Raw genomic sequence first — 114321 nt, 5'->3', positions numbered from 1 at the left:
CGCCCGAAGGCGTGCGCTACGACAATGACTATTGCCTGGTGTTTCGCCTGGAGGACGGCAAGATCAAGGAGATCAGGGAATATTGCGACTCGATCCTCACAGAGAAGGCGCTGGGGCCGTTTCCGCAAGCGGCCCTCCGCGCCACGAGCTAACCGCTCTGAAGAGCAACGCGGTGGCCGCCCGGCACGCGCGGCCTGTCGTCGCGATGCCGCGAGAGTCTGCGCATCTGCTTACATAATCAGCAGATTTCGTCTGCTTTCCAGAAGCTCGTGCGAAAAAAAGAAGGATACGATTAAGGAGTGTCGACCATTGTGTGCTCTGCAGCATGAGTGATCCAAGGCGCGATCCTCATGGCTGCGTGGGCGGCTGATGGCGAATACCGGGAGGCATTCGGCTGCCCTAATTTTCTTGCTTCTGGGTGGACACTGGAAATGCCGAAGTTTCGTTTGCGGATCAGGGGACGTCTTTACGCCGGGTTTACGGCTCTCGTAGTGGTTGGATTCGCCATGGCCATGACGGCGGTCTGGAATCTGTGGGCTGTCCAGGATCAGGTCGCAAGACAATCCGCACTTTCGGACAGCACCGCGCGGGTCCTGGAGATATCGACCCATCTGCAGGCGATCCAGCGGGCAAACCTGCGATACATTTACGACGGCAGCGAACCTGCGATGAGGGAGGCCGCGGAACGGGAGACCGCAGTGACCGAGCTGTTGCAGGTCGGGGCCAAGGGGACGCTCTCGGAGGAGCGGCGAAAGCTCTACGACGGTCTCATCGGCGACATAGCAAAGATGCGGACCCTGCGTGACAATCTGGGGGATGCCGTCAATGAGGCGAGAACGGGTAAGGCGACGCTGCTGCCCAGCGGCGACGAGCTGACCGTCAAGATGGGCAAGCTGGTCGATGCGGCGCGCGCATCCGCCGATGAAGACACCACGGCCCTTGTCGCGGACCTCGAATCCAGGGTCCTTCTTGTTCAAATCGCAAACTGGCGTTTCCTGGCCATGCGCGACACCAAGGGACCTGCGAATTTCAGGACGAATGCCGACAGGGCAGCGCAACGGCTCGCAGCGATCGAAAAGGGCTCCCCGCCGGCGGAGCTGCGAGCTGCGATCGTGCCGGTGAAGACCTCGCTCGGAATCTACAAGTCCGCATTCGAGACGACATCCGCCGCGATGCTCCAGGCCGACGAGATCTACCACAAGAACCTTGCGCCCCTCATCGCCGACAGCATCGGCAGGCTCAAGGTCGCCGAAACTACCCTGAAGAAAGACTACCGCGATTCGCGCACCACCGCCGAAGCGGTGATCGCCGGCACGACGTCGGTTCAGGAGATCGCCGGGGGTCTTGCCATCCTGTTCGGCTTGATCGTCGCGTTCCTGATCGCCCGCAGCATTGTCGGACCGCTGACCTCGATGACGCGCGCGATGGGCGCCCTTGCCGGCGGCGATCTCGCGGTCGAGATTCCCGGACGCGGCAAGGCTGACGAGATCGGCGACATGGCGAAGGCGATCCAGGTGTTCAAGGAGAGCATGGTCGAGACCGAACGCCTGCGCGACGAGCAGGTGGAGGTCGAGGCGCGGCAGGCGGAGAGCCGGAAGGCCGACATGGTCAAGCTCGCCGATCAGTTCGAGCAGGCGGTGGGCGAGATCGTCGATACCGTGTCATCGGCATCGAGCGAGCTCGAAGCTTCCGCGGGCACGCTGACCCAGACTGCCGCCCGCGCTCAGGATCTCTCGACCGAGGTGGCGTCCGCATCTCAGGAAGCCACCGCCAACGTGCAGGCGGTCGCGTCCGCGACCGAAGAGCTCTCCTCCTCGGTCAGCGAGATTGCTCGCCAGGTGCAGGAATCGGCGCGTATCGCCAACGAGGCCGTGTCTCAGGCAAGCCGGACCAACGAACGGGTCGGCGAGCTCTCCAAGGCCGCCGCCCGGATCGGCGACGTGGTCGAGCTGATCAGCACGATTGCAGGCCAGACCAACCTGTTGGCGCTGAACGCCACCATCGAGGCGGCGCGCGCGGGCGAGGCCGGCCGCGGTTTTGCCGTGGTCGCCTCGGAGGTCAAGGCGCTTGCCGAGCAGACCGCCAAGGCCACGGGCGAGATCGCCCAGCAGGTCTCCGGCATCCAGGCCGCGACGGAGGAGTCGGTCGGCTCGATCAGGGAGATCAGCGGCACCATCGAGCGTCTGTCGGAAATCTCGTCGACGGTCGCCGCCGCCGTGGAAGAGCAGGGCGCCGCCACGCAGGAAATCTCCCGCAACGTCCAGCAAGCGGCCCACGGCACCCAGCGGGTCTCGACCAACATCGGCGACGTGCAGCGCGGCGCTTCGGAAACCGGCTCGGCCTCCTCGCAGGTGCTGTCGGCGGCGCGCTCGCTGTCGGCCGACAGCAACCGCCTCAAGCTCGAGGTCAGCAAATTCCTGAACTCGGTCCACGCCGCCTGACGGCGCGGACGTCCTAAAAGCAAAGGTCCACGCGCATGCGCGTGGACCTGAAACAGTGGTGCGGCGGGATCAGGCCACCTTCGTCGTCATGTGTTTGAACATGTTGCCGCGGGCCTCGTCGTCCATCTCGGCCTTGAAGGTGAACTTGTCCTTCAGTGCGATCGCGCGTGCCGCCGCCGGCCGTGCCGAGATCTCGTCGACCAGTCGTTTCACATTCGGATATTTCGCCGGCGCGTCCTCGCCGAGCACGAAGGCGGCCATGCGCGCCCAGCCCCACAACGCCATGTCGACGATCGAGTAGCTGTCGCCGACCATGTAGCGCTTCCCAGCGAGGTGGTCGTCGAGGATCTGGTAGTGGCGGTGGCCTTCGAACTGGTAGCGGTTATGCGCGTAGTCCTGGTCCTTGGGCGAGAAGTGCTTGAAGTGCACGGCCTGGCCCGAATAGGGGCCGAGGCCGGTGGCGATGAACATCAGCCATGACAGCGTCTCGCCGCGCACAGTGGCGGCCGGCAGGAATTTTCCGGTCTTCTCGGCGAGATAGAGCAGGATGGCGTTCGAGTCGAAAACGATCGTGCCGCTGTCGTCGATCGCCGGCACCTTGGCGTTTGGATTGATCTTCAAATAGGCCGGCGTGAACTGTTCGCCCTTGCGGGTGTCGACGGCCACCGGCTCGAAGGGCAGGCCGGACTCTTCAAGATAAAGTGCGACCTTGGTCGGGTTGGGCGATCCGTTGAAATAGAATTTGAGCATGTTTGTCTCCCCAATTCCTCTTGTCGAGAGCGAACGCCGCATCATTGCCGCAGGCGACCTTCTCTTGCCTGAACCTGGTCCGGGGGCGCAACCGGCGACTTTGCCGGGCGGCACCTGCGCGCCGCGCAGATCAGCCGGCGTAGACGAGGCCGATCGCCGCCGCGATGATCATGGCAGCGCCGACAGCCTCGAGCCGCAAGGCCAGTCGCGTCGCCGTGTGCATGTTGGACGCTTGCGTGGCGCGTTCCGATCCTCGCCCATAGCCGTGAACGATGACGTCGTGATTAAAGCTGTCGTGGGCCTCGTTGCTGCTGGCGAGGCCGACGCAGACGACGAGCACGCCGAAGATGGCGAGGCCGAAAAATCCCAATAGCCCGATCAGGAACATCGGAAACATGCCGACCAGGAAGATCGGCAGGAGCGGCACGAGGAGAAATGTCTCGGGATGTCGTCGCATGGGAGCCGGCCGATCCAGACGAGAACCAACGGGTGAAATCTAATCCCCAGAGTGGTCTCATTCAAGCGGCCGTAGGGTGGCAAAGCAAAGCGTGCCCACCACGTCTGTTTGAGGCGTGGCGAGAGGTGGGCACAGCGCTTTGCGCCTTTGCCCACCCTAAAAGACCGGCAATATCGGAAGCGGTTACCCCGCCGCCATGCCGGCGCGGATTTCGGCGCGGAGCTCGTCGATCAGCTTGAGACCCTTCTTGGTCTCGATGTGCCAGAAGGTCCAGCCGTTGCAGGCGGCCGAACCCTGCGCCACCGCACCCATGCGGTGGATCGAGCCGACCTTGTCCCCTAACATGATGGCGCCGTCGGCACGCACGAGCGCACCGAGCTTCTTCTTGGCGTCGAACAGTTTCGTGCCGGGCATGATCATGCCGCGCTCGATCAGTTCGGAGAACGCGACCCGCGGCGCTTCGCGCGCGGTCATGAACGGGGCGAGGCTTTCGTCCGGCAGCGGCTCGACCGCGGCGATGCGGGCCTCGGCGGCCTTGGCATAGATCTTATCGCGCTCGAAGCCGATATAGGAGCGGCCGAGGCGTTTTGCGACCGCGCCGGTGGTGCCGGTGCCGTTGAAGGGATCGATCACGAGATCGCCGGGCTTTGACGACGACAGCAGCACGCGCGCGAGCAGGCCTTCCGGCTTCTGCGTCGGGTGCACCTTCTTGCCGTCGGCGCCCTTGAGGCGCTCGTCGCCGGTGCAGAGCGGGATCAGCCAGTCGGAACGTGCCTGCACGTCCTCGTTCGCCGCCTTCAGTGCTTCGTAGTTGAACGTGTAGCCCTTGGCCTTCTCGTCGCGCGCGGCCCAGATCATGGTCTCGTGCGCATTGGTAAAACGGCGTCCGCGGAAATTCGGCATCGGGTTGGTCTTGCGCCAGACGATGTCGTTCAGGAGCCAGAAGCCGAGGTCCTGCATGATCGCGCCGACGCGGAAGATGTTGTGATAGGAGCCGATCACCCAGATCGTCGCCGACGGCTTCATCGCGCGACGGCAGGCGAGCAGCCAGGCGCGGGTGAAATCGTCATAGGCCGAGAACGAATCGAACTTGTCCCAGTCGTCATCGACGGCATCGACATGGGATTCGTCGGGGCGCTTGAGATCGCCCTTGAGCTGGAGATTGTAGGGCGGATCGGCGAACACGAGGTCGACCGAACCGGCCTGAAGCTTCGACATCTCGGCGACGCAATCGCCGAGAATGATGCGATGCGCGGGAGACTCGAAATTTGTGCGGGGCGCCCTTGCAGACGCCCCGCGACGCGACTCTACCATGACTCAAGAACTCTGACTCAGGCGACGCTGTCGGCGACGCGGGACCAAACAACCGACTGGCCGTTACATTGAAGCGGCAAAGTAAAAATCGACTTAACCCGCTACTTTTGTGAGCAGGCGCCGCGTTGCGCGTTGCGCGTGGCTCGTTGCGCGCATTCGTCGTGTTTTACAGTGCATTTCGCGCTTCTTCGCGTCGCGGGAGCAGCCAGAGCTCCAAAAAGACTCCAAATTTCTCTCGGAAAAAACTGCACGACCCCGGAAAAAATTGCTGGCACCGGCACGCTGTCGCACTAGGCAATTTTTGCCGAGCGGGATATTGATTAACGCAATGGAAATTTTATGTGTGTGGCGCGTCGAGCTTTCGCGCCCTTGTGCCCAAAACGCCCAAGTGATGCCATCAAGGACCGAGGGAAGCCGCCATGCGCTACGATGATTTCCGCCGCAGCGACGACGTCGAGGATCGTCGCGACGATGGTGGTGGCGGCGGCGGTGGAGGGGCGGGTTCGGCCTGCCCATGGGGGGCGGCGGGCTCGGCATCGGCACCGTCATCGTGCTCGGCCTGATCGGCTACGCCTTCGGCATCGATCCGCGCATCCTGATCGGTGGCGCCGAGATCCTCACCGGCGGCAACCAGGCGCCGACCTACCAGACCGACCGCCAGTCGTCCTCCAACGCCAAGCGCGGAGCGCCGACCGACGAGATGGGCAGCATGATCGCTGGCGTGCTCGGCGAGATCGACGATCGCTGGAGCGATATATTCCAGGCCAGCGGCCAGAACTACACCGGGCCGAAGATCGTGCTGTTCCGCAACGCCACCAATGGCGGCCGCTGCGGCATGGCGCAGTCGGCGATGGGACCGTTCTATTGTCCGCCGGACCGCACCATCTTCCTCGACACCGGCTTCTTCCGCGAGGTCGAGACGCGTTTTCGCGGCTGCTCCGGCAATGCCTGCAAGTTCACCGCGGCCTATATCATCGCGCATGAGGCGGGCCATCACATCCAGAACCTGCTCGGCATCATTCCGCGGGTGACGCGGCTCCAGCAGCAGGCCGGCAGCAAGGCCGAGGCCAATGCGTTGCAGGTGAAGGTGGAACTCCAGGCCGACTGCCTGTCCGGCGTCTGGGTCAACCGCGAGGAGAAGAAGCGTCCGGGCTTTCTCGAAGCCGGCGACATCGACGCCGCGCTGACCACGGCGACCGCGATCGGCGACGACACGCTGCAGCGTCAGGCCACGGGACGCGTCGTGCCTGATTCCTTCACCCATGGCTCGGCTGCGCAGCGCAAGCAATGGTTCATGACCGGCTACAAGCAGGGCACGGTGCAGGCCTGCAACACGTTCGGCGGCGGGGCGTTGTAGACTGGTTGTAGGCGTCATCCTGAGGCGCTCGCCTCATTTGGCGAGCCTCGAAGGATGGCGAGCCCCCCGGCCCATCCTTCGAGGCGCGCAAGGGCGCGCACCTCAGGATGACGGCGGTGGTTGGGGAAGCAGGAGTGAAGTCATGGCATCCATCGACGAAGCAAAACAATTCATCCCGCTCAACATCGCGGTGCTCACGGTCTCCGACACGCGCGCGCTCGCCGACGACAAGTCTGGCCAGACGCTCGCCGACCGCATCACGGCGGCAGGCCACCATCTCGCTGGGCGCGAGATCGTCACCGACGACGTCGAGGCGATCCGCGCCGTCATTCGCCGCTGGATCGCGGACGCCGGCATCGATGTCGTCGTCACCACCGGCGGCACCGGCTTCACCGGGCGCGACGTCACGCCGGAGGCGATCGAGCCGCTGTTCGAGAAGCGCATGGACGGCTTCTCGATCGCATTCCACATGTTGAGCCACGCCAAGATCGGCACCTCGACGATCCAGAGCCGCGCCACCGCCGGCGTCGCCGGCGCGACCTACATCTTCTGCCTGCCCGGCTCCCCCGGCGCCTGCCGCGACGGCTGGGACGGCATCCTCGCAAGCCAGCTCGACTACCGCACGCGCCCCTGCAATTTCGTCGAGATCATGCCGCGGCTGGACGAGCATCTGCGGCGCACGAAGGCGCAGGGCGCGACGGTTTAAGCGCGCTTTCTTCCCTTCTCCCCTTGTGGGCGAAGGTGGCGCGAAGCGCCGGATGAGGGGTCTCGCTCGGCACGGAAGATGTGGAGACAACCCCTCACCCCAGAGAGCTTGTGTCTACCTGCGTCGCTGCCCTCTCCCACAAGGGGCGAGGGCACAGCAATGAGCATCTCAGCGTTCGTTCTCGATTAGATTTTCCGCCGCAGCGAACTCCACACTGCCCGCCACAAATTCCGGCAAGCCTCCGCGTGCAGCCGCCGCGCCCGGCGCTGGTAGAGTTCGACGAGCTCTCCAGTGACACGGCGCGCAGGCTGGTGCCGCTGACGCATCAGAGATCGCGCTCCCAGGTTTCGCCGATCAGGTTCTGGCCAAAGCTGCGGTGCGGTTCGGTCGCGACCAGCTTGAAGCCGGCATCCTGGTAGATTTTTCGCGCGGCGATCAGGTTGCTCTGCGTCCACAGCGTCATCCGGCGATAGCCGCAGGCGCGCGCGAAGGTGACGCATTCGGCGACCAGCCGCTGGCCGAGGCCCTGGCCGCGCGCCGCCGGATCGAGCAGCAGCAGGCGCAGCTTGGCGACGTCGTCGCTCGCCTTGACCAGGAACACCGAGCCGGCCGGGCGGCCGTCGATGTCGGCGATCCAGCAGCGCTCGCGCGAGGGATCGTAGGATGTCATGTATTTCGCGACGATCTCGGCCACCAGCGCCTCGAAGCCGGAGTCGAAGCCGTATTCGCCGGCATAGAGCGCGCCGTGGCTCTGCACCACCCAGCCCATGTCGCCGGGGCGGGGATCGCGCAAGATCGCGCGCGGGGCTGGCGTGCGCGGCAGGCCGAGCAGCCGCTCGATCGTCTCCATCGCGCCGGTCAGCCGCCTGCGGTCCTCGCCGGGCAGGGCTCGCAGCATCGCAGCGACGCCCTCCTGCGTCACGCGCTCGAGCTTGGCGAAGGCCCGGCGGCCCTTCGCGGTCAGGCTGAGCTGGTACTGCCGGCGGTCGGTTGCGAGCGGCTTGCGTACGATCAGCCCGCTCTCGTCGAAGCTTTGCACGATGCGGCTGAGATAGCCGGGATCGAGCCCGAGCGCGATGCCGATCTCCTTGGCCGACTGCTCGCCGCCTTGCGCGAGCTCGTACAGCACGCGCGCCTCGCTCAGCGAGAACGGACTTTTTAGGAGTTGCTGGTCGAGCACGCCGAGCTTGTAGAAGCGGTTGAAGGCGCGAACCGCCTGAACCTGGTTATCGGAGACCTGGTCGGACGAAGGGCTTGCCGCCATGGGACACCTCAATACTTGCCATTGTCAATGAGTTATTTGACTTTGGCAAGTATCAGGTGGCTCACCCCACCATGACAATCCGGCTGCGCAGCATGGTCCGGGAGGAGCGGCCGAGCCGCCGCAGCAGGCGCGCCTCGGAACGGCGGGCCTGGGGCGGGTAGCCGCCGATCCGGTCATAATGATCACGCGCGATCAAAAGTCCCTGATCGCCGAGCGGGCCGATGAGCTTGCGCGCCACGGCGCGGAGAACGTGGCGCCATCCGGTCTCGGCATAAGGCGAGCGCGCATAGCGGAACACGGCCGCGCGATCCCGGCCGCTGGCCGAAACACTCTGGATGAACTGGGTGGTCTCCTCGATCCAGCCGGTTTCGAGCACGGCACCCGCGGGGAGGAACATCAGCCAGGACGAGCGGGCCTGGAGCGCGCCGGCGGCGAGCGCGGCGCCTTGCGACGATCCGTCGAAGCCGATGAAGCGGCAGCCTGCGACGTCGGCAACGCGCTCCATGACGCCGTTGCGGGTGCCATCGACCAGGAGAACTTCCCGGATGATCCCCGCAGCGGCGCCGGGCACCAGCGCGGCCAGAGTTGCGACCGCCGTCTGCTCGACGCCTTCGGTCGGTATGATGACGCTCAGCATGATTGAGGCTTCAGGGTCTCAATTTCGGGAGAAGCGTAGCAAATTATGATGTTGTCATAAACACGCGGCGCTGCCGAGCGCAAACTTTTCGGCGGCGGTTCAGCGTACGATGGTAAACCACCGAGCCATCACAGCCAAATGTGTCGCGTGCGGGGTGGCCATGTTGCCGAATGTTTCCGCGCCCGCGCAAAAGCCCGTAGGAAACCGGATATCGCCGCCGCGATTGTCGAGCATCGGCCGGTTACACGATCGCAAGCATCGACGTCTCGATCGGCGGCCTGGACAGGAAAAACCTGCAATGACGGACAGAGGCCCTATCAAACAGGATATTCGTGTGAACGCCGATCAACTTTCCGTTGGCACGACGCCAACGTCGCCGAAACAGGACGCCGCGCCGACCTTGCGGATACGCGCCTTGATGCTGGGTGACCGCATCAATGCCTCCGGCCTCGAGATCGGCGCGATCGTCTCGTCGACGCCGGCCGCCTTCCGCGTCCATGCCGGTCTTGCCGTGATCTTTCGCTACGGCGTCGTGGTGCTGATCGGACTGCTGCCGTCGGAGGAGAAGGTCCTCATCGACAACCTGAAGCCGCGGGTGATCGGCGAGTTCAGCCCCTACGAGGAAGAGACCGCGCAGGCGCAGCTCTGCCACGACGAAAGCGCCGAGGCGATCCAGCCGGGCGGGCCGATCTGCCTGGCAAAATTCTCCGACGACCGGCTGCTACTGGTTGCGGACGCGCTCGCCAAGAGCACGTCGCTGGCTCGCGACGAGCGACGTGTCGCCGCGGTCTTCGACGTCATCGAGCCGTTCGCGCGGGAGCTCGCCGAACGCGGCCGCACCCCGCGCCGGCGCAACGGCATTTTGCGACTGATCGGCAATGCGCTGCTTGTCCAGCAACGCGTGGCCGGTCGCGTTGCCGTTGCCGAGAAACCCGACGTGCTCTGGGAGAAGCCGGAGCTCGACCGGCTCTATGCGCGTCTCGAAGACGAGTATGAATTGAAGGAGCGTCTCGACACGCTCGAGCGCAAGCTCACCGCCGTGTCGGCGACGGCGAACGCGCTGACCGACATCATCGACACCCAGCGCTCGCTGCGCCTTGAAGTGGCCGTGGTCGTGCTGATCGTGATCGAGGTCGTGATCGGCTGCGTCCAGATCCTGTCAGGCACTCACTGAGGCCTTCGCAGCACCGCCGCGCAATGCCGCGCGATCGTCAGCTCTTCATCGGTCGGAATGACGAAGATGTCGACGGCACTGTCGCTGTTGCCGATGCGCTCGCGCGTGTCATCGTTCGCAACGGCATCGATGTGCACGCCAAGCCAGGCGAGACGTTCGCCGATCCCTGCCCGGACTTCCTTGCTGTGTTCGCCGATGCCGCCGGTGAACACCAGGCAATCCAATCCGCCCAGCGTGTTTGCCATCACCGCGACCTGCTGCGCCGCACGGAAGGTGAAGAGGTCGACGGCCTCCCGCGCCGCGGCCTCGCCGCTCGCAAGCAGCTCGCGCATGTCCGAAGAGATGCCGGAGACACCGAGCAGGCCTGACTCCTGATAGAGCAGGTGCTCGACGGCCTCGACGGACATCTTCTCGTGCTGTTGCAGATAGAGCAGGACACCGGGATCGATCGAGCCGCAGCGCGTGCCCATCACCAGCCCGTCGAGCGGGGTGAGCCCCATCGTGGTGTCCACGCTGCGGCTGTTGCGCAGCGCGCACAGGCTCGCGCCATTGCCGAGATGCGCGATGACGGTACGGTTCGTGACAAGCTCGGGTGCGATCTCGGCGAGACGGCCCGCGACGTACTCGAAGGAGAGGCCGTGAAAGCCGTAGCGTCGGATGCCCCGCTGCTCATAGCGCGTTGGGATGGCGAAGCGGCTCGCTGGCGGCGTCAGGCCGTGGTGAAAGGCGGTATCGAAACAGGCGATCTGCGTCAGGTCGGGCCGGATCGCGTTGATGGTGCGGACCGGCTCGAGACAACGCGGCTGGTGCAGCGGCGCAAGCGGTGTCAGCGCCTCCAGCCCCGCGTAGACATCATCCGTCAGCTCGACCGGGCCGGAGTGGTCCGAGCCGCCATGAACGATGCGGTGGCCTACGGCGCGCAAGCGGTGCTGGCCGAAATGTTTCTCGATGAAGGTGAGCACGTCGGCGAACAGATGACTGCTGTCGGTATCCGATCCCGTCTGTTGCTTTTCGAACAGAGTCTCGCCTGCCGGATTCTTCACGACGAGCCGCGGCCTCGCCTCGTGCTCGTCGAGCAGGCCCTTGCAGAGCAGAGCGGGGTCGACCGCTGACAGCCCGAACAGGCCGAACTTGATGCTCGACGATCCGGAGTTGAGGACGAGAACCGTATCTGACATTGCTTGGCTTCAGTCGCCTGCTTCCGCCCGGGTCTTGCCACCCGCGCTGTTGGGCCAGACCCAGTCGCGGATCTCGGGCATGTCCTCACCGTGCTCGCGCACATAGTGTGAATGCTCGATCAGCTTGTCACGGAATAGCTGCTTCACATGCGCGGCCTTGGTCGCGAGACCAGGCACGCGCTCGATCGCCTCGATCGCGAGATGGTAGCGGTCGAGCTCGTTGAGCACGACCATGTCGAACGGTGTCGTCGTGGTGCCTTCCTCGGCAAAGCCGCGCACATGCATGCCGGCATGGTTGGTGCGGTTATAGGTCAGCCGATGGATCAGATAGGGATAGCCGTGATAGGCGAAGATCACCGGCTTGTCGCGCGTGAACAGGCTGTCGAAGTCGCGGTCGCTGAGGCCATGCGGATGCTGCTCCTTCGGTTGCAGCGTCATCAGGTCGACGACGTTGACGACGCGGATCTTCAGGTCGGGCAGCGCCTTGCGCAGCAAGTCGACGGCCGCAAGTGTCTCCAATGTCGGCACGTCGCCGGCGCAGGCCATTACCACGTCGGGCTCGCCCTTCGGGTCTTCCGTGCCGGCCCAGGTCCAGATGCCGATGCCGGCGTCACAATGGGTGGCCGCTTCCTGCATCGAGAGCCATTGCGGTGCCGGCTGCTTGCCGGCGACGATCACGTTGATGCGGTCATAGGTGCGCAGGCAGTGATCGGCGATCCACAGCAGTGTGTTGGCGTCCGGCGGGAAATAGATGCGGACGATGTCGGCCTTCTTGTTGGCGACGAGATCGACGAAGCCGGGATCCTGATGGCTGAAGCCGTTATGGTCCTGGCGCCAGACATGCGAGGTCAGGAGATAGTTGAGCGAGGCGATCGAGCGCCGCCACGGCAGATGCCGCGTGACCTTCAGCCATTTGGCATGCTGGTTGAACATGGAATCCACGATGTGGATGAAGGCCTCGTAGCAGGAGAAGAAGCCGTGCCGTCCGGTGAGCAGATAGCCTTCGAGCCAGCCCTGGCAGAGATGCTCGCTCAGCACCTCCATCACGCGGCCGTCCTGCGCGAGATGGACGTCGTAAGGTTCGGTTGCCTCCATCCACACCCGTTCAGTCGCCTCGAACACCGCGTCGAGCCGGTTTGATGCGGTCTCGTCCGGACCCATGATGCGGAAATTGCGCTCGTCGGCGTTGAGACGAATGACATCGCGCAGGAATTTGCCAAGCTCGCGCGTCGCTTCCCCCACGACACCGCCGGGCTGTGGCACCTCGACCGCGAAGCCGCGGAAGTCCGGCAGCTTCAACTCCTTCTTCAACAGCCCGCCATTGGCATGCGGATTGGCGCCCATGCGGCGCTCGCCTGTGGGTGCTAGCGCCTGGAGCTCGCCGACCAGCGCGCCGCTCGCATCGAACAGCTTTTCCGGCTCGTAGCTGTGCATCCAGTCTTCGAGCACTTTCAGATGCGCCGGATTCTCGCGGCAACCGGAGACGGGCACCTGGTGGGCGCGCCAAAATCCCTCGACCTTGAGGCCGTCTACCTCCTTGGGGCCGGTCCAACCCTTGGGGCTGCGCAGCACGATCATCGGCCAGCGTGGCCGCTCGACCGCCTTGCGGCCGTCGCGGGCGTGCTGCTGGATCGAGCGGATGCTGGCCAGCGCGACGTCGAGCGCATCCGCCATGGTCCGGTGCATCAGCTTGGGATCGTCGCCCTCGACGAACAGCGGCTCGTGGCCAAGCCCGCGGAAGAGATCGCGGATCTCCGCATCGCGCATCCGCCCGAGCACGGTCGGGTTGGCGATCTTGTAGCCGTTGAGATGCAGGATCGGCAGCACCGCGCCGTCATGCGCCGGGTTCAAAAACTTGTTCGAGTGCCAGGAGGCCGCGAGCGGGCCGGTCTCGGCCTCGCCGTCGCCGACCACACAGGCGACGATCAGGTCGGGATTGTCCAACGCCGCGCCATAGGCATGCACCAGGGCGTAGCCGAGCTCGCTGCCTTCGTGGATCGAGCCCGGCGTCTCCGGCGCGGCATGGCTTGGAATCCCGCCGGGGAAGGAGAACTGCCGGAACAGCTTGTGCAATCCGTCCGCGTCGCGCCCGATATCGGGATAGATCTCGCTGTAGCTGCCTTCGAGATAGGTGTTTGCGACCATGCCCGGGCCGCCATGGCCGGGACCGCAGACATAGATCATGTCGAGGTCCAGCGTGCGGATGACGCGGTTGAGATGGGCATAGATGAAGTTCAGCCCCGGCGTCGTGCCCCAATGGCCGAGCAGACGCGGCTTGATGTGCTCGGGCCGCAAGGGCTCGCGCAGCAGCGGATTGTCTAAGAGATAGATTTGCCCGACGGAGAGGTAGTTGGCGGCACGCCAGTAGCGATCGAGGAGATCGAGTTCGCTGCCCGCGGCGGCGGATTGTTGTTGATTTGTCATGTTCCTGCTGACCTTCACCCAGCGATCGTCACCAACCGTGTTCCGGGACGATCGATCCTTCGGCGCCATCAAATGGGATCGCCGGACACGGGCGTTGCGCGAGGTCAAAAGAGCGCGCCCGAAGTTTGGGCAGCTCTACTGTGCATGGGGTTGTTTTGCGCTTTTTCGTTCTTGTTCTTGATTTGTTCCGTTCGCGTGCTATCTTGGCTTCATGAGTCGAGCATCCTCTCGTGCGCTCAAGCACCCGCCGGTCACGGCGCCCTCCGAGCCGGCGGGTGCGCCTTCCGCTTTCCCTGAACTCGCGGTCGCCATCGACCGCGAGCGCAGGCGAGGGCGGGGCGCCCAGTCCAACGCCAGCGGCCGCTTTGAAGCCGAGGCGCGCGTCGCCTTCGACGACGGCTGGCAGAGCCTGGAGGAGCTGCCGCCGTTCAAGACCACCGTCGGGGTCGACACCTCGCGCAAGGTGATCACCCGCAACGAGTCGCCCGATATCGGCTTCGACCGCTCGATCAATCCCTATCGGGGCTGCGAGCACGGCTGCGTCTACTGCTTCGCGCGGCCGACGCATGCCTATCTCGGCCTGTCGCCGGGGCTCGACTTCGAGTCAAAACTGTTTGCAAAGCCCGAGGCGCCGTCGCTGCTGGAGAAGGAGCTTGCCGCGCCCGGCTACGAGCCGCGGATGATCGCGATCGGCACCAACACCGATCCCTATCAGCCGATCGAGCGCGAGCGCAAAATCATGCGCGGCATTCTGGAGGTGCTTGAGCGCGCCGGCCATCCCGTCGGCATCGTCACCAAGTCGGCGCTGGTGACCCGCGATATCGACATTCTCTCGCGGATGGCCAAGCGCAACCTCGCCAAGGTCGGGATCTCGGTCACCTCGCTCGATCCGAAGCTGGCGCGCACCATGGAGCCGCGGGCGTCGACGCCGCCGAAGCGGCTGGAGGCGCTGAAGCAGCTCTCCGACGCCGGCATTCCGACCACGGTCATGGTTGCGCCCGTCATCCCGGCGCTGAACGATTCCGAGATCGAGCGCATTCTGGATGCGGCTGCCCATGCCGGCGTCAAGGAAGCGTCCTACGTGCTGCTGCGGCTGCCGCTCGAGGTGCGCGATCTCTTCCGTGAATGGCTGATGGCGAACTATCCGGACCGCTACCGCCACGTCTTCACGCTGATCCGCGACATGCGCGGCGGGCGCGACTACGACGCGAAATGGGGCGAGCGGATGAAGGGCACGGGCCCGATGGCCTGGACCATCGGGCGCCGCTTCGAGATCGCCTGCGACAGGCTCGGGCTCAACAAGCGGCGCTCGAAGCTGACGACGGATCACTTTGCCAGGCCGAAGCGGAACGGCGAGCAGCTGAGCCTGTTTTGAGGGCGAAAGTGAACGGGGCGTAGCGTGAGTAAGGAACTACCGGCGCCGGTGCCGCGGCTGACTGTGATCACGCTGGGTGTAAGTGACATCCGCGCCAGCATCGCCTTCTACGATGCGCTCGGCTTTGCCCGCAGGCTGAAGGCGACCGGCGAGGCGGTTGCGTTCTTCGACACCGGCGGTCCGGTGCTCGCGCTGTTTCCCTGGGATCAGCTCGCGGCCGACGCGACTTTGCCTGACAAGCCGAGGCCATCGAGCTTCCGCGGCATCACGCTCGCCTGGAACTGCCGGACGCGCGAGGAGGTCGACGCAGTGCTGGCCTTCGCCGTCGAGAAAGGGGCGGCATTGCTGAAGGCTGCGCACGAAACTGACTATGGCGGCTATTCCGGCTATTTTGCCGATCCCGACGGTCATCCCTGGGAGGTCGTCGTCGCGCCCGGCATCGATGTCGGCGACGACCGACGGGTGCATCTGGCGGAGTAAGTGGCGATAACTTGAATAACGGGCATTGTTCGGGGTTCCCGGTTGCGCAACCGGGACCGCTTGCGCACGATCCCGGCCATGATTCGGGACAAGTCCGCCAACAAGCCGACCAGGAAGGCCGCGCCTCAAGAGCCTGCGAAAGCCACGGCTGGTAATGCCGAGGCTGACAAGGCCGAAGCCGGCAAGACTGAAGCCGGCAAGACTGAGAGCGGCAAGAGCGCTGCCAAGAGGGGCATTATCGCCGTCGCTGCGCCGAGCTTCCGCCGCGAGCGTGCGCTGATCAAGCGCGGCGTCTGGCCAGTCGCAGGTTGCGACGAGGCGGGTCGCGGGCCGCTCGCCGGCCCCGTGGTGGCGGCTGCCGTGATTCTCGATCCCGACCGTATTCCTCGCGGCATCGACGATTCCAAGCGGCTGACGGCGGAAGAGCGCGAAAGACTGTTCGACAAGATCTGCGCGACCGCGCAGGTCTCGGTCGTCGTCGCCTCGCGCGCGCGGATCGACCGTGACAATATTCTGCGCGCCTCGCTATGGGCCTTGAAGCGCGCGGTGGTGGCGCTGCCCGAAGTCCCCCGGCATGTCTTCGTCGACGGCCGCGACCGGCTCGACACGTCTTGCGACTGCGAGGCCGTGATCGGCGGCGACGGCATCGTCCTGTCGATTGCCGCGGCCTCGATCATTGCAAAGGTGACGCGCGACCGCCTGATGTGCGCGCTGGCGCAGGACTGCCCGGGCTACGGCTTCGAGCAGCACAAGGGCTACGCCGTCCCGGACCATCTCGACGCGCTCGACCGCCTCGGCCCCACCGTCCACCACCGCACCTTCTTCGCCCCCGTCGTCGCCGCCCGCGCCAAGCACATGCCATGGACGGTCGAGCCGGCACGAGACCTGTTTGCTGTCACCGAGGTCGAAGTGCAGGTGGAAGCGGCCGTCGAAATCGATGCTTCAGCGAGCCTCTAGAGTAGACTGTCGTTGCCACGACGCGTGCCGCCCTCTATCAAAACACTCGTGAGCGAATAGGGCCGGCTGGACGGGTTGGCTGCATCTTTCGGACGTTGCATGCGGTTTACCTCCCTGGTCATCGAGCTCATTCGCGCACGGCCGCGGCTGATCGTGTGGATCGCCGTGCTGTTGCAGGCCGCGATGTGGCTGTTCGTGGCGCTGGTGTTCTACCGCAGTCCGCCCGGCAGCCTTGCGACACTCCTCGCCTTCGGCCGCGAATACCAGGTCGGGACCGATCTCGGCCCGCCCCTGCCGGTCTGGCTCGCCGACATCGCCTATCGCGCCGCCGGCGGCCACATGTTCGGCGTCTACGTGCTGGCCGAGCTCTGCGAGATCGCGACCTTCATCACGCTCTATCATCTGGCCCGCGCCGTGGTCGGCACCCAGCAGGCGGTGCTCGCCGTGCTGCTCACCATGACGGCGCTGGCCTTCTCCTCGCCCGCGCTCGACTTCGGTCCCCTGGTGCTAGCGCGGCCGCTGTGGGCGCTGCTTCTCTTGCATTCCTGGCAGATCATCGGAGAGCGCCGCGGCAATGCCTGGTTCGCCTGGTCGATCGAGGCCGGCTTGCTGCTGCTGACCACGCCCGCGGCGATCTTTCTCCTCTCGCTCCTCGTCGTCTTCGCGGTTGCGACCGAAGGCGGTCGCCGCACGTTGCGCGCATTCGATCCGCTGTATGCGCTGGTGGTCGTCGCCGTGCTGGCGCTGCCCTATGCCGTCTGGCTGATGCGTGCCGAGACGCTTGTCCTGCCGGCCCTGCCGCAAGTCGCCGAGCTGAATGCGCGCGCCCTGAACGCGGCCTGGTTGCTCGGAGGGCTCGTGCTCGGCGCGGCGGCGATGCCGGCGCTGACCTTTCTCAACACCGGCTGGTTTGCCGGCAAGACCGAGGAGGCGCCGATCATCTACCGGCCGCCGGTCGAGCCGCTCGCGCGCAACTTCGTCTATTTCTTCGCGCTCGCTCCAGTGCTCGGCGCGATCCTGATCTCCGGCTTGTTCGGGCTCGACGGCGTCGTCGGCGGTGCCGGCGCCGTGCTGGTGATGTCCGGGCTTGCCGTGGTCGTGGCGGCCGGCGATCTCATCGCGATGCGCCGCGCGCGGATGCTACGGATGGTGTGGGCCGCCGCCGTCGTGGCGCCGGCGGCCGGCGTCGTGCTGGCAACCCTGCTGCTGCCCTGGACGGGCACCGGCGAAATCGCGACCTCGATGCCGGCGCGCGGGATCTCGGACTTCTTCGACGAGAGCTTTGCCCGCCGTACCAACCATCGCCTGCGCGCGGTCGCCGGCGAGACCCAGCTTGCGAGCCTGATCACGCTGCACTCCGGCCGGCCGCACCTCTTCATCGATGCCGAGCCGGCGCGCACGCCGTGGATGACGCCCGCCGGATTCAGCGAGACCGGTGGCGTCGTGGTCTGGCGCGCCTCCGATACCGCCGGCACCCCGCCGCCCGAAATCCTCAAGCGCTTTCCCGGCATCGTGCCGGAAGTGCCGCGCGCCTTCGAATGGCTGGTGACCGGCCGCCAGCAACTGCTGCGCATCGGCTGGGCCATCGTGCGGCCGAAGGGGACGTAGCCACGGCCGTCATTCCGGGGCGCGGCAAAGCCGCGAACCCGGAATCCATTTCTCCACCAACTCTGCCGCCCGATAGATTCCGGGTTCTCGCTTCGCGAGCCCCGGAATGACGGCGAGTGCGTGGTTACTGCGGGCTTTGCCCCAGCACCTTCGCGATCGCCCGCAGATCCTGCCAGGCCAGCCGCTTGTACGACGGCGAGCGCAGCAGATAGGCCGGGTGGAAGGTCGGCAGCGCGCGGATGGTGCGCGCACCGCTAACGTAGTCGAACCAGCGTCCGCGCGTGCGCATGATGCCCTCGCGCGTCGACAGCAGCGTCTGCGTCGAGGGATTGCCGAGCGTCACCAGCACATCCGGATTCACCAGCTCGATCTGGCGCTGGATGAAAGGCAGGCAGATCTGCGTTTCCTGCGGCGTCGGCGTGCGGTTGCCGGGCGGCCGCCAAGGAATCACGTTGGCGATGTAGGCGGTGGTGCGGTTAAGCCCGATCGCGCCGATCATGAGGTCGAGCAGCTTTCCGCTGCGTCCGACGAAGGGCAACCCTTCGATGTCTTCGTCGCGGCCCGGCGCCTCGCCCACGAACATGATGCGCGCCTGCGGATTGCCGTCGGCGAACACCAGCCGCGTCGCGGTGTGTTTCAGTGCGCAGCCCTCGAAGCTTTGCATCAGTTCGCGCAGTGCCTCCAGCGTCGGGGCGGTGCGCGCGGCCTCGCGGGCCGAGGCAATGGCAATGTCGGGCGCGGGTGCGACCTCGCCGCGCATGACCGCGGGCGCGGCAACCGGCCGCGGCGCCTCGATCGGCGGCGCCGGGCGCGGGGCCGGGGGCGGGGCGCCGGCCTCGGCCAGCCGGTCGATCGGTTCCTCCGCAAGCGCGCAATCGACTCCCGCCTCCAGATAGAAGGCAAGAAGCTCGCGGACGGTGGGGGCGGGTTCGGGGATCATTTGGGAAGTCAGACCTTTATATCAGTTTGGGCCGCCTTGCATCCCAGTGGAACGCATTTCCGAGGTTGTCCTACCCGGAAAAATCGGAAACAAGAGGACGCAAACGACCGAGGAACCGTCTCAAGGGCTGAGATCAGATGAGCACCGAAGAACTTCCCCCGCGCGAATCCATGGAATTCGACGTCGTCATCGTCGGCGCCGGCCCCTCGGGCCTGGCGGCCGCGATCCGGCTGAAGCAGCTCAACGCCGATCTCAATGTCGTCGTGGTGGAGAAGGGCTCCGAGGTCGGCGCGCATATTCTCTCCGGCGCCGTGATCGATCCGGCCGGGCTCGACAGATTGATCCCGGACTGGCGCGAGGATTCCGACTGCCCGCTGAAGACGCAGGTGAAGGACGACCGCTTCTACTGGATGACGGGCGCCGGCGCGATCAAACTGCCGAACTTCATCATGCCGCCGCTGATGAACAACCATAACTGCTATATCGGTTCGCTCGGCAATGTCTGCCGCTGGCTGGCGCGTAAGGCCGAAGCGCTCGGCGTCGAGATCTATCCGGGCTTTGCCGCCGCCGAGGTGCTCTATGACGAGCAGGGCGCGGTGAAGGGCATCGCCACCGGCGACATGGGCATCGGCAGGGACGGCAAGCCGAAGGACTCCTTTACCCGCGGCATGGAATTGCTCGGCAAGTACACGCTGTTCGCCGAAGGCGCCCGCGGCAGTCTGACCAAACAGCTCATCGCGAAGTTCGCGCTCGACTCAAACCGCGAGCCGTCGAAATTCGGCATCGGCCTCAAGGAAGTCTGGCAGATCGATCCCGCCAAGCATCAGAAGGGCATGATCCAGCATTCCTTCGGCTGGCCGCTCGACCTGAAGACCGGCGGCGGCTCGTTCCTCTACCATTACGACGACAATCTCGTCGCCGTCGGCTTCGTCGTGCATCTCAACTACAACGATCCGTATCTGTCGCCGTTCGACGAGTTCCAGCGGTTCAAGACCCATCCCTCGATCCGCGGCACCTTCGAAGGCGCCAAGCGTCTTGCCTATGGCGCGCGCGCCATCACCGAAGGCGGCTACCAGTCGGTGCCGAAGCTCAGCTTCCCCGGCGGCGCGCTGATCGGCTGCGCGGCCGGCTTCGTCAACGTCCCCCGCATCAAGGGCGTGCACAATGCGATGGGCACCGGCATGCTCGCCGCCGAGCATGTCGCGGCCGCCATCGCTGCCGATCGCGCCAATGACGAGATCGTCGACTATGAGAACGCCTGGCGCTCGTCGTCGGTCGGCAAGGACCTGTTCCTGGTTCGTAACGTCAAGCCGCTGTGGTCGAAGTTCGGCACCGTGATCGGCGTCGCGCTCGGCGGCTTCGACATGTGGTGCAACACGCTGTTCGGTGGCTCGCTGTTCGGCACCCAGTCGCACGCAAAGCCCGACCGCGCGACGCTCGATCCGGCCAAGAGCCACACGCCGAAGAGCTATCCAAAGCCGGACGGCAAGATCTCCTTCGACAAGCTGTCGTCAGTGTTCCTGTCCAACACCAATCATGAGGAGGACCAGCCGGTCCATCTCAAGGTGATCGACATGAATCTCCAGAAGACGTCCGAGCACGACGTCTTCGCAGGTCCCTCGAATCGTTATTGCCCGGCCGGCGTCTACGAGTGGGTGGAGGAGGGCGCGAGCCCGCGTTTCCAAATCAACGCCCAGAACTGCGTCCACTGCAAAACCTGCGACGTGAAGGACCCCAACGGCAATATCACCTGGGTTCCTCCAGAGGGCGGCGGCGGCCCCAACTACGAGGCCATGTGAGCCAAGGCAATTAAGCCAAGGCAATTAAGCTAAGACAATTGAACCAAGGCAATGTGACGCACGTTCGCGTGAGGGCCGGGCCGTGGACGGCTGTCGCGGCCACGATAAGGCCATACTAGGAGTGTCTTGGGGCACACTTGGCGATTTGGGGCGTGCGGGCGGGATCGCCCGGCCCGAATCCTTGCGGTGAAGCGCCAAAAGCGGCATTGTCCGGCCTGTCGGTTCCGGGTCCCGATGCCACCGGCCGCGTTCGCATGCGAGACGGCCTTTTTGCTCGAAGCCCAGGCACTACCAACTCAAGGCGAGCCCTGATGTTCTCAAATCGTTTCAACCGCTGGACTGTTGCCGCCATCGCCCTCATGGGCACAGCGATCGCGACGGTCCCCGGCGCGGTCCTGGCGCAGACGCCGGATCACCCGGCCGACACGGCGGCGCAGTTTCCGACTCGAACCGATCTGAAGTCGCTCACCACCGCCGGCAGCTATCTCGCCGCCCGCCACGCCAGCGTCGAGCGCGACGCGGCATCCGCCGCCGCCTTCTACCGCTCGGCGCTCCGCACCGATCCCAAGAACAACGAGCTGCTTGACCGCGCCTTCATCTCCTCGGTCGCCGACGGCGACATCGACGAAGCGGTCAAGCTCGCCGAGCGCATTCTCACCATCGACAAGACCAACCGCGTCGCCCGTCTCGTCGTCGGCGTGCACGATCTCAAGTTCAAGAAATACGCGACCGCGCAGACCAACATCAACCAGTCGATCCGCGGACCGATCACCGATCTCGTCGCCACGCTGCTGTCGGGCTGGGCTGCCTATGGCGCCGGTGATTCCAAGGGCGCGGTTGCCACGATCGACAAGCTCGCCGGTCCCGAATGGTATCCGCTGTTCAAGGATCTTCATGCCGGCATGATCCTCGAGCTTGCCGGCAAGGAGAAGGATGCGGGCACCCGCTTCGAACGCGCCTACAAGCTCGACGATTCCATGCTGCGCGTCACCGAGGCCTATGCGCGCTGGCTGTCGCGCAACAAGGATTCCGCCGCCGCGACCACCGTCTACCAGGCCTTCGACAAGAAGCTCGCCCGCCATCCGCTGATCGTGGAAGGCCTGCGCGAGACCAAGGCCGGCAAGAAGATGCCGCCGCTGGCCGATTCCGCGCAAGCCGGTGCGGCCGAAGCTCTGTACGGCATCGGCGCCACGCTGACTCGCCGCGGCGGCGAGGACCTCGCGCTGGTCTATCTCCAACTCGCGCTCTATCTCCAGCCCACCCATCCACTGGCGCTGCTCTCGCTCGCCGATCTCTATGAATCGGTGAAGCGGCCGCAGATGGCCATCAAGGTCTATGAGCGCGTGCCGTCATCCTCGCCGCTCAAGCGCAATGCGCAGATCCAGCTCGCCGTCGATCTCGACTCCGCCGACCGTACCGAGGAGGCGATCAAGATCCTCAAGGGCGTGGTGAGCGAGGAATCCAAGGACCTCGAAGCCATCATGGCGCTCGGCAATCTCGAGCGCGGCCGCAAGAAGTTCGGCGACTGCGGCGCGACCTATTCGCAAGGCATCGACGTGCTGTCGGCCGGCAACGACAAGGCCAACAGCGTCTGGTACTATTATCGCGGTATCTGCGAGGAGCGCTCCAAGCAGTGGGGCAAGGCCGAAGCCGACATGAAGAAGGCGCTCGAGCTCCAGCCCGACCAGCCGCATGTCCTCAACTATCTCGGCTATTCCTGGATCGACCAGGGCGTGAACCTCGACGAAGGCATGAAGATGATCAAGCGGGCCGTCGAGCAGCGCCCCGACGACGGCTACATCGTCGACTCCCTAGGCTGGGCCCATTATCGCATCGGCAATTACGAGGAGGCGGTGAAGAACCTCGAGCGCGCGATCGACCTCAAGCCCGAGGATCCCACTATCAACGATCACCTTGGGGACGCCTATTGGCGCGTCGGCCGCACGCTGGAAGCCAAGTTCCAGTGGGCCCACGCCCGCGATCTCAAGCCCGAGCCGGACGAACTGCCGAAGATCGAGGCCAAGATCGCGAACGGCATGACGGACGACAATTCGAACTCTTCGGCGGCGCAGGCTGAGAAGAAAAAGGATGACGGCAAGGGCGGCTGATCTGAGCAAGTTCTGGGGGCGTGTCGCCAATGCCGGCGTTGGTTGAAGAAGGACGGGCGAAGGTCAATTTGAGCCTTCGCGTCGTCGGCCGTCGCGCCGACGGCTATCATGATCTCGAAAGCGTGGTCGCGTTCGCCGATTGCGCCGATCGGCTCACCTTGGAGCCGGGCGGCGAGCTCAAACTCAACACCACGGGACCGCTGGCTGCCGCATGCGGCGATACCGCGGACAATCTCGTCTTCAAGGCGGCCAAGCTTTTGGCCGAGGCCGTGCCGAACCTGAAGCTCGGTGCCTTCGCGCTCGACAAGGTGTTGCCCGTCGCTGCCGGCATCGGCGGCGGCTCTGCCGATGCAGCCGCGGCGCTGCGGCTGCTAGCGCGTCTCAACAATTTGGCGCTCGATGATCCCCGCTTGCAAAAGGTCGCGCTCGCGACCGGCGCCGACGTGCCGGTGTGCCTGGCCTCGCGCGCCTGCGACATGACCGGCGTCGGCGAGCAATTGCTGCCGCTCGCGTTGCCGAGCATGCCCTGCGTCATGGTCAATCCGCGCGTGCCGGTCGCGACCAAGGACGTGTTCCAGGCGCTGGGCCTGCGCAATGGCGAGCTCCTGGTCGGCGCCACCTCCGTCCTCGACGCCCCGGCCTGGCCGGAAGAGGGCGCGTCGATTGCCGACTGGGTCGATGTTCTCGAAACCGTCGCCAACGACCTCGAAGCCCCCGCCATGCGCATCGAGCCTGTGATCGGCGATGTGCTCAAAGCGCTACGCGATTCCGCCGGCGTCAAGCTCGCCCGCATGTCCGGCTCCGGCGCGACGTGCTTTGCGATCTTCGGTGCGCCCGCCGAGACGCATGCCGCCGCCGAAAAGATCCGCAGGGATCACCCCGGCTGGTGGGTGCATGCAGGAACGTTGAGCTAGGGTGCGCGCGTCACGCCGGGGTCGGCTCGAAAACCATCTGCCATCCTCGTCGGGTGTCCATGTATTCACGGACTTGCTGGATGCGGTCTCCCGACACGACGAACACGAAACAATAATCATTGTCGTACGGCGTGTTTCCGGGAAGCGTCGCCCGCATCCGCTCCTCGACGATCACCGTGTCTCCGTCGGCGTAGATGCCGCGGAACGAGATCTCGATGTTCGAAAACAGTTGATGCATTTCCGTAGCGACGAAGCGGGCGATCTGGTCGGCCCCGATCATGTGATCGGTGTGCTTGAGAGCGACCGCCGTGGCATTGCCGGCGGGCGCGATCCATTCCGCAGTCGACGTAAACAATTGTGCGATCAGGTCGGCGTCGCGCGTCGCAAAGGTCTTCCAGGCGGTCATGACCACCTCTTTGGCTGTGGGGCCGCTCATGTTGTCGTCTCCGAATGTTCGTCGAACCGTTCGGATCCTCTGTAAGACGACTGCCACGACATCGCTGGCCGGAATCGGACCTGATCATCCAGGGCCCCTTTCGCGAGCGGCACCGTGCGCTAAAATCGAGTCATGCTGACCTTCGAAAGCTGCAACGCCGCGCGATTGCGGCGCGACCCCCGGTACGACGGCCGCTTCTTCACGGCGGTCAAAACCACGCGAATCTATTGTCGTCCGGTGTGCCCGGTGAAGCATCCATTGACGCGGAACGTGACGTATTACTCGACCGCAGCCGCGGCCGAAGCCGCGGGGTACCGACCTTGCCTCCGCTGCCGTCCCGAGACGGCGCCGTTCTGCCCGGCCTGGAACGGCACCCGGTCGACCGTCGCACGCGCCTTGAAACTGATCGATCGCGGCGCGCTGGACCGCGGTTCCGTGGATGCGCTTGCCGGCCGGCTCGGAATCAGTGTTCGCCACCTCGCGCGCCTATTCGAGCAACACGTTGGGGCGAGCCCACAGCAGGTCGCGAAAACCCGACGTGTGCAGCGGGCAAAGCGTCTGCTCGATGAGACGGACGAGGCGTTGACCCAGATTGCCTATCAGGCCGGCTTCGGCAGTGTGCGCCGATTCAACGCCACCTTCCGCGAGCTTTATGGCCGCTCGCCGTCAAGCATCCGCCGGAGAAAGGCGAGCTAGAAGGTGACCTCTTTGACGGGGACGTTTGCACTAACCCTGTGCCGGCCGGCGCGCCAGCGCGAGCGAGAGGCCGAGGCCGGCGATGAAGAGGCCGGAGCCTTGCGTGAGGCGCCGCATCAGGTGCGGCCTTCCGATCAGTTGCGTGCGTGTTGCGGACGCGATCAGCACCACGACGACATCGGCGAGCGTATTCAGCGTCACCGAGATCGCGCCGAGCACGATGAATTGCAGCGTGGGATTTGATGACGCCGGATCGAGGAACTGCGGAATGAAGGCGAGGAAGAACGCCGCCGTCTTCGGGTTCAGCGCCTCGACCAGCACGCCATCACGGAACGCGCGCTTGTCGCCGACGGGTTCGTTCTTGAGTTGCAGCGTGCGGCCGGCGCTGCGAAAGGTGCGGATGCCGAGCCAGACCAGATAGAGCGCGCCGACGAACTTCACGGCCGCGAACAGCTCGGCGCTCGCGAGGATGATCGCGGAGATGCCGAGGCTGCCCGCCACCACATGAACCAGCCCGCCGAGCGCCGTGCCTGCAGTTGACGCAAATCCGCTTGCGCGCCCTTCCGACAAGGTCCGCGCCGCGACGTAGAAGATGCCGGGGCCGGGAATGGCTGCGATGACGAGTGCAGCCGCCAGAAACAGCCAGAAATTGGTTTCGGTCATCCTGCTTTCGTAGCGCTGCCTGGCGTGATTGCAAGTCCTCTCGCCTAGCCGAACCGGCGGAAGATCACGCTGGCATTCACCCCGCCGAAGCCAAAACCGTTCGAGATGGCGTGCTGCATCGGCATCGGCCGGGCCGCGCCGGAGACGATGTCGATGCCCTCAGTGCCGGGATCGGGGTTTTCGAGGTTGAGCGTCGGCGGGGCGATCTGGTCGCGCAGGGCGAGGACGGTGAAGATCGCCTCCAGGCCACCGGCGGCGCCGAGCAGATGACCGGTGGCCGATTTCGTCGCGCTCACCGCAATGCTGCGGTCGCGGCCGAACAGCGCGGCGATGGCGCCAAGCTCGCCTTCGTCGCCGGCCGGCGTCGAGGTTGCATGAGCATTCAGGTGCTGCAAGTCACCGGGCGCAAGCCGCGCCTGTTGGAGCGCAATCTCCATGGCACGGCGGGCGCCGTCGCCATCCGGCGGACCCGACGTCATGTGATAGGCGTCCGCCGTCGTGCCGTATCCTACGATTTCGGCGATCGGTGAGGCGCCGCGGGCGAGCGCGTGTTCGAGCTCCTCGATCACCACAATGCCCGCGCCTTCCCCCATGACAAAGCCGTCGCGGTCGCGATCGAACGGGCGCGATGCGCGCGTGGGCTCGTCGTTGCACCCGCTCGACAGCGCGCGCGCCGCCGCGAAACCGCCGAGACTGACGAGATCGATGCAGGCCTCGGCGCCGCCGCAGATCGCAACATCGATTTCGCCGGCGCGGATCATGCGCGCGGCGTCGCCGATCGCCTGGACGCCGGCGGCGCAGGCCGTGACCGGCGTTCCCAGCGGTCCCTTGTAGCCGTATTTGATCGAGACGTGACCGGCGGCGAGATTGGCGAGGAACGAGGGGATGGTGAATGGCGACAGCCGCCGCACGCCGCGCTGGTCGGTGGTGCGCACCGCTTCCACCATCGCCGGGAAGCCGCCGACGCCGGAGGCGATGATCGTCGCGGTCCGTTCCAGCGCTTCCGTATCCTGCGGCGCCCACTTGGCCTGTGCGATCGCCTCGGCGGCGGCGAGCAGCGCAAACAGGATGAAGCGGTCCATCTTGCGCTGATCTTTTGGCGCGGCTGCCTGCGCCGCGTCAAAGCCGCCTTCGATGTCATCGGCCTTGTCGGGCACGAGACCGGCAATGCGTGCCGGCAACGCCTGCGACCATTCGGGCAGGGCCCGCAGCCCGCTCTGGCCGGCGAGCAGCCGGCGCCAGGCGAGTTCGACACCGCAGCCGAGCGGCGACACCGCGCCCATTCCCGTCACGACGATACGACGCATGTCATTCTCCAGCCGGCGCAACGGCCGGGTTCATGGCCTTGAGCGAAGCGAGCCGCCGGCGCATGCCGCGGCTTGCGCGCGGACCGGGAATGACGACTGCGTTGGCGAGCGTGATCGGATGCATGTCGATGGCGTCGACCACGACCGGATCGAGCGGACGACTATCGTCCCGGTTCGCCAGCACGATGGCTTCGCCCTTTGGCGCGAGATGCCTGTTGCCCCAGGCGAGCAGCGTCGCGATCACGGGGAAGAAATCTCGTGCTTTCGGCGTCAGCACATATTCGTGGCGCGGCGGCCGCTCGCTGTAGCGGCGGCGAACGAACATGCCGGTCTCGGTGAGATGGGCGAGGCGCCGCGACAGGATGTTCGGCGCGATCCCGAGGCTTTGCTCGAACTCATCAAAGTGCGTCGCACCCTGAAACGCATCCCGCAGGATCAGGATGCTCCACCATTCGCCGACCGTTTCCACAGCGCGGCCGACCGGGCATTCCATGATGGAGGCGGATTTGGGCTGCATGAGGTCAAGCTAGTCATGTTACTTGCAAAATGCAAGTCACTCGAACTGACAGCTCCGGGCGCTTGCGGAGATATGCCGCAAGCATGCGAAACTGCGGCTCCGAGTTGGAATGTAAGTGGAGGCGCTCGTGCACATCGCGCCGTCATTGCGAGCGCAGCGAAGCAATCCAGTCTGCCGCCGCGGAAAGTTTCTGGATTGCTCACATGGGGAATGTGTATGTCAAGGATGAGCAGTCACCTTTTTGTTCGACTGCAGCCACCTCTTCGTCCCGACCGCGGGTTCTGCAGGATGGCGCGCGCAGATCAAGTCAAGGCCGGCCTGTTAGGGCCGCCGCGAAGCGGCTTGGCCTTGAGTTGAGCGAGCACGCCATCATGCTTGGTGCGTTGGGCCGATAGGAGCTCCTCGCGTTGGCGGTTCTGTCAGGGCATCTGCCATCCTCGCATTTGCGATCCAAGGGTCGAGCCGGTTCGACGATCTGGGTTGCTTGCCAGATCAAACTCACATTCGGTCGTCGCACAAGGCGACTGCACCACGATTCCGCTTGCGGCGGGCAGGCTCGAGAGGACGAGGCCATTCTTCGTTGCGGCGTTTGAAGCCATGCAATCCATCGGTTCGTCCACCCGGATCTTCCGAGACTGATCGGGCCTCGGCAGATGGGTTATGGTTCTTTCGTTGCGCGCGGGCGGCGAAGCACGCCGCTTGGTGCGGTCCGGATCAGGCGGCGGGCTTCATCACGGCCCCCTCGATGGTCTCGCCCGCGGTGACATACTTCCACAAGGTCACGAGAAGCTTGCGCGCCAGCGCCACGATCGCGCGCTTGCGGCCTTGCGGGCTTCGCTCCTTGAACCAGCGCGTCAGGGCCGACTGCGGCTGGTGACGTATCCACAGCCAGGCGAGCTGGATCATTGTGGTCCGCAGCCTGGGATTGCCGGCCTTCGACACGCCCTGCTCGTGCCGGATGCCTCCGCTTTGCCACGGCGTCGCCGCAAGCCCCGCATAGGCGGCGACCTGGCGGCGGTTGGAGAACTGCCGGTAGAACGCCTCCGACCAGAGCACGGCCGCAAAGTTGGCGCCGAGCCCTTTCAAGGCCAGCAGCATCGCCACCGGATCCGGCGCGACCTTGTCTGCAGCGTTCTTGTCTGCAGGCTTCCGGGCTGCGGCCAGCAGAGCATCTCGCGCGGCCTCGACCGCCTTGATCTGTTCCAGAAGCAGTTCGACCCGATCGAGCTCGCGGCCGATCTGCGCCTTCAAATGCGAAGGCAGCTCCCGCCCGTCGCCCGTGCGCAAGGCCTCAAGCCGCGCCCGCCGATTGCGCCGCAGCGGCACGTAGTCGGATATCCCCTGCGCGAACAGAAGACCCTTGATCCGGTTCACATGCGTGATGCGCTCGGCGATCAGCGTCGCTCGTTCGCGACACAGCCTGCGCCGGTCCTCCTCTTCAGGCGAGGGCGCAACCACCATCGCACAGACCCGCGGCTCGCCGCGCTTGTAGGCCAGAAGCGCCCGCAACAGCGCCTCGCCATCGAGCCTGTCAGTCTTGGCCCGCCGCCGCCGTCGCGACGTCGCAATCGAGGCGGGATCGACCACGTGGCTCTCAATGCCGTTCTGTTGCAGAACACGGTGCAGCCAGAACCCGTCCAGCCCAGCTTCCTGGATCGTGATGATCGGATAGCTCTCGCGGGTCCTGGCCTCCGCCTTGCGCCTGAGTTCCGCAAACAGCTTCATCAGCTCAGCCGTATCGCCGGCCGTGACGCTGTGCCTGGACATCTTCTCGCCCGTACCAGGCGAAAGTGACGTAATCACCCACGTCGAACGGCTCAGTTCCAAAGACACAAAAATTGCGCCAAACTGCGTGCGGATAGCGGTCGGTCCGTCGGAAGGATGATCGAGCAACATCGTCGTCTCCAGGTTGAGGGGGTCAGCAACCTCAGTCTGGCCTCAGACCTGGTCGCTATCCACTCCCCATGGAATCTTCGCTGCGCAATGACGGTGTTGATGCAGTGGGGTGCTATCTCAACAACGTCGTCCGCCTTCGCCGGGACGACGCGGATGTGCAGGCAGTGTACCGAAGTAACGCGAAGACCTAATGCGACCGCGCCAGGCAGAACGCCACGACCTGCTCCAGCGCGCTCTTCATCGGCGAGGACGGGAACAGCGCGAGCGCGTCGACCGCCATGGCGCCGTAGTGCTGGGCGCGGCTGAGCGTGTCCTCGAGGGTGCGGTGCTTGTTCATCAGCCCGATGGCGTGATCGAGATCGCCGTCGCCGATCTCGCCGCGTTCGAGCGCCCGGATCCAGAAGGCGCGCTCGGTGTCATTGCCGCGGCGGAAGGCGAGCACCACCGGCAGTGTGATTTTGCCTTCGCGGAAATCGTCGCCGGTGTTCTTGCCGAGCTTTGCGCTCTTGCCGCCATAGTCGAGCACGTCGTCGACGAGCTGGAAGGCGATGCCGAGATTCATGCCGACCGAGCGGCAGGCGGTCTGCTCCGCCTTCGGGCGGTTGCCGATCACGGGCCCGACCTCGCAGGCGGCCGCGAACAGCTCGGCGGTCTTGCCGCGGATCACGGCGAGATATTCGTCCTCGGTGGTCGCGGTGTTCTTGGCGGCGGCAAGCTGCATCACCTCGCCCTCGGCGATGGTCGCGGCGGCCGCGGAGAGGATGTCGAGCGCCCGGAGCGAGCCGACCTCGACCATCATGCGAAAGGCCTGGCCGAGCAGGAAGTCGCCGACCAGCACGCTCGCCTCGTTGCCCCAGAGCATGCGCGCCGAGAGCTTGCCCCGGCGCATCTCGCTCTCGTCGACGACGTCGTCGTGCAGGAGCGTTGCGGTGTGCATGAATTCGACGGAGGCGGCCAGCTTGATGTGGCCGTCGCCGGTGTAGCCGGCGAGGTTCGCCATGGCGAGCGTCAGCATCGGCCGCAGGCGTTTTCCCCCGGAGGAGATCAAATGGTTGGCCACATCCGGGATCATGGTCACCTCGGACCCGGTCCGCGACAAAATCGTCGCGTTGACGCGCTCCATGTCGGGAGCGACAAGGGCAACCAGCTCTTCGATCGACGCGCCGGGAGTTTCGAAAGGTACGATGACGGCCACGCCGGTCTCCAATATTTGCCCCGGAAGGGCTATTCTGATGCAAAGACAATAGAAACTGGACGGGGATGCGGCAAGGGCTGCGGAACCATTGACTTTGCCTTAACCCCCGTCAGGCAGGAGGCCGGTGTTTTGCGAGAACTGGTTCGGACCAACGATATTGTGCTGGTGTCGGCGATCGGCGCGCTGCTCGATGGCGCCAACATCCATCATCTGGTGCTGGACCAGAACATGAGCATCATCGAGGGCTCGCTCGGCATTTTGCCGCGGCGGATCCTGGTCCATGAGGACGACGCCCTCGAGGCCCGGCAGCTCCTGACTGAGGCCGGGCTCAGCCACGAATTGCGCGGCGATGACTGAGGCCGCAGCAGATATCACCGAGGACGCCTTCCTCGGCGGTCAGCTGCGGCTGAAGCAGAAGCGGTCCGGCCACCGCGCCGGGCACGATGCCATTTTGCTTGCGGCGGCGACGGAGGCCCGGGCGGGTGACCGCGTGGTCGATCTCGGCGCCGGCATCGGCGCGGCGGGGCTGGCGCTGGCCCGGCGCGTGGCCGGCATCCACCTCAGCCTGGTCGAGATCGATCCGGAGCTGGCGGAGCTTGCTTGCGCCAATGCGACAGCGAATGCGATCGCTGCGGAGGCGATCGTGCTCGACGTCACAGCCGATGCGCAAGCCTTTGCGGCAAGTGGGCTCGTGCCCGACAGTGTCGACATTGTGCTGACCAACCCCCCCTTCAACGATCCGGCGCGGCATCGCGGTTCTCCGGATCAGGCGCGGCACGTCGCACATGTCGCAACGGACGAGACGCTGGATGCATGGGTGCATGCGGCGCGGCGCATCCTCCGATCGAACGGTGTGCTGACCTTGATCTGGCGTGCAGATGGGATAGCAGAGGTTTTGGCAGCGCTGTCACGCGGCTTCGGCAGCGTCTCGGTCCTGCCGGTCCATGGTGAGGCAGGGCGACCCGCGATCCGCGTGCTGGTGCGCGCGATCAAAGGCGGCAGGGCGCCGACACGATTGCTGCCGGGCCTCATGCTTAACGAAGAGTCACGCGTGCCTAACAAAAAGGTGACGGATATTCTGGAAGGGAGGGCGGCGTTGCCGTTGTCGTGACGGCTTACTGCGGAAGCGATTCCGACTGCTGCCTCTCGGGGGACGTAAAGCGAATCGCCGTGAAAAGCGCGCCGATCAGCAGTATCAGCAGATAGATTTTCATGTCGTTCTCCGCTGCCGCATTGCATCCTCCCAACGGGAAATCTGCAAAACACGTTCCAGGCACTTCCAATGACAGTCACGTGATAAGAAATGGTAAATCAGAGGTAATGGCATGGCCGAACAATTGAACGATCGCGAAGGTTCCGGCCTGGCCGATAAACTCATGCAATATCTGCCGGCGCGCTTGCGCCCGGGCGCGGCGGTGGTGCCGGTGGTGCGGTTGTCGGGCGTGATCGGCGCGGTGACGCCGCTGCGCCCGGGCATGACGCTCGCCGGCCTCGCGCGGGTGCTGGAGCGCGCTTTCGCTGTCCGCAATGCCAAGGCTGTGGCGCTGGTCATCAACTCGCCCGGTGGCTCGCCGGTGCAGTCGCGCCAGATCTATCTGCGCATCAAGCAGCTCGCCGCGGAGAAGAAGCTGCCGGTGCTGGTGTTCGTCGAGGACGTCGCGGCGTCCGGCGGCTACATGATCGCCTGCGCAGGCGACGAGATTATTTGCGATCCGTCCTCGATCCTCGGCTCGATCGGCGTGGTCGGCGGCAGCTTCGGCCTCCAGGAGGCGATCAAACGGCTCGGCATCGAGCGGCGCCTTTACACGGCTGGCTCGCACAAGGCGATGCTCGATCCGTTCCTCCCCGAAAACCCTGATGACGTGGCGAAGCTGAAGGCGATCCAGCGCGAGATCCACCAGATCTTCATTGCGCTGGTAAAGGAGAGTCGCGGCGCGCGGCTGAAGGGCGACGACGACACCCTGTTCACCGGCGAATATTGGGCCGGCGAGAGTTCGATCGCGCTGGGGCTCGCTGACGGGATCGGCGATCTCCGCTCAACTCTTCGTGCCCGCTACGGCGAGAAGGTTCTCACCCCTGTGATTGCACAGCCGAGCGGTCTGCTCTCCGGCCTTCTGGGGCGGAAATCGCCCGGCGCCGGCCAGCTTTCGGCCCTGGAATCGGTCGCCGGGCTGCCGGACGAGCTGATTTCGGCGGTCGAAACCCGGGCGATTTGGGCGAAATTCGGGTTCTAGGGCGCGCGCTGCCGCGCCATTTGGTCCAAGGGGAATTCAAGCCGAGCCAATTGCGGCGCGGCCCGGTCTGCGCAACAATGTGCGTGGGGGCTGAGCATTGAACAAGGATCGACCGATGCCGCCGTTCGTCGCATTCGCGGGCGTCCTGGGCGGACTTGCCGTGGTCCGGTGGGCCTACAAGACCGCTATCAGGATCAACCAGGAGCTGGAGGAGATGCGCCTGTCGCGCGTCGCCGAAGCCGCCCATATGGGGGACATCCAGACACTGAAGCAGGACCCCGTAACCGGAGCTTACCGGCCGGGGTAGTTGCCACACCCGTCATGCCCGGGCGTCCACGTTCTTCGAGAGGCAACAAGACCGTGGATGGCCGGGACGTAGGCGAGCGGAAGCGACGCCGTCCTTCGGACGGCTATCCCCGGCCATGACGGAAGCTGGGGGCCCCTTCAAGACCCCTTTGCCTTGATTCCCATCTCCGCCGCCGATACGGTCCCGCGCGATTCAAAACCCCCGCGAGAGCCCGATCTGACGATGGACGCCTCATTGCCCGCCCATATGCGCCCGGAACACTCGTTCCAGGGTTTTATCCTCGCGCTCCAGCGGTTCTGGGCCGAGCAGGGCTGCGTCATCCTGCAGCCCTACGACATGGAGATGGGCGCAGGCACCTTTCATCCGGCCACCACCCTGCGGGCGCTCGGACCAAAGCCCTGGAACGCGGCCTATGTGCAGCCCTCGCGCCGGCCGAAGGACGGCCGCTACGGCGAGAACCCGAACCGGATGCAGCACTACTACCAGTTCCAGGTGATCATGAAGCCGTCGCCGCCGAACCTTCAGGAGCTGTACCTGAAGTCGCTCGCCGCGATCGGCATCGATTCCGCCGTGCACGACATCCGCTTCGTCGAGGACGACTGGGAGAGCCCGACGCTGGGCGCCTGGGGCTTGGGGTGGGAATGCTGGTGCGACGGCATGGAAGTGAGCCAGTTCACCTACTTCCAGCAGGTCGCGGGCTTCGAATGCGCGCCGGTCGCGGGCGAGCTCACCTACGGGCTCGAGCGCCTCGCGATGTATGTGCAGGGCGTCGACCGCGTCTACGACCTCAACTTCAACGGCCGCGACGGTGACGCCAAGGTCACCTATGGCGACGTGTTCCTGCAAGCCGAGCGGGAGTATTCGCGGCACAATTTCGAAGTCGCCGACACCGCGATGCTGTTCGAGCAGTTCAAGATGGCGGAAGCGGCCTGCAAGAAATATCTCGACGCAGGCTGGAAGGACGGCAAGCGCGAGGCGCATTTGATGGCGCTGCCGGCCTATGACCAGTGCATCAAGGCGAGCCATGTTTTTAACCTGCTCGACGCCCGCGGCGTGATCTCGGTGACGGAGCGGCAGAGCTACATCTTCCGCGTCCGCGAATTGGCAAAGGCCTGCGGAGAAGCCTGGATGCACACCGAAGCCGGTGGAGCGGCCTGATGCCTGATCTTTTGCTGGAACTGTTTTCGGAAGAAATCCCCGCGCGCATGCAGGCGAAGGCGGCGGATGATCTGCGCCGCATGGTCACCGACAAGCTGGTCGCCGAAGGTCTCGTCTACGAAGGTGCAAAGGCGTTCGCGACGCCGCGCCGCCTTGCGCTGACTGTGCATGGCATTCCCGCGCGCCAGCCTGATCTGAAGGAAGAGCGCCGCGGCCCGCGCGTCGGCGGCGCCGAGCCCGCGATCCAGGGTTTCTTGAAGGCGACCGGCCTTGCCTCGCTCGACGAAGCAAAAATCCAGAGCGACAAGAAGGGCGACTTCTACATCGCGCTGATCGAAAAGCCCGGCCGTCCCGCGATCGACGTGCTCGCGGAAATCCTGCCGGTGATCATCCGCACCTTCCCGTGGCCGAAATCGATGCGTTGGGGCGCGCGCTCGGGCAAGCCCGGCTCGCTCAATTGGGTGCGCCCGCTGCACGCGATCACCGCGACATTCGGCATCGAGACCGAAGAGCCTGATGTCGTAAAATTCTCGGTGGACGGCATCGAGACCGGCCAGACCACTTATGGTCATCGCTTCCTCGCGCCCGCCGCGATCCAGGTGCGCCGGTTCGAGGATTACGAGGCGAAGCTGAAGGCCGCCAAGGTCATCCTCGATCCGCAGGCGCGCAAGGACATCATCCTCGCCGACGCCAAGGAGCTGACGTTTGCACAGCGACTTGAACTGGTCGAGGATCAGGTGCTGCTGGACGAGGTTTCGGGTCTCGTCGAATGGCCGGTTGTCATGATGGGATCGTTCGAAAAGGAATACCTCGCGATCCCCGATGAGGTGATCCGCGCCACCATCCGCAACAACCAGAAGTGTTTCGTCGTCAAGGATCCCAAGACGGACAAACTGACCAACAAGTTTGTCCTCACCGCCAATATCGAGGCGGCCGACGGCGGCAAGACTATCGTTGCCGGCAACGAGCGCGTGATCCGTCCGCGGTTGTCGGATGCGAAGTTCTTCTACGAGACCGATCTGAAGAAGAAGCTGGAAGACCGTCTGCCGAAGTTCGAGCAGATCGTGTTCCACGAGAAGCTCGGCACGCAAGCGGAGCGCATCAAGCGCATTGAGCGCCTGGCTGCCGAGATCGCACCGCTTGTCGGCGCCGACGTCGCCAAGACGACCCGCGCAGCGCATTTGGCAAAGGCGGATTTGCTGACCGAAGTCGTCGGCGAATTTCCCGAGCTGCAGGGCCTGATGGGCAAATACTACGCGCTGGCCCAGGGCGAGGACGCTTCCGTCGCCGCGGCCTGCGAGGAGCACTACAAGCCGCAAGGCCCCGCCGATCGCGTACCGACCGATCCGGTCAGCGTCGCGGTCGCGCTCGCCGACAAGATCGACACGCTCGTTGGATTCTGGGCAATCGACGAGAAGCCGACTGGCAGCAAGGATCCATATGCGTTGCGTCGCGCCGCGCTTGGTGTGATCAGAGTCATTGCTGACAATGGTTTGCGGATTTCGCTTTGGAAGCTGTTGAGCGAGCACGCAGTTCAAATGGCGGTGGTGCTCTACAAAGATGACTTCGATCTAATCGTTGAGTTGTCGGATTGGATTGGCGAAGCCAGATATGACGAGATTCCCCGCGATTCATTCTCGAACCAGGCTGCGGAGTCAGCCTACAAGCTGCTGAAGCCTCGCGTTGAGGATCTCCTTATCTTTTTTGCCGATCGCCTAAAGGTTCAGCTCCGCGAGCAGGGCGCGCGTCACGATCTCGTCGACGCCGTGTTCGCGCTCGGCGGCCAGGACGACCTCTTGATGATCGTCCGGCGCGTCGAGGCGCTGGGCAAATTCCTTGACAGCGAGGACGGCAGGAACCTGCTCGCGGGGACGAAACGCGCTAGCAACATTCTCTCGATCGAGGAGAAAAAGGACAAGCGCACGTTCGACGGCGCGCCGGATGCTGCGCTTTACAGCCTCGATGAGGAGAAGGCGCTGGCCAACGCAATCGGCGAGGTGAAGGCGGAAGCCAGCGCCGCCGTCGCGAAGGAAGATTTTGCCGGTGCGATGAGCGCGCTGGCAAAGCTGCGCCCGCCGGTCGACGCGTTCTTCGACAAGGTCCGTGTCAACGACGACGACCCGAAGGTGCGCGAGAACAGGCTGAAGCTGCTCAACGAAATCCGCAGCGCGACGCGGGCGGTGGCGGATTTCTCGAAGATCCAGGATTGAACGCGGTCAAGCCCAAAAGCCCGTCATTCCGGGGTGCGCGAAGCGCGAACCCGGAATCTCGCGCCACAACTTCAGGATTCCGGTTCGGTCCTGCGGACCGCCCCGGAATGACGCGTAGGTCGATATGCAAAAAAGCCCCGCCCGGCGGGGGGAAGACCGGGCAGGGCCTGATGTCCGCACTACGCGATGCGCGCCAAGCCTGAGTCGGCACGCCGGACATCGAGTTGAACGGGGTTAGTCGATCACCTCGACGACGCGCCGCGAGCGCGGCTCGACCAGCACGGTCTCGCCGTTCACGACGGTGTAGCGATAGGTCGTGGCGCCGAAACGTTGCGGCACGTCATAATAAGTGATGCCGGCGTCGGGTAGGGTGCCGCCGACCACCACGCGATCGGGTACGCTGAAGGCCGGCACGCGCTGCTCGACGACGTAGTCGCGGAATGCCGGGCGCTGCTCGACCGCGATGGTCGGGCCGCCATCGACCACGACGGGAGCGCGTCCCACCGTGACCTCGCTTTGCGCCTGCGCCGCGACGGGCGAGCCGATCGCAACACAGAGCGCTGCAAGGGCAAGAATCCTGTTCCGCATGGACAACTCCTTCGATGTCATATTTTCGGAAGCGCCAGTGACGCGACCGATTGCCAATGCTTGCGTCTCGCCGATGTTCCGAGAAATGGCCCGCCGCATTCGCGGCAATTTCGGGCAGTTTTCGCGAAGCCGGGAACTCGGGCGGCCCCCCGCGCGTCTCTACCCGCGGAACCGGGTCCGATATGATCCGGCCGCGATTCGCCTCACGCTCCAAGCCTGGAAAGACAGTTCATGCACATCACCGTCGCCCACATTTCGCCAATCCTGTCGCTGATTGCGGGCGTGCTCATCCTGATCATGCCGCGGCTCCTCAATCTGATCGTCGCGATCTTTCTCATCATAAATGGTGCGATCGGGCTCGGATTGTTGAGGTGGCTCCATCTCTAGGCCTTCATTTTCCGGAACTCTTCGACTTGCGCGTGCCTGCCCAAAGTGGTGTAAGCGCGCGATTTCCCATTCCTCTCGCAGGTTGTGTGCAAGCTATGGCCAAAGCCGCCTCGAAGCCTAAGAAAATGCCAGCGAAATCAAAGCCCTCCGCTAGGGCGAAGGCCGCGCCGCCGGCCCGCAAGGCGCTTCCCAAGAGCGCCCCGAAGCCGGTCGCCAAACCGGCTGCCAAGCCGGCTACCAAGCCCGCCGCGAAGGCTGCGACCAAGCCGCCTGCGCCGAAGGTTGCCGCCAAAACCGCGCCGAGCAAGACCGCACCAAGCAAGGCAGCGCCGAGCAAGGCGGCGCCGGCCGCGATCAAGGCCGGCAAGTGGGTCTATACGTTCGGCGACGGCAAGGCCGAGGGCAAGGCCGAGATGCGCGATCTGCTGGGCGGCAAGGGCGCCAACCTCGCCGAGATGGCCAATCTAGGCCTGCCGGTGCCTCCGGGCTTCACGATCCCGACCTCGGTCTGCACGTACTTCTACGCACACGACAAGTCCTACCCGAAGGAGTTGCAGTCGCAGGTTGAGAAGGCGCTGGACTATGTCGGCAAGTTGACCGGCAAGGTGTTTGGCGACGGCAAGAACCCGCTGCTCGTCTCGGTGCGCTCCGGCGGCCGCGCCTCGATGCCGGGCATGATGGACACCGTCCTCAACCTCGGCCTCAACGACGAGACCGTGGAAGCGCTGTCGGAACTGTCGGGCGATCGTCGCTTTGCCTATGACAGCTATCGCCGCTTCATCACCATGTATTCCGACGTGGTGCTCGGCTTCGAGCATCATCACTTCGAGGAAATCCTCGACACCTTCAAGGACGGCCAGGGCTATACGCTCGACACCGACCTCACGGCGGATGATTGGGTCGATCTGGTCGGCAAGTACAAGGACGCGGTGGCGCGCGAAACGGGGAAGGATTTTCCGCAGGATCCGCACGACCAGCTCTGGGGCGCGATCGGTGCGGTGTTTTCATCCTGGATGAACGCGCGCGCGGTGACCTACCGCAAGCTGCACGACATTCCGGAATCCTGGGGCACCGCGGTCAACGTGCAGGCCATGGTGTTCGGTAACATGGGCGAGACGTCGGCGACCGGTGTTGCCTTCACCCGCAACCCGTCGACCGGTGAGAGCAAGCTCTACGGCGAGTTCCTGATCAACGCGCAAGGCGAGGACGTGGTGGCGGGCATCCGCACGCCGCAGGACATCACCGAGTATGCGCGCAAGGACTCCGGCTCCGACAAGGCGTCGATGGAAGCGGCGATGCCGGATGCCTTCAAGGAGCTGACGCGCATCTACACGCTGCTCGAGAAGCACTACCGCGACATGCAGGACATGGAGTTCACGGTCGAGCAGGGCAAGCTCTGGATGCTCCAGACCCGCGGCGGCAAGCGTACCGCCAAGGCGGCGCTACGCATCGCGATCGAGCTCGCCAATGAGGGCCTGATCACCAAGAAGGAAGCGGTGACGCGGATCGATCCGGCCTCGCTCGACCAGCTCCTGCATCCGACCATCGATCCCAACGCCAAGCGCGATGTGATCGCGACCGGCCTGCCGGCTTCGCCCGGTGCTGCCTCCGGGGAGATCGTGTTCTCCTCGGATGAAGCGGCCAAGCTTCAGGGCGACGGGCGCAAGGTCATTCTGGTTCGCATCGAGACCAGCCCGGAAGACATCCACGGCATGCACGCCGCCGAAGGCATTTTGACCACGCGCGGCGGCATGACCTCGCACGCCGCCGTGGTCGCGCGCGGCATGGGCAAGCCCTGCGTTTCCGGCTGCGGCACGATCCGCGTCGATTACGGCCGCGGCACCATGAGCATCGGCTCGCGCACCTTCAAGACCGGCGACGTCATCACCATCGACGGCTCGCTTGGCCAGGTGCTCGCCGGCCGCATGCCGATGATCGAGCCGGAGCTCTCCGGCGAGTTCGGCACGCTGATGAACTGGGCCGACCAGGTCCGCAAGATCGGCGTGCGCGTCAATGCCGACACGCCGGAAGACGCGCGCACCGCGATCAAGTTCGGCGCGGAAGGCATCGGTCTGTGCCGCACCGAGCACATGTTCTTCGAGGAGACGCGCATCCGCACGGTGCGCGAGATGATCCTCTCCGAGGACGAACAGTCGCGCCGGGCCGCGCTTGCAAAACTGCTGCCGATGCAGCGGGCCGACTTCGTCGAGCTGTTCGAGATCATGAAGGGCCTGCCCGTCACGATCCGCCTGCTTGATCCGCCGCTGCACGAGTTCCTGCCGCACACCCATGCCGAAGTCGAGGAAGTGGCGCGCGCCATGAACACCGATCCGCGGCGTCTCGCCGACCGCGCGCGCGAGCTGTCGGAGTTCAATCCGATGCTCGGCTTCCGCGGCTGTCGCATCGCGATCGCCTATCCGGAGATCGCCGAGATGCAGGCGCGTGCGATTTTCGAAGCCGCGGTCGAGGCCGAGAAGCGCACCGGCAAGGCCGTTGGCCTCGAGGTGATGGTGCCGCTGATCGCGACCAAGATGGAGCTCGACCTTGTCAAGGCGCGCATCGACGCCACCGCGAAAGAGGTGATGCGCGACACCAACACCAAGCTCACCTATCAGGTCGGCACCATGATCGAGCTGCCGCGCGCCTGTTTGCTTGCGGCCGAGATAGCGGAGTCCGCGGAGTTCTTCTCCTTCGGCACTAACGATCTGACGCAGACCACCTACGGCATCAGCCGCGACGATGCCGCGAGCTTCCTCGGTCCCTACGTGACGAAGGGCATCCTTTCGGTCGATCCTTTTGTCTCGCTCGACCAGGAAGGCGTCGGCGAGCTCGTCAAGATCGGCGTCGCGCGCGGCCGCAAGACGCGTGCTTCGCTCAAGATGGGCATCTGCGGCGAGCATGGCGGCGATCCCGCCTCCGTCGCCTTCTGCCACACGATCGGTCTCGATTACGTCTCCTGCTCGCCCTACCGCGTGCCGATCGCCCGCCTCGCCGCCGCGCAAGCCGCGCTCGGCAAAGCCGTCGCGAGCCAGGCGTAAGCCGAAGACTGAATACGAGATGCGAGAGAGGCGGGGCAAAACCCCGCCTCTTTTCATTTTGCGCGACGTTCTCGCCACACACTCAGTGTCATCGCGCGCGAAAGCGGGCGATCCAGTATTCCAGAGGCGGTGATGTCATACGGAGGAGCCGCGGCGTACTGGATGGACGGAACCGCGACGTCCCGTAATGATACGTGCGCGCAAGAGTTCCTTCACCATTCGCGTTGACCGAATGTTTACCGCTTCACGTCACCCGGCATTTACCAATGCAACGATTACCCCGTGAAAATACCTGCGATTGCTTGAGTGTGCTCCGCGCGCAAACGTCGATTAACGCCCCAGCAACCTAAATTAGATACTCACGAGAAAGATCGAATTGTACGGATGTACTGCGGTTCGATTTTCTAGCGTAAGCGTAGCGTGAGCGTATCGATGTTTTTGTTGCGTACCTATCCGAAGGGCGCGCGGTTCGCGTCCTTCGGTATCGGTCTCTGCATCTTCGCATTGATGCCGAGAGAGACCGGCTATCAGGACATTGCTTCGCTGCTGGCGCGTCAGCCCGGCGTCGCCGAGCGTTGGCAGAAGCAGGTGTTTTCTGCGGCGTCCTCGATTCAGCTCGCCACCTACAGTTTTTCTCGCCCGATCGGAACCTCGGTTCCGCAGAGCCCGATGTATCGCCTCGCGAGCCTCGACGGCCGCGACGTCACCGGCACCATCACGCGCAATCCGACGCTTCAGGCGCCGACGCGCTACCAGGCCTCCGATTTTCCCAAGGTGGATCGCTCCATGAAGGGTGACCGCCTTGCAATCGTTGCGCCCGGGACAGCTCCCGAGACGGCCGTGCCGTCCGCTGCTCCTGCGCAGCAGGATCCCGCGACGTCGAACAGCTCGGTGTTTGGCGCCAAGACTGCCGCGTTGCCGCAGGCGATGTCGCCGGAGTCCGCCGCCGCGCTCGATCCCGAGCTCGCGGAGGCGCTTCGCGCGCCGCCCTTGCCGCAATATTCCATTTCGCCACAGGCCAGTGACGCCGCGCGCTCGCTCGCGGTTCAGCCGCTGGAGGCGCTGAAGCAGGCCACCGCGCCGGTCGCGCCGCCGCGCGATCCCTTTAGTGTGAAAACGTCGAACCTGTTCTTTGGCAGCTCCTCGCTCGGGGGCTCTCTCGAAAGCATCGAGAGCTGGCAGCCCGGCGCCGAACCGCTCATCGTGATGGCCGATCCCGATATGAAGGTGATGGCCTCGCTGCCGTCGTCGTCTGAGGACGTGGCGAAGGTGACCGATAGCGGCGAGAGCGTCGCGCCCAAGGGCGAGGTCAATGCCGACAACCAGCGCGCCAAATCGCCGGCGGAGCGACTGGCGTTGGATGAAAAGTCACGCACGAAATCGGAAAAATGTCTCGCCGAAGCCGTCTACTTCGAATCCCGTGGCGAGGCCGTGCGCGGGCAGATGGCGGTCGCGCAGGTCGTGATGAACCGCGTATTCTCCGGCAAATATCCGGACACCGTGTGCGGCGTGGTCTACCAGAACAAGTACCGCCACCTCGCCTGCCAGTTCACCTTCGCCTGCGACAACAATGCCGACGTGATCCGCGAACCCGAGATGTGGGAGCGCGCCAAGAAGATCTCGAAGGCGATGCTCGACGGTCAGATCTGGCTGCCCGAGGTCGGCAAGTCCACTCACTACCACGCCTATTGGGTGCGCCCGTCCTGGGTCGCCGAGATGAAGAAGATGTACAAGTTCGGCGTTCACACCTTCTACCGGCCGCGCGCCTGGGGCGACGGCAACGAGGAGCCGAGCTGGGGCACGCAGGCGCAGACCGCCGCGCTCTCCGCCGAGCTCGCCCAAGCAGCCAAGAGTTCTGCCGAGATGGGTGTCAGCGAACGGCGGTGAGCTGATCACTTGCAGCCGCAGTGAAGGTGCGCTCCCTCTCCCGCTTGCGGGGGAGGGCTGGGGTGGGGGTGTTTCCACAATGGACACTCCCGACGGGGAGAGAGCCCTCACCCGGCGCTACGCGCCGACCTCTCCCGCAAGCGGGAGAGGTGAAGCCCGCCTGTGGCTAAGGGCACTAGCCCCTCACGCCTCGATATCCAACGCACAGTCGAAATTCGCCGCGGAGTGCGTGAGCGCACCTGCCGACGCGTAGTCCACACCTGTCGCCGCAATCGCCGCAATCGAGTCCAGCGTGACGCCGCCGGACGCCTCCAGTGCGACGCGGCTGGCCGCAAGCTTCACCGCCTCGCGCAACGCCGCAAGGTCCATGTTGTCGAGCAGCACGGCGTCGGCCAATCCGGTGTCGAGCACCTCGTGCAGTTGCGCAAGCGTGTCGACCTCGATCTCGATCTTCACGAGGTGGCCGGCATGGGCGCGGGCGCGCTCCAGCACGGGACGGATGCCGCCGGCGACCGCGATGTGGTTGTCCTTGATCAGGATCGCATCGTCGAGGCCGAATCGGTGATTGAAGCCGCCGCCGCAGCGCACCGCGTACTTCTCCAGCGCCCGCAATCCCGGCGTGGTCTTTCGGGTGCAGCAGATGCGCATCTTGGTACCTTCGGTTCGCGCCACGTAGTCGGCCGTCAGCGTCGCGACGCCAGACAGGCGGCCAACGAAATTCAGCGCGTTCCGCTCGGCCGTGAGGATGGCGCGCGCCGGGCCCGAAATCGTCAGCACGTGCTGCCCGCGGGCGACATGCGCGGCGTCGCGCACATGCGCGCGCACCTCGATGTCGGGCGACAGCTTTTGCAGTGTCGCCAGCGCCAGGGGCAGTCCGGCGATCACGCCGGCCTGGCGCGCGACCAGGATCGCCTGCGCCTTCGTTGCTTCGGGAATCGTCGCAAGCGAGGTGACGTCGCCGGCGCGGCCGAGATCCTCGTCGAGCGCGCGATGCACGGCCTCGTCGATCGCCAGCGGGGACAGGAAGGCGTCGGGATAGAGCAGCGAGACTGGGGTGATCATGGAAGGCTCCATCAGGCGATCATGGGTTGCGCGGTGCGCGGGAGTAGGTGGTCGGCGAGGCTTTCCGCGACCTCGCGTGCTGCCGAGAGAGTGGTCATGGTTCGTTGTGCGAGCGAGGGGGCGTCTGTCGGTCGGTCGATGCGGAAATGTGCACCGCGGCTTTCTCGCCGCGTCCATGCTGCGGTGGCGACGAGCAGGGCCGTCGTCGCCATGTTGCGCAGCGCGATACTCGTGGCCGCGCCTTCGAGCGCAGCAAAGCTGCGCACCGCTTCCGCAAGTCCATCACCGTCGCGAACCACGCCGACTTGTGAACTCATCATCGCTCGCAGCCGTTTCATAGTCACCGCGTCCGGTGCTCCGCTACGCGGCGTCACTAGCACATCGGGGAGGCGGGCAGGCGAGGGGATGGCGCGGCCGGCGATGTCGTCGGCGATGCGTGCGGCATAGACCACGGCCTCCAGCAGCGAATTCGACGCGAGCCGGTTGGCGCCGTGTGCGCCCGTGGACGAAACCTCGCCGCCGGCCCAGAGCCCGTCGACCGAGCTGCGGCCGCGCGCGTCGACCGCGACGCCGCCCATGTGGTAGTGCGCGGCCGGCGCGATCGGGATTGTTTGCGTGGCAGGATCGATACCGGCGGCGATGCAGCTTGCATGCACCGTCGGGAATTTTTCGGCGAAACGCGCACCCAATGCCTCCCGCGCATCGAGGAAGGCGCCGCGCCCGGCCGCGATCTCCGCGAACACGCCGCGCGCCACGATGTCGCGCGGGGCAAGCTCGGCGAGCGGGTGGCGTGCCGTCATGAAGCGGTCGCCGCCGGCGTTGATCAGTATCGCGCCTTCGCCGCGCAGCGCCTCGGTCGCAAGCGGCGCCGGGTCACGGCCGACCATGATCGCGGTCGGGTGGAACTGTACGAATTCCGGATCGGCAATCACCGCGCCGGCCCGAGCCGCGATCGCAAGGCCCGATCCGGCAGCCTCGGTCGGGTTGGTGGTGACGGCATAGAGATGGCCGATGCCGCCGGTAGCAAACACCACCGCGCGGGAGGCGATCATCGTCGGTCTCGCTGAAAAGTTGCCGGCCTCGCGCAATTGAACGCCGGTGACGGCGCCGTCCTCCGTCAACAGTGCTTCGGCGACAAAGCCTTCGATCAGGCGGATCGACGGCGTGCGGCGCACGACCTCGCTCAGCGCCGCGATGATCGCCGCGCCAGCCCCGTCGCCGCGCACATGCACGATTCGCCGCGCCGAATGCGCCGCCTCGCGACCGACGGCAAGCTTGCCTTCGAGATCGTGATCGAACGGCACGCCATAGGCCAGCAGGTCGTGAATCCGCGGCACGGCCTCGCGCGCGATCCCCAGCGCGACCGCTTCGTCAACGATGCCGCCGCCGACTGCGATGGTGTCGGCGGAATGTGCTTCCGGGCTGTCGCCTTCGGCTACCGCGGCGGCGATGCCGCCTTGCGCCCACGCCGACGATGCGCCCAGTCCGAGCGGCGCTGCCGCAATCAGCGTCACCGGCCGCGGCGCGAGTTTCAGCGCGCAGAACAATCCGGCAAGCCCGCCGCCGACGATGACGACGTCGTCGGTGCTGCGGGTGAGATTGTGGATGTTGCTTGTCATTTCTGTCTCCAGTTTTCTCTACTGTCGTCCCGGCGAAGGCCGGGACCCATACCCCGCGGCAGTAGTTGTTTTGCAAAGCTCTTCGACGTCGTTCTTCGCAACGACTTCTCCCTGTGGTTACGGGTCCCGGCCTTCGCCGGGACGACACTGGGTGTGTTGCGGCGTTCCCTTCTCAATTCTTCAGATTGATCATCCGCTCGACCGATCGCCGGGCACGCTCCGCAAGCGCCGGATCGATCGTCACCTCCTCGCCAAGCGTCAGCAGGCTGCTCAAGATGTTCGCGAGCGTGATGCGCTTCATGTGCGGGCAGAGATTGCAGGGGCGCAGCATCTCCACATCCGGCAGCTCGGCGCGCACATTGTCGGCCATCGAGCATTCGGTGATCATGACGAGCCGCCGCGGCCGCCGTTCACGCACCCAGTTGATCATGTGCGCGGTCGAGCCGGTGAAATCGGCCTCCGCCAGCACGTCCGGCGGGCATTCGGGATGCGCGATGATCTGCACGGACGGATCGGCCTCACGAAGCCCGCGCAGCTCCGCGCCGGTGAAGCGCTCGTGCACCTCGCAGGCGCCTTTCCAGGCGATGATATTTACGTTGGTCTTCGAGGCCACATAGGTCGCGAGATAGCGGTCGGGCAGGAAGATCACGCTTGGCGCGTTGAGGCTCTCGACCACCTGCACCGCGTTCGAGGAGGTGCAGCAGATGTCGACCTCGGCCTTCACCTCCGCCGACGTGTTGACATAGGCAACCACCGGCACACCCGGAAATTTTTCGCGGAGCAGACGAACGTCGGCGCCCGTGATGCTGGCGGCGAGCGAGCAGCCGGCGCGCGAGTCCGGGATCAGCACCATCTTGTCCGGATTGAGCAGCTTCGAGGTCTCGGCCATGAAGTGCACGCCACACTGCACGATGATCTCGGCCTTCACCTTGGTGGCTTCCACGGCAAGCTGGAGCGAGTCGCCGCCGATATCGGCGACGCAGTGAAAGATCTCCGGCGCCTGGTAGTTGTGCGCGAGGATCACCGCGTTGCGCGTCTTCTTCAGCTCGTTGATCGCCTTGATGGTCGGCGCCATCAGCGGCCACTCGATCGGTGGGATCACGTGCTTCACGCGATCGTAGAGAGGCGCGGTGGCCCGCTCGACCTCCGCCGTCCATTCCAGCGACGGCATCGGCAGGGCGGGTCCCATTCGCGCCGGCGCGACGCGGGTGGTGGTGATGTGGCCCTGCGGCCGATTGGCAAAGTCGTCGGGGCCGTAAATTCCAGTGATCGGCATCGAAGCCTCCCGTGCATGCCTTATATGCTCAATATGAGTATATCGAGAGCCCGAGAAATCCGGCCGCGAGGCCGGGACGAATTTCTTGGTAGCTCACATATACTCAGTCTGAGTAAAAGAAAGATAACACGCCGACCCGAGAGCCGCTAGCTCCTGCCGCACACATTCTCGTCAAGTCGCGTCTCACGCGTCAGGCGGGGCCTCCTTGAAACGCAATGCTCCGTCGGCAGCCCTTCATAGAACGCAATCATTTTTGACTTGGGGTTTTCATGCATCTGCATTAAATGCCTGAGTCGCGGCTGCCTGTTCCGGATCCGCCAACGACACATGAGGAAGTGCATGTCGACACAAGTGGGCGAGCTCGGTCCGGCCTCACGTTCCACCTGGCGCACGCCGGCCATCATCATCCTCTGCGGCTGCGCGATCGGCATGCTGGGCTTCGGTCCGCGCTCGGCGCTCGGCTTCTTCGTGCAGCCGATGAGCCATGAGTTTGCCTGGGGCCGCGATGTATTCGGCCTCGCGATAGCCTTCCAGAATCTGTTGTGGGGCTTGGGTCAGCCGATCGCCGGCGCGGTCGCCGATCGCTTCGGCCTGTTCCGGGTGATGTGCGTCGGCGCCGTGCTTTATGCCGGCGGTCTGTTGCTGATGCGCTATTCGTCGACGCCGCTGTCGCTCAATATCGGCGCGGGCGTGATGGTCGGCTTCGGCCTCGCCGGCTGCTCGTTCAATCTGGTGCTGTCGGCGTTCAGCAAGCTCTTGCCGGCCGAGAAGCGCGGCCTTGCGCTCGGCGCCGGCACCGCAGCCGGATCGTTCGGACAGTTCCTGTTCGCGCCCATCGGCGTCGCGCTGATCGACAATTTCGGCTGGCAGCAGGCACTGACCGTGTTCGGCTTCCTGATGCTCCTGATCATCCCGCTGTCGCTGGCGCTCTCGACGCCGCCGGTTGAAAGCTCCGCGAGCAAGGCGCCTGCCGATGAGCAGACCTTCACCAAGGCGCTAGCAGAGGCCTTCGGCCATCGCTCCTACGTGCTGCTGGTGCTCGGCTTCTTCACCTGCGGCTTCCAGCTGGCGTTCATCACCGTGCATTTGCCGGCCTTCCTGGTCGACAACGGCATCTCGGCGCAAACCGGCGGCTGGGTCATTGCGGCGATCGGCCTGTTCAACATCATCGGATCGCTGAGCGTCGGCTATCTCCAGAACTACCTGCCCAAGCGCTTCATCCTCTCGACGATCTATTTGGCGCGCGCGCTCGCGACGCTCGCCTTCATCTCGTTCCCGATCACACCGTTCTCGGCGATTGCGTTCGGCGCGATCTCGGGCCTGACCTGGCTGTCGACGGTGCCGCCGACCTCGGCGCTGGTGGCGCTGATGTTCGGCACGCGCTGGCTCGCCACTCTCTATGGCTTCGCCTTCGTCAGCCATCAGGTGGGCGGCTTTCTCGGTGTCTGGCTCGGGGGCATCGTGTTCGAGCGCTTTGGTTCCTACACGCCGATCTGGTGGCTCTCGATCCTGTTCGGCGTGCTGTCGGCGCTGATCAATCTTCCGATCGTGGAGAAACCGGTCGAGCGAGCGGTTGCGCAGCCTGCCTGATCGGCTAAACATCCCCTGAAACAAAGTCAGGGAGTTCAGCCGTGGCCACATTCAAGGCGATCCGGATCGACAAGGCGGACAAGGGCACCACCGCCGCGCTCACGCAGTTCGACGAAGCCGAGCTGATGGACGGCGACGTCACCGTACGCGGGGAATGGTCGACCCTGAACTACAAGGACGGTCTCGCGCTCACCGGCAAGGCGCCGGTGGTGCGCCGTTTCCCGATGATCGCCGGCATCGATTTCGCCGGGACGATCGAGCAATCCTCGCACCCCCAATGGAAGGCGGGCGACAAGGTCGTCTGCACCGGCTGGGGCATGGGCGAGACCCATCTCGGCGCCTATGCCGAGAAGGCGCGGGTGAAGGGCGACTGGCTGGTCGCCTTGCCACAGGGCCTGTCGGCGCGCGACGCCATGGCGATCGGCACCGCCGGCTTCACCGCGATGCTCTCGGTGCTGGCGCTGGAGAAGCACGGACTTTCGCCGAAGAGCGGCCCTGTGGTGGTCACGGGCGCGGCCGGCGGCGTCGGCTCGGTCGCCACCGCGGTGCTGTCGAAGCTCGGCTATCACGTCATCGCCTCGACCGGCCGCGCGTCGGAAGCGGACTATCTGAAACAGATCGGCGCTGCCGAAGTGATCGACCGCAACGAACTCTCAGCGGCGGCCAAGCCGATCGCAAAGGAGCGCTGGGCGGGCGGCGTTGACAGCGTCGGCTCGACCACGCTCGCCAACCTCCTGTCGATGACGAAGTATGGCGGGGCGATTGCCGCCTGCGGTCTTGCGGCCGGCATGGACCTGCCGTCCTCGGTCGCGCCATTTATTTTGCGCGGGGTGTGCCTTCTCGGCATCGATTCCGTGATGTGTCCGATCGATCCTCGGAAAGCCGCCTGGCAGCGCCTGGCGTCCGATTTGGATCGGACAAAACTATCTGAAATCACTAAGGAAATTTCGCTCGGTGAGGTTTCCGAATGGGGCGCCAAAATCCTTGCCGGCCAGGTCCGCGGCCGCATCGTGGTAAAAATTGTCTAACGGCGTTCAGACTTTACCAACCAAGCTGCTTCAATGTCGCCATGGTTAGTATGGTAAGCAGCGGGTAAAGACATCAGGCTCGCCCGCTGCATGGGGTTCGTCGGAGTAAGAGCATGCTTGCGCGTTTTGTGTTGGGGGCTGTCACGGCGGCCGTAACGTTTGCGCCGGCCATTGCCGGAGGCATGAACGCCGATGAGGCGCGCCGCTTCGTTGCCGGCAAGGTGTTTGCCTTTACCTGTTTCGACGGCACCCGCGGCGCAGGCCGCATTCTCGACGATCTCGGCGCGGCAGGCGCGGTGCAGTTCTCCGGTGCCGGCCCCACGCGCCATCTCCGGCTTCCCGGCAACACGCTCCAGATCCGTGGCCAGAACGTCTGCGCCTCGATCAAGGGCATCCCGTTCGAGCCCTGCTTCAACCTGGAGAAGACCGACGACCGCAGCTTCCGCGGCTCGGTGTCGGGCATGGGCTTCGCCTATTGCGATTTCCACCACCAGGGCGGCAACCAGATGCTGATGGCGCGCGCCGTTGCGCGGCCACGCTCGCTGCGTACGTCGGAACACACCGGTTCGGTCGGCGCATCGAACACCGAAGTTGCCGCACGCGTCGAGACGCCGCGCGTTGAGAGCAGCCGGCTCGAAGCGGTCAAATCCGAAACCAAGCCGGAGCCTGCCAAGAACGAAGGCCCGCTCGAGTTGCGCCGTTCGACCGATTGAATTTTTGCCCGCGCGTCCACGACCGCGCCAACACCCTGTTGACCATTTCCAGCAGCCATCAAGCCGCCGCGCCGTAGTCATACGGACGGCGGGTTTCATGCGTTGGTAGCGACTCGCGCCCCAGTTTGCGTACGGCCGGGGGGCGCGGCCCGATAAAAGGGTTCAACAATGTCGCTGTATTTCTTCCGCATCAGCACCGGCCGCTATTCCGGCGCCGCCGATCAGCCATATGAGTTCGAGGATCGCGCCGCTGCGTGGACCGAGATGACCGAGGTCTGCGCCAACCTGCTCGGCGGCATCGCGCGCAATCTGAATTCGAATGCCAAATGGAGCATGGAGCTGCTCGACGAGAACAAGGAGCCGGTGTTCCGCATCAGCCTCGTCGGCGAGACCGTGAATTGACGCGACGGCAAACGGCGGGCAGGCATTAACGAATACGACATCTGCAAATCCGCGAAGCCGTGTTTTGCTGCACGCGAAAAGTGTGCAAGTCCCGGTAATTTAAGCAGCAGTTCCGGTATTTGTACCTAGACCGCGCGGCTCGCACTTAACGTTAGTGAGGAACCTCGCGGTTAGTCTTTCCGGGTTTGCTTCCGCGCGTCGCCGCGGCAAATGCATATCCTGGGATACTTTCAATGACGCTGCTTCAGAACCTGCGAATTGGTACCAAGCTGGCGATCACCTCGGCCCTGACGATCGCTCTCGTTGCCTTGATGATCTTTCTTCAAATGACCGGCAACGCCGCCGTTCGAGGGTTCAGCGATGCCGCCTCCGAGCAGCAGTCGCTTGCGCAAATCGCCGCGGAGGCAAAGGCCTCGGTGCGGGGCATGCAAATCGGCATACGCGACACGCTGCTCTCCACATCGCCGGACGACCTGCAAAAGGCAGGTCGATACTTCACCGAACGGAAGGCGGCGGCGCTCAAATTTGCGGACGATATGGCAAAGCTCTCGCGCTCGCCCGAAAACGGGCAGCGGATTGCGCGATTGGCGACGTTGGTCGATGACCTCCACAAGGGCCAGGAGCAGTTCGAAACGCTGCGCAAGCAGGCGATTGAAATCGAAACGAAGCGCGCCGGCGGCGATCCAGGCGCGGAGGCCACTGCGCAGCTCTCGAAACTGGCCGCCGAGATCGCCCGCACTCGCAAGGAGATTACGCTGCCGATCAACGAGGAGATCGCGCAGGTCACGGACCAGATCGTCGGCTTCTCGAAGCAGCAGGGTGCCAAGGCCCGCATGGCGGCGGACGCAGAGGCGTCCTCGGTCGAGCGGACGTCGCTCATCACCGGCGGCGCGGTGGCCCTCATCCTGATCGGTGCGTGCATCTTTTCCGTGTTCACCATCGCGAGTCCCATGCGCGCGTTGACGGTGGCGATGGAGAAGCTCGCCAGCGGCGATTTTTCGGTGTTGTTGCCCGGGCTCGGCCGCAAGGATGAGGTCGGTGAAGTCGCCGGCGCGGTCGAGAAGTTCAAGATACTGTCCGAGCAGAAGGCGCGCGAGGAGGCCGAAGCCAAGATCCGGCAGGATCAGGTCGCGGCCGAGCAGCGCAAGGCCGAGATGCACAGGCTCGCCGACGGCTTCGAAGGGGCGATCGGCGAGATCGTCCACACCGTGTCGTCGGCGTCCACCGAGCTTGAGGCTTCCGCCACCACGCTGACCTCGACAGCGGAACGGGCGCAGCAACTGACCACGATGGTTGCGGTAGCCTCCGAAGAGGCGTCAACCAACGTGCAATCGGTCGCATCGGCGACGGAGGAATTGTCGTCCTCGATCACGGAGATCAGCCGGCAAGTGCAGGAATCCGCCCGCGTGGCGAGCGAGGCCGTCGGCCAGGCCCGCACCACAACCGAGCGCGTCAGCGAGTTGTCTAAGTGTCTGTCCGGGAACATCTTGAATCATCGGAATCATTTGTGATTCAAGGGTGGCGGTCCGATTCGAAGGGGCGCCCATGTGGACGAAGGAGAACCGCGGTCGTTACGACCGAAGCCGGCTACGCTATCCAAGCGATTTGACTGATGAGGAATGGGCGTTGGTGGAGCCGCTGATTGCGCCAGCCAAGCGAGGCGGCAACAAGCGCACGGTCGATGTGCGCGAGGTGATCAATGGCCTGATGTATGTGCTGAGCACCGGTTGCCAATGGCGAGCGATCCCGAAGGACCTGCCGCCACGCAGCACGGTGCACGACTATTTTGACTTGTGGGCTTGGAACGGCACGCTCGATCGCATCCATCACGCGCTCTATGTACAATGTCGAGAATTGGCTAACCGAGAACCCAGCCCGAGCGCCGCCATCATCGACAGTCAAAGCGTCAAGAGCGCGGAAAAAGGGGGGCGTGGATCGACCCGCATGGCTACGATGCGGGCAAGAAGATCAAGGGCAAGAAGCGCCACATCCTAGTCGATACTCAAGGCTTGCTGCTCCACGCCCTCGTGCATTCGGCGGACATCCAGGATCGTGACGGTGGGGTGCTGGTGATGGCCACGCTGTTTGGCCTGCATCCATTCCTGCTGAAGCTCTATGCTGACGGCGGCTATCAGGGGCCGATCTTTCAGTCCGCCGTTCGCAAAATCCTCCGGCAAATCGACGTCGAGATCGTCAAGCGCTCCGATACAGCAAAGAGTTTTGCGATCTTGCCCAAGCGATGGATCGTCGAACGCACCATCGCCTGGCTCAACCGCTGCCGCCGTTTGGCCAAGGATTGGGAGTGCCTCAACCGAAAGGCATTGGCGTTCTTGCGCCTCGCCTCAATCCGCCTCATGCTGCGAAAGCTCTGCCAAAAAACAGCATGATCCCGGACAGACTCTAACATTACAGTTGCCGTTTTGCTTTGAGATGCGCGCGCTGAGCGGCAGCCTGGTGAGCTCTGCGCCAGAATGACCATGCGATGACATGCGCGGGTTGGATCCGCTTTCGAGCAAGCCTGATGGCGATGCGGCGGATTTCCTGGATTGACCAACGGATCAGCGGCGGCGTGGGTGTGCTTTGGCTTTTGCCGGGGGGCGGCGTTTGGTTTTTTTGGGCGGTGGCGGATTGGCGCGATGGCGGATCGCCGCCATCATGGCGAAGGCGAGCATCACCAGGGACACGTGGCGATGCCAGCCATGCCAGGACCTGCTCTCGTTGTGATCGAGCCCGAACTCGTTTTTCGCGGTTTCAAAGCTGTCCTCGATCGCCCATCGATGGCCTTCGACCGCGACCAGCGTTTCAATTGATGTTCCCGCTGGGCACCAGGTGGTGAAGAAGGCGAGATCGCCATCGGCGATATGGCGACGGATCAGCAGACCGCGCGTCCATAAACCATCATTTGCGCTGTTGAACTGCTCGACCTCGAGATCGGCCAGTTCGAGATAACACCAGTCATGCAGCCTCGGTCCTTTGGTTCCGGCTCCCGCCGACAAGCGCTTCCAGTCGGACGGGCGCCGCGTCCGGGCGATGTCTTCGGCCTTGCCGGCGACCGGCTGTCGCTTGCCCCAGGATCGGAAGACATGAGAGCTGCTGACCCCGAGCACATAGCCTTTGCCTGCCCGCCGTAGCTGCTGTTCGATATCGCCAACACCGTAGACCGTGTCACCGGCAACCCACTTGAATGGTACAGACGCGGCTATCGCACGTGCGATCATTCTCGTCGCAAGCTTTGGTTTGGTCGCAAAGCCGACATCGGCAGGCACATATGCGGCTTCCAGACGATCTGGATCGTCAGTCCATTCCTTCGGAAGATACAACGCGCGATCGATGAACGCATGACCATGACGCGAAACGTAGGTAGCGAAGACGCCGATCTGGCAGTTCGTAATCTTCCCTGCCGAACCAGTGTATTGCCGTGCCACTCCGCATGAGGCCTTACCCTGCTTGAGAAAGCCGGTCTCGTCGATCACCAGCACCGCATCGTCATCCGCCAAGTGCTCGATGACATAGTCCCGGACGATGTCGCGCAGGGCATCAGCGTCCCAATCTCCACGACCCAGGATCGCCTGCTGACGCCATGGGCCAGGATCGCCAGCCGCCTCCGCGCGCATCCAGCCGGTCTTGCGCTGCTCATCTCCGAGCAGACCTTCCAGGAACAAGCCTGCATTCGTCGCCACACGCTCTTGCGTGAACAACGGACGTATCCGTTGCTTGATCTCTCGAAGCGACGCCGCCCACAACGCAAGCGTCTCCTCAACCGACGCGGCCCGCGTCCACGACATTCGAATCATGGTTGCCCATGGATTCAGAAACCCGCAAACAAAGCAACTGTAATGCTAAGGCGGCGACGCGCATCGGCGACGTTGTCGAGCTGATCAACACCATCGCCGGCCAGACCAACCTGCTGGCGCTCAATGCCACGATCGAGGCGGCGCGCGCCGGCGAGGCCGGCCGCGGCTTTGCCGTCGTCGCTTCCGAGGTGAAGGCGCTCGCCGAGCAGACCGCGAAGGCGACCGGCGAGATCGGGCAGCAGATTGCAAGCATCCAGATCGCGACCGAGCATTCGGTCGGCGCCATCAAGGACATCAGCGACACCATCGAAAAACTGTCTGAGATTTCCTCGACCATTGCCGCGGCTGTGGAAGAGCAGGGTGCGGCGACGCAGGAAATCTCCCGCAACGTGGCTCAGGCGGCCCAGGGCACCGAGCAGGTCTCGTCAAACATCGCCGACGTGCAGCGCGGGGCGGGCGAGACCGGATCGGCCTCCTCGCAAGTGCTGTCCGCCGCGCAGATGTTGTCCGGCGACAGCAATCGCCTCAAGCTCGAGGTCGGCAAATTCCTCGATACCGTACGCGCGGCCTGACGCAGGCTGCACCGAAAGAGATTCTATCCGGCGATCGCCACGCGTGGATGCGCGGCGGTCGTATGCACTTATGTTGCGGTGCCGCGACGAATGGCGCACAGGGTTAACTTTCCAGAGAATCGAAGCAGGCATCTTCTGCCCAATTGCTTGGCACCCAACCGTGCCTTCCGGTCATTGCATCTCAAGCGCTTTGGAGCACATTCATGAGCATGGGCCGAGACCGCGCAGCGGAGCGCCGCCTATGACGCCAGCATGATGAAGACCTTTCGTGAGGTCGAACCGCTGATGCTCGAAGTGCGGACCGCGGTCGAAGGCTTGTACAAGCAGGCCGACGCCGCGGAAGCTGCGACCCGCGATGCCGTGCGCATGTGGATGATGGTCGTCTTCGCCGTCGCCGTCATCGTGCTCGCCGTGGTCGGATTCCTCCTGGGACGCTCGATCTCGAAGGCGCTGTCAGCGATGATCAATGCGATGACGCGGCTTACGCGCGGCGAGCTGTCGATTTCCGTTCCTGGAGTCGGACGAAACGACGAGATCGGTGAGATGGCCGGCGCGGTCGAGGTGTTCAGGAACAACATGGCGGAGGCGGAGCGGCTGCGCGCCGAACAGTCGGAAGCCGATGCGCGCCGCCGCACGCAGCGCAAGGCGGACATGCAGCGGCTCGCCGACACATTCGAAGGCGCCGTCGGTGAGATCATCGAGACCGTCTCGTCGGCGGCAACCGAGCTCGAAGCGTCCTCTAACACGCTGACGCGGGCTGCCGAGCGCGGAAGCGACCTCGCCAGTGCTGTCGCGGCGGCCTCGGAAGAGGCGTCCGCGAACGTGCAGTCGGTGTCCTCCGCGAGCGAGGAGATGACGTCGTCGATTTCCGAGATCAGCCGCCAGGTGCAGGAATCGGCGCGAGTGGCCGACGTCGCGGAGGAGCAGGCGCAACGCACCAATGGGCGTGTCGCCGAACTGACGAAGGCCGCGTCCCGCATCGGCGACGTGGTCGAGCTGATCAACACCATCGCCAGCCAGACTAACCTGCTGGCGCTGAACGCCACGATCGAGGCGGCGCGCGCCGGCGAGGCCGGCAAGGGCTTTGCCGTGGTCGCGACCGAAGTGAAGGCGCTGGCTGAGCAGACTGCGAAAGCGACGGGTGAGATCAGTCAGCACATCGGAGCGATTCAGACCGCAGGAAAGCAACCGGCTGAAGAGCGAGGTCGCGCGCTTCCTGGAGTCGGTGCGGGGCAGCGTGAGGATGTCGGCCGTCCCGTTCGAACGGCGCAGTGAGCGAAATGCGGTACGCAGATGCGGCGCTGCGGGATATCCTCGCGGCTGCAATATATGGTTGCAGAGAAAATAACGTCGAATATGGCCCCGTGCGTAGTTTTACTAAGGTCCCTGTTAACGCCTGTTTGCAACTATGGGCGCAATCTTACCGGATAAGAACCAGCCAGCATTGTTGAACTGACTTCCGTCCTGTCGTCCGTCGTGACGATTGCGGCGCAGGTGACTTGCGCGTTGCTAGGTATCATCGGGATTGGGTGTGATGTCGAAGTTGTCGATCGTTTTCAAGCTTCTGACCGTGCTGTCGGTCCTCGTGCTCTCGCTTGCCGGCGTCGGCGTGACGGCGATCGGCACCATGCAGAACATCAACGCGCACACCGTCGAGATCGCGGAGAGCTGGCTGCCGAGCGTGCGCGCCCTCGGCTCGCTCCGCGCCGACATCAACGAGCTGCGCGTCGCGCTGCGCCTGCATCTGATGCAGGACACCACTGAAGGCAAGGAGGCGGCCGAAAAACGTCTCGCCTCGTTGCGCGAGCGTATCGACCGGACACGCAAGGTCTACGAGCCGCTGATCACCACCTCCGAGGAGCGCTCTCTCTATGAGCAATGGACCAAGGCGTGGGCCGAGTATCTGAACGGTGTGCAGGACGTGATGGCGCTGTCGCGCAAGAGCGTCGGCCGTTTCCCGACCGACGCCAACGAGCTGTTGCAGACCAAGGTCGCGAAGATGGCCCAGGCTGCCGACCCATTGCTCCAGAAGGGCATCGAACTCAACAACCGGGGCGCCGAGCTGGAGACGAAGCAGGCGGCCGACAGCTACGCCACCATCTTCCGCGTGCTGGTCGGCATCATCGTGGTCTCGGTCGTGATCGCGAACGGCGCCGCCTATTATCTCGTGCGCGACGTTTCTCGTGGTATTGCTTCAATCATCCGTCCGATGCAGGCGCTCGGCGAGGGCGATCTCACGGCCGACGTGCCGCATCGCGGCGAAAGAACCGAGATCGGCTCGATGGCGAATGCGCTCCAGATCTTCAAGGAGGCGCTGATCGCCAAGAAGGCCGCCGACGAGGCCGCTGCGCTCGACGCCGAAGCCAAGATCGAGCGCGCCCGCCGCGTCGACGCCATCACCCGCAATTTCGAGGCCATGATCGGCGAGGTCGTCGAGACCGTCTCGTCGGCCTCGACCGAGCTCGAAGCGTCCGCAGCCACGCTCAGCGGCACCGCGCAGCGCGGGCAGGAGCTCGCGACCGTTGTCGCCACGGCGTCCGAGGAGGCCTCCACCAACGTCCAGGCGGTGGCGTCCGCCTCGGAAGAACTGTCGTCCTCCATCACCGAGATCAGCCGCCGGGTGCAGGATTCGGCGCGGATGGCCGCCGAAGCCGTCGAGCAGGCGGGCCGGACCAACGAGCGCGTCAACGCGCTGTCGCTGGCGGCTTCCCGCATCGGCGACGTCGTCGAGCTCATCAACACGATCGCAGGCCAGACCAACCTGCTTGCGCTCAATGCGACCATCGAGGCCGCGCGCGCCGGCGAAGCCGGCCGCGGCTTCGCGGTCGTCGCCTCCGAGGTCAAGGCGCTGGCGGAGCAGACCGCGAAGGCGACCGGCGAGATCGGGGCGCAGGTTTCGGGCATCCAGGCCGCGACCGAGGAATCCGTCAGCGCCATCCAGGAGATTGGCGGCACCATCGAGCGGCTGTCCGAGGTGTCCGCGGCCATCGCTGCTGCCGTCGAAGAGCAGGGCGCGGCCACGCAGGAGATCTCGCGCAACGTGCAGCAGGCCTCGCTCGGCACGCAGGAAGTCTCGTCGAACATCACCAACGTGCAGCGCGGCGCGATCGAGACCGGCTCGGCCTCGACCGAGGTGTTGTCGGCCGCGAAATCGCTCGCGGGCGACAGCACGCGCCTCAAGGTCGAGGTCGCGCAGTTCCTCGAATCGGTCCGCGCCGCCTGACCTCTACGCGCTTGTCTGCGGAGCCGGCGGAGCCTGCCGCCGGAACAGGATGCGTTGGTAGAGCCAGCCGATCGCGACCAGCACGATTCCGAGACACATGAAGGACAGCGCGCGGTAGACGCCGGTCAGCGTCGACATGTCGATGACGAAGGCCTTGAGGATCGTCAGCGCGATCACGGCCGCAGACGCCAGCCGTGCGCGCTCGGAGTTGACGAGAATGCCGATGCCGAGCAGCGTCACGCCGAAGGCGAGCCAGCCGATCGAATAGGTGTACTGCTCGGCGCCCGTGGTCTCACCGTCCAACAGGATCGGTCCGTGATAGGTGCGGCGGATCTCCAGCGTGACGTAGGCGAGCGCGAACACGAGGGCCCCGCCTGCGATCGTGTTGGCGTAGGTCCTGCCGCGTTCGCCGACAACCGCATAGGAGAGCAGCAGCATCAGCACCGCGGGCAGCGCGTAGCCGAGCAGCAGCAGGTTGAACACGAGGCCGCCGACATCGGTCTTGGTCCACAGCCACGGGTTCTCCAGGATCAGCAGGCCGAACACGCTGATGAGGCCGGCGATCACCGTGAGGACGACCGCGCCGACATTGTGCACAATGCTACGGCTCCTCAGCCGTAGCCGCTCGAGTCCGATCGCCATGGCCAGCGTCACACAGGCCTGGAGCGCGAATTCGAGCAGCGACGGCGGCGATGTCATGCGGCCGCCGGTGGCGAGGTGACGGATCTCCATGAAGGCCAGCAGTGCAGTGAACAGGATCGCGGCGGCCTCGACCATGCGCACCGGCGCGTCGTCGCCGCGGCGGTGCAGGAAGTGGCTCGCCGCCCAGAACGACAGCGCAGGCAGGCCATAGCCCCACAGCAGCCAGTTGAAGATCGGCGTGGTGCCGACGGCCTCGCCGACGATGCGGGGATCATAGCCGATGCGCGCGGTGACGATCACGGCAGACGCGGCAGCGAGCCAGCGCAGGAACGGGATCGGCCGCTGCATCGAGATCCAGGCGGTGCCGAGCGACGTCAGCGCCAGCGCGATGGTGAGCCAGCCCTTCTCCAGCGCGAAGGTCAGCGCCAGCGCCAGCGCGCCGAGCGTGCCGGTCGCGAACAGCGCAGTGGAGATCGCGACGCCCGGCCGGGTCTCGCGTCGCGTGAGGGCTTCGGTCGCGGCGCCGAAGGCGGCGGCGAGCAAGACGGCGAGGATCGCGAAAGGGATCGAGCGGTCGAGATGGGCGATGCGCGCATAGAGCGCAACAAGGATTGCGATCGGCGTGGCGACCGCGGTCGCGGACCACACCACCGGGATGATCGCCGAGTTCGAACGGCCCTGCGCGAGGAACCCTGCGATGCCGAAGCCCGCGGCGAAGATCGCGGCCATCACGAGATGCAGCGTCACCGCGCTGTCGGTCGCGACCGGTCCGACGCCGGGCAGCGGTCCGCCCGGCAGCACCAGCATGTCGGGATTGGCGCGCACCGCCCATTCGGCGAATACGATGAAGGCGGCCGCCGCGGCTGCTCCCAGCGCGCCGGTGGCCGCCGGCGCGCGCCAGGCGACGAACAGCGTCGTTGCCACGAGGAGGGTGAAGGCGATCAGCGCCAGATCGGCATGCGCGCTCGACAGCACGATCAGCATTGCGCCGAACAGATAGGCGCCGAGCGAGCTCGAAGAGACCGGCTCGATCTCGCCAGCCTCGATCGTGGGACCGAACATGAAGCCGCAGACGACGAGCAGGGCGGCCAGCACGAATCCGGCGATGACGTGGAAGGCATGAGGTGCCACTTGCAATTCGCCGACGTCGAGGCCCGGGAAGATCCAAAGCACGGCGAAGACAATGGTGGTCACTGCAAGCCAGCGCCACAGGCGGATACGGGCTAGGCCAAAGCTGGCGGCGGTGACGACGGCGAGATAAACGTAGAGCGCCCAATAATCCGCCTTGCCGCTGGAGACGAGGATGGGCGTCACGAACGCGCCGACCACACCGAGGCCGGCGAGCGCAGGCCCATGGAGGAGAGCAGCGGCGAGCGTGCCGAGCGCGACCAGTCCGAGCAGCACGAAGGCGGTGGCGGGGACGAGGAAGCTGTAGAGCGCATAGGCGGCGTAGATCGTAGCAAACGCCACCGCCGTTCCGGCCGCAGTGAGGATCGCGGGGATGTTGGCGATCGGCAACGCCTCGATGCTGGAGATGGTCTCCTTGCGCCGCGTCCATTCGCCGGCGCCGAGCAGCGCCAGCGCGAACAGGCCGCCGAGAAATACGCGCACGCCCGGGCCGATGAGGCCGGCCTCGATCGAGTAGCGCACCATGAAGAAGCCGCCGAGCGCGAGCGCAAGGCCGCCGATCCACACCACCCAACGCGTGCCGAGCCGCTCCTCGAAGCCGGGCTCTGCGGCAGGCACGGCAGGCGGCGCGACGTCATCCGTGCTCGTTTCGATCGGGGGCGGCGTGACATGATCGGTCACGAGCGTTGGGGACGGAGCCGGTTCGGCTTCGGGCGCAAGCGGCGGTGGTGCAGCCGCGGCAGTCGCTGGCGTGGGCACCTGTTCCGGTAGTGGCATCGGCGGCGGCTGGATCAGCCGCGGCGCTTGCAGCATTGCCTCCAGCGAACCCAGCCGGCGGCGCAGCTCGGCCGCCTGGTTGGACGCCTTCAGCGCGATCAGGAAGGCGGCGATCGCAAGCATCACCGCAAGGACGTCAAACGGAGCGTCGAACATAAAGCCTCCAGGCGGCTGGCCTACGGGCCTGCCACACAATCTCTTCTAGCGCCGGGAGCGAACGCGCAAGCCCGGCGCCGGGCGCTCCTGGAGCACATCGCGGCGAAAGCGGTAGAGCGCTGCCGGCCTCCCGCCGGTCTGTGTCGACATCACGCCGGTCGGTTCGACCAGCGCTTCCGTTTCGACCAGGCGGCGGAAATTCTGCTTGTGCAGGTGCCGGCCGGATATCGCCTCCACCGTGTACTGCAGTTCGGTAAGTGTGAACTCGGCAGGCAAAAGTTCAAAGACGACAGGGCGATACTTCAGTTTTGCACGCAGCCGCGCGATTGCTGTCGCAAGGATCCGGCGGTGGTCAAACCGCATCGAGGTGCCGAGTGCGGGAAGGGACTTGCGCGCTAATGCCGCAGGGCGGCCGTCCCGCCGCGCCTCCTCGATCAGCCCGGCCTCGTACAAGAGTTCGTAGCGGTCGAGCACGCGCTCCTCGTCCCAGGGCACGCCATCGAGACCGAAATAGAACCGAACGCGATCCCTGCGCGGCAGCGCGCGCGTCGTCTCCGGCGGTTCTTCCTCGACCCACCTGGCCAGCTCCGGGATGATGTCCCGGGCGATGATCGTGGGCGGCTCCTCGCGCCAGTCTTCCCAGGGAAAGAAGCGATACCAGGGCTCGAAGCTCGCTCCCGTCGCAGCGAGTTCGCCGCCGATCGCGCGCGTAAGTGCGAGATAGCCGATCGATACCATATGCGCGCCGGTGTCGAAGGCCTCCGCATGACGGCCGCGATCGCCGAACGTGTAGAGCTGCTCGACATAGCCGAGCCGCAAGCCCGCCTGCGCCTCGACCCAGGCGCGGAGGCCGATCTCGAAGGTGCGGTGGCTCGGCGCATCGAACGGCCCGAACGGCAGGCCGGCGAGCCCGTCACTGCTGCGCGCGGTGAGAATCAGCGGCTCATGATCCCCGATCGCGACGATCGCAGCGGTCAGGCCGATCTCGATCGGCGTCAGTCTGTCGCTCATGCGGCCAATGTCGCGAAGCTCACGAATGCAGTTTGCCGATTGGTCGGAACGGCCTCTCCACGAACTCGCTGCACCTCTCCCGCCTGCGGGGGAGGTCGGATCGCATCGTAAGATGCGATCCGGATGGGAGCTCTCTCCATTCGGGGAGCGTTCATTGGGGAAGCACCCCCACCCCAACCCTCCCCCGCAAGCGGGAGAGGGAGCGCACCTGCGATGTGGCGTTCAGTGGTCATTCGAGCTCGATCACGAAGGGGCGGCCTTCGACCATCATGGCGCCCGGACCCATCTCGTCGAGCGCGCGCAGCATGCGGCCGTTACGCCCCAACGCGCGATCGGCGAGGCCGACGATGCGCCGGTTCGGCGAGGCGATCGGCGAGGCCGTGCGGATCTTTCTCGCGATCTCGATCTCGTCGCGATTCGGATTGAGCGCGCATGCCGCAGCAAACGCGCTCGCGGTGGAGCGGCTGATGCCGGCATAGCAATGCACCACCAGCGGCGCGCCGCGGTCCCAGCCGCGCACGAAATTCAGCACCTGCTCGATATGCGTTTCCGACGGCGCGACAAAACCGTCCATCTCCTCGGTAATGTCGTCCATCGACACCTTGAGATGGTTGGCCGGCAGCACCGACACCGGCCGCGCCACCTGCTCGACATTGGCCATTACCGTCAGCACGTGGCTGGCCCCGGTGAGGCGGACAGTCTCGGGAAGTGCGGCAAGGGAACAAACGTGAATCATGGGGGACCTTTCGCCGGTGATTATAGCGAGCGCCGTAGGGTGGGCAAAGGCGCTAAGCGCCGTGCCCACCATCGCGCACCTCGCTCGAACTGGTGGGCACTTTACGCTTTGCCCACCCTGCAGAATCTACGCAAACAACGCGCTGAACCGCTCCAAAAACTGCTTCTCGGCCCGCGCCGCCGTCCAGGGCGTGAGATAATCGCGCCGGACGCTGTCGGAGAGGCCGGGATCGCGGCCGAACAGGCGCTTGGCCTCGGCATCGCTGAAGCCGGCAAGCTCGGTCGCCTCCAGATAGGCGGCGCCGCGATCGGCGGCCTTGATGGCCAGCGTGATCTCGTCGGCCAGCACCGGCGGCAGGCCGAAGCGGATATGGATCGCGCCGAGCAGCCGCTTCTCGACCGCCTTGTAGTGGCCGTCGAGCACGGCCTTGAACGGCGAGATCATGTCGCCGATCACATATTCGGGCGCGTCATGCAGCAGGGCTGCGAGCCGCATGCGCTGATCAACGCGCGGCGTCTCGTGCCGCATCACGGTTTCCACCAGTAGCGTGTGCTGCGCGACCGAGAAAATGTGGGCGCCAATGGTCTGGCCGTTCCAGCGCGCCACCCGCGCCAGGCCATGCGCGATGTCGGCAATCTCAATATCGAGAGGGGAGGGATCGAGCAGGTCGAGCCGCCGGCCCGACAGCATCCGCTGCCAGGCGCGGGACTGTACGTCGCGCGCGGCGGGCTTCTTCGCCGTCATTTGACTTTGAGGCGCGGCTTGCGCTGCGTCTTGCCGCAGCTCGCGTGACAGTGGCAATCGACGAGGTGGTCGTTGACCATGCCGGTCGCCTGCATGAAGGCATAGACGATCGTCGGGCCGACGAACTTGAAGCCGCGTGAGGACAATTCCTTGGACATCTGCACCGACAACGGCGTCGAGGCCGGCACGCTCGCCGTGGTCTTGAAATGGTTGACCTGCGGCCGGCCGCCGAGGAAGTCCCACAACAGCTTTGAGAAGCCCGGCCCCTTCTCCATGATCTCCAGATAGGACTTTGCGCTGAGAATCGTGCCGTCGATCTTGGCGCGGTTGCGAACGATGCCGGCATCGTTCATCAGCGCATGAACCTTCTTGGCGTCGTAGCGCGCGATCTTCTCCGGCTGGAAATTGTCGAAGGCTTTGCGGAAATTGTCGCGCTTGCGCAGAATCGTGATCCAGGAAAGGCCGGCCTGAAAGCCGTCGAGAATGAGCTTTTCGTAGAGTGCGCGATCGTCATATTCCGGCACGCCCCATTCGGTGTCGTGGTAGGCGACGTAAACCGGATCTTCGCCGGGCCAGGGGCAGCGCGTCAGGCCGTCGGTATGCACGCGGGGAGCGCGGCTCATGCGATGGGCTGCTTCGTTGGGATACGCACGACGTCAGGTTCCGCGAGCCTCACAGCGAGGCCACCAGCGGTGAGTGGCTGGCCGGCATCGAGTGCGTCGGCGACACGGTCGATCCGCACCAGCGCGATACCCTTGCCATCGGCCGTCGAGCCGATGGTGCCGACCGGCTTGTCGCCGGCAAGAACGGTGGTGCCGGCCTCGGGCGAGGGGCCGTCGAGTAGCACCTTGACACTGCGGGTGCGTGCGGTGCCGCGATGCTGCATGCGCGAGACGACCTCCTGGCCGACATAGCAGCCCTTGTCGAAATCGACGCCGGCAAGACGATCCATGTTGGTCTCGTGCGGGAACGCATCGCTGTACATGAAGTCGAGCCCGCCGCGCGGCACGCCGAGGGCGATGCGGTGGGACTCGTATGCGGCGGCATCGACGAGCCCGGCGCCGATGAGATCGGAGAGCTTCTGCTTGAGCTGCTCGGGGATCAGGATGCGGTAGCCGAGTTCTTCATTGCGCGGATCGGCGAAGGCGAGGTCAGGCTGAACCGCAAGCCGGCCGTCCCAGGCCGCGAGCACGCCGAGATCATCGGAGAGGTTTTCCACAGTGACTTTGGCGCGGAGCTTGTAGAATTTCAGCTTGGTGGCGAGGCCGTCGGCCAGCACCTTCGGGCAGTCGATCAGGAACCCGCCGCCATGGCCGGAGGGCGCCTCCGTGATCAGGAAATCGACGGTGATCTTGCCCTGCGGTGTCAGCAGCGCGCCGAATCGGCCGAAGCCTAGCTTCAGCCTGTCGACGTCGGTCGTGATGAGGCCGTTGAGGAAGTTGCGTGCATCCTCGCCCGCGACCTTGACCACGCCCCGGTCGGGAAGAAACGCTGATTTCATGCGAAAATCTCTTGCGACATGTTGCTCCGGAACGTAAGCCCGCAGCGAATAAACGACAAGACCTCGAGCCCCGCGCTTGGGGATGAGAGAGGCCTTTAGCCATGACCCAGCGTTTTGACGTCATCCTCAAGGGCGGCATTGTGGTCAACCAGGACGGCGAGGGTGTCCGCGACATCGGCATCGCCAATGGCCGCATTGCCGGGATCGGCGCCCTGTCGCAAGCCTCCGCCGGCGAAATGATCGACTGCAAGGGCCTGCATATCCTGCCCGGCGTGATGGACACGCAGGTGCATTTTCGCGAGCCCGGCCTGACGCATAAGGAAGACCTCGAAACCGGCTCGCGCAGCGCCGTGATGGGCGGCGTCACCGCCGTGTTCGAGATGCCGAACACGTCTCCATTGACCGTGACGGAGGCCGAGTTCACCGACAAGGTGAAACGCGCCCATCACCGCATGCATTGTGATTTCGCCTTCTTCATCGGCGGCACCCGCGAGAACGTGCAGGACCTGCCGGTGCTCGAGCGCGCGCCGGGTTGCGCGGGCGTAAAAGTGTTCATCGGCTCCTCGACCGGCGCGCTGTTGGTGGAAGACGACGAAAGCCTGCGCCGGATTTTTCAGGTGATCCGCCGTCGCGCGGCGTTCCACGCCGAGGACGAGTACCGCCTCAACGACCGCAAGCCGCTGCGCATCGAGGGCGATACGCGCTCGCACCCGGTCTGGCGCGACGAGACGGCGGCGCTGATGGCGACCGAGCGGCTGGTGAAGCTCGCGCATGAGACCGGCAAGCGCATCCACGTGCTGCACATCTCGACCAAGGAAGAGATCGAGTTCTTGCGCGACCACAAGGACGTCGCCTCCTGCGAGGCGACGCCGCACCATCTCACGCTGGCGGCGCCCGAATGCTACGAGCGGCTCGGCACGCTCGCTCAGATGAACCCGCCGGTGCGCTCGGCCGATCACCGCGCCGGCATCTGGCGCGGCATCGAACAAGGCATCATCGACGTGCTCGGTTCCGACCACGCGCCGCATACGCTGGAAGAGAAGCAAAAGACTTATCCGGCCTCGCCCTCGGGCATGACCGGCGTGCAGACGCTGGTGCCGTTGATGCTCGATCACGTCAATGCGGGCCGGCTGTCGTTGGCGCGGTTCGTCGATCTCACCAGCGCCGGCCCCGCGCGCCTCTACAACATGGCCTGCAAGGGCCGCATCGCGGCGGGCTACGACGCCGACCTCACCGTCGTCGACCTCAAGCGCAGCGAGACCATCACCAACAAATGGGTCGCGTCCAAAGCCGGCTGGACCCCCTATGACGGCGTGCGCGTCACCGGCTGGCCCGTCGGCACCTTCATCCGCGGCCGCCGCGTGATGTGGCAGGGCGAACTGGTGTCGGCGTCGCAGGGCGAGCCGGTGCGGTTTTTGGAGACGTTGAAGGCGTAGGGGTTTTGCTGCGCCGTTCACACTGTTGTCATGCCCCGGCTTGACCGGGGCATCCAGTACGCCGCGGCATCTCGATTCAAATTTTGCCGCCTCTGGAATACTGGATTGCCCGCCTTCGCGGGCAATGACAGTGTCATGGGGGGACGACAACCTGAACGTGGGGAAGCAACGATGACCACGCGGACATCTCTTGTCTCCACCGAACAGCTCGCCGCCATGCTCGGCGATCCGCTTTTGCGCCTCTACGATTGCACGACGTATACCGAGCCGGTGCTCGACCTGCAAGGCGAGTTCTCCGACACCTCCGCGCGACAGCTCTTCATGATGCCTGGTGTCGCCCAGCTCGAAGCCGCCTTCGGCCGCTACGGCCTCGATGCGTCGAGGACCATCGTGCTCTACAGCATCGGCACGATGATGTGGGCGACGCGGTTCTGGTGGATGCTACGCTCGCTCGGCCTCGATGCGCAGGTGCTCGACGGCGGTTTCGACAAATGGAAGTCCGAGGGACGGCCGGTCGAAACGGGCGCACCGAAGGGATATCCGGCCACGACCTTCAACGCCGCGCAGCGTGCGGGTTTCTTCGTCGACAAGAACACGGTCATGGCGCGGATCGGCGATCCCGCGACCGTGATCGTCAACGCGCTCGGGCCGCAGTTTCATCGCGGCCTCGAGCCGAGCCGCTACGGACGGCCCGGCCGCATTCCCGGCAGCGTCAACGTTCCCGCCGCAACGCTCGTCGATGGCGCCGACAAGACGCTGACATCGCTTGCCGATGCGGAAGCGAAATTCGCCGCCCAGGGCATCACGCGCGACAAGAACGTGATCTGCTATTGCGGCGGCGGCATCTCGGCGACGATCGATTTGTTCCTGTTGACGCAGCTCGGATTCGACAAGCTCACGCTCTACGACGCCTCGATGGGCGAATGGGCCAGGGAGACGGCTCTGCCGATCGAGACCGACTAGGGTATAATCCGGCCCCGAAGGGCCGCGTTAGCGCAAAGTGTGCAGCGGATTTCATGCTCAAGTAACAGGCGTGCATTCCTGATCGCGTCGGGAACATCGCCCGGTCACCGCTAGGCTAATGCTCGTCTACGGCCAACGCCTTCCGTGCGATAAAGGCGGCAGACTTTGCGACCTGGTCGCCGAGTCATTCATCCGTTGACTGGCCCCGCCCGCGTGGCAGGGTCATTTTCCGGGGCGGCTACTGCCTGGAGACGCCGACCGAGAATTCGCCGTTACGGATGCGGCCGGGAAAACCCTCGACGAACTTCGCCACTGCGTCCTCGCCGTAAGTGCCGACGAGTTCGGCGAGCGCCGCGAACAGGCTTGCCTGTGCCAGGCAATCGCCGTCGACGCCGTCATGGCGCGCCTCGGCCCAGGCCTCGTTGAGATAGCTCAGCGCGGCCTGTTTCTGCTCGTGGTCGGGCAGCGGCGCACGTGCGGGGGCAAAGGATACTGGATGGCTCATGAAACTCGACAGGGCTGGGGCGCAATCCACGGCGATGCGCTGTGCGAGAGGTGTAGCACGCGTATTAACGCCGCCTAGGCCACATCTTTAGGAACGGTTAATGGCGGTGGACAAAGACGATGACGGAGTTCCAGCCGGGCGTTCGAACGTTCCATCCTGATTGGCGAGGAGACGCGCCGACCCCTCTCTCGTCATTCCGGGACGCGCCATCAGGCGCGGACCCGGAATCCATCGCACGACGGTTTCTGCGGCCAGATGGATTCCGGGCTCGCGACTTCGTCGCGCCCCGGAATGACGGAGGAATCAGTTCGCGTAGCGCGCTGTGAGGTCGCGTGAGATCTTGGAGCCTTCCTCGATGTAGCGACGGATCGCGACGGTCGCCGCCGGCGTGCAGCTCCGGTAGGTCTGCTGAAAGCCGTTATAGCCGCGGTTGAAGCCGGCGATCATGCGGGTGCGGCGCTCGCCGGCGGGGGTTTCGGCGTCGATCAGCGCCTGCATCTCGCTGCGCCATTTGTTGCCTTCATTGGCCCCGCAGATGCCGCGCAAATAATGCAGCCCGCCGAGGATCTCGGCCAGCCGCTGAAGATCGCCGTCAAACGGCGCCGCCACGTCCTGGGCCCGGGCGGGCACGGAGGCGCAGGCGAGAATCAGGGCAAAAATGGCCAGAAATCGCGTGGACATCGGCCGGTGTATGCCTCCTCAGGGCTGGAGAAGCAAGGCAAGCCGCGCGGGCGGTGCGCTCCCTCTCCCGCTTGCGGGGGAGGGCTGGGGAGGGGGTGTCTCCGCGGGCGATAGCCCCCAAGAGGGAAAAGCCCTCACCCGCGCCTTCGGCGCGACCTCTCCCGCAAGCGGGAGAGGTGCAGCGGAGCTCGCGGTGCCAGCTAGGCTTCGATCAGCCGAGCTGCCGATTCAATGACCTCCTCCAGGCCTCCGGTCAGCTTGAGGCCACCGAGGCTCGCCAGCGCGTCCGGGGCGACCCACCGGTAATCGTCGAGCTCATCGTTGAGGACCGGCTCCCGGGCCACCCAGCGGGCGGCAAAGGACATGATCAGGTAGTGGCCGGCTCCGCCCGTGGCCGGCAGCACCTCGCGCCAGCCGGCGAGGCCGATGATCTCGATATCGAGCCCGGTTTCCTCCTCGACTTCCCGCGCCAGGGCCTGGTGGAGCGATTCGCCGAACTCGACCCGTCCGCCCGGCAGCGAATAGAACCCCTTTGCGGGCGAGCGGGCGCGGCGGACCAGCAGCACCTTGCGGTCGCGGAAAATTGCGGCGCTGACCGCGAGCTGAGGGTGGGTGGGCTGGACGACCGAGGCCAATTTCTTCACCTACTCGGGCTCAGTTCGCCATGATGGTGTCGACGTCGGCTTCCGCCCCGCCATTGATGATGCCGCCGCAGGCCGCGATGAGCGGCTTGACCCAGAGGGTGGCCTGTTCGGCGAGGCGGACGCGGGTCGTGTCCTTCTCAACCTCGCGCATGGCCGAGCCGACCGCGGTCAGGATCGAGGTCATGGTGTCGGTGATGTGGTCGAACTGAGCGCGCACCGACGGGGCTGCCTTCTCATAAGCCTCGATCGCGAGATCGCGCGCCTTGAAATTCGAGGCGGTGAAATGCTCGGCATAGGACAGCGGCGACCAGGTCAAAAAGTCTTCCGCGCATTCCGGCATGTCCGGGACCATTTCGAGCAGCATCACGGCTTCATTGAAATGGTTCAGATAGTCGGTGGCAAGCCCGGTCCGCGGGTTGATGTTGGCCACGCGCAGCCGCTCGGCCCAGGCCGCGGCCTCGGGCCCCGTCAGTGCATGCGTTCGCGCGGCTTGGGAGACCGTTGAGCTCATCTGCCGCAGTGTTAACGTTCGGGGTTAAAAGGACCTGAACGGACCCTATATAGGCCCCAAGGATGTGCGGACGCTTCGTCATAACTTCGGCCCCCGCGGCTTTGCGGCAACTGTTCGGCTATATCGAGCAGCCGAACTTCCCGCCGCGGTACAATGTGGCGCCGACGCAACCGATTCCGGTCGTGCTGGTCGAGAACGGCGCGCGGCATTTTCGCCTGATGCGCTGGGGCCTGCTGCCGACCTGGGTCAAGGATCCCCGCGGGTTTACATTGCTGATCAACGCCCGCTCGGAGACGGTGCTGGAGAAGCCCGCATTCAAGAAGGCGATTCGCCGCCGTCGCGGCCTGATCCCGGCCGACGGCTATTACGAATGGAAGGCGGTCGACGGCCGCAAGCAGCCCTTCTTCATCCATTGCGCCGACGGCGAGCCGCTTGGTTTCGCCGCATTGTTCGAGACCTGGGTCGGACCGAACGGCGAGGAGCTCGACACGGTCGCAATCGTCACGGCGGCGGCGGGCGAGGATCTCGCTGCGCTGCATGACCGCGTGCCCGTCACCATCAGCCCGCGCGATTTCGAGCGCTGGCTCGATTCCCGCGGCAACGAGGTCGATGCCGTGCTGCCGCTGATGGCCGCCCCGCGCATCGGCGAGTTCGCCTGGCACCCGGTCTCCACCCGCGTCAACCGCGTCGTCAATGACGATGAGCAGCTGTTGCTGCCGATCAGCGCGGAGGAAATGGAGGCGGAGGTGCCGAAGAAGAAGATGGTGCGGAAGGCGGCGGCTGGATCGGCGGATGACGGGCAGGGGTCGTTGTTTTAGGTGTGATTACACGTCCGGAATTTGCGGCCTCTCAAACAATCTTCCGGTCTCGCAACTCCGCGATCTCCGCCGCATCGAACCCCAACTCACCCAGCACTGCATCGGTGTCCGCGCCCAGCTCCGGCGCCATCCGATCCAGCCTGCCGCCGCCATGCGCGAGCTTGAACCCGCTGCCGGCGAAGCGCAGGCGGCCGTAGGGGGTGTCCAGCGCCTGGATCGCGCCACGCGCCGCGATCTGCGGATGATCGATCACCTCCTCGATTGTCCAGATGCTGGAACAGGGCGCGCCGGCGTCTTCCAGAATTCTCTCCCATTCGCGCGCCGGCTTTGCCGCGAGTGCCTCTTCGAGAATGGCGCGCAGTGCCGGCTCGTTCTCGTTGCGAGAAAACCAGTCGGCGAAGCGGGGATCTGACAGCGTATCCTCGCGGCCGAGCGCAGACATCAGCGCGCGGTACTGCTTCTCGTTGTTGACGGCGAGCAGGATGTGGCCGTCCCCGCATTTGAACAGGTTGGCCGTGGTCCTGCGGCTCACGGCCTGGTTGCCCGAAAGCTGCTGGCGATGGCCGGCGACCGACCAGTCCGCGATTTGCCCTGAGAGAAACGCCAGTGTTGCCTCCAGCATGGAGACATCGACGAATTGGCCCTCGTCGGTGCGGTCGCGTTGATACAGCGCGCTCGATACGCCGAACGCGGCGGTCGCGCCCGACAGCACGTCGCACACCGCAAAGCCCGCGCGCGTCGGCCCGGTCTCGGGATGGCCGGTGATCGCCATGATGCCTGACAGCGCCTGCATCTTGCCGTCATAGCCGGGGCGCAGGCGGTCCGGGCCGGTCTGGCCGAAGCCGGACACCGCGCAATAGATCAGCTTCGGGTTGATCGCGGACAGCGCCTCATAGCCGATGCCGAGCTTGTCCATCACGCCCGGGCGAAAATTCTCCATGACGACGTCGACCTGGCTTGCGAGCTTCTTCACGATGGCGACGGCATCGGGCTTTTGCAGATCGAGCGTCAGGCTGCGCTTGTTGCCGTTGATGGCCTGGAACGCCGGGGCGAGTCCGCGCTCGGCCCATTCGCGCGACAGCGGCGTGCGGCGCATGTCCTCGCCCTCGCGCCGCTCGACCTTGATGATTTCGGCCCCGAGCAGCGCGAGCTGGTAGCTCGCATAGGGGCCGGCCAGCACTTGCGTAAAGTCCAAAATCTTTACGCCCTCGAACGGTCGCGTCACGTCTCTCTCCCCGTCAATTTTTGTTCTTGGAGGACGTCAGGCAGCGCGATTGCCGCGCGCGATCTCCTTCTGCTTGTCGAATTCGGCGCGGCGGCGCGCCAGCTCTTCAGGCGAGAGCTGCGCGACGTTGTTGTAGTCGAGCTTCCAGGACGCGTCCTCGCTCCAGCGCAGCGGCGACTGCATGGTCGTTTGCGGGCCGCTCGCCGTCTCCAGCAGTTTCAGCGCCAGCTCGAGCGTCTGCGCCTGGGAGGCGACGTCATGCGGCTTGCCGGCGGAATTGCCGAGCGGGAAGTCGCTGAACAAAAAGCGCGGCACGGCGGCGTGCTCGATGATGTCCTTGGCGCAGCCCATCACCACGGTCGGAATGCCGCCTGCCTCCAGATGCCGCGCCACCAGCGCCGTGGTCTGATGGCAGACCGGGCAGTTCGGTACCAGCACGGCGACATCGACCTTGTCGGCGAGGCAGCGTGCCAGAATCTCCGGTGCATCGGTGTCGAGGGTGACGCGATGGCTGCGGTTGGTGGGCGCGCCGAAGAAGCGCGGAGCAACCTCGCCGATGCGCCCCGCGGCGCCTGCCTTCAGAAGCTGCGGCAACGGAAACCAGGTGCCGTTGTCGGTGGCGCTGGTGTGCTTGCGGTCGTAGCCGATATGCGAGATGCGAAGGTCGTGCTGGCTCGACGTGTCGCCGTCATAGACCTGGTAGAACTTCGCGCTGCCATTATACGCCGCACCCGGTCCCTGGTCGCCCTTGGTCGGATCGTACGGCGCGGCCGTGGTGATGATGGTCACGCGGGACTGCGAAAGCTTCTTCTTCAGCGGCTGGAACGGCGCTTCGAGGTAGTGCGCCCACCGATACGCCGTGGTGTAGCCGATCGCCGAGTAATAGTCGCGCGTGCGCTGCATATAGGGGATGGGGGCGTCGTAGTCGGGCGCAAAGCCGAATTCGTCGTCGCGCAGAGCGGACATGGGGCGCGTCTCCTTGGTTCTTATTGCAGCCAGACTAGAGATAGTCGGCGGGCAGCTCAACAGGCCCCATGGCCGCGCAGGCCAGAATTGCGGACCGGGTGGGGGCTACCGAAACACATGCAGCGCCGCATATTGCAGCAGCATGATCGTCTTGGCATCGATGATGCGCCCATCCATGATCATCGCCAGCGCCTCGTCGATCCCGAGCTCCAGCACCTCGATGTCCTCGCCCTCATGGGCAAGGCCCCCGCCGTCGCTGATGCGCATCTCCGGCTCGTACTCGGCGACGAAGAAGTGCAGCTTCTCGGTCACGGCGCCGGGGCTCATGAACGCCTCAAACACCTTGTGGACGTGGTGCAGGCGATAACCGGTCTCCTCCTCGGCCTCGGCGCGGATGCGCACCTCCGGTGCGGCATCGTCCAGCACGCCAGCGGCGGCTTCGATCAAGAGATCGTCGTAGCCGCGGATATAGGCCGGCAGACGGAACTGGCGCACCAGGATCACCGTGCGCCGTGCGCGATTGTAGGGCAGCACGGCTGCGGCGTTGTCGCGCTCATAGGTTTCGCGGTGCTGCGTCTGCCACTCGCCATCGGCCCGCCGGTATTCGAACGTCGTCTCTTTCAGGACGGTCCAGTTGTCCGAGAGCACGCGGACGTCCTTGATGCGGACGCGGTCGGAAATGGTCATGGCTATCTTCCAGATAAGGGCTAAGGCGTAGGATCCCGGCCGTCGAGCCACTTCTGGAACATCACCGAGGTGGATTCCCCGAAGCCGAGCGACTGGTAGAACGCATTGGCCTGCGCATTCTCGCGGCGGACCAGGAGCTGCAGTTTCAAAATGCCGGCCCGACGCAGCCAGTCTTCGACGGACGCCATGATGACGCGGCCAAAACCGCGCTTGCGGCAGTCGGGATCGACCGCGACGTAATAGACCCAGCCGCGATGGCCGTCATGGCCGACCATGACGGTCGCGACGATCGCGCCGCCGTCGCGGCCGATCAGGATCGTCGAATTGTCGCGCCGCCGCGCCAGCGCGATGTCGGCGTGCGGATCGTTCCAGGGGCGCGTCAGGCCGCAGCGCTGCCACAGCGCAACGACAGGCTCGACGTCGGCATCCGTGATCACTGCGACCGCGAGCGGGGAGACAGCTTCGTTCACAGCACCTTTCCCGGATTCATGATTCCAAGCGGATCGAGCATCGCCTTGATCGATCGCATCAGCTCGATCGCGGTCTTGTCCTTCACGTCTGGCAGTTCGTCACGCTTGAGCACGCCGATGCCGTGCTCAGCCGAGATCGAGCCGCCCATGCGCAGCACGATCTCGAACACCACCGCGTTCATCTCGTGCCAGCGCGCGAGGTAATCCGCGGTGTTGGCGCCGACGGGCTGGCTGACATTGTAGTGCAGATTGCCGTCGCCGAGATGGCCGAACGGCACCGGTCGTGCACCGGGGATCAGCTTCACCACGGCGGCATTGGCCTCCGTGATGAAGGCAGGCACGGCGGCGACGGGCACGGAGATGTCGTGCTTGATCGAGCCGCCCTCGGGCTTCTGCGCCGAAGACATCTCGTCGCGCAGCTTCCAGAAGCCCGCGCGCTGGGTGAGATTGGCCGCGATCACGGCGTCGTCGACGATGTCCTCCTCCATGGCGCGGCCGAGGATCGATTCCAGCGGCGCACGTGCATCATCGCTAGGTGAGGACAATTCCATCAGCACGTACCAGGGATGCTTCTGTTCGAGCGGATCGCGCACGTCGATGCCGTGACGGATCGAGAAGTCGACCGCCGTTTCCGACAGCAGCTCAAAGCTCGTCAGCGCATTGGCGGCCTCGCCCTGCGCCATCGTGAGCAGTTTCAGCGCCGCCGTAGGCGACTTCAGCCCGACGAAGGCGGTCTCGATCGCTCGCGGCTTCGGAAACAGCTTGAGCGTCGCCGCCGTGATGATGCCGAGCGTGCCTTCCGCGCCGATGAAGAGGTTGTGCAGATTGTAGCCGGTATTGTCCTTCTTCAGCTTCGACAGCACGTTGAGCACGCGCCCGTCGGCCAGTACCACCTCGAGCCCCAGCGCCATCTCGCGCGCCACGCCATAGGCGAGCGCCGCCGTGCCGCCGGCATTAGTCGAGAGATTGCCGCCGATGGTGCAGCTTCCTTCCGCGCCCAGCGACAGCGGAAACAGCCGGTCGACATCGGCCGCCTTCTGTTGCGCGATTTGCAGCACCACGCCGGCCTCGCAGGTCATGGTGTTGGAGGCGGTGTCGACCTCGCGGATCTCATCGAGCCGGCGCAGCGACACCACGACTTCGCCATTGTGCGGCGTCTGGCCGCCGACAAGTCCGGTGTTGCCGCCCTGCGGCACCAGCGCGATTCTGTGCGCGGAGGCGAGCTTGCAGATTTCAGAGACTTCCGTGGTCGAGCCCGGGCGCAGCACCAGCGGCGAGCGGCCGTGGAACAGATTGCGCTCTTCGGTGACGTAGGCCTCGATGTCGGCCGCATCGGTGATCGCGTGCCGGTCGCCGACGATCTTGCGGAATTGTTCGATCAGCTCGGGCGCAAGCGGAGGGGTGGTTGGCTTATTGACGTTCATGTCCTCTCGACTCTTGCTTTACCGCGCAACGGCGGCCCGGCGCAGCCGGTCGTTGATCGCTTCGCCTAAACCTTCTTCGGGGATCGCCATCACCGTGATTGTCCGCGGCCCCTTCGCATCGAGGGCGCGAAGATAGCCGAACAGATTGGCGGCGGCTTCATCGAGATCACCGGTGGGCGACAAATTCATGACGTTCGACGCGGCGTCAAGGCCGGGTAACCGCTCAGGGCCGAACGCCAGCAGCGCTTCGCCCGGAGCGACGTCGCGCGCATTAAGCCGCACGCCGGCCCGTGGCGCGTAGTGCGAGGCCAGCATGCCGGGCGCCAGCGGCTGGCTGTCGTCGCTCTCGGCCTCCGCGGGCGGGCGCGCCAGCGGTGCGCTGAGCACGGCCTCGATCCGGTCGCGCGACAGCCCGCCGGGACGCAGCAGCATCGGCGCCTCGAAGCAGCCGACAATGGTCGATTCGACGCCCACTTCGACCGGCCCGCCGTCGACGATCAGGTCAATGCGTCCCGCAAGGTCGCTCTCGACATGGGCGGCCAGCGTCGGCGAGACATGGCCCGAGATGTTGGCAGACGGCGCGACCACCGCCCCGCCGAAGGCGCGCAGGATCGCCTGCGCCACCGGGTGGGCGGGGATGCGGATCGCGACGGTATCGAGGCCCGCGGTGGCGAGATCGGCCACCGGGCAGCCTTCGGTCTTGGGCACCACCAGCGTCAGCGGCCCCGGCCAGAACGCCTCCGCGAGCCGCAAGGCGCACACGTCGAACCGGCCGATCCGGCGGGCCGCGGCGAGGTCCGCGACATGTGCGATCAGCGGATTGAAGGCCGGCCGCCCCTTGGCGGCATAGAGATGGGCGATCGCGGTGGCATTGGCGGCGTCCGCCCCGAGCCCGTAGACCGTCTCGGTTGGGAACGCGACCAGCCCGCCCGCGGCCAGCCGCCGGGCGGCGGTTTCGGCGGCGGCCTGGCCGGCCGGCAAAATCAGCGTTTCAAGACCCGTTTTCACTGGGACGAAATTCCTCAAATCGGCCGCTTGCGGTGCGCCAAGCCCGACGCTATAAGCCGGCCTCTTGTCGGAGTGTGGCTCAGCCCGGTAGAGCACTGCGTTCGGGACGCAGGGGTCGCAGGTTCGAATCCTGCCACTCCGACCATTCTTCCAAAAGTCGACGTTTTCCTAAAGGCTTGGCGGACCGGCCGCCGGCGCCTCGGGAGCGCCTTTTTGCAACGAATTTCAGGGCGGGTCCACGGCCGATTTGGATCGGGCAGCGGGACTGTCCGCGCGGCATGGCTGATCGGGCTCTCGGCCTCGCCAAACCATGCCGGAAGCCTCCGACAAGCTCGGACGGGCAATCCCGATCCGGCTTGGCGAAGGCGACAGGCTCAGGCGGTCAGAGACTGTGGACGTTGCAGCAAGCTGATTGCGCGCTCGAACCCGTCTACGCCCGCGGCGGCAGCGAGGCGGGGCGAAGTGCCGTCAAGCGCAGGATGCTGCTGATCGAGCCAGACTGGCGCCGCGCCACCCAACCGAGCCTGGGCCGCCGTTTGCAGCGCGCGCACGCGTTCTTTGCTTTCCTCGACCAGCGGATCGTCGCGGAGTGCGGCCGCGGCTTGCGGGATGTACCAGGCAAGTGCGAACCCCACTGCGGCATTGATCAGGGTGGTGAGGATAATTCTGTCCATTGCCGCACCTGCGGTGCCCAGAATGATCTGCCATGTGGCGCAGGCGGCGATGAGCCCGCAGAGCCCCGTGAGGACAGTCTCGGAGCCAAGCTCCCACGCACGAGACGGGCGCTGACCGGCCTCCGCATTGTCAAGGTGAAAGACGTAGAACCCTCCCGTAACCATGGCGAGCAGGGCACTGGGAACCTCAATTCTGAAGCTGTCTTGCGTTGGGGGGCCCTGGGTAAGTCCCCAGACAATGAGAGCAAGATAACCTGCGATGCCGCAAATCACAGCCACCCGGACATAGTTGGCTCCGCTTGCGTGTTGGCGCTGGCCCGAGGTGACAAACCATCGTCCCTTGTCGATCGCGCGTCTGCGCACGAGATCGGCCACGATGATCGCAGTTGCGTACGGCACGAACGTCGCTGCGGCATCCCAGAAAGGCTGCATCACTGTTTGTGGAAAGACGGGCGACGTCGTCCACAGGCCGAGCTGGCCAAGCCCGTCAGCGGCGAGGCCCAGCAAGATGACGCTCATTGCGATAGCCGTCAGACTGACGAGCTGTAAGTCGCCTGTGCCCGGGGGGCGCAGCGTGCGTTTGAGCATGACGCCAAACGGGCGTAGTGCCAGGTCGATATCGTCGTTGGGCTGCGTCTTCAGCCGTACCGCACATCCGAGCAGGATGTAGAGCTTGCGCAAATTATCCACGACGCAGCGGCGAAGCTCTTCGTTCGTGTAATATGGATCGCTTTCCCGCGCGCTCCGATAGTCCGCCACCTGGGCTTCCATGGATTTTTTTTGGCTCTCGATGAGATCCAGATCGCTCCGGTAATCCTGCAAGAGGCTCGCATCGAGGGCGCCGGTGAAGCCTTCCATTCGATAGGATTTCAGGGCGAAGACGAGGCAGCAAAGCCGCGCCCAGTTATGCTCGAGCGTGTGGCGTGATCGCGTGAAGTCTTCAAGCAGGATGCCGCGCATTTCTGGCGATCGAAGCGCCTCTCCCGCGTAGGAGGTGAAATCGAAGTCCGCGGTGGCGATCCGCTCTGCTGTGGCGCGTGCGGCATCCGGAATGTAGGCGCGCTCATGCGCATACTGGCGCATATATGTCTCGATCCGCATGAGGCCCGGGACGTTCGGCAGCGCCCCCATCAGCACGAACGCGAGGGCGAGCGGAACTCCCAAGTAGCTGAGATGCTTCGGGAGCGTGACGCCCAGCTGCTCGAGGTTGTTTGCCCCCAGCAGCGACAGCATCACCAGAATTGTAGCCATCGATCCGAAATAGATCAGGAAGCCGTGCGAATATTCCTCACGCGTTGCCAGTTGACGCGGCAACATCTGATAGATGAAATCACCGCTTCCGGTGACGCTGCGTTCGGCGAATTTGCGCTGGCAGAACACGTAGATGAGCCAAACCGCGAGAGCGAGGGACGCAAAGAAAACCACGCTCATTTGGTCCAGCGGCACTCCAAGCTTCATGGGAAGCGTAGGCATGGCCATTCTCCATCACGCACGCACAACGGTCCGGATAAGTTATCAGTTCGGCCAATTAGTAGCACCTGCCGTTGAAGCAGCGCCCTTGCGCGACCACTATCGGCGCGGGTGGGGGTTGATTGGTTCTCGCCTGATTTGAAGCCGCCGTGTCAGCGGTCTGATTGCTGGCGATGGAACCGCTGGTCTGCGAAACAATGGCGGCCACCACGAGCGTATGCATTAAAAATGCTGCTGATTTCAGAGTCATGGCAATCTCCTCTGGAGATCGGTTGGCGGTTGCTCAGGCCCTCGCTGTCAGATTTTGCTGCCAGGTCGTCCTGCGACCCAGACCCGGCCTGTACCAAACAAGCGGAGCCGCACCTACGCTAGGACTATGTGGAACGTGCAGATGTGAACCAGTTCACATGCAACCGGAGCATGTCTTCACAAGCGTGAGATTGTTTGAGGCTGACAAGCACGGGGTGATGACGAACCCTACGTAAATTTCCAGCGCACCGGCTCGGGATTTTGCGCTGCGAGGCCGATCAGCGCCGCGCCACCAGCACGCCCACCAAAAACGCCACCATCAGCGATGGCAGCGGCGCCTCGCGCACCATGCCGCGAACGATGTCAGGCCAATGCTGGTCCGGGACCAGTTTTGGCGACCTGATTTCAGCCATCGGCGCCATGCCCCAATCCGAGGCGAGTTCGGCGATCTCGTTTGAGGCGAGTCGTGAGCCATCGCGGACGCGGAAGATGGCGGCGTCGGATCGGTCGCGCGGTGCGAGTGCCATCAGCGTCGCGATCGCCGTGCGCAACATCATCTCGCCATAGCCTTGCAGCCTCACCGCCTCCTCGGGGTCGGACGTCATGCAAACCTATCCCTCACAACGCGAAGTGGCGCGCGATGGTGAATGCCGCCGTCGCGCACAGGATCAGCATAGAAACCGCGCCGGCAACGCCGCGCGCGAGATGGGCTCGCGTCAGATGCCTGCTCATGATTCAGCTCCATGCTTCCATGCAAATGGCGGCGGCGGACGTTGGTTCCCCGAGGCCGCTCCGAATCGTCGAGCCCCGACGACTTCCGCACTACTTCCGCAGCAACTCGCTCAATGCCGCCGTCGCCTCGGCGCAGCGGATGTCGTCGATCTCACGCGAGAGGCCGAGCGCACTCGATTTCAGCTCCTCCATTTTCCAGCTTTCAGGATGCTGGTTTTCGAGCTGATTGAGCCGCTTGTTCAGGTCATCCAGTCTGGTTTGAAGCTGCCCGATGCTGGCGGCCCCATTCACTTTCCAAACGCGCTGTGCACGCATCGTAGTTCCCCTGCTAGTCTCACGGCGTTGTGAGCGGGGTTCGTGGCCGCAATGGGAATTTCTTTTGTCAGGCTTCTGACGGAGGGGAACCGTTGCAGATTGGCAACGCGGATCCAGGCGCGTTTGCCGTCGCAGACGATAGAGCTATCGTGCCATCGCCCGGGCTCGCCCGCGGGTATCGTCGCGTTGCGAGCTCGGGCCCGGCACCATTCGCATCAGGCGGCGCGTGGCCACTCGGTCGATCGTTTCTCGAGGCGGTTTTCCAGGATCGTGATGCTCACCTGGATATTGTCGCGCCGAGCCCTCAAGTTCAACGCGAGCATCGGGTAGGCAGGGTTTTTCAGGTCTGAGATGCCGGCCTTCCGCTCTTCCTCCAGAATGTCGGCGTCGAGCATCTGCGTGCGCCAACGCAGATCGGAAATCAGCGCGTGGAGCTGTGTCGGGATAGTCGCTTCGAAACGGGACGTCGGCTGCATGCGATCGCCTCACTATGAGACAGACCCACCGTGGGTCTGAGGGATTGACCGTGGTGCAGCAAGGAGAATGCCAGCGCGCCGGCTGAGTGAGCAGGCCTGCCAGGCCGTTTGGCGTTGCGCGTCGCGGTTCGTCACCTCTGCGCCACCAGCATCGGCTGTGTCGGCCGCGTGTCAATCCCGATGGCTAAGAATATTCCGCTTTACCGAAATTCGGAAATGGCGTATGTGTCTCCTATCCCGGCTCACCAGGAGGGGCGATCGTACGTCGTCACGATATGCGAGCCGGGTTGCGGTGGACGCGGCAGCGTCGGCACGAGAGGTGCGGGCAGGGCGGGTAGTCCCTGTGAGCCCGCGGCCACGTGCGGACGAGCGGCGCTGACGGTTCGTCTCGCCAACATTTTTCCGGCTAATTCGACAACGCCGGAGAACCCTGTGGCGATAGGTGGACTCGCGTACGGCAAAACCGTGTGGTCCTGGCCGTCGTTGCTACGGTCAAGCTCTAGCGGAGGTGTGGAGCGCCCAACCGGGTCAACCACGCCGTCAATTCGCGGGGCGAGGGAGGCCAGAAGGAATTCGGCTCCCGGGAGAGCGCGGCATAAGCCGTCAACCCACTGCGCAGGGAAGGCCGAGTGTTTCGGCTACACCTGTTGACCGCTGTGCAGTTTTTCTGCGTGTGCTTTCGCACAGCGGATGAGTGGGTGCCAGCCGGCACCCGGCCTTCCCTGCGCCCTCTTGGTTCAAGGGCGTGAACGAAACAGCCAAAACTCGGGCGAAATGCGCCGCGAGAATGCGAAGGCGTGTCCCGGGCCTCCACAGCCGATTCAGTGGCAGAGTGGCCTGTGCCCGTGGCGCATCTCGCGATAGGCTCGGCCTCGAAGCGATCCTAGAGCACGATCCGGAAAAGTGCGAAGCGGTTTTCCGAAAAGATCATGCTCAAACAACGACCTAAAGCGCGATGATGATTCATTCTCATCTCATCGCGCTTTAGAACCGAAATAAGGAACGAGGCGTGGCGAGATTTGTGAATGTCGCAGCCGGCCAGCTTGGCCCGGTTGCGAGAGCCGAGACGAGGACCGAGGTCGTGGCGCGGCTGATGGCGCTGATGCGCCAGGCGCGCGCCAACGGCTGCGACCTGATCGTCTATCCCGAGCTGGCGCTGACCACGTTCTTTCCGCGGTGGTACTTCGAGGACCAGGCCGAGATCGACAGTTTTTTCGAGCGCGACATGCCGGGAGCGGAGACGCTGGCCCTGTTCGACCTCGCCCGCGAGATTGGAATCGGCTTCTACCTCGGCTATGCCGAGCTGACGGTCGAGGCCGGCGTCAGCCGCCGCTACAACACGTCCATTCTGGTCGACAAGAGCGGCGTGATCGTCTCGAGATATCGCAAGGTTCATCTGCCCGGCCATGCCGAACCCGAGCCGTGGCGCAAGTTTCAGCATCTGGAAAAGCGCTATTTCGAACCCGGCAGCGGTTTTGATGTGGCCGACGCCTTCGGTGGCGTAGTGGGGATGGCGATCTGCAATGACCGCCGCTGGAGCGAGACCTATCGTGTGATGGGGCTCCAGGGTGTCGAGATGGTGCTGATCGGCTACAACACGCCGGTGCACAACCCGCCCGCGCCTGAGCATGACGACCTCTCGCTGTTCCATAATCATCTGGTCATGCAGGCCGGCGCCTACCAGAACGGCACGTTTGTGGTCGGCGTCGCCAAGGCCGGCATCGAGGAGGGCGTCGACCACATCGGCGGAAGCTGCATCATCGCGCCCTCGGGCGAGATCGTCGCGGCGTGCACGACGAAGGGCGACGAGATCGCGCTGGCCCGCTGCGATCTCGATCTCTGCAATTCCTACAAGCGCACGACGTTCAACTTCGACGTTCATCGTCAGCCCCGGGCCTACGGGCTGATCGTCGAACGGAAGGGACGGACCACCATGGCGGACGGGACGCCGGTGCCGCCCAAGGCGTGATTTGCGCTTGCGCGTTGCGTGGCGACGCCATCTCCCCAACCTCGTCCTGTCGAAAGCCAGGACCCATTACCCCAGGGAGGATTTTGGCGAAGATAAGCCGTGCGGTATTTATACCACCCATAATCGACAGACCTCGCGGTATGGGTCCTGCCTTCGCCAGGACGACACCGAATCCGTGGCTGATCGCGTCGTTCCCAACAATCACAACCACGTGCCTTGATTCGGGAACAATCATTCCCTATTATCCGGCCATGCGAAAAGCCTCCCGCCGATCACAGCCTGCCCCCCGTCCGCTTGGCCGGCCCCGGGAGTTCGACATGAACACCGCCCTCGACAGGGCGGTGCGGGTATTTTGCGAGCGCGGCTATCATGCGACTTCGATCGGCGACCTGACCGCAGCGATGGGGCTTGCCACCGGCAGCATCTACAAGGCGTTTCGCGACAAGCATGCGGTGTTCCTCGCCGCCTTCGAGCGCTACACCGCGATCCGCCAGGCGCAGACCCGCAGCGCCGCGGCGCGCGGCACCAACGGCCGGGAGCGGGTGCGTAACGTGCTGCTCTCCTATGTCGAACATTCCCAGGGCAGCGAAGGGCGACGCGGCTGTCTCGTGGTCGGCAGCGCGGTCGAATTGTCGACGGTCGATTCCGGGATCGCGGCACGCGTCACGGCGCAGCTCAGGACCAATGAAAATTTCATCGCCGGCCTCATTCGCGAGGGGCTGGCCGATGGCTCGATCCCGGACCATGTCGATGCGGACGATACCGCGCGGCTGATGATCTGCATGACGCAGGGCCTGCGCGTCGTCGGCAAGGCGCGGCTGCCGCTCGACGGCGAGCGCCTGATCGGCGTCGCGATGAAGCTGCTGGCCTGATTGTTTTGACCAATTAGGAAATAACCTATTCTCTATATCTGGAGACCGTGAATGACGATGAATGCCACGATCGAGACCGCACCCGAGCCGGATGCGGTGTCGCAGCGACTGACCTTCGTGCTTGCCGCGGCTTGTGGCATGGTCGCCGCCAATATCTACTATGCCCAGCCGCTGATCGGCCCGATCAGCGGCGCGCTCGGCCTGTCGCATGCCGCCGCGGGACTGATCGTGACCATGACGCAGATCGGCTACGGTACTGGGCTGCTCCTGATCGTGCCGCTCGGCGATCTCGTCGAGAACCGCACGCTGATCTGCTCCGTCATCATGCTCGGTGCCGCGGCGTTGCTCGCCGCCGCATTCGCCACCCATGCGCTGCCGTTCCTGATCGCCGCGCTCTTCATCGGCTTCGGCTCGGTCGCGGTCCAGATCATCATTCCCTATGCGGCGCATCTGACGCCGGAGGCCATTCGCGGCCGCGTCGTCGGCAACGTCTCGACCGGATTGATGCTCGGCATCATGCTGGCGCGGCCGGTGTCGAGCTTCGTCACGGCGGCCCTGTCGTGGCATGCGGTGTTCTTCGCCTCCGCCGCGCTCATGATCGTGCTCGCAACGGTGCTCTGGATGACGCTGCCGAAGCGCAAGCCGGTTGCGCGCATGCATTATGGTACGCTGCTGCTGTCGATGCCGTATCTGGTGCGAACCACGCCGCTGCTCCGGCGTCGGGCGCTCTACCAGGCGTGCCTGTTCGGCGCCTTCAGCCTGTTCTGGACGGTAACGCCGCTCCTGCTCGCCAGCGAGTTCGGCTTCTCCCAGCGCGGCATCGCGCTGTTCGCACTGGCCGGCGTTGCAGGCGTGTTTGCGGCTCCGATTGCGGGACGGCTCGCCGATCGCGGCCATAGTCGCGCCGCGACCCTGGTGGCGATGCTGCTCGTGGCCGTGGGCTTCCTGATCACGCATCTCGGCGCGGCCGGATCGGCGCTCAATCTCGCCTGCCTGGTGGCCGCCGCCATCGCCATCGATTTCGGCGTGCAGGGCAACGTCGTGCTGGGCTTCCGCGCCATCTTCGTGCTCGGGCATGAGCACCGCAGCCGACTCAACGGCCTCTACATGGCGACATTCTTCGCGGCCGGCGCCGCCGGCTCCGCGCTCGGCGCCTGGGCATTCGCGCAGGGCGGCTGGACGCTCGCATCGGCGATCGGCCTCGCCTTGCCCGTCGCGGGCCTGCTGTATGCGGCCACGGAGTAGCTCCCGAAGCGGTACGATTGTGCCCTGCGGCCGTTTACCAAGCGCACGACCATGCGATTTGCGCCTCGCGGTTTCAGCGCCGCTGTAGTACTTTGGTCGCAAGCGGGCCTGATCAACAGGCGGCAGGGGGAGGCTTATGGTTCGTGCGGGGCTGTTTGGCGTACCGCGGGTACGGCCATGGTCGTGGCAGGCGTTTGTGCTCGGATTTGCGATCGTGGCAGTGTCGGCCATGGTTCAGGGCATTTGCGTCGTGCTCGGCGCAAAACTGTATTTTGCCACGTTCCTGCCCAGCATTTTCCTGGTGGGGGTTCTCGCAGGTGCGCCGGCCGCGGCGTTCGCCGCACTGCTCACTATCCCAGTGGTGTGGTGGGCGTTCATGCCGCCCTTCTTCGAGTTCAGCCCGTTGACCAGTGCCTATGCGGATTCCATCAAGCTGTTCTTCCTGCTTGCCGTGCTCCTGATCGGCCTTGCCGATCTCTGCCGCGAGACGATGGCGATCATCAGCCGTGGCGGGTTGAGGGCTTCAGGCGAAAGCGCGGCAACGAATTCGCAATAAACGGGCGCGGCGCGTTGCTTCCCTGCAACAGTCCGGCAACCATCCGCCAGCTTCGCCTGCGCCGCTAACTTTTCGAAAAAGATTTGGCCGCAATTTCTCCCCCGGGAATGACGAGGGAGTTTTCGGACATGAACGGCCAGGCCATCTTGGAGAACGTGCGCCGCTATCGCGGGATCGCATCGCTCTATCGCCAGACCGCTGTCTTCCGGCCGAACCAGAGCTGGTCGCTGCTGGAGCAGGCCGGGGAATGGGAAGCGCGGGCGCTGACGGAGCTGGAAGCCTATTTCGCCAGCCGTGCGGATCACGCCGCTGTCCAGCTCGCAGCCTGATCGTTAACCATCACGCAGGGCGCGATCGTCAGATCGGGCGCGGAGCAGAGCTGGTTCCGGCCCGACCCATGGCGACTACGGTGTTGTCCCGGTGCTTGCGTGTGCTAGCAACGTCCCGATCGAGATCTCTTTCACGTCGGCCGGGGGCGAGCGATGACCACTTTCAACCGCATCTTCACGACTGAGCGCCTGCTCCAGATCATCGTCATTCTGGCCGCAACCGTCGCCATGAAGCTGATGGGCTAAAGCCTATCGTTCGCCGAGTTCGGGCAGGTCGGGCAGATAGTTCGATCCCTCCGAGCCCAGAAAATCGAACATCGCCTGCGCGGGCGGCAGCAGCACCTTGTCGCTGCGGCGGATCACGTACCATTGCCGGACGATGGGCAGCCCCGCAACGTCGAGCACGATGAGCCGGCCCTCGGTGAGCTCATGCGCCACGGTGTGGGCCGAGATGAAGGCGATGCCGAGCCCGGCGATCACCGCCTGTTTGATGGTTTCGTTGCTGCTCATCTCCATGCCGATGATCGGCTCGAGATCGGACTTCTGGAACATGCCTTCCATCAGCGTGCGTGTGCCCGATCCCGGCTCGCGGGTGAGGAAGGTTTCGTGCACGAGATCGGTCAGGCTGAGGCCTGAGTCCTTCTCCAGCCAGTGCCCCTTGCGCGCGACGATGACGTGCGGATTACGCCCGAGCTGACGGACGTCGACGCTGACGTCGGCCGGTGGCCGACCCATCACGGCGAAATCGAGGTCGTAGCCGTGCATGGCTTCGCGGATCTCCTCGCGATTGCCGATGGTGAGCTTGATCTCGATCTTCGGATACCGCTTCGAGAATGCCGCGATCGCGTGCGGCACGAAATATTTTGCGGTCGAGACCGCGCCGAGACGCACCGTGCCGCCGGTCCGGCCGGCGAGCAGGTCGAGCGCGCCCTGGCAGTCGGCGATTGCGGCCTCGACGCGCTCGGCGAGCGCCAGCACCTCCTTGCCCGCTTCCGTCAACAGCATGCCGTCGCCGGTCCGCTGCACCAGCGGCAGGCCTGCCAGATCCTGAAGCTGGCGCAGCTGTTGGGTGACGGCCGGCTGCGTCAGCCCGAGGTGGCCGGAGGCCGCCGTGACGCTGCCCTTGGCCGCGAGCGTCGCGAGCGAGCGGAGCTGCCGGATCGTCAGATGCCGAAGCTGTGCCGCCGGATGGGCATTATAAGATAATTCTTTGGCTCTCATTATGAATAGAAATTTTCCTTATTAAGTTCGTCCTGTCAATCTCCCTGTGCTGGACCGACCGCACCGATCTCCGCCGGAGAGAACTGGATGCGGCGCCAGCAAAGGGATGGACGCAGATGACCGGGCAACTCAAGCTGGACGACCACCTTCAACGGTATTCCGAGACCGCATCCCACGCGCTGGCGGTCGCAGCCGCAGTCGACGCCATTGCCGCGGCCGCGATCGAGATCGCCGACCTCATCGGCACCGGAGATCTCGCGGACGCATCGGGCCTGACGACCGGGCGCAATAGCGACGGCGACCTCCAGCGTGACCTCGATGTGCGGGCGGATGCGATCCTGCGCCGCTGCCTCAGCAAGCTGCCGATTGCGGCGCTGGCGTCGGAGGAAATGCGCGAGCCGCAGCTCGGCGACCGCGAGGCAAAGATCTGCATTGCGATCGATCCGCTGGACGGCTCCTCCAACATCGACATCAACATGACCGTCGGCACGATCTTCTCGATCCTGCCGGCGCCGGACGACCTCGCTCTCGCCTTCCACCAGCGCGGCTCGGCACAGCTTGCCGCCGGCTTCGTTACCTACGGTCCGCAGACCTCGCTGGTGCTGACGCTTGGCGACGGCGTCGACATCTTCACCCTCGACCGCAGGTCCGGGTGCTTCCGTCTCGCACGCAGCGCCGTGCAGATTTCCGAGGCCTGCGACGAGTTCGCGATCAACGCCTCCAACCGCCGGCATTGGGAACAGCCGGTGCGTGCCTTCGTCGATGAGTGCCTCGCCGGCGTCGAGGGGCCGGCCAACCACGACTTCAACATGCGCTGGATCGGCTCGCTGGTCGCGGAGACCTACCGCATTCTCACCCGCGGCGGTGTCTTCCTCTATCCGTCCGATGCGCGCCCCGGCTATGGCGACGGCCGCTTGCGCCTCACTTACGAGGCGCACCCGATGGCCTTGATCATGGAGCAGGCCGGCGGCTCCGCCTCGACCGGGCGCGAGCGCATCCTCGACCTCGCGGCGGATAATCTGCACCAGCGCGTGCCCCTGATCATGGGTTCGAGCAATGAGGTGCGGCGCGTCGCGGAACTGCATTGCGATCCGCTGCTGGTCGCAAGCATCTCCGCGCCGCTGTTCGCGCGGCGCGGCTTCTTCCGGCTGTAAGAGAGGTGACGCATGTCTAGGAAACACCCGATCATCTCGATCACAGGCTCCTCCGGCGCGGGCACTACCTCGGTCAAGAAGACCTTCGAGCAGATATTCTTCCGCGAGCGCGTCAATGCCGTCTACATCGAAGGCGACGCGTTCCACCGCTACGATCGCGCCGAGATGCGCTCGCAGATGGCGAGGGAGGCCGAGTGCGGCAACAGGCATTTCAGCCATTTCAGCCCCGAGACCAATCTGTTCGAGGAGCTGGAGCGCGCGTTCCGCGATTATGGCGAGACCGGCGCGGCCGTGACGCGGCATTATGTGCACGATGCCGAGGAAGCCGCGCTACACGGCGCGGCGCCGGGCACATTCACCGAATGGGAGCGGCTGCCCGAAAATTCGGACCTGCTGTTCTATGAGGGCCTGCACGGCGCCGTCGTCACCGAGAAGGTCAATGTCGCGCGCTATGCCGATTTGAAGATCGGCGTCGTGCCCGTCATCAATCTCGAATGGATCCAGAAGCTGCACCGCGACCGCAGTGCGCGCGGTTATTCGACGGAAGCCGTCACTGACACCATCCTGCGGCGGATGCCTGATTACATCCACTACATCTGTCCGCAATTCAGCGAGACGGACATCAATTTCCAGCGCGTGCCGACGGTGGATACGTCCAATCCGTTCATCGCGCGCTGGATCCCGACGCCGGACGAATCGATGGTGGTGATCCGCTTCAAGAACCCGCGCGGCATCGACTTCCCCTATCTGCTTTCGATGCTGCCGCACAGCTTCATGTCGCGCGCGAATTCCATCGTGTGCCCCGGCGCGAAGCTCGACCTGGCGATGCAGCTCATCCTGACGCCGCTGATCATGCAGCTCATCGAGCGCAAGCGAAATCTGAAGTGAACAAGGGAGGATCCGATGAACATCTCTGTCCACGCCGAAGCCGACCTCACGGCGGTCACGCATAGTGATCTCGCCAATGCCGTCCGCTTCCTCGCGGTCGACGCCATCGAGAACTCGCAGTCCGGCCATCCCGGCTTGCCCATGGGCATGGCCGACGTCGCGACCGTGCTGTTCTCGCGATTCCTCAAGTTCGACTCGGCGCATCCGAACTGGCCGGACCGCGACCGTTTTGTCCTCTCGGCTGGCCACGGCTCGATGCTGCTCTATGCGCTGCTCCATCTCACCGGCGGCGATCTCGGCCTCGACGACATCAAGGCGTTCCGGCAGTGGGGCTCGAAGACGCCGGGCCATCCGGAATATGGCCACACACCGGGCGTCGAGACCACGACGGGGCCGCTGGGGCAGGGGATCGCGACCGCGGTCGGCATGGCACTCGCGGAGCGCATGGCCAATGCGCGGCACGGCGACGGTCTCGTCGATCACTTCACCTATGTGATCGCCGGCGATGGCTGCCTGATGGAAGGCCTCAGCCAGGAGGCGATCTCGCTCGCGGGCCATCTGCAATTGTCACGGCTGATCGTGCTGTTCGACGACAACGGCATCTCCATCGACGGGCCGACCTCGCTCGCGACGTCGGACGATCAGCTCGCGCGGTTCGCGGCGTCGGGCTGGTCGGTGCGCCGCGTCGACGGGCATGACGCCGAGGCGATCGCGCAGGCCATTGCCGAGGAGCGTGAAACCACAAGGCCGTCGCTGATCGCGTGCCGCACCATCATCGGCTTTGGTGCGCCGGACCGCCAGGGCACCGAGAAGGCGCATGGCGCTCCGCTCGGCGCCGAGCAGACCGCGGCGGCGCGCCGGACGCTCGGCTGGGACTACCAGCCCTTCGTCGTGCCGATCCCGATCCTGAAGGCTTGGCGGATGATCGGACAGCGCGGGCAGGTGGCCCGCCTTGCATGGCTCGACCGCTATGAGCTTGCGGAGCCGGCGCAGCGTGAGCTTTTCATCGAGGGCAAGGCTGTTGCCCTGCCGGGCGCCTATGCCCAGGCCTCGGCAAAATTGCGCGAGCGCTTTGCCACCGAGCGGCCGAAGCTCGCGACGCGGCAGGCCTCGCAGCAGGTGCTTGACGGCATTGCCGGGACGATCCCCGGCCTGGTCGGCGGCTCCGCGGACCTGACGCACTCGAATCTGACACACGCCAAGGCCCAGCAGCCGGTCACCCACGGCGCATTCGCAGGCGACTATATCCACTATGGCATTCGCGAACACGGCATGGCCGCTGCGATGAACGGCCTCGCGCTGCATGGCGGCTTCATTCCCTACGGCGGCACGTTCCTCGCGTTTTCCGACTACAGCCGGCCGGCGATCCGCCTTGCGGCCTTGATGCGGCTCCGCGTCATCCATGTGATGACCCATGACTCCATTGGCCTCGGCGAAGACGGCCCGACACATCAGCCGGTCGAGCATCTCGCAGCGCTGCGGGTGATTCCGAATCTGCTGGTGTTCCGCCCGGCGGACGCGGTGGAGACGCTGGAAGCCTGGGACTGCGCGCTCGAGGCGGAGGATCGTCCCTCCGTGCTCTGCCTGTCGCGCCAGGCGCTCCCGACATTCCGCAGCGATGCCCGTGGCAGAAACCGCGTGGCGCACGGTGCCTATCTCGTGGTCACGCCGGATGGCGGCCGCGACGTGACGCTGATCGCAACAGGCTCGGAAGTTTCGATCGCGCTGGAAGCCGCCCGCCTGCTCGCGACCGAGCACATCCGCGCGGCCGTTGTCTCCGCGCCGTGTTTCGCGCTGTTCGAGGAGCAGCCGGACGACTACCGCGCCCAGGTGCTCGGCACCGCGCCGCGCATCGGAATTGAGGCGGCTGTGCTCGGCGACTGGTCGCGCTGGATCGGTGCCGATGGTGAGTTCGTCGGCATGCGCGGCTTCGGCGCCTCGGCGCCGGCGCCCGTGCTCTATCACGAATTCGGAATCACATCCCAAAGCATCGCGGATGCCGCCCGGCGGGCAATCGCGCGCGCAGGCAAAAGATAACAGGAGGATATCCCGTGGCACGTATCACCCTTCGGCAATTGCTCGATCACGCAGCTCACCACGGCTACGCGGTGCCGGCGTTCAACATCAACAACATGGAGCAGGGGATTGCCATCATGCAGGCAGCGGCCGAGGTCGATGCGCCCGTGATCATCCAGGCCTCGCGCGGCGCGCGCAGCTACGCCGGCGATCTCATGCTCTCGCATATGATCGATGCGCTGGAGCGCACGTACCCGGATATCCCGCTCTGCATGCACCAGGACCACGGCAATGACGAGGCGACCTGCGCATCCGCCATCGCCCATGGCTTCACTTCAGTGATGATGGACGGCTCGCTGAAGTCGGACGCCAAGACCGCAGCCGACTACGACTACAACGTGGCGATCACCCGCCGCGTCGTCGATCTCGCGCATTGGGTCGGTGCGTCGGTGGAGGGCGAGCTCGGCGTGCTCGGTTCGCTCGAGCATGGCGGCGGTGAGCAGGAGGATGGTCACGGCGTCGAGGGCAAGGTCAGCCACGACCAGTTGCTCACCGATCCCGACCAAGCGGTCGACTTCGTTCGTGCCACCAAGGTCGATGCGCTCGCCATCGCGATGGGCACGTCGCATGGCGCCTACAAGTTCAGCCGCAAACCCGACGGCGACATCCTGGCGATGCGGGTGGTCGAGGAGATCCATCGCCGGCTGCCGAATACGCATCTTGTGATGCACGGCTCGTCCTCGGTGCCGCAGCCGCTCCAGGACATGTTCAACCAGTTCGGCGGCGAGATGCCGCAGACCTGGGGCGTGCCGGTGGAGGAGATCGTCCGCGGCATCAAGAGCGGTGTGCGCAAGGTCAATATAGACACCGACTGCCGGCTGGCGATGACCGCGGTGTTCCGCAAGGTGGCTGCGCAGGCGCGCTCCGAGTTCGACCCGCGGAAATTCTTGAAGCCAGCGATGGATGCGATGCGCGATCTGTGCCGCGAACGGTTCGAGCAATTCGGCACCGCCGGACACGCAAGCAAGATCAAGGTCGTTCCGATGAGCGAGATGGCGCGGCGGTACCGCGCCGGCGAACTCGATCCGCGCATTGACGCCCGCGAGCCCGTCGCGGCCTGAGCCATTCAGAGAGCAGAAGACGAGGAGAAAGTCATGAACGCACATACCGGCACCGTCCGCGGCAAGGAGCGCTATCGCTCGGGCGTCATGGAATACAAGCGCATGGGCTATTGGGAGCCCGACTACGTGCCGAAGGAAACGGATGTCATCGCGCTGTTCCGGGTGACGCCGCAGGATGGCGTTGACCCGATCGAAGCCTCGGCCGCGGTCGCCGGCGAATCCTCGACCGCGACCTGGACGGTGGTTTGGACCGACCGGCTGACCGCGGCGGAGAAATATCGCGCAAAGTGTTATCGCGTCGATCCGGTGCCGGGCTCGCCAGGCCAGTACTTTGCCTACATCGCTTACGATCTCGACCTGTTCGAATCCGGCTCGATCGCCAACCTGTCAGCCTCGATCATCGGCAACGTGTTCGGCTTCAAGCCGCTGAAGGCGCTGCGGCTGGAAGACATGCGGCTGCCGGTGGCTTACGTGAAGACGTTTCAGGGGCCCGCGACCGGAATCGTGGTCGAGCGCGAGCGGCTCAACAAGTTCGGCCGGCCGCTGCTGGGAGCGACCATCAAGCCCAAGCTCGGCCTCTCGGGCCGCAACTACGGCCGTGTCGTCTACGAAGCGCTCAAAGGCGGGCTCGACTTCACCAAGGACGACGAGAACATCAACTCGCAGCCCTTCATGCATTGGCGCGACCGCTTCCTCTATTGCATGGAGGGCGTCAACCGCGCGCAGGCGGCCTCCGGCGAGACGAAGGGTACCTATCTCAACATCACCGGCGCCACCATGGAGGACATGTATGAGCGCGCGGAGTTCGCCAAGGAGCTCGGCTCGGTCGTCGTGATGATCGATCTCGTGATCGGCTACACCGCGATCCAGTCGATGGCGAAATGGGCGCGCCGCAATGACATGATCCTGCATCTGCACCGCGCCGGTCACTCGACCTATACGCGGCAGAAGAACCACGGCGTGTCGTTCCGCGTCATTGCCAAATGGATGCGGCTCGCCGGTGTCGACCACATCCACGCCGGCACGGTGGTCGGCAAGCTCGAAGGCGATCCCAACACCACGCGCGGCTACTACGACGTCTGCCGCGAGGACTTCAATCCGATGATGCTCGAGCACGGCCTGTTCTTCGACCAGTCCTGGGCGAGCCTGAACAAGATGATGCCGGTCGCCTCGGGCGGTATCCACGCTGGCCAGATGCACCAGTTGCTCGACCTGTTGGGGGAGGACGTCGTGCTGCAATTCGGCGGGGGCACCATCGGCCATCCCATGGGGATCGCGGCCGGTGCGATTGCAAACCGCGTGGCGCTGGAAGCGATGATCCTCGCCCGCAACGAAGGCCGCGACTACGTCCATGAAGGGCCCGAGATCCTGGCGAAGGCGGCCGAGACCTGCACGCCGCTCAAGGCCGCGCTCGAGGTCTGGAAGGATGTCAGCTTCAACTATCAATCCACCGACACGCCGGACTTCGTGCCGACCGCGTTGGAAACCGTTTGAGGAGACATGAGATGAAGCTGACGCAAGGGTGTTTTTCCTTCCTGCCCGACCTCACTGACGAACAGATCACCAAGCAGGTGCAGTACTGCCTGGCCAATGGCTGGGCGGTGAACATCGAGTTCACCGACGATCCGCATCCCCGCAACACCTATTGGGAGATGTGGGGCCTGCCGATGTTCGATCTCCAGGACGCCGCCGGCGTGATGATGGAGCTCGCCGAGTGCCGCCGGGTGTACGGCGACCGCTACATCCGCATCAGCGGCTTCGACTCCAGTCCTGGCTGGGAATCGGTGCGGATCTCCTTCCTGGTCAACCGGCCGCTGCAGGAGGCCGAGTTCGAACTGGTGCGACAGGAGATTGGCGGGCGTGCAATCCGGTACACCACTGTACGAAAGCCGGCCGCGCACGTCTCGCAATAACCATTCTTCTCCGCGCGGAGCACTCCCTGCTCCGTATCCTTGGCGGACCACTGCTTCGCCGCTCCCCCGCGGCGAAGCTCTTTTTCTTCGAGGAGCCGATGCTCGATGTTCCCCACGCGACAACTACCGAAGGTGGCGAAACCACGTTCGATCTTCGCAAGGAAGCCGAAGCGGTCGGGATTACCGATACGCTGCAACAACTCGAGCAGGAGCTGATCGGGCTCAAGCCGGTTAAGAACCGCGTGCGTCAGATCGCTTCGCTTTTGCTGATCGAGCGCATCCGGCAGCGCGCGGGACTGGCCTCCGCGCCGCCGACGCTGCACATGTCGTTCACCGGCAATCCCGGCACCGGCAAGACCACCGTGGCGCTGCGCATGGCGAAAATCCTGCACGGCCTCGGCTTCGTGCGGCGCGGGCAGGTGATCTCGGTGACGCGCGACGATCTCGTCGGCCAGTATATCGGCCACACCGCGCCGAAAACCAAGGAGATCCTCAAGAAGGCGATGGGCGGCGTGCTTTTCATCGACGAGGCCTATTACCTGCACCGGCCCGACAATGAGCGCGACTACGGCCAGGAGGCGATCGAGATCTTGCTTCAGGTCATGGAGAACCAGCGCGAGGACCTGGTCGTGATCCTTGCCGGCTATGGCGAACGGATGACGAGATTCTTCGCCTCTAATCCCGGCTTCCGATCGCGCATCGCGCACCACATCGACTTTCCCGACTATGCGGAAGCCGAGCTTCTCGTCATCGCCGAGCTGATGCTCAGGGAGCGCGGCTACCGCTTCTCGGCGGCGGCGCGCGAGGCCTTCGAAAAATACATCGCGCTGCGCCGGACCCAGCCGCTCTTCTCCAACGCGCGCTCGATCCGCAACGCGGTCGACCGCATCCGGTTGCGGCAGGCCGATCGCCTCGTCTCCGATCTCGACCGCATGCTTGACATCGCCGAGCTCGAAACGATCGATCCGGCCGACGTCCTGGCGAGCCGCGTCTTCAGCGACGGTTCCGCGGCGGGGAGGAGTGCCAAGCCATGAGCAGAGAGATCCTTATTGCGCCGTCGATCCTGGCGGCAAACTTCGCCAGGCTCGGCGAGGAGATCGCGGCGATCGACGCGGCCGGCGCCGACTGGATCCATTGCGACGTCATGGACGGGCATTTCGTGCCGAACATCAGTTTTGGCGCTGACATCATCAAGGCGATCCGGCCGCTGACGAAGCGGATCTTCGACGTCCATCTCATGATTGCGCCGGTCGATCCTTACATTGAGGCGTTCGCGAAGGCTGGCGCCGACGTCGTCACAGTGCATGCCGAAGCCGGTGTCCATCTCGACCGCTCGCTACAGGCCATCCGCGGGCTCGGCAAGAAGGCCGGTGTCAGCCTGTGCCCGGCAACGCCGGAACAAGCGATTGAATATGTGCTCGACCGGATCGATCTCGTGCTGGTGATGACGGTCAATCCAGGCTTTGGCGGTCAGTCCTTCCTCGAATCCCAGCTCGAGAAGATCAGGCGCATTCGAGGCATGATCGGCGACCGGCCGATCCGGCTCGAGGCTGATGGCGGCATCACGCGCGACAATGCCGCCGCCGTCGCCGCCGCGGGCGCCGATACGCTGGTGGCGGGTTCCGCCGTGTTTCGCGGCAACAGCGGCGCCGACTATGCCAGCAACATCGCAGCCATTCGCATCGCCGCCGAGGCTGGCCGGGTTCCGAAGCTGCAAGATATTTCCGTGCAGCCGATGCGGGCCGGAGAGGACGCGCTCGTCCGGTAGACTACGGGAGCCGTGCACCGCAGTGTCGGTTGTACCAAGGCATGCCACCTTCCTCCGGATTCTACGGAAGTTGGCGCACAAGGCGATGGGATTCCTTCAGGCCGGGGTAACCAACGGGTCTGAGGCGAAAGTTCGATTAACCCGACTTCGCGGATTCGCGCTCGAAATCGCGGATTTTGAGATTTTTTGCTCGGCTAAGTGATTGATTTGCAAGGAGCGAGGTCGTCGGATTCGGCCGAAAATGGCTGTAGTGAAGACCTACCCGATTCCCAAGGGCGGGATGATGCGGATAGATTCTGCGCGTCATGTTCCTGCGACGCACCGAGCGAAAGAAGAACGGCAAGGCGCACCATTACTGGAACGTCGTCGAGAGCAAGCGGCTCGACGACGGACGCGTGGTACAGCGGCATGTGCTGTATCTCGGCGAGATCAACTCTTCGCAGGCGGCGGCCTGGCGCAAGGCGATCGAGGTGTTCGACGAGGATGCCGGCCGCCCGCGGACACTGGCGCTATTCCCGGAGGATCGATGCGATGCGGTCGCAGGCGATGCGTCTGTCGTTCAGCTTCGCCTGTCCGAGATGCAGCTTCGTCGCCCACGCCAATGGGGCGCGTGCTGGCTGGCCGGGCAGTTGTGGCAGGAACTTCAGCTTGATCGGTTCTGGGCCGATCGGTTGCCCCCGAGCCGCAAGAAGACGAGGTGGGATCAAATCCTGCAAGTGCTCGCGACCTATCGGCTGATCGCGCCGGGCAGCGAATGGCGGCTACATCGGCAATGGTTCGGCAACAGCGCGATGGCCGATCTCTTGGGGACTGACTTCGGCCTGGCTGAAGAGCACAAGCTCTATGCCTGCCATGACCTGTTGCTCGAGCATAAGGAGGCGCTGTTCTCGCATCTGGTCGGGCGTTGGCGCGATCTGTTCAACGCCGACTTCGACGTGCTGCTGTACGATCTGACCAGCACCTACTTCGAGGTCAACGCCTCGGACTTGCCGCAAGGCAGCAAGCGCCGCCACGGCTACAGCCGCGACAAGCGGCCGGACTGCCCGCAAGTCGTGATCGCGCTGGTGGTGACGCCGGACGGCTTGCCGCTGGCTTACGAGGTGCTGCCCGGCAACACCGCCGACAGCAAGACGCTGCGGATGTTCCTGGGCAAGATCGAACTGCAATATGGCAAGGCGCGGCGGGTCTGGGTGATGGATCGCGGCGTGCCGACCGAGGCGGTGCTGGCCGAGATGCGCAACAGCGATCCGCCGGTGCAGTATCTGGTGGGAACGCCGAAGGGACGCCTGAACCGGCTGGAGAAGCACCTGCTGCAAAAGCCATGGCAGGAGGCGCGGGAGGGCGTGAAGGTGAAGCTGTTGGCCGAGGACGGCGAGCTTTATGTCTTCGCGCAAAGCGCCGATCGGGTCACCAAGGAACGCGCGATGCGGCGGCGGCAGTTGAAGTGGCTGTGGAGGCGGCTCCGGCAAATCGACGCGATGGAGGTCACGCGCGAAGAGCTGCTGATGAAACTCGGCGGCGCGCGTTCGAAGGCGCCGGCCGCCTGGCGTCTGGTTGATATCGAGATCGACAAGGAGCGCCCGAGCTTCACCTTCGCGCTCAATCGCAAGAAGCTGCGAACGACACGGCGGCGCGAAGGCCGCTACCTGCTGCGCACCAATCTCAGCGACAACGATCCCGCCCAACTATGGCAATACTACACCCAGCTCGTCGCCGTCGAAGAGGCCTTCCGCAATCTCAAAGGCGACCTGGCGATCCGTCCGGTCTTCCATCAGGACGAGAAGCGGATCGAAGCCCACATCTTCATCGCCTTCCTGGCCTACTGCATGCAGATCACGCTGACCCGTCGCCTTCATGCGCTGGCGCCCGGGCTGACCGCGCGCAGCGCGCTCGAAAAGTTCGCCGCCGTCCAGATGATCGACGTCCATCTGCCGACCACCGACGGGCGCGAGATCCTGCTCACTCGCTATACCCACCCAGAACCCGAACTGCAGCTCTTGATCGACCGGCTGAAACTCCGCCTGCCACCGCAGCCGCCGCCCAGGATCACCACAGCCGCCGTCACCCAAGCCAACCGCCGTAGTGAAGACCTTTTGACATAAGCCTTTGATTTACAACGACCGGGTATCTTCAAAACCCGCCAATCCGCGAAGACGGGTTAACGCTCGCGCAATGCTATGCGTCTCAATCTGCGGTTTACGAACGCGAGAGAGCGCGGGGATGCGGATCGAGGACCTTTGCGGGCATGAGCCTGCGCGCGGCGAGGAGCGGTAGCATGAGCATGCATCGTTTGTTCGCCGAGCAGCTTCGCTGCGCTACCGACGCCGACGGCCAAGTCGATCTCGCCAGGCTGGGCGAACTCGTCAGTGCGGCCTACGAGGCAAGCGACCGCGATCGCCGGCGCATGACCGACGCGCGCGCTCAGACGCATGATCAGGTGGAAGAGGATCTGCTCCGGACCCGCGAGTTCCTCGACACCATCGTCGAGAACATCCCGATCGCCGTCTTCGCAAAATGCGCGAAGGATTCCCGCTACATTCTGCTCAACCGCGCCGGCGAGGACTATTACGGCCTGCCACGCCAACAGATGTTGGGCAGGACGGCCGAGGAGATTTTTCCGGCGGACGTCGCCCGCATGGTCAACGAGCAGGACCGCAGGATCGTCGCCAGCGGCATGCCGATGTTCCTCGAGGAGCATCTGATCGAAGTCGGCGTCAAGGGCCGCGACCGCGTGATCAATTCGCGCAAGATGCTAATCACGGACGGCGCCGGCGACCCGCAATATCTGGTCGGTGTGATCGAGGACGTCACCGAGCGCGTCACGACCCTGGAACGGATCGGCCATCTTGCGCATCACGATGCCTTGACCGATCTGCCGAACCGCAGCGCTTTCAACGCGGCGCTGAGCGAGCGGCTGGAGCGTGCGCAGGAAGCGTTGACGAGTTTTGCGGTGCTGAGCCTCGATCTCGACCGCTTCAAGGAAGTCAACGACGTGTTCGGCCATCCCGTCGGCGACATGCTGATGCGGGCGGCGGCCGTCCGTCTCGCCGCGGAGGCGGACGGCGCCTTCGTCGCCCGCATCGGCGGCGACGAGTTCATGATTCTGATGCCGGACGAGGTCTGCCGCGAAGAGGCGCTGGCGCTTGCCGAACGCCTGGTCGAAGTGATCGGCAACGAGCTCGAGGTAGACGACTATCTCTCCCATGTCGGCTTGAGCGTCGGCATCGCGGTCTATCCGGATGACGGCGTGGACGCGGCCACGCTGCTCGCGAATGCCGATTCTGCGCTCTATCGTGCCAAGCGCGAAGGCAGGGGCAGGGTTCGCTTCTTCGAATCCGAGATGGACCTGGAGCTGCGCGACCGCAGGCTGTTGCAGCACGACCTGCGGCAGGCGCTCGAGCAGAACCAGCTCCTCGTCTACTTCCAGCCGCAAGCGCGGATGGACGGCGAGGTCATCGGCTTCGAGGCGCTGCTGCGCTGGAATCATCCGACGCGGGGTTTCGTGCCGCCCGACCAGTTCATTCCACTCGCCGAGGAGAACGGGCTGATCATCGAGATCGGCGAATGGGTGTTGCGCGAGGCGTGTCGCGAGGCGGCGTCCTGGCCGCGGCCGTTGCAGGTTGCAGTCAACCTGTCGCCGGTCCAGTTCCTGGCCGGCGACCTCGAACGTTCGATCCACCAGATCCTGCTGGAGACGGGACTTGCGCCCACGCGGCTCGAGGTCGAGATCACCGAGGGCGTGCTGATCGGCGATTTCACCCGCGCGCTCAATCTGCTGCGGCGGCTGAAGGCGCTCGGCATCCGGATCGCGATGGACGATTTCGGCACCGGCTATTCTTCGCTGTCATATCTCCAGTCGTTCCCGTTCGACAAGATCAAGATCGACCGCAGCTTCATCTCCAACCTGGAGGCAACACCGCAATCGGCCGAGATCGTCCGCGCGGTCCTGAGCCTCGCGCATGCCTTGAAGATTCCGGTCGTCGCGGAAGGGGTGGAGACCGAAGCGCAGCGCGATTTCTTGGCCCGCGAGGCCTGTGAGGAGATGCAGGGCTATCTCGTCGGCCGTCCCGAACTGATCGAGCGTTATCTCGATCTGATCGGTGTGGGCGTCGAACGCCGCTTTTACGCCTAGCCCGCCACCAGAAACGAAATGAGCCGCCGGTTCCATGCCCGCGCGGCTCCAAAGTCGCAGGCTCGCTGATGGCGTAGCCCCGGTGTACCGCCGTTACCTTGTTTGCGGCCATACGCCAAAATTTATACGAGCGATAGCGGCGTCCGGCTGTGCTTTGCCTCACACATGCCGCAACTTTGTGGCTCGGTCCGCATTGAGCTGTCGGCTGCCGAGAGCAAACCGCCGAACATTTGTAAAGTTTGCGCCAAAGCAAAGCAGCCGCGTTGCAGCGCAGGTTAACGTTCCCAGGACCTACCGGCTTTGCGCAGAAAATATTTCGCAGAAGTGCAATGTCCCTGACGCAAACCGGAGGAATAAGCCGGATGTGACCGAGAGGGAGATTCTCATGGAGAACGTACGTCGCTACCGGGCGCTGGCGTCCCTCTGTCGTCAGCAGGCGGCCTACCGGCCGCTTCAGAGCTGGCAACTCCTTGGCCAGGCCGAACATTTTGAGCATCTCGCCGAGATTGCGCTGACGGCGCATTTCGACGTGTGCAATGCGCAGCGCGAAGAGGACGCCATCGCGGCGACGGCGTGGGAAACCCCGGTCGCGGCGTGAGGCGCTAGTCTCGTACGCGATCAAAGCGGGCCGCGGCTCTCGGCGCTTTCGAGTTCACCCATGAGCCCCTTGTTCTCGTAGCGCGCCAGCGAGAGAGCGCCGGCAAAGGACGGAACCGGCGCGCCGACCGCGGCGCGGGCGCAGAGGTCGCCCGCCGCGCAAGCCGACAGCGTGCCATAGCCGGACAGTGCAGCTGTCAGGAATACGCCCGGTGTCTTCGCAGCCCCGATCAGCGGCCAGTTCTCCTTCGTCATCGGATAGGAGCCGCCGTAGTGCACCCGGTCGCGGGGCAGAGCGCCCAGACAGGTTCGCTCGGCGCCGCATTGAAGGCCCAGCCAAGCTTGCTCCATTGGTCGTGAATTCACAAAGCCCGTCCCGCCCAAGAACGTGAACCTGAACTTCCCGATGCCGGCGCCCCTGAAGGGACGCGATTGCGAATCCGAACGACAAGGGCGGCTGATCGGCGCGCTTCTTGTTTAATGCGACATCAGCGTCGGAACCGTCATCGCTTCCAGCATGGCGCGGGTGACGCCGCCGAGGATGCGTTCCTGGAATCGCGAATGGCCGTAGCCGCCCATCACCAGAAGGTCGAGGCTTTCGTCGGCTGCCAACGACAGGATGGCCGGCTGAATGTTGGAGCGCGTGGCTGGCAAGCCGACCGTGCGGGTCGAGAGCCCGCGCCGCCCGAGATGCTTGGCCAAATTGTGCGCCGAGACTTCACCGGGGACCGTGTCGGCCTCGTTGATCGTGATGATCACGATCTCCTCGGCACGCGCGAGGAACGGTGCTGCGTCGCGCAACGCGCGCGCGGCGACGCGGCTGCCGTCCCAACAAATGCCGACCCGGTTCGCCCTGAACGCGCCCCGAAAAGTGTGCGGCAGGAACAGCACCGGCCCGCCTGACTGGAACAGGATTTCGCCGGGCAGGTCGTTGTCGAACGATACCTGCTCCTGATCCGGCTGGAGCACGACACTGAGATCATGGAGTCGAGCCATCGCACCAACCGAACCCGCAGCGTCTGCGGGGATCGCGCCAAGAGGGTGGCAGGCATAGGAGATGCTGGCGTTCTTTGCTTCGCTCTCGAACACCGCGAGTGTCGTTTCGGCCCGCTCGACCGCGCGTTCGCGCTCCGTCTCGAACACCGCCGCCCCCGCGGCGCCGCCGTCCATCACATAGGCCGTTCCGGTTGCGGCATAGCCGACCGCGACGGCGTCGAGATGGGCGTGGAGGTTTGAGGCCAGCGAAATCGAGCCGTCGATTACTCCCCGCATCGGCCGCTCGGTCGGAACGTGGACGAGAATGTCTTTGAACATGGCGAGCCTCCGACGGTTGTCATCTTGTGGCCGTTAATATTCCACGGATACTGCGCCGCGCGTTGAGCTGTATCAAGCGCGCATGATTTGGCCCGCGGCCCTCCGGTCGCACATTCTTTGCCAAGATTTAATCGCGTGGACGGGACGCCGTAAGGTGGCAACGCCCATGTTGCGTGTAAGGCGACACCTTACCCAACATGGACAGTTTGACATGAACGACCGCGTCAACTCCGACACCACCACGTCCCGCAAGATTCTGAGGCCGCGCCGGCTCGCGCTGCTCGGCACCGTGGCCGCGCTTGGCGTGGCGGTGCTGGCTAGCTCTCCCGGTTCTTCGCGGCTCGGTGTGACCTCCTTCATCGCGCCGGCTCAGGCCGCGGAAACGGTCGCGACGCCGCCGGGCTTCGGCGATCTCGTTGCCAAGGTCAAACCCGCCGTCATCTCGGTGCGGGTGAAGATCGACCAGGACAACGACAAGAGTGCGATGCTGCAACAGAACCGGATGGACTCCGACGAGGACTTGCCGTTCGACCAGTTCTCACGGCAGTTCGGTTCTCGCTCTCCCAACGGCATGAACGGCATGCCGCGCCAGCGTCACCAGGTGATCACGGGCGAGGGCTCCGGCTTCTTTATCTCCGCTGACGGTTACGCCGTGACCAACAACCATGTCGTCGACCACGCGCAGTCCGTGCAGGTCACGATGGATGACGGCGCGGTCTACACCGCGAAGGTGGTCGGGGCCGATCCGAAGACCGATCTCGCGCTGATCAAGGTCGAGGGCAAGAAGGACTTCCCGTTCGTCAAATTCTCCGACCAGAAGCCGCGGATCGGCGACTGGGTGGTCGCTGTCGGCAATCCCTTCGGCCTCGGCGGCACCGTCACTGCCGGCATCGTCTCGGCCAGCGGCCGCGACATCGGCAACGGTCCCTATGACGACTTCATCCAGATCGACGCACCGATCAACAAGGGTAATTCCGGCGGTCCGGCTTTCGACATGACCGGCAACGTGATTGGCGTGAACACCGCGATCTTCTCGCCCTCCGGCGGCTCGGTCGGCATCGGCTTCGACATCCCGGCCTCGACCGCAAAGCTCGTCATCGCGCAGTTGAAGGACAAGGGTGCGGTAACCCGCGGCTGGCTCGGTGTTCAAGTGCAGCCCGTAACGGCGGAGATCGCCGATAGCCTCGGCCTGAAGGAGGCGCGGGGCGCGATCGTCGACAATCCGCAGGACGGCAGCCCGGCGACGAAGGCCGGCATTGAGGCCGGCGACGTCATCACCGCCGTCAACGGTACCGCGGTCAAGGATTCCCGCGATCTCGCCCGCACCATCGCCACGTTGGCGCCGGGCAGCTCGGTGAAGCTCGACGTCTTCCACAAGGGCGAGAGCAAGACGGTGACGCTCGCGCTCGGCGAGCTGCCGAACGAGCGGCAGGCTCAAGGAAACGGTAAGGGCGATGACGGGAAGGCGCAGCAGAGCGCCGATACGCCGCGCCTCGGGCTCAGCTTGGCGCCGGCCGGTGATGTGCAGGGTGCCGGCCAGAAGGGCGTCGTGGTCACCGAGGTCGATCCGCAGGGACCGGCCGCACAGCGCGGCATCCAGACCGGCGACGTCATCCTCAATGTCGGCGGCAAGGCCGTCGCCAATGTCGGCGACGTCCGCTCCGAGCTGGCGCAGGCCAGATCGTCCGGCAAGAACAGCGTGCTGCTGCAGGTGAAGAGCGCGGAGGCGATCCGGTTCGTCGCAGTGCCGCTCGCGTAAGTCGTAAGTCTGCCAGCGCAAATCCAAAAAGGCGGCCTTCGGGGCCGCCTTTTCCTATTGGCATGCGAGATTCCCACAGGCTGCCGATAACATTCTCGTTAACGGCAGGATTGATGACAGGTTCGTCCGAAAAAGCCGCGTTCGCTCATCACACTTTGGACTCGCATGTACTCGGCGGCAATGACGGCGCCGCGACGGGTTGCAAGAGTGGAACTTCGAACGTCCGGCCGCTTTGTGGAACTGGCCGACGGTTCGCATTTGATCGGTGCCGACGATGGGTCGATTGAAGCTCTCTCTGAGGAGTGCGCTGCTCGTCGCGCCCTTCGTGCTGTCGACCGGAAGTCTGCTATCGACCGGAAGCGCCTTGGGTCGCGACGACGGCCGCTACGCTGATTCCCCGCTCAAGCCGTGGTTCGACAGCCTGCGCAGCCATCTCGGTCCGTGCTGCTCGGACGCGGACGGTTTTGCCGTAGCCGATCCCGACTGGGAGTCGCGCAACGGGCACTATCGCGTATGGCTCGATGGGCAGTGGGTCGAGGTGCCCGACGAAGCTGTCATCACCGAGCCGAACCGGGCCGGCCGCACCATGGTTTGGCCCGTCAAGACAGCGTTCGGAATCTCGATCCGCTGCTTCATGCCGGGCAGCATGATCTGACACCGGTCAGCGCGACCGCTTGGCGGATTTGCGCTTCGACGTTTTCTTCGATGTTTTTTTGGATGTCTTTTTGGACGTCTTTTTCTTGGCCGTCTTCCGCTTCGACGCCTTCTTCGGGACCTTCTTGCCCTTCTTGCGCGCCTCCGACAGGCCGATCGCGATCGCCTGCTTGCGGTTCTTCACGCGTCCGCCACGACCGCCACGTCCGCTCTTCGCGGTCCCCTTTTTGTAGCGCCGCATCTCGCTTTCGACATCGCTGCCGGAGCTGCGCGAGTAGCGGCGCTTCTTTGCCTTGCGTGCCATGAATGTCCTCCCTTGGCGGAGGAAGAACCGTTCATCGCAGGCATGGTTCCGACAGCGCGCGCAACGTTCCGGACGCGCGAGCCCCGCCCCTTAAAGCATGATCCGGAAAAGTGCGAAGCGGTTTTCCGAAAAGATCATGCTCAAACAAAAACCTAAAGCGCGATGATGACTCATCCTCATCTCATCGCGCTTTAGAACGAATTCGCCAGCTCGATCTCCGCCTCCAGCACCTGGATGCGCCGGGCCGCTTCGGTGAACGAGAGATCCCGCGCGAATTGTGCAGGCTGGTAAGCCTCGTCGCTCAGCCGCTTCAGCTTGAGCCCCTGCGCCCGTGTCATCTGCTCCGCGAGCAAAACTCGGGCGTCGTATCTAGCCTTAACCTGCATCTCGCCTCTCCATCCTGAAATCGTGACTTGACTATATGTTCTTATTTTGTTCTAACAAGCCATGGACACAGAATTAATGAAATCCGGCAGAAAATCAGTGCCTTGAGGCTGGAAATGGCCGATGTCGAGGTGTCCGTGCGTGACCGGATCAATCATGATAGCGACTGCACCGAGCAGGCGCTTTCGCAGATGAGCTTGCGGCGGAAGCTCAACCTGCTGATCGCCGAATGGAAGGCGGCCGGCGGCGGCGATGTCCTGCCGGATGGCCGCGACTGTGTGAGTCTTCGTCCCGAGAAGAAAGTCGGCAATCGACGCAGCTAAAGCCGCGCGCATCTTGCGCAGCTTCGGGTGTGACGGCGCGCACCCCAGCGGACCGCTGAACGGAAAAGCCCCGCGTTACCGCGGGGCTTTGTGATCGACTTGTCTGCGGCACTCACTTGGTATTGGTCGTGCCCTTGTTCGTCATGGTACCGCCCTGATCGGAGCCGGGACCAGAACCGCCTTGGCCGGAGGGGTCACTGCCCTTGGACTTGGTGTTGGCACCCGTCGTCTGCGACGACGAAGTTGACGATTCATGTTTGGCCTTATGCGACTTGGCCTGCGCAGCGAACGGGGCGGCTGCGAGGCCGGTTGCCAACATCACGGCGAGGGCGAGCTTGGTCGTCTTCATATACGGGAACTCCCTGAGTTGAATTGACGCAGGCAGCCAACGGCCGTTCACGGCGGGAGTTCCACCCAAAAGCGCGCGCCGCCTTCACGCGCGCTTCAAAATTCCTTGTCCTCAGCGAGCATGAACACGACTCCGGTGAGCGTCGCCCCGATCGCGAATGTCGTCACCAGCGTGCTGACGAAGACGACCACGGCCTGATTTCCGCCATTGTGGATCAGCGCAGCGACGGCAGGGTTGGTGACTGCGAGGGCCAAGCTGAAGATGAGGCCCAGTGCCGCGCCCATCATCGCATGTGTCATCACTCGGATGGCGCCTGCCCGAGACATAAGGCCGGACGGCTTCTTCGTACGCATGGGAACCACCCCACGATTTGCAGGGAAACGCGGCTGATGATCGCGGGTTCCGCGTGCAAGAACGAATTTTCACGGCAGGCTTCATCCGGCGTTCATGCCGGGCTTGCGAGGATGAAGACCACCAACACGGGAACATTCGATATGGGAAAGGTCGTCTTTCTTTACCGCTCGCTGGCCTACCGCAACGCGGCCGCGGATATGTTGCGCAAGGCGCGCAAACTGCCGCGCGGCGCGGAGCGGAGTGCGGCTCGTCGTTACGCGAGGGCGCTACGCGATCTCGCTCAAACGGAAGCCTGGCTCGAAGGACGCGTCGCCGAGGAATCACGATCGCTGCGGCGAATGAGGATAGCGGCATCCGGCTAGCCCGACGCGCGCTGCAACTCGGCTGAGGTGGCGGCGTCAAATTTGCCGGGTGCGGAGGGCGCCGCAATCTTACGTGTCAACGGCACCTCCAGGCGGCACAACAGGCCCTCGGCTCGCCAATCGAACTGCGCCTGTCCGCCGAGCTGGGATTCGACGCTCGCCAGCAGGCTACGTGTGCCGAAGCCGCGCGACTTCGGAGGCCTTACCAGCGGGCCGCCGGACTCCTCCCACGTCACCGCAAGCGTGTCGTTCTCGACCTGCCAGCCGATCGTGAGGCGGCCCGATCGCGTCGAGAGTGCGCCATACTTCGCCGAGTTGGTGAAGAGCTCGTGCAGCGCCAGCGCCAGCGTCTGGGCGGTTGCAGGCACGAGCTGCACCTCGGGACCCGCGAGCCTGATCTGGCCGCCGAGCGAGTAGGGCGCAAGCTCTTCCTCGATCAGCTTCGACAATTCGGCGCCCTGCCAGCTCGACAGCGACAGGATGGTGTGAACCCGCGCCAGCGCGTTGATGCGCCCCTCGACGGCGTTGACATAAGCCTTGACCTCGTCGGCGCGGGTGAGGCGAACAATCGATTGCGCCAGTGCGAGCGCATTCTTGGCGCGGTGATCGACTTCCCGCGCCAACAGGTTCTGACGCTCCTCGGCGCGCTTGCGTTCGGTGATGTCGACGGTGACGCCGCTCACCCGTACCACGCGGCCGCTCTCGTCCACCGTTGCCGCCGCGGTCCCGACGCACCAGCGCACTTCGCCGTCGGGCCGGCTGACGCGGAACTCTCCCTCATAGGCGCGCGCGCCTGTATTGAACGCGGCGATCGCCTTGCGGAACTGGTCGACGTCATCGGGGTGCAGCAAAGCCTGGATGTTTGCCGAGCCGACGTTGAAGGTCTCCGGCGTCACGCCGAAGATGCGGTACTGGCCTTCGTCCCACATCCAATCGCCGTTGATCCAGTCCCAGTCCCATGATCCCATCTTGCCGGCGGCGATCGCCATACTGCGCCGTTGTTCGCTCTCGCGTAGCTTTGCAGTGGAGTTCTCCAACTCGGCGGTGCGCGCGCGAACGCGATCCTCAAGCTCCTGGTTCAGCCGTTCGAGCTCGCGCGTCTTGCGGTAGAGCTCGGAAAACACCTTGATCTTGGCGCGCAGGACCTCCGGCACGACCGGCACCGGAACGTAGTCGACCGCGCCCATCTCGTAGCCGCGGAGGCGATCGATATCACTCACCTGAATGGCCGAGATGAAGATCATCGCGGTCTTCTGGAAACGCGGATGCTCCCGGATCATCGCGGCGAGCTCGAAACCATCGAGGTCGGGCATGCAGACGTCGACCAGGATCACGGCGATCTCGGTCTTCAGCAGCACTTCCAGCGCCTCGCGGCCCGACGAGGCGATCACGAGGTTCTCGCCGAGTTCTTTCAAGATCACCTCATAGGCGAGCAGCTTGGCCGGCTGGTCGTCGACGAGGAGGATGTTGACCTTTTCGTGGTCCATTCGGGGGTCCCGCTCAGCGATGCAGCCACATGCGGATTGCAAGCAGCAATTGGTCGGTGTTGACGGGTTTGGCGAGGTAGTCGGACGCGCCGGCTTCCAGGCATTTTTCGCGGTCGCCCTTCATCGCCTTTGCGGTCAGCGCGATGATCGGCAGGCGCAAGTAGGCCGGATTCTCCCGGATGACGCCGATGGTCTGATACCCATCCATCTGCGGCATCATGATATCCATCAGCACGATGGCGATGTCCGGATTGGATTCCACCAGCGTCACCGCTTCCCTGCCGGTGGTCGCCGTCAACACCTTCATGCCGCGCCGCTCCAGCACGCTCGAGAGCGCGAAGATGTTGCGGGCGTCGTCGTCGACGAGCAGCGCGGTCTTGCCGATCAGGTCCTCGTCAGAACTGTTCAGCTTCTCCAGCATGCGCTGCTTCTCGACCGGCAGTTCCGTGATCACGCGGTGCAGGAACAATGCGGTCTCATCGAGCAGACGCTCTGGCGATTCCACGCCCTTGACCACGATGCTGCGCGCCATGGTGTGGAGCTCCGCATCCTCCTCTGCCGAAAGCTCGCGGCCGGTGAACACCACCACCGGAATGTTGGAGAGTGCATCGTCGTTGCGGATCTGGTCCAGTACCTCGAAGCCGCTCATGTCGGGCAGGCGCAGGTCGAGCACCACGCAGTCGCAGGGCGCCTCACGCAGCGTCGAGAGCGCGCCGGCGCCGGTGTCGGTCGTCACGATCTCGATGTCGTCGTGATGCAGCAGTTCGCGGATCGAGAGCTGCTCGGCTTCGTTGTCCTCGACGATCAGGAGCCGCTTGCGCCGCGGACGCGCATATTCCTTGATCTGCGTCAGCGCGGCGGAGACGCCTTCGGTCGTCGTCGGTTTGTTGACGAAGGAGAAGGCGCCACGGGCGAGCGCATGCTGGCGGTCCTCGTCGAGCGTGATGATCTGCACGGGAATGTGGCGAGTCAGCGGATTGTGCTTGAGCTGGCTCAGCACCGTCCAGCCGAGCATGTCCGGCAGGAACACGTCGAGCGAGACGGCTCTCGGCTGGTACTGTTTGGCAAGCTCGAGCGCTTCCGCGCCGCGCGCGGCGACCAGGACCTTGAAACCCTTGTCGCGGGCGAGATCGACCAGCACACGCGCATAATGCGGGTCGTCCTCGACGATCAGCAGGATGCTGTCGCCGGGCTCGAGGTTGAGCCGGTCGTCGGGAAGCTGCTCGATGACACGCTCGGGCGCCGCGGCCGGCTGAAGTGCCGGCGGCTGGCTGTATTGTTGCGACGGCGCGGCGCGCGGCGCGAGCGTCGGGCCGGAATATTTCAGCGGCAGATAGAGCGTGAAGATCGAGCCCTTGCCGGGCGCGCTGCGCAGGTGGATCTCGCCGCCGAGCAGGCTCGCGAGCTCGCGGCTGATGGCAAGGCCAAGGCCGGTGCCGCCGTATTTGCGGCTGGTGCCGGCATCCGCCTGCTGAAACGCCTCGAAGATCAGCTTCTGTTTCTCCAGCGGAATTCCGATCCCGCTGTCGGTCACCTCGAAGGCGATCACGGCCGGTGCGGAATTCAGCACCGCGTGATCCGTACTCCAGCCGCCGAGTGCACCGGCGACCTTCAACCGTACCTCGCCTTCGGCGGTGAACTTGAAGGCGTTGGAGAGCAGGTTCTTCAAGACCTGCTGCAGGCGCTTGGAGTCGGTGACGAGGCTGCGCGCGAGGTTCGGATCGACGTCGATCTTGAACGACAGGTTGCGATTCTCGGCCTCGTGCCGGAACGGCCGCCCGACGGTATCGAGCAGGTTCGCGGTCAGGATCTCCTCGGCGTCGACCGTCACGGTGCCGGACTCGATCTTGGAGAGATCGAGAATGTCGCTGATGAGGTTGAGGAGGTCGGTGCCGGCGCCGTGGATGGTGCGGGCAAATTCGACCTGCTTGCCCGTGAGGTTGCCGTCAGGATTGTCGGTGAGTTGCTGGCCGAGGATCAGGATGGAGTTCAGCGGCGTGCGCAGCTCGTGGCTCATATTGGCCAGGAATTCGGACTTGTACTTCGAGGTCAGCGCAAGCTCGGTCGCCTTTTCCTCCAGCGCGCGGCGGGCCTGCTCGATCTCCTGGTTCTTGCGCTCGACCTCGACGTTGCGCTCCGCGAGCTGCTGCGCCTTCTGCTCGAGCTGGTCGTTGGTCTGCTGGAGCTCGCGCTGCTGGGTCTGGAGCTCGCCGGCGAGCTGCTGCGACTGCTTGAGCAGGCCTTCGGTCTGCATCGTCGCCTCGATCGAGTTGAGCACGATGCCGATGGAATCGGTGAGCTGCTCGAGGAAGGTCATCTGCGAGGTCGTGAACGAGGTGAGCGATGCCAGCTCGATCACGGCCTTGACCTGGCCTTCGAACAGCACCGGCAGCACCACTAGGTTTTTCGGCGCGACGCGGAGCAGCGCCGAATTGATCGGCACCACGTCGGCAGGAATGTCCGCGACCACGCGCGGGCGCCTGTCGAGCGCGCATTGGCCGATCAGGCCGTCGCCGAACGGAAGCACGCGTTGATAGGGGTAGACGCCGTCGCCGGCATAGGAGGCGAGCAGCAGGAGCCGCGGACTGTCCTCGCTCTCGACCTGATAGATCACGCCGGTATGCGCGTTCACCAGCGGCGACAATTCGGTGAGCAGCAGCCGGCCGACGGTGGTGAGGTCGCGCTGGCCCTGAAGCATGTTTGTGAATTTGGCGAGGTTGGTCTTCAGCCAGTCCTGCTCGGTGTTCACGTCCGTCGTGAGACGGAGGTTGGTGATCATCGTATTGATGTTGTCTTTCAGCTCCGAGACCTCCCCGCGGGCGTCGACCTGGATCGATCGCGTCAGGTCGCCCTTGGTCACCGCGGTCGCCACCTCCGCGATCGCGCGAACCTGCGAGGTGAGGTTGGCGGCCAGCAGGTTGACGTTGCCGGTGAGGTCCTTCCAGGTGCCGGCCGCGCCGGGCACGTTGGCCTGGCCGCCGAGCCGGCCCTCGACACCGACCTCGCGTGCCACCGACGTCACCTGATCGGCGAATGTCGCGAGCGTTTCGGTCATGTTGTTGATGGTGTCGGCGAGCGCTGCGACCTCGCCCTTCGATTTGACCGTGAGGTTCTGCTTCAGATCGCCGTTGGCAACCGCGGTAACCACCTTGACGATGCCGCGCACCTGCTCCGTCAGGTTCGCCGCCATGAAGTTCACGGTGTCGGTAAGGTCCTTCCAGGTGCCGGCGACGCCCGGGACCTGCGCCTGGCCGCCGAGCTTGCCCTCGGTGCCGACTTCGCGCGCGACGCGGGTCACCTCACCGGCGAAGGCGTTGAGCTGGTCCACCATCGTATTGATGGTGTTTTTGAGCTCGAGGATTTCGCCCTTCACGTCGACGGTGATCTTGCGGGAGAGGTCGCCGCGCGCCACGGCGGTGGTGACTTCGGCGATGTTGCGCACCTGCGTGGTGAGGTTCGCAGCCAGCAGGTTGACGTTGTCGGTGAGGTCCTTCCAGGTGCCGCCGACGCCGGGCACCACGGCCTGACCGCCGAGCCGTCCTTCGGTGCCGACCTCGCGCGCGACGCGCGTCACTTCGGCGGCGAATGAGCGCAGCTGCTCGACCATGGTGTTCAGCGTGTCCTTCAGCAGAAGGATTTCGCCGCGCACGTCCACCGTGATCTTCTTCGACAGGTCGCCGCCGGCGATCGCGGTCGCGACCTCGGCGATGTTGCGGACCTGGGCCGTCAGGTTCGAGGCCATGAAGTTGACGTTGTCGGTGAGGTCCTTCCAGGTGCCGGCGACGCCGGGCACTTCGGCCTGGCCGCCGAGCTTGCCTTCGGTGCCGACCTCTCGCGCCACCCGCGTCACTTCGCCGGCAAAACCGTTGAGCTGGTCCACCATGGTGTTGATGGTGTTCTTCAGCTCGAGGATTTCGCCGCGCACGTCGACGGTGATCTTGCGCGATAGGTCGCCGCGCGCCACGGCGGTGGTCACTTCGGCGATGTTGCGAACCTGGGCGGTGAGGTTGCCCGCCATCGAGTTGACGCTGTCGGTGAGGTCCTTCCAGGTGCCGGCGACGCCGGGCACGTTGGCCTGGCCGCCCAAGCGGCCTTCGGTGCCGACCTCGCGCGCCACGCGCGTCACCTCGCCCGCGAAGCGGTTGAGCTGGTCGACCATCGTGTTCAGGGTGTCCTTGAGCTGAAGGATTTCGCCGCGCACGTCGACGGTAATTTTCCGCGACAAGTCGCCGCCGGCGATCGCGGTTGCGACCTCGGCGATGTTGCGGACCTGGGCGGTGAGGTTGCCCGCCATCGAGTTGACGCTGTCGGTGAGGTCCTTCCAGGTGCCGGCGACGCCGGGCACTTCGGCCTGACCACCGAGCTTGCCTTCGGTGCCGACCTCGCGCGCCACGCGCGTCACTTCGCCGGCGAAGGCGTTGAGCTGGTCGACCATGGTGTTGAGCGTTTCCTTCAGCTGAAGAATTTCGCCCGACACGTTCACCGTGATCTTCTTCGACAGGTCGCCTTTCGCGACGGCGGTGGCGACCTCGGCGATGTTGCGGACCTGGCCGGTCAGGTTGGAGGCCATCGAGTTGACCGAGTCGGTCAAGTCCTTCCAGGTACCGGCGACGCCACGCACCTGGGCCTGGCCGCCGAGCTTGCCTTCGGTGCCGACCTCGCGCGCGACGCGCGTCACTTCGCCGGCAAAGGCATTGAGCTGGTCGACCATGGTGTTGATGGTATCCTTCAGCTCCAGAATCTCGCCGCGCACGTCTACGGTGATCTTCTTGGAGAGGTCGCCGCCTGCGACAGCCGTCGTCACCTCGGCGATGTTGCGGACCTGCGCGGTCAGGTTCGACGCCATCGAGTTGACGCTCTCGGTCAGGTCCTTCCAGGTGCCGGCGACGCCGAGCACGTTGGCCTGTCCGCCGAGCCGCCCCTCGGTGCCGACCTCGCGCGCGACGCGCGTCACTTCGCCGGCAAAGGCATTGAGCTGGTCGACCATGGTGTTGAGCGTTTCCTTCAGCTGAAGGATTTCACCCGATACGTTCACCGTGATTTTCTTCGAGAGATCGCCACCGGCGATGGCGGTCGCGACGTCGGCGATGTTGCGGACCTGCGCGGTCAGGTTCGACGCCATGAAGTTGACGTTGTCGGTGAGATCCTTCCAGGTGCCGGCCACACCGGGCACCTGGGCCTGGCCGCCGAGCTTGCCTTCGGTGCCGACCTCGCGCGCCACGCGGGTCACCTCGGAGGCGAACGAGTTGAGCTGGTCCACCATGGTGTTGATGGTGTCCTTCAGCTCGAGGATTTCGCCGCGCACGTCCACGGTGATCTTGCGGGACAAGTCGCCGCGCGCCACGGCGGTAGTGACGTTGGCGATGTTGCGCACCTGCGCGGTGAGGTTGCCGCACATCGCGTTAACGGAGTCGGTGAGGTCCTTCCAGGTGCCGGCGACGCCGGGCACGATCGCCTGGCCGCCGAGCTTGCCGTCGGTGCCGACCTCGCGGGCGACGCGCGTCACTTCGGAGGCAAAGGACCGGAGCTGGTCCACCATCGTGTTGATGGCTTCCTTGAGCTGGAGGATCTCGCCGCGGACGTCGACGGTGATCTTCTTGGACAGGTCGCCGTTGGCGACCGCGATCGTCACCTCGGCGATGTTGCGAACCTGGTTGGTCAGGTTGTTCGCCATCGAGTTGACGCTCTCGGTCAGGTCCTTCCAGACGCCGGTCACTTCCGGCACCTGGGCCTGGCCGCCGAGCTTGCCTTCGGTGCCGACCTCGCGCGCGACGCGCGTCACCTCGGAGGTGAACACGCCGAGCTGCTTGATCATGGTGTTGACGATGGTCGCCGATTGCAAAAATTCGCCGCGAAGGGGACGGCCGTCGACGTCGAGCTTGACGGTCTGGAGCAGGTTGCCTTGCGCAACGGCTGCGACCGCGCGCGTCACCTCGCGGGTCGGCCACAACAGATCGTCGATCAGCGTGTTGACCGAGCCTTCCATGTCGGCCCAGGAGCCCGAGGCCAGCCCGAACTTCACGCGCTGCCGCGTCTTGCCTTCGCGCCCCACGACCTGGCCGACCAGCTCGAGTTGCTGCGCCATGCGCTGATTGGCGGCGATGATTTCGTTGAAAGTGTCGGCGATCTTGCCGTCGATGCCGAGATAATCGCCGCTCATGCGCACGGAGAAGTCGCCGCTGCGCATCGCCTGCAACGCGAGCAGCAATTCCGGCCGGGAATCCGGGTCCGACGTACCGTTGATTCTGGGCTTTGGGACGCGACGACCGGAGCGTGATGCAGTTCCGGGATCGAGGTCGCTCATATGATTCCCCCCAGGCGTCGCCCGAATCCAAGGGCATGACGCGGCAGTCGAAATAGAGCGTCAAGCCGAATCCCAAATCAAGCGCCAACCTTGCGGCGAGAGAAAATGGAACCTGCCTTGCTCAGCCCGATGGAAACAACGACGTTGAGGGAAGTTGGTTCCGCTCAGTTACAGGAATTTCGGGCGGCATTTCTTCCGTCTCGCGCCTCGGTCATGTCCCTTCAGGAACGGATCATTCCGCCTGCCGTTAGCCCGCAAACGACAGGGGATGGCCCATGAAGGCCGGATTTGCCACCATCGTGGTCACACTGTTCATCGCTGGAGCAGTCCATGCGCAGCAGGGTGGCGAGCCGAGCGGGCGAGGCGCCATCACCGGCGATCCCGCAGCAAGCTCCGCGGCCCCTCAGGCGGAGCAGCCGACCACCGGCGCGGCGACCAGGCCGAGCCGCAGCGGCAGCGGCACCTCCACCTCCGGCGGCAAGGACGACAATGGCGATCAGGGACGTGACAAGATGCCTGACAGCGATCGCACGGTGCGGCCGGAGAGCCAGCAGCAGCATCATCCGGAAGGCAAATGAGCGCGGCTACTTGTCCGCCATGGTGCGTTCCACGTTCTTCAACTGCGAACGCAGCACCGGCAATTGCTCGCGTGCAAAGGCGCCGAGCGCGGGATTGTCGGGCGTGTGTAGGTAGCGCTCGATCAGGCTGATGGCAGACTCATATTCCGGGATCTGCGCAGCATAGAAGCTTCTGACGTAAGTTGGTCCATCTGAGGCTACGGGCTCGGCAAGGCTGGCGCTGGTCTTGCCGACGCGTGGTTCGGCGCCGATCGCCTGCTGAATCTCCTTCAGCGCCTTATCGCGCTTGGCTGCCTCTTCGGCACGCAAGGCGGCGAGATTCTGGACCTCCGCATTGCCCTTCAGGTCGGTGCTCTCCAGCAGACCCTGCTGAAAGCGGCTGAAAGCGTAGAGGCCGCTGATGACGTCGGTCGCGGTCGGCGCGCGCTCGCCGCGGCTTCGCTCGCCAACGCTGTCGGCAAACGCTGCCGTGCCGGCGAATGCCAGGACTATCGCGACAAGAATTCTCATGACGATCCAATGACCGATGGCGTGCGAAGTTCCGCGAAGATTAAGATCCGGTAAGCGCGGTTGCGATGCGGGGGTTCCGTGCCCACGTCTTGTCCATGAAGCAATCTGACATTTTCAGGGACAATGCCGAGAACTGCCTGCAACTCGCCGAGCGCGCGGAAGGGCAACCCAGCTACAAGCGCTATTCGCGCATGGCGGAGGCTTGGATGGCACTCGCGAACGAACAGG

The 114321-nt window shown here is 64.7% G+C and carries 103 protein-coding genes, 1 tRNA gene and 3 pseudogenes (2 of these 107 cut by a window edge); 57 read left to right on the top strand and 50 right to left on the bottom strand.

From position 1 onward, the window contains the following. Nucleotides 1-152, top strand: the final stretch of a protein-coding gene (locus IVB18_RS37555; protein WP_247985292.1) for a nuclear transport factor 2 family protein. It extends 292 nt beyond the left edge of the window; only the last 152 of its 444 coding nucleotides appear in the window; its start codon lies off the left edge, out of view; the stop codon is at nt 150-152. Nucleotides 153-431: 279 nt separating this feature from the next. Then, entirely contained in the window at nt 432-2441 is a 2010-nt protein-coding gene (locus tag IVB18_RS37550) for a HAMP domain-containing methyl-accepting chemotaxis protein (protein WP_247985291.1), read from the top strand. A 69-nt stretch (nt 2442-2510) separates the two neighbouring features. On the opposite strand, the gene IVB18_RS37545 is transcribed toward IVB18_RS37550, so the two are convergent. The 3 genes from IVB18_RS37545 to IVB18_RS37535 form a co-directional block, all read right to left on the bottom strand. After that, nucleotides 2511-3191, bottom strand: a complete 681-nt coding sequence (locus IVB18_RS37545) for a glutathione S-transferase family protein (RefSeq protein WP_247985290.1) — start codon at nt 3189-3191, stop codon at nt 2511-2513. Between the two features lie 130 nt (nt 3192-3321). After that, nucleotides 3322-3648, bottom strand: coding sequence for a hypothetical protein (locus IVB18_RS37540; protein ID WP_247985289.1), 327 nt, complete (start codon nt 3646-3648; stop codon nt 3322-3324). Nucleotides 3649-3831: 183 nt separating this feature from the next. Then, a complete protein-coding gene (locus IVB18_RS37535) occupies nt 3832-4962 on the bottom strand; it encodes a site-specific DNA-methyltransferase (protein ID WP_276581202.1) in 1131 nt (376 codons plus the stop codon). A 419-nt stretch (nt 4963-5381) separates the two neighbouring features. Here IVB18_RS37535 and IVB18_RS37530 point away from each other — a divergent pair. Next, a pseudogene (locus tag IVB18_RS37530) lies at nt 5382-6319 on the top strand (neutral zinc metallopeptidase). A 142-nt stretch (nt 6320-6461) separates the two neighbouring features. Then, nucleotides 6462-7025, top strand: coding sequence for a molybdenum cofactor biosynthesis protein B (moaB, locus tag IVB18_RS37525; RefSeq protein ID WP_247985287.1), 564 nt, complete (start codon nt 6462-6464; stop codon nt 7023-7025). Between the two features lie 325 nt (nt 7026-7350). Here moaB and IVB18_RS37520 read toward each other — a convergent pair whose 3' ends face one another. Both IVB18_RS37520 and IVB18_RS37515 read right to left on the bottom strand, forming a co-directional pair. Next, nucleotides 7351-8289 carry a helix-turn-helix domain-containing GNAT family N-acetyltransferase gene (locus IVB18_RS37520; protein WP_247985286.1) on the bottom strand — a complete coding sequence of 313 codons (939 nt, stop codon included), beginning with the start codon at nt 8287-8289 and terminating at the stop codon, nt 7351-7353. Between the two features lie 61 nt (nt 8290-8350). Further along, complete coding sequence (locus IVB18_RS37515) at nt 8351-8926, bottom strand: glycosyl transferase (protein ID WP_247985285.1); 576 nt, start codon at nt 8924-8926, stop codon at nt 8351-8353. A 334-nt stretch (nt 8927-9260) separates the two neighbouring features. Here IVB18_RS37515 and IVB18_RS37510 point away from each other — a divergent pair, with 334 nt between their 5' ends. Continuing rightward, entirely contained in the window at nt 9261-10100 is an 840-nt protein-coding gene (locus IVB18_RS37510; RefSeq protein ID WP_247985284.1) for an RMD1 family protein, read from the top strand. Here IVB18_RS37510 and IVB18_RS37505 read toward each other — a convergent pair. Next, nucleotides 10094-11278, bottom strand: a complete 1185-nt coding sequence (locus IVB18_RS37505; RefSeq protein WP_247985283.1) for an acetate/propionate family kinase — start codon at nt 11276-11278, stop codon at nt 10094-10096. The two genes, IVB18_RS37510 and IVB18_RS37505, sit on opposite strands and share 7 nt — an antisense overlap. A gap of 9 nt (nt 11279-11287) precedes the next feature. Next, a complete protein-coding gene (locus IVB18_RS37500; protein ID WP_247985282.1) occupies nt 11288-13702 on the bottom strand; it encodes a phosphoketolase family protein in 2415 nt (804 codons plus the stop codon). 211 nt (nt 13703-13913) lie between these two features. Between IVB18_RS37500 and IVB18_RS37495 the strand changes: the two genes are divergently transcribed. From IVB18_RS37495 to IVB18_RS37480, 4 genes are all read left to right on the top strand, one after another. Then, on the top strand, nt 13914-15077 hold the full coding sequence (locus tag IVB18_RS37495) for a PA0069 family radical SAM protein (RefSeq protein WP_247985281.1): 1164 nt from the start codon (nt 13914-13916) through the stop codon (nt 15075-15077). Nucleotides 15078-15101: 24 nt separating this feature from the next. After that, nucleotides 15102-15557: a VOC family protein gene (locus IVB18_RS37490; protein WP_247985280.1), complete on the top strand. Its 456-nt coding sequence runs from the start codon at nt 15102-15104 to the stop codon at nt 15555-15557. Nucleotides 15558-15635: 78 nt separating this feature from the next. Beyond that, a complete protein-coding gene (locus IVB18_RS37485; RefSeq protein WP_247985279.1) occupies nt 15636-16514 on the top strand; it encodes a ribonuclease HII in 879 nt (292 codons plus the stop codon). Nucleotides 16515-16613: 99 nt separating this feature from the next. After that, on the top strand, nt 16614-18122 hold the full coding sequence (locus tag IVB18_RS37480; protein WP_247985278.1) for a glycosyltransferase family 39 protein: 1509 nt from the start codon (nt 16614-16616) through the stop codon (nt 18120-18122). Nucleotides 18123-18246: 124 nt separating this feature from the next. On the opposite strand, the gene IVB18_RS37475 is transcribed toward IVB18_RS37480, so the two are convergent. Further along, nucleotides 18247-19062, bottom strand: a complete 816-nt coding sequence (locus tag IVB18_RS37475; protein WP_247985277.1) for a uracil-DNA glycosylase — start codon at nt 19060-19062, stop codon at nt 18247-18249. A 137-nt stretch (nt 19063-19199) separates the two neighbouring features. Here IVB18_RS37475 and IVB18_RS37470 point away from each other — a divergent pair, with 137 nt between their 5' ends. The 3 genes from IVB18_RS37470 to IVB18_RS37460 all read left to right on the top strand — a co-directional run bounded on the left by IVB18_RS37470 (nt 19200) and on the right by IVB18_RS37460 (nt 23883). Beyond that, nucleotides 19200-20861: an electron transfer flavoprotein-ubiquinone oxidoreductase gene (locus tag IVB18_RS37470; protein WP_247985276.1), complete on the top strand. Its 1662-nt coding sequence runs from the start codon at nt 19200-19202 to the stop codon at nt 20859-20861. Between the two features lie 311 nt (nt 20862-21172). After that, complete coding sequence (locus tag IVB18_RS37465; protein ID WP_247985275.1) at nt 21173-22969, top strand: tetratricopeptide repeat protein; 1797 nt, start codon at nt 21173-21175, stop codon at nt 22967-22969. 29 nt (nt 22970-22998) lie between these two features. Then, complete coding sequence (locus IVB18_RS37460; protein ID WP_247985274.1) at nt 22999-23883, top strand: 4-(cytidine 5'-diphospho)-2-C-methyl-D-erythritol kinase; 885 nt, start codon at nt 22999-23001, stop codon at nt 23881-23883. Between the two features lie 10 nt (nt 23884-23893). Here the strand turns inward: IVB18_RS37460 and IVB18_RS37455 are convergent, their stop codons facing one another. Next, nucleotides 23894-24319, bottom strand: coding sequence for a nuclear transport factor 2 family protein (locus IVB18_RS37455; RefSeq protein ID WP_247985273.1), 426 nt, complete (start codon nt 24317-24319; stop codon nt 23894-23896). Nucleotides 24320-24451: 132 nt separating this feature from the next. Here IVB18_RS37455 and IVB18_RS37450 point away from each other — a divergent pair, with 132 nt between their 5' ends. Beyond that, nucleotides 24452-25015 (top strand): Ada metal-binding domain-containing protein, encoded by a 564-nt coding sequence (locus tag IVB18_RS37450; protein WP_247985272.1) that lies wholly within the window; start codon nt 24452-24454, stop codon nt 25013-25015. 30 nt (nt 25016-25045) lie between these two features. On the opposite strand, the gene IVB18_RS37445 is transcribed toward IVB18_RS37450, so the two are convergent. The 5 genes from IVB18_RS37445 to IVB18_RS37425 all read right to left on the bottom strand — a co-directional run bounded on the left by IVB18_RS37445 (nt 25046) and on the right by IVB18_RS37425 (nt 30593). After that, on the bottom strand, nt 25046-25678 hold the full coding sequence (locus IVB18_RS37445) for a LysE family translocator (RefSeq protein WP_247985271.1): 633 nt from the start codon (nt 25676-25678) through the stop codon (nt 25046-25048). Nucleotides 25679-25722: 44 nt separating this feature from the next. Next, complete coding sequence (fabF, locus tag IVB18_RS37440; RefSeq protein ID WP_247985270.1) at nt 25723-26985, bottom strand: beta-ketoacyl-ACP synthase II; 1263 nt, start codon at nt 26983-26985, stop codon at nt 25723-25725. Nucleotide 26986: 1 nt separating this feature from the next. Further along, a complete protein-coding gene (locus IVB18_RS37435; RefSeq protein ID WP_247985269.1) occupies nt 26987-27502 on the bottom strand; it encodes a helix-turn-helix domain-containing protein in 516 nt (171 codons plus the stop codon). 714 nt (nt 27503-28216) lie between these two features. After that, nucleotides 28217-29398, bottom strand: a complete 1182-nt coding sequence (locus tag IVB18_RS37430) for an IS110 family transposase (RefSeq protein ID WP_247983422.1) — start codon at nt 29396-29398, stop codon at nt 28217-28219. Between the two features lie 187 nt (nt 29399-29585). Beyond that, complete coding sequence (locus IVB18_RS37425; RefSeq protein ID WP_247985268.1) at nt 29586-30593, bottom strand: polyprenyl synthetase family protein; 1008 nt, start codon at nt 30591-30593, stop codon at nt 29586-29588. Nucleotides 30594-30722: 129 nt separating this feature from the next. Here IVB18_RS37425 and IVB18_RS37420 point away from each other — a divergent pair, with 129 nt between their 5' ends. From IVB18_RS37420 to glyS, 6 genes are all read left to right on the top strand, one after another. Then, nucleotides 30723-30950: a DUF2007 domain-containing protein gene (locus IVB18_RS37420; RefSeq protein ID WP_247985267.1), complete on the top strand. Its 228-nt coding sequence runs from the start codon at nt 30723-30725 to the stop codon at nt 30948-30950. Next, nucleotides 30943-31704, top strand: a complete 762-nt coding sequence (locus IVB18_RS37415; RefSeq protein WP_247985266.1) for a methyltransferase — start codon at nt 30943-30945, stop codon at nt 31702-31704. The genes IVB18_RS37420 and IVB18_RS37415 overlap by 8 nt, the downstream gene beginning before the upstream one ends. Before the next feature lie 214 nt (nt 31705-31918). Continuing rightward, complete coding sequence (locus IVB18_RS37410; RefSeq protein ID WP_247985265.1) at nt 31919-32827, top strand: S49 family peptidase; 909 nt, start codon at nt 31919-31921, stop codon at nt 32825-32827. 115 nt (nt 32828-32942) lie between these two features. Next, nucleotides 32943-33134 carry a hypothetical protein gene (locus IVB18_RS37405; protein WP_247991819.1) on the top strand — a complete coding sequence of 64 codons (192 nt, stop codon included), beginning with the start codon at nt 32943-32945 and terminating at the stop codon, nt 33132-33134. A 222-nt stretch (nt 33135-33356) separates the two neighbouring features. Further along, on the top strand, nt 33357-34292 hold the full coding sequence (locus IVB18_RS37400) for a glycine--tRNA ligase subunit alpha (protein ID WP_247985264.1): 936 nt from the start codon (nt 33357-33359) through the stop codon (nt 34290-34292). Next, nucleotides 34292-36502 (top strand): glycine--tRNA ligase subunit beta, encoded by a 2211-nt coding sequence (gene glyS, locus IVB18_RS37395; protein WP_247985263.1) that lies wholly within the window; start codon nt 34292-34294, stop codon nt 36500-36502. The genes IVB18_RS37400 and glyS overlap by 1 nt, the downstream gene beginning before the upstream one ends. A gap of 234 nt (nt 36503-36736) precedes the next feature. Here the strand turns inward: glyS and IVB18_RS37390 are convergent, their stop codons facing one another. Beyond that, nucleotides 36737-37090, bottom strand: coding sequence for a DUF1236 domain-containing protein (locus tag IVB18_RS37390; protein ID WP_247985262.1), 354 nt, complete (start codon nt 37088-37090; stop codon nt 36737-36739). A 231-nt stretch (nt 37091-37321) separates the two neighbouring features. On the opposite strand from IVB18_RS37390, the gene IVB18_RS37385 reads away from it, so the two are divergent. The 3 genes from IVB18_RS37385 to IVB18_RS37375 all read left to right on the top strand — a co-directional run bounded on the left by IVB18_RS37385 (nt 37322) and on the right by IVB18_RS37375 (nt 42402). Beyond that, nucleotides 37322-37477, top strand: coding sequence for a DUF3096 domain-containing protein (locus IVB18_RS37385; RefSeq protein WP_247391107.1), 156 nt, complete (start codon nt 37322-37324; stop codon nt 37475-37477). Between the two features lie 95 nt (nt 37478-37572). Then, nucleotides 37573-40515: a pyruvate, phosphate dikinase gene (gene ppdK / locus IVB18_RS37380; RefSeq protein WP_247985261.1), complete on the top strand. Its 2943-nt coding sequence runs from the start codon at nt 37573-37575 to the stop codon at nt 40513-40515. A 432-nt stretch (nt 40516-40947) separates the two neighbouring features. Continuing rightward, complete coding sequence (locus tag IVB18_RS37375; protein ID WP_247985260.1) at nt 40948-42402, top strand: cell wall hydrolase; 1455 nt, start codon at nt 40948-40950, stop codon at nt 42400-42402. Between the two features lie 183 nt (nt 42403-42585). Here IVB18_RS37375 and nadC read toward each other — a convergent pair whose 3' ends face one another. The 3 genes from nadC to nadA all read right to left on the bottom strand — a co-directional run bounded on the left by nadC (nt 42586) and on the right by nadA (nt 46359). After that, nucleotides 42586-43464, bottom strand: a complete 879-nt coding sequence (gene nadC, locus IVB18_RS37370) for a carboxylating nicotinate-nucleotide diphosphorylase (protein WP_247985259.1) — start codon at nt 43462-43464, stop codon at nt 42586-42588. A gap of 11 nt (nt 43465-43475) precedes the next feature. Next, nucleotides 43476-45083, bottom strand: a complete 1608-nt coding sequence (locus tag IVB18_RS37365) for an L-aspartate oxidase (RefSeq protein ID WP_247985258.1) — start codon at nt 45081-45083, stop codon at nt 43476-43478. Nucleotides 45084-45255: 172 nt separating this feature from the next. Beyond that, nucleotides 45256-46359, bottom strand: a complete 1104-nt coding sequence (nadA, locus tag IVB18_RS37360) for a quinolinate synthase NadA (protein ID WP_247985257.1) — start codon at nt 46357-46359, stop codon at nt 45256-45258. Between the two features lie 339 nt (nt 46360-46698). Here nadA and IVB18_RS37355 point away from each other — a divergent pair, with 339 nt between their 5' ends. The 6 genes from IVB18_RS37355 to IVB18_RS37330 all read left to right on the top strand — a co-directional run bounded on the left by IVB18_RS37355 (nt 46699) and on the right by IVB18_RS37330 (nt 52479). Further along, on the top strand, nt 46699-47949 hold the full coding sequence (locus IVB18_RS37355; RefSeq protein WP_247985256.1) for an MFS transporter: 1251 nt from the start codon (nt 46699-46701) through the stop codon (nt 47947-47949). A 41-nt stretch (nt 47950-47990) separates the two neighbouring features. Next, nucleotides 47991-48977, top strand: a complete 987-nt coding sequence (locus tag IVB18_RS37350) for an MDR family oxidoreductase (RefSeq protein ID WP_247985255.1) — start codon at nt 47991-47993, stop codon at nt 48975-48977. A gap of 113 nt (nt 48978-49090) precedes the next feature. Then, nucleotides 49091-49690 (top strand): hypothetical protein, encoded by a 600-nt coding sequence (locus IVB18_RS37345; protein WP_247985254.1) that lies wholly within the window; start codon nt 49091-49093, stop codon nt 49688-49690. A gap of 168 nt (nt 49691-49858) precedes the next feature. Continuing rightward, nucleotides 49859-50092, top strand: a complete 234-nt coding sequence (locus tag IVB18_RS37340; RefSeq protein ID WP_247985253.1) for a hypothetical protein — start codon at nt 49859-49861, stop codon at nt 50090-50092. A gap of 233 nt (nt 50093-50325) precedes the next feature. Further along, entirely contained in the window at nt 50326-51603 is a 1278-nt protein-coding gene (locus IVB18_RS37335; protein WP_346732575.1) for a methyl-accepting chemotaxis protein, read from the top strand. Between the two features lie 34 nt (nt 51604-51637). After that, a protein-coding gene (locus tag IVB18_RS37330; protein WP_247801096.1) for an IS5 family transposase occupies nt 51638-52479 on the top strand; the annotation gives its coding sequence in 2 pieces (ribosomal slippage) (nt 51638-52010 and nt 52010-52479; 843 coding nt in all). A gap of 171 nt (nt 52480-52650) precedes the next feature. Here the strand turns inward: IVB18_RS37330 and IVB18_RS37325 are convergent. Beyond that, complete coding sequence (locus tag IVB18_RS37325; RefSeq protein WP_247983558.1) at nt 52651-53886, bottom strand: IS701 family transposase; 1236 nt, start codon at nt 53884-53886, stop codon at nt 52651-52653. A 44-nt stretch (nt 53887-53930) separates the two neighbouring features. On the opposite strand from IVB18_RS37325, the pseudogene IVB18_RS37320 reads away from it, so the two are divergent. The 3 genes and pseudogenes from IVB18_RS37320 to IVB18_RS37310 all read left to right on the top strand — a co-directional run. Next, nucleotides 53931-54458, top strand: a pseudogene (locus IVB18_RS37320) (methyl-accepting chemotaxis protein); the annotation flags it as partial. Between the two features lie 180 nt (nt 54459-54638). Then, nucleotides 54639-55637: pseudogene (locus tag IVB18_RS37315) on the top strand (methyl-accepting chemotaxis protein); the annotation flags it as partial. Between the two features lie 355 nt (nt 55638-55992). Then, the gene (locus IVB18_RS37310) at nt 55993-57681 is read left to right on the top strand and encodes a methyl-accepting chemotaxis protein (RefSeq protein ID WP_247985252.1); all 1689 of its coding nucleotides are present in this window, start codon (nt 55993-55995) and stop codon (nt 57679-57681) included. Between the two features lie 3 nt (nt 57682-57684). On the opposite strand, the gene IVB18_RS37305 is transcribed toward IVB18_RS37310, so the two are convergent. From IVB18_RS37305 to IVB18_RS37280, 6 genes are all read right to left on the bottom strand, one after another. Next, entirely contained in the window at nt 57685-60384 is a 2700-nt protein-coding gene (locus IVB18_RS37305) for a DUF2339 domain-containing protein (RefSeq protein ID WP_247985251.1), read from the bottom strand. A 45-nt stretch (nt 60385-60429) separates the two neighbouring features. Next, entirely contained in the window at nt 60430-61395 is a 966-nt protein-coding gene (locus tag IVB18_RS37300) for an NAD regulator (protein WP_247985250.1), read from the bottom strand. 229 nt (nt 61396-61624) lie between these two features. Continuing rightward, nucleotides 61625-62131 (bottom strand): protein tyrosine phosphatase, encoded by a 507-nt coding sequence (locus IVB18_RS37295; RefSeq protein ID WP_247985249.1) that lies wholly within the window; start codon nt 62129-62131, stop codon nt 61625-61627. 126 nt (nt 62132-62257) lie between these two features. Next, nucleotides 62258-62875: an HD family hydrolase gene (locus tag IVB18_RS37290; protein WP_247985248.1), complete on the bottom strand. Its 618-nt coding sequence runs from the start codon at nt 62873-62875 to the stop codon at nt 62258-62260. Beyond that, entirely contained in the window at nt 62872-63498 is a 627-nt protein-coding gene (locus IVB18_RS37285) for a DNA-3-methyladenine glycosylase I (protein ID WP_247985247.1), read from the bottom strand. Before IVB18_RS37285 ends, IVB18_RS37290 begins: the two co-directional genes overlap by 4 nt. After that, nucleotides 63495-64376, bottom strand: a complete 882-nt coding sequence (locus tag IVB18_RS37280) for a folate-binding protein YgfZ (RefSeq protein ID WP_247985246.1) — start codon at nt 64374-64376, stop codon at nt 63495-63497. The genes IVB18_RS37285 and IVB18_RS37280 overlap by 4 nt, the downstream gene beginning before the upstream one ends. Before the next feature lie 101 nt (nt 64377-64477). Between IVB18_RS37280 and IVB18_RS37275 the strand changes: the two genes are divergently transcribed. Beyond that, nucleotides 64478-65812: a dihydroorotase gene (locus IVB18_RS37275; protein ID WP_247985245.1), complete on the top strand. Its 1335-nt coding sequence runs from the start codon at nt 64478-64480 to the stop codon at nt 65810-65812. Between the two features lie 171 nt (nt 65813-65983). Continuing rightward, the gene (locus tag IVB18_RS37270; RefSeq protein ID WP_247985244.1) at nt 65984-66775 is read left to right on the top strand and encodes a sulfurtransferase; all 792 of its coding nucleotides are present in this window, start codon (nt 65984-65986) and stop codon (nt 66773-66775) included. 238 nt (nt 66776-67013) lie between these two features. Here the strand turns inward: IVB18_RS37270 and IVB18_RS37265 are convergent, their stop codons facing one another. The 4 genes from IVB18_RS37265 to IVB18_RS37250 form a co-directional block, all read right to left on the bottom strand. Then, the gene (locus IVB18_RS37265) at nt 67014-67280 is read right to left on the bottom strand and encodes a hypothetical protein (RefSeq protein WP_247985243.1); all 267 of its coding nucleotides are present in this window, start codon (nt 67278-67280) and stop codon (nt 67014-67016) included. Between the two features lie 303 nt (nt 67281-67583). Next, entirely contained in the window at nt 67584-67961 is a 378-nt protein-coding gene (locus IVB18_RS37260) for a TIGR02301 family protein (protein WP_247985242.1), read from the bottom strand. Nucleotides 67962-68161: 200 nt separating this feature from the next. After that, a complete protein-coding gene (locus tag IVB18_RS37255; protein ID WP_247985241.1) occupies nt 68162-68596 on the bottom strand; it encodes an NUDIX hydrolase in 435 nt (144 codons plus the stop codon). 19 nt (nt 68597-68615) lie between these two features. Next, nucleotides 68616-69116 (bottom strand): hypothetical protein, encoded by a 501-nt coding sequence (locus tag IVB18_RS37250; protein ID WP_247985240.1) that lies wholly within the window; start codon nt 69114-69116, stop codon nt 68616-68618. A 62-nt stretch (nt 69117-69178) separates the two neighbouring features. Here IVB18_RS37250 and IVB18_RS37245 point away from each other — a divergent pair, with 62 nt between their 5' ends. Beyond that, a complete protein-coding gene (locus tag IVB18_RS37245; protein ID WP_247985239.1) occupies nt 69179-69934 on the top strand; it encodes an SOS response-associated peptidase in 756 nt (251 codons plus the stop codon). Nucleotides 69935-69965: 31 nt separating this feature from the next. Here IVB18_RS37245 and IVB18_RS37240 read toward each other — a convergent pair whose 3' ends face one another. The 6 genes from IVB18_RS37240 to IVB18_RS37215 form a co-directional block, all read right to left on the bottom strand. Next, nucleotides 69966-71159: a CoA transferase gene (locus IVB18_RS37240; protein ID WP_247985238.1), complete on the bottom strand. Its 1194-nt coding sequence runs from the start codon at nt 71157-71159 to the stop codon at nt 69966-69968. A gap of 36 nt (nt 71160-71195) precedes the next feature. After that, a complete protein-coding gene (locus IVB18_RS37235) occupies nt 71196-72125 on the bottom strand; it encodes a glycine reductase (protein ID WP_247985237.1) in 930 nt (309 codons plus the stop codon). A 105-nt stretch (nt 72126-72230) separates the two neighbouring features. Then, a complete protein-coding gene (locus IVB18_RS37230) occupies nt 72231-72812 on the bottom strand; it encodes a GDP-mannose pyrophosphatase (RefSeq protein WP_247985236.1) in 582 nt (193 codons plus the stop codon). A gap of 20 nt (nt 72813-72832) precedes the next feature. Beyond that, nucleotides 72833-73282, bottom strand: coding sequence for a GNAT family acetyltransferase (locus IVB18_RS37225; RefSeq protein WP_247985235.1), 450 nt, complete (start codon nt 73280-73282; stop codon nt 72833-72835). Next, nucleotides 73279-74706, bottom strand: coding sequence for an FAD-binding oxidoreductase (locus tag IVB18_RS37220; protein ID WP_247985234.1), 1428 nt, complete (start codon nt 74704-74706; stop codon nt 73279-73281). Before IVB18_RS37220 ends, IVB18_RS37225 begins: the two co-directional genes overlap by 4 nt. A gap of 18 nt (nt 74707-74724) precedes the next feature. After that, a complete protein-coding gene (locus tag IVB18_RS37215) occupies nt 74725-75714 on the bottom strand; it encodes an L-threonylcarbamoyladenylate synthase (RefSeq protein WP_247985233.1) in 990 nt (329 codons plus the stop codon). Between the two features lie 68 nt (nt 75715-75782). Between IVB18_RS37215 and IVB18_RS37210 the strand changes: the two genes are divergently transcribed. Beyond that, nucleotides 75783-75859, top strand: a tRNA-Pro gene (locus IVB18_RS37210). 229 nt (nt 75860-76088) lie between these two features. Here IVB18_RS37210 and IVB18_RS37205 read toward each other — a convergent pair. The 5 genes from IVB18_RS37205 to IVB18_RS37185 form a co-directional block, all read right to left on the bottom strand. Then, nucleotides 76089-77861 (bottom strand): hypothetical protein, encoded by a 1773-nt coding sequence (locus IVB18_RS37205; RefSeq protein WP_247985232.1) that lies wholly within the window; start codon nt 77859-77861, stop codon nt 76089-76091. A gap of 55 nt (nt 77862-77916) precedes the next feature. Beyond that, nucleotides 77917-78108, bottom strand: a complete 192-nt coding sequence (locus IVB18_RS37200; RefSeq protein WP_247985231.1) for a hypothetical protein — start codon at nt 78106-78108, stop codon at nt 77917-77919. A 277-nt stretch (nt 78109-78385) separates the two neighbouring features. Further along, nucleotides 78386-78712 (bottom strand): hypothetical protein, encoded by a 327-nt coding sequence (locus IVB18_RS37195; protein ID WP_247985230.1) that lies wholly within the window; start codon nt 78710-78712, stop codon nt 78386-78388. Between the two features lie 217 nt (nt 78713-78929). Beyond that, nucleotides 78930-79154 carry a hypothetical protein gene (locus IVB18_RS37190; protein WP_247985229.1) on the bottom strand — a complete coding sequence of 75 codons (225 nt, stop codon included), beginning with the start codon at nt 79152-79154 and terminating at the stop codon, nt 78930-78932. Between the two features lie 215 nt (nt 79155-79369). Further along, entirely contained in the window at nt 79370-79630 is a 261-nt protein-coding gene (locus IVB18_RS37185; RefSeq protein ID WP_247985228.1) for a hypothetical protein, read from the bottom strand. 1009 nt (nt 79631-80639) lie between these two features. On the opposite strand from IVB18_RS37185, the gene IVB18_RS37180 reads away from it, so the two are divergent. The 5 genes from IVB18_RS37180 to IVB18_RS37160 all read left to right on the top strand — a co-directional run bounded on the left by IVB18_RS37180 (nt 80640) and on the right by IVB18_RS37160 (nt 84601). After that, complete coding sequence (locus IVB18_RS37180; RefSeq protein WP_247985227.1) at nt 80640-81599, top strand: N-carbamoyl-D-amino-acid hydrolase; 960 nt, start codon at nt 80640-80642, stop codon at nt 81597-81599. Nucleotides 81600-81916: 317 nt separating this feature from the next. Beyond that, complete coding sequence (locus IVB18_RS37175; protein ID WP_247985226.1) at nt 81917-82471, top strand: TetR/AcrR family transcriptional regulator; 555 nt, start codon at nt 81917-81919, stop codon at nt 82469-82471. A 51-nt stretch (nt 82472-82522) separates the two neighbouring features. Continuing rightward, nucleotides 82523-83716, top strand: a complete 1194-nt coding sequence (locus tag IVB18_RS37170; protein WP_247985225.1) for an MFS transporter — start codon at nt 82523-82525, stop codon at nt 83714-83716. Between the two features lie 136 nt (nt 83717-83852). Then, entirely contained in the window at nt 83853-84272 is a 420-nt protein-coding gene (locus IVB18_RS37165; protein ID WP_247985224.1) for a DUF4118 domain-containing protein, read from the top strand. Nucleotides 84273-84400: 128 nt separating this feature from the next. After that, a complete protein-coding gene (locus IVB18_RS37160) occupies nt 84401-84601 on the top strand; it encodes a hypothetical protein (protein ID WP_247985223.1) in 201 nt (66 codons plus the stop codon). Nucleotides 84602-84850: 249 nt separating this feature from the next. On the opposite strand, the gene IVB18_RS37155 is transcribed toward IVB18_RS37160, so the two are convergent. Continuing rightward, on the bottom strand, nt 84851-85822 hold the full coding sequence (locus IVB18_RS37155) for a LysR family transcriptional regulator (protein ID WP_247985222.1): 972 nt from the start codon (nt 85820-85822) through the stop codon (nt 84851-84853). Between the two features lie 116 nt (nt 85823-85938). On the opposite strand from IVB18_RS37155, the gene IVB18_RS37150 reads away from it, so the two are divergent. From IVB18_RS37150 to IVB18_RS37100, 11 genes are all read left to right on the top strand, one after another. Beyond that, nucleotides 85939-86976: a class 1 fructose-bisphosphatase gene (locus IVB18_RS37150; protein WP_247985221.1), complete on the top strand. Its 1038-nt coding sequence runs from the start codon at nt 85939-85941 to the stop codon at nt 86974-86976. Between the two features lie 12 nt (nt 86977-86988). Further along, nucleotides 86989-87864 (top strand): phosphoribulokinase, encoded by an 876-nt coding sequence (locus tag IVB18_RS37145; protein WP_247985220.1) that lies wholly within the window; start codon nt 86989-86991, stop codon nt 87862-87864. A 15-nt stretch (nt 87865-87879) separates the two neighbouring features. Continuing rightward, nucleotides 87880-89901, top strand: coding sequence for a transketolase (gene tkt / locus IVB18_RS37140; RefSeq protein ID WP_247985219.1), 2022 nt, complete (start codon nt 87880-87882; stop codon nt 89899-89901). Nucleotides 89902-89915: 14 nt separating this feature from the next. Continuing rightward, a complete protein-coding gene (gene fba / locus IVB18_RS37135; protein ID WP_247985218.1) occupies nt 89916-91001 on the top strand; it encodes a class II fructose-bisphosphate aldolase in 1086 nt (361 codons plus the stop codon). A 33-nt stretch (nt 91002-91034) separates the two neighbouring features. After that, the gene (locus IVB18_RS37130; RefSeq protein ID WP_247985217.1) at nt 91035-92495 is read left to right on the top strand and encodes a form I ribulose bisphosphate carboxylase large subunit; all 1461 of its coding nucleotides are present in this window, start codon (nt 91035-91037) and stop codon (nt 92493-92495) included. Nucleotides 92496-92506: 11 nt separating this feature from the next. Further along, nucleotides 92507-92914, top strand: a complete 408-nt coding sequence (locus IVB18_RS37125) for a ribulose bisphosphate carboxylase small subunit (protein WP_247985216.1) — start codon at nt 92507-92509, stop codon at nt 92912-92914. A gap of 98 nt (nt 92915-93012) precedes the next feature. After that, the gene (cbbX, locus tag IVB18_RS37120; RefSeq protein WP_247985215.1) at nt 93013-93948 is read left to right on the top strand and encodes a CbbX protein; all 936 of its coding nucleotides are present in this window, start codon (nt 93013-93015) and stop codon (nt 93946-93948) included. Beyond that, a complete protein-coding gene (rpe, locus tag IVB18_RS37115; RefSeq protein WP_247985214.1) occupies nt 93945-94682 on the top strand; it encodes a ribulose-phosphate 3-epimerase in 738 nt (245 codons plus the stop codon). The genes cbbX and rpe overlap by 4 nt, the downstream gene beginning before the upstream one ends. 305 nt (nt 94683-94987) lie before the next feature. Beyond that, nucleotides 94988-96784: an IS1634 family transposase gene (locus IVB18_RS37110; RefSeq protein WP_247983193.1), complete on the top strand. Its 1797-nt coding sequence runs from the start codon at nt 94988-94990 to the stop codon at nt 96782-96784. 173 nt (nt 96785-96957) lie between these two features. After that, nucleotides 96958-98814 (top strand): EAL domain-containing protein, encoded by a 1857-nt coding sequence (locus IVB18_RS37105; protein ID WP_247985213.1) that lies wholly within the window; start codon nt 96958-96960, stop codon nt 98812-98814. A 385-nt stretch (nt 98815-99199) separates the two neighbouring features. Continuing rightward, nucleotides 99200-99412 (top strand): hypothetical protein, encoded by a 213-nt coding sequence (locus IVB18_RS37100; RefSeq protein WP_247985212.1) that lies wholly within the window; start codon nt 99200-99202, stop codon nt 99410-99412. 20 nt (nt 99413-99432) lie between these two features. Here the strand turns inward: IVB18_RS37100 and IVB18_RS37095 are convergent, their stop codons facing one another. Both IVB18_RS37095 and IVB18_RS37090 read right to left on the bottom strand, forming a co-directional pair. Beyond that, nucleotides 99433-99762, bottom strand: coding sequence for a hypothetical protein (locus tag IVB18_RS37095; RefSeq protein ID WP_247985211.1), 330 nt, complete (start codon nt 99760-99762; stop codon nt 99433-99435). 126 nt (nt 99763-99888) lie between these two features. After that, nucleotides 99889-100725, bottom strand: a complete 837-nt coding sequence (locus IVB18_RS37090; RefSeq protein WP_247985210.1) for a universal stress protein — start codon at nt 100723-100725, stop codon at nt 99889-99891. Nucleotides 100726-100936: 211 nt separating this feature from the next. Between IVB18_RS37090 and IVB18_RS37085 the strand changes: the two genes are divergently transcribed. Both IVB18_RS37085 and IVB18_RS37080 read left to right on the top strand, forming a co-directional pair. Further along, complete coding sequence (locus IVB18_RS37085; RefSeq protein ID WP_247985209.1) at nt 100937-102484, top strand: Do family serine endopeptidase; 1548 nt, start codon at nt 100937-100939, stop codon at nt 102482-102484. 274 nt (nt 102485-102758) lie between these two features. Beyond that, entirely contained in the window at nt 102759-103139 is a 381-nt protein-coding gene (locus tag IVB18_RS37080) for a hypothetical protein (RefSeq protein ID WP_247985208.1), read from the top strand. 6 nt (nt 103140-103145) lie between these two features. Here the strand turns inward: IVB18_RS37080 and IVB18_RS37075 are convergent, their stop codons facing one another. Both IVB18_RS37075 and IVB18_RS37070 read right to left on the bottom strand, forming a co-directional pair. Beyond that, complete coding sequence (locus IVB18_RS37075; protein ID WP_247985207.1) at nt 103146-103442, bottom strand: DUF6496 domain-containing protein; 297 nt, start codon at nt 103440-103442, stop codon at nt 103146-103148. A 191-nt stretch (nt 103443-103633) separates the two neighbouring features. Beyond that, nucleotides 103634-103828 carry a DUF3072 domain-containing protein gene (locus IVB18_RS37070; RefSeq protein WP_247985206.1) on the bottom strand — a complete coding sequence of 65 codons (195 nt, stop codon included), beginning with the start codon at nt 103826-103828 and terminating at the stop codon, nt 103634-103636. Between the two features lie 114 nt (nt 103829-103942). Between IVB18_RS37070 and IVB18_RS37065 the strand changes: the two genes are divergently transcribed. Continuing rightward, nucleotides 103943-104149 (top strand): hypothetical protein, encoded by a 207-nt coding sequence (locus IVB18_RS37065; RefSeq protein WP_247985205.1) that lies wholly within the window; start codon nt 103943-103945, stop codon nt 104147-104149. Between the two features lie 112 nt (nt 104150-104261). On the opposite strand, the gene IVB18_RS37060 is transcribed toward IVB18_RS37065, so the two are convergent. Together IVB18_RS37060 and IVB18_RS37055 are read right to left on the bottom strand one after the other, a co-directional pair. Beyond that, nucleotides 104262-104498, bottom strand: a complete 237-nt coding sequence (locus IVB18_RS37060) for a hypothetical protein (protein ID WP_247985204.1) — start codon at nt 104496-104498, stop codon at nt 104262-104264. A 95-nt stretch (nt 104499-104593) separates the two neighbouring features. Continuing rightward, on the bottom strand, nt 104594-104851 hold the full coding sequence (locus IVB18_RS37055) for a hypothetical protein (protein WP_247985203.1): 258 nt from the start codon (nt 104849-104851) through the stop codon (nt 104594-104596). A gap of 36 nt (nt 104852-104887) precedes the next feature. Between IVB18_RS37055 and IVB18_RS37050 the strand changes: the two genes are divergently transcribed. Continuing rightward, entirely contained in the window at nt 104888-105214 is a 327-nt protein-coding gene (locus IVB18_RS37050) for a hypothetical protein (RefSeq protein WP_247985202.1), read from the top strand. On the opposite strand, the gene IVB18_RS37045 is transcribed toward IVB18_RS37050, so the two are convergent. Beyond that, the gene (locus IVB18_RS37045) at nt 105211-106701 is read right to left on the bottom strand and encodes an HWE histidine kinase domain-containing protein (protein ID WP_247985201.1); all 1491 of its coding nucleotides are present in this window, start codon (nt 106699-106701) and stop codon (nt 105211-105213) included. The genes IVB18_RS37050 and IVB18_RS37045 overlap by 4 nt on opposite strands. 13 nt (nt 106702-106714) lie before the next feature. After that, the gene (locus tag IVB18_RS37040) at nt 106715-113005 is read right to left on the bottom strand and encodes a HAMP domain-containing protein (RefSeq protein WP_247985200.1); all 6291 of its coding nucleotides are present in this window, start codon (nt 113003-113005) and stop codon (nt 106715-106717) included. A 275-nt stretch (nt 113006-113280) separates the two neighbouring features. On the opposite strand from IVB18_RS37040, the gene IVB18_RS37035 reads away from it, so the two are divergent. Further along, nucleotides 113281-113583 carry a hypothetical protein gene (locus IVB18_RS37035; protein ID WP_247985199.1) on the top strand — a complete coding sequence of 101 codons (303 nt, stop codon included), beginning with the start codon at nt 113281-113283 and terminating at the stop codon, nt 113581-113583. A 6-nt stretch (nt 113584-113589) separates the two neighbouring features. Here the strand turns inward: IVB18_RS37035 and IVB18_RS37030 are convergent, their stop codons facing one another. Then, on the bottom strand, nt 113590-114093 hold the full coding sequence (locus IVB18_RS37030; RefSeq protein ID WP_247985198.1) for a DUF4142 domain-containing protein: 504 nt from the start codon (nt 114091-114093) through the stop codon (nt 113590-113592). 95 nt (nt 114094-114188) lie between these two features. Here IVB18_RS37030 and IVB18_RS37025 point away from each other — a divergent pair, with 95 nt between their 5' ends. Continuing rightward, nucleotides 114189-114321, top strand: the 5' portion of a protein-coding gene (locus IVB18_RS37025; protein ID WP_247985197.1) for a hypothetical protein. The gene runs 62 nt beyond the window's last position; only the first 133 of its 195 coding nucleotides appear in the window; the start codon lies at nt 114189-114191; its stop codon lies beyond the right edge, outside the window.

Source organism: Bradyrhizobium sp. 186, from assembly GCF_023101685.1.
Lineage (GTDB): Bacteria > Pseudomonadota > Alphaproteobacteria > Rhizobiales > Xanthobacteraceae > Bradyrhizobium.
Note: the sequence above shows the minus strand (reverse complement) of the source record. Positions and strands in the feature narration are given on the sequence as shown.

Coding starts and splice junctions, on each gene's coding strand:
- IVB18_RS37550 (WP_247985291.1), top strand. CDS start 432: ATGCCGAAGTTTCGTTTGCGGATCAGGGGACGTCTTTACGCCGGGTTT.
- IVB18_RS37545 (WP_247985290.1), bottom strand. CDS start 3,191: ATGCTCAAATTCTATTTCAACGGATCGCCCAACCCGACCAAGGTCGCA.
- IVB18_RS37540 (WP_247985289.1), bottom strand. CDS start 3,648: ATGCGACGACATCCCGAGACATTTCTCCTCGTGCCGCTCCTGCCGATC.
- IVB18_RS37535 (WP_276581202.1), bottom strand. CDS start 4,962: ATGGTAGAGTCGCGTCGCGGGGCGTCTGCAAGGGCGCCCCGCACAAAT.
- moaB (WP_247985287.1), top strand. CDS start 6,462: ATGGCATCCATCGACGAAGCAAAACAATTCATCCCGCTCAACATCGCG.
- IVB18_RS37520 (WP_247985286.1), bottom strand. CDS start 8,289: ATGGCGGCAAGCCCTTCGTCCGACCAGGTCTCCGATAACCAGGTTCAG.
- IVB18_RS37515 (WP_247985285.1), bottom strand. CDS start 8,926: ATGCTGAGCGTCATCATACCGACCGAAGGCGTCGAGCAGACGGCGGTC.
- IVB18_RS37505 (WP_247985283.1), bottom strand. CDS start 11,278: ATGTCAGATACGGTTCTCGTCCTCAACTCCGGATCGTCGAGCATCAAG.
- IVB18_RS37500 (WP_247985282.1), bottom strand. CDS start 13,702: ATGACAAATCAACAACAATCCGCCGCCGCGGGCAGCGAACTCGATCTC.
- IVB18_RS37495 (WP_247985281.1), top strand. CDS start 13,914: ATGAGTCGAGCATCCTCTCGTGCGCTCAAGCACCCGCCGGTCACGGCG.
- IVB18_RS37485 (WP_247985279.1), top strand. CDS start 15,636: ATGATTCGGGACAAGTCCGCCAACAAGCCGACCAGGAAGGCCGCGCCT.
- IVB18_RS37480 (WP_247985278.1), top strand. CDS start 16,614: ATGCGGTTTACCTCCCTGGTCATCGAGCTCATTCGCGCACGGCCGCGG.
- IVB18_RS37475 (WP_247985277.1), bottom strand. CDS start 19,062: ATGATCCCCGAACCCGCCCCCACCGTCCGCGAGCTTCTTGCCTTCTAT.
- IVB18_RS37470 (WP_247985276.1), top strand. CDS start 19,200: ATGAGCACCGAAGAACTTCCCCCGCGCGAATCCATGGAATTCGACGTC.
- IVB18_RS37465 (WP_247985275.1), top strand. CDS start 21,173: ATGTTCTCAAATCGTTTCAACCGCTGGACTGTTGCCGCCATCGCCCTC.
- IVB18_RS37460 (WP_247985274.1), top strand. CDS start 22,999: ATGCCGGCGTTGGTTGAAGAAGGACGGGCGAAGGTCAATTTGAGCCTT.
- IVB18_RS37455 (WP_247985273.1), bottom strand. CDS start 24,319: ATGAGCGGCCCCACAGCCAAAGAGGTGGTCATGACCGCCTGGAAGACC.
- IVB18_RS37450 (WP_247985272.1), top strand. CDS start 24,452: ATGCTGACCTTCGAAAGCTGCAACGCCGCGCGATTGCGGCGCGACCCC.
- IVB18_RS37445 (WP_247985271.1), bottom strand. CDS start 25,678: ATGACCGAAACCAATTTCTGGCTGTTTCTGGCGGCTGCACTCGTCATC.
- fabF (WP_247985270.1), bottom strand. CDS start 26,985: ATGCGTCGTATCGTCGTGACGGGAATGGGCGCGGTGTCGCCGCTCGGC.
- IVB18_RS37435 (WP_247985269.1), bottom strand. CDS start 27,502: ATGCAGCCCAAATCCGCCTCCATCATGGAATGCCCGGTCGGCCGCGCT.
- IVB18_RS37430 (WP_247983422.1), bottom strand. CDS start 29,398: ATGTTGCTCGATCATCCTTCCGACGGACCGACCGCTATCCGCACGCAG.
- IVB18_RS37415 (WP_247985266.1), top strand. CDS start 30,943: ATGACTGAGGCCGCAGCAGATATCACCGAGGACGCCTTCCTCGGCGGT.
- IVB18_RS37410 (WP_247985265.1), top strand. CDS start 31,919: ATGGCCGAACAATTGAACGATCGCGAAGGTTCCGGCCTGGCCGATAAA.
- IVB18_RS37405 (WP_247991819.1), top strand. CDS start 32,943: ATGCCGCCGTTCGTCGCATTCGCGGGCGTCCTGGGCGGACTTGCCGTG.
- IVB18_RS37400 (WP_247985264.1), top strand. CDS start 33,357: ATGGACGCCTCATTGCCCGCCCATATGCGCCCGGAACACTCGTTCCAG.
- glyS (WP_247985263.1), top strand. CDS start 34,292: ATGCCTGATCTTTTGCTGGAACTGTTTTCGGAAGAAATCCCCGCGCGC.
- IVB18_RS37390 (WP_247985262.1), bottom strand. CDS start 37,090: ATGCGGAACAGGATTCTTGCCCTTGCAGCGCTCTGTGTTGCGATCGGC.
- IVB18_RS37385 (WP_247391107.1), top strand. CDS start 37,322: ATGCACATCACCGTCGCCCACATTTCGCCAATCCTGTCGCTGATTGCG.
- ppdK (WP_247985261.1), top strand. CDS start 37,573: ATGGCCAAAGCCGCCTCGAAGCCTAAGAAAATGCCAGCGAAATCAAAG.
- IVB18_RS37375 (WP_247985260.1), top strand. CDS start 40,948: ATGTTTTTGTTGCGTACCTATCCGAAGGGCGCGCGGTTCGCGTCCTTC.
- nadC (WP_247985259.1), bottom strand. CDS start 43,464: ATGATCACCCCAGTCTCGCTGCTCTATCCCGACGCCTTCCTGTCCCCG.
- IVB18_RS37365 (WP_247985258.1), bottom strand. CDS start 45,083: ATGACAAGCAACATCCACAATCTCACCCGCAGCACCGACGACGTCGTC.
- nadA (WP_247985257.1), bottom strand. CDS start 46,359: ATGCCGATCACTGGAATTTACGGCCCCGACGACTTTGCCAATCGGCCG.
- IVB18_RS37355 (WP_247985256.1), top strand. CDS start 46,699: ATGTCGACACAAGTGGGCGAGCTCGGTCCGGCCTCACGTTCCACCTGG.
- IVB18_RS37345 (WP_247985254.1), top strand. CDS start 49,091: ATGCTTGCGCGTTTTGTGTTGGGGGCTGTCACGGCGGCCGTAACGTTT.
- IVB18_RS37340 (WP_247985253.1), top strand. CDS start 49,859: ATGTCGCTGTATTTCTTCCGCATCAGCACCGGCCGCTATTCCGGCGCC.
- IVB18_RS37335 (WP_346732575.1), top strand. CDS start 50,326: ATGACGCTGCTTCAGAACCTGCGAATTGGTACCAAGCTGGCGATCACC.
- IVB18_RS37325 (WP_247983558.1), bottom strand. CDS start 53,886: ATGATTCGAATGTCGTGGACGCGGGCCGCGTCGGTTGAGGAGACGCTT.
- IVB18_RS37310 (WP_247985252.1), top strand. CDS start 55,993: ATGTCGAAGTTGTCGATCGTTTTCAAGCTTCTGACCGTGCTGTCGGTC.
- IVB18_RS37305 (WP_247985251.1), bottom strand. CDS start 60,384: ATGTTCGACGCTCCGTTTGACGTCCTTGCGGTGATGCTTGCGATCGCC.
- IVB18_RS37300 (WP_247985250.1), bottom strand. CDS start 61,395: ATGAGCGACAGACTGACGCCGATCGAGATCGGCCTGACCGCTGCGATC.
- IVB18_RS37295 (WP_247985249.1), bottom strand. CDS start 62,131: ATGATTCACGTTTGTTCCCTTGCCGCACTTCCCGAGACTGTCCGCCTC.
- IVB18_RS37290 (WP_247985248.1), bottom strand. CDS start 62,875: ATGACGGCGAAGAAGCCCGCCGCGCGCGACGTACAGTCCCGCGCCTGG.
- IVB18_RS37285 (WP_247985247.1), bottom strand. CDS start 63,498: ATGAGCCGCGCTCCCCGCGTGCATACCGACGGCCTGACGCGCTGCCCC.
- IVB18_RS37280 (WP_247985246.1), bottom strand. CDS start 64,376: ATGAAATCAGCGTTTCTTCCCGACCGGGGCGTGGTCAAGGTCGCGGGC.
- IVB18_RS37275 (WP_247985245.1), top strand. CDS start 64,478: ATGACCCAGCGTTTTGACGTCATCCTCAAGGGCGGCATTGTGGTCAAC.
- IVB18_RS37270 (WP_247985244.1), top strand. CDS start 65,984: ATGACCACGCGGACATCTCTTGTCTCCACCGAACAGCTCGCCGCCATG.
- IVB18_RS37265 (WP_247985243.1), bottom strand. CDS start 67,280: ATGAGCCATCCAGTATCCTTTGCCCCCGCACGTGCGCCGCTGCCCGAC.
- IVB18_RS37260 (WP_247985242.1), bottom strand. CDS start 67,961: ATGTCCACGCGATTTCTGGCCATTTTTGCCCTGATTCTCGCCTGCGCC.
- IVB18_RS37250 (WP_247985240.1), bottom strand. CDS start 69,116: ATGAGCTCAACGGTCTCCCAAGCCGCGCGAACGCATGCACTGACGGGG.
- IVB18_RS37245 (WP_247985239.1), top strand. CDS start 69,179: ATGTGCGGACGCTTCGTCATAACTTCGGCCCCCGCGGCTTTGCGGCAA.
- IVB18_RS37235 (WP_247985237.1), bottom strand. CDS start 72,125: ATGTCCGCTCTGCGCGACGACGAATTCGGCTTTGCGCCCGACTACGAC.
- IVB18_RS37230 (WP_247985236.1), bottom strand. CDS start 72,812: ATGACCATTTCCGACCGCGTCCGCATCAAGGACGTCCGCGTGCTCTCG.
- IVB18_RS37220 (WP_247985234.1), bottom strand. CDS start 74,706: ATGAACGTCAATAAGCCAACCACCCCTCCGCTTGCGCCCGAGCTGATC.
- IVB18_RS37205 (WP_247985232.1), bottom strand. CDS start 77,861: ATGCCTACGCTTCCCATGAAGCTTGGAGTGCCGCTGGACCAAATGAGC.
- IVB18_RS37200 (WP_247985231.1), bottom strand. CDS start 78,108: ATGACTCTGAAATCAGCAGCATTTTTAATGCATACGCTCGTGGTGGCC.
- IVB18_RS37195 (WP_247985230.1), bottom strand. CDS start 78,712: ATGACGTCCGACCCCGAGGAGGCGGTGAGGCTGCAAGGCTATGGCGAG.
- IVB18_RS37190 (WP_247985229.1), bottom strand. CDS start 79,154: ATGCGTGCACAGCGCGTTTGGAAAGTGAATGGGGCCGCCAGCATCGGG.
- IVB18_RS37185 (WP_247985228.1), bottom strand. CDS start 79,630: ATGCAGCCGACGTCCCGTTTCGAAGCGACTATCCCGACACAGCTCCAC.
- IVB18_RS37175 (WP_247985226.1), top strand. CDS start 81,917: ATGAACACCGCCCTCGACAGGGCGGTGCGGGTATTTTGCGAGCGCGGC.
- IVB18_RS37170 (WP_247985225.1), top strand. CDS start 82,523: ATGACGATGAATGCCACGATCGAGACCGCACCCGAGCCGGATGCGGTG.
- IVB18_RS37165 (WP_247985224.1), top strand. CDS start 83,853: ATGGTTCGTGCGGGGCTGTTTGGCGTACCGCGGGTACGGCCATGGTCG.
- IVB18_RS37160 (WP_247985223.1), top strand. CDS start 84,401: ATGAACGGCCAGGCCATCTTGGAGAACGTGCGCCGCTATCGCGGGATC.
- IVB18_RS37155 (WP_247985222.1), bottom strand. CDS start 85,822: ATGAGAGCCAAAGAATTATCTTATAATGCCCATCCGGCGGCACAGCTT.
- IVB18_RS37150 (WP_247985221.1), top strand. CDS start 85,939: ATGACCGGGCAACTCAAGCTGGACGACCACCTTCAACGGTATTCCGAG.
- IVB18_RS37145 (WP_247985220.1), top strand. CDS start 86,989: ATGTCTAGGAAACACCCGATCATCTCGATCACAGGCTCCTCCGGCGCG.
- tkt (WP_247985219.1), top strand. CDS start 87,880: ATGAACATCTCTGTCCACGCCGAAGCCGACCTCACGGCGGTCACGCAT.
- IVB18_RS37130 (WP_247985217.1), top strand. CDS start 91,035: ATGAACGCACATACCGGCACCGTCCGCGGCAAGGAGCGCTATCGCTCG.
- IVB18_RS37125 (WP_247985216.1), top strand. CDS start 92,507: ATGAAGCTGACGCAAGGGTGTTTTTCCTTCCTGCCCGACCTCACTGAC.
- cbbX (WP_247985215.1), top strand. CDS start 93,013: ATGCTCGATGTTCCCCACGCGACAACTACCGAAGGTGGCGAAACCACG.
- rpe (WP_247985214.1), top strand. CDS start 93,945: ATGAGCAGAGAGATCCTTATTGCGCCGTCGATCCTGGCGGCAAACTTC.
- IVB18_RS37110 (WP_247983193.1), top strand. CDS start 94,988: ATGTTCCTGCGACGCACCGAGCGAAAGAAGAACGGCAAGGCGCACCAT.
- IVB18_RS37105 (WP_247985213.1), top strand. CDS start 96,958: ATGAGCATGCATCGTTTGTTCGCCGAGCAGCTTCGCTGCGCTACCGAC.
- IVB18_RS37100 (WP_247985212.1), top strand. CDS start 99,200: ATGGAGAACGTACGTCGCTACCGGGCGCTGGCGTCCCTCTGTCGTCAG.
- IVB18_RS37095 (WP_247985211.1), bottom strand. CDS start 99,762: ATGGAGCAAGCTTGGCTGGGCCTTCAATGCGGCGCCGAGCGAACCTGT.
- IVB18_RS37090 (WP_247985210.1), bottom strand. CDS start 100,725: ATGTTCAAAGACATTCTCGTCCACGTTCCGACCGAGCGGCCGATGCGG.
- IVB18_RS37085 (WP_247985209.1), top strand. CDS start 100,937: ATGAACGACCGCGTCAACTCCGACACCACCACGTCCCGCAAGATTCTG.
- IVB18_RS37080 (WP_247985208.1), top strand. CDS start 102,759: ATGGGTCGATTGAAGCTCTCTCTGAGGAGTGCGCTGCTCGTCGCGCCC.
- IVB18_RS37075 (WP_247985207.1), bottom strand. CDS start 103,442: ATGGCACGCAAGGCAAAGAAGCGCCGCTACTCGCGCAGCTCCGGCAGC.
- IVB18_RS37070 (WP_247985206.1), bottom strand. CDS start 103,828: ATGCAGGTTAAGGCTAGATACGACGCCCGAGTTTTGCTCGCGGAGCAG.
- IVB18_RS37065 (WP_247985205.1), top strand. CDS start 103,943: ATGGCCGATGTCGAGGTGTCCGTGCGTGACCGGATCAATCATGATAGC.
- IVB18_RS37060 (WP_247985204.1), bottom strand. CDS start 104,498: ATGAAGACGACCAAGCTCGCCCTCGCCGTGATGTTGGCAACCGGCCTC.
- IVB18_RS37055 (WP_247985203.1), bottom strand. CDS start 104,851: ATGCGTACGAAGAAGCCGTCCGGCCTTATGTCTCGGGCAGGCGCCATC.
- IVB18_RS37050 (WP_247985202.1), top strand. CDS start 104,888: ATGATCGCGGGTTCCGCGTGCAAGAACGAATTTTCACGGCAGGCTTCA.
- IVB18_RS37045 (WP_247985201.1), bottom strand. CDS start 106,701: ATGGACCACGAAAAGGTCAACATCCTCCTCGTCGACGACCAGCCGGCC.
- IVB18_RS37040 (WP_247985200.1), bottom strand. CDS start 113,005: ATGAGCGACCTCGATCCCGGAACTGCATCACGCTCCGGTCGTCGCGTC.
- IVB18_RS37035 (WP_247985199.1), top strand. CDS start 113,281: ATGAAGGCCGGATTTGCCACCATCGTGGTCACACTGTTCATCGCTGGA.
- IVB18_RS37030 (WP_247985198.1), bottom strand. CDS start 114,093: ATGAGAATTCTTGTCGCGATAGTCCTGGCATTCGCCGGCACGGCAGCG.